Annotated in this window: 106 protein-coding genes, 7 tRNA genes and 2 pseudogenes (2 of these 115 cut by a window edge); 39 read left to right on the top strand and 76 right to left on the bottom strand. The window is 70.4% G+C overall.

The window, feature by feature from the left end; all coding sequences use genetic code 11:
* The 4 genes from alaS to rpsD form a co-directional block, all read right to left on the bottom strand.
* Positions 1–2,282 carry the 5' portion of an alanine--tRNA ligase gene (alaS, locus tag OG729_RS32855; protein WP_360882273.1) on the bottom strand. The gene continues 403 nt to the left of window position 1, outside the view, so 2,282 of the gene's 2,685 nt are visible here — the first part of the coding sequence; its start codon is at positions 2,280–2,282; its stop codon lies beyond the left edge, outside the window.
* On the bottom strand, positions 2,282–2,617 hold the full coding sequence (locus tag OG729_RS32850) for a DUF6167 family protein (protein WP_405809545.1): 336 nt from the start codon (positions 2,615–2,617) through the stop codon (positions 2,282–2,284). The genes alaS and OG729_RS32850 overlap by 1 nt, the downstream gene beginning before the upstream one ends.
* 5 nt (positions 2,618–2,622) lie before the next feature.
* Positions 2,623–3,054, bottom strand: coding sequence for a DUF948 domain-containing protein (locus OG729_RS32845; protein ID WP_360882277.1), 432 nt, complete (start codon positions 3,052–3,054; stop codon positions 2,623–2,625).
* Between the two features lie 204 nt (positions 3,055–3,258).
* Entirely contained in the window at positions 3,259–3,873 is a 615-nt protein-coding gene (gene rpsD, locus OG729_RS32840) for a 30S ribosomal protein S4 (RefSeq protein ID WP_360882279.1), read from the bottom strand.
* Between the two features lie 188 nt (positions 3,874–4,061).
* Between rpsD and OG729_RS32835 the strand changes: the two genes are divergently transcribed.
* On the top strand, positions 4,062–4,793 hold the full coding sequence (locus OG729_RS32835) for a DUF2470 domain-containing protein (RefSeq protein ID WP_405809543.1): 732 nt from the start codon (positions 4,062–4,064) through the stop codon (positions 4,791–4,793).
* Positions 4,794–4,818: 25 nt separating this feature from the next.
* On the opposite strand, the gene OG729_RS32830 is transcribed toward OG729_RS32835, so the two are convergent.
* The 4 genes from OG729_RS32830 to OG729_RS32815 form a co-directional block, all read right to left on the bottom strand.
* Positions 4,819–6,168 (bottom strand): replication-associated recombination protein A, encoded by a 1,350-nt coding sequence (locus OG729_RS32830; protein WP_360882284.1) that lies wholly within the window; start codon positions 6,166–6,168, stop codon positions 4,819–4,821.
* Positions 6,169–6,213: 45 nt separating this feature from the next.
* Complete coding sequence (locus tag OG729_RS32825) at positions 6,214–6,846, bottom strand: vitamin K epoxide reductase family protein (protein WP_405809541.1); 633 nt, start codon at positions 6,844–6,846, stop codon at positions 6,214–6,216.
* A 219-nt stretch (positions 6,847–7,065) separates the two neighbouring features.
* Positions 7,066–8,328 carry a histidine--tRNA ligase gene (gene hisS, locus OG729_RS32820; protein ID WP_405809539.1) on the bottom strand — a complete coding sequence of 421 codons (1,263 nt, stop codon included), beginning with the start codon at positions 8,326–8,328 and terminating at the stop codon, positions 7,066–7,068.
* 11 nt (positions 8,329–8,339) lie between these two features.
* Positions 8,340–9,047, bottom strand: a complete 708-nt coding sequence (locus OG729_RS32815) for an MBL fold metallo-hydrolase (RefSeq protein WP_360883986.1) — start codon at positions 9,045–9,047, stop codon at positions 8,340–8,342.
* Between the two features lie 161 nt (positions 9,048–9,208).
* Between OG729_RS32815 and OG729_RS32810 the strand changes: the two genes are divergently transcribed.
* Together OG729_RS32810 and OG729_RS32805 are read left to right on the top strand one after the other, a co-directional pair.
* On the top strand, positions 9,209–9,997 hold the full coding sequence (locus OG729_RS32810; protein WP_405809537.1) for a peptidylprolyl isomerase: 789 nt from the start codon (positions 9,209–9,211) through the stop codon (positions 9,995–9,997).
* Positions 9,998–10,172: 175 nt separating this feature from the next.
* Positions 10,173–11,402, top strand: a complete 1,230-nt coding sequence (locus tag OG729_RS32805) for a DUF349 domain-containing protein (protein ID WP_405809536.1) — start codon at positions 10,173–10,175, stop codon at positions 11,400–11,402.
* A 149-nt stretch (positions 11,403–11,551) separates the two neighbouring features.
* Here the strand turns inward: OG729_RS32805 and OG729_RS32800 are convergent, their stop codons facing one another.
* The 16 genes from OG729_RS32800 to pgsA form a co-directional block, all read right to left on the bottom strand.
* Entirely contained in the window at positions 11,552–14,107 is a 2,556-nt protein-coding gene (locus tag OG729_RS32800; protein ID WP_405809534.1) for a RelA/SpoT family protein, read from the bottom strand.
* Between the two features lie 267 nt (positions 14,108–14,374).
* Complete coding sequence (locus OG729_RS32795; protein ID WP_360883998.1) at positions 14,375–14,827, bottom strand: hypothetical protein; 453 nt, start codon at positions 14,825–14,827, stop codon at positions 14,375–14,377.
* A gap of 180 nt (positions 14,828–15,007) precedes the next feature.
* Positions 15,008–15,550 (bottom strand): adenine phosphoribosyltransferase, encoded by a 543-nt coding sequence (locus tag OG729_RS32790; RefSeq protein ID WP_405809532.1) that lies wholly within the window; start codon positions 15,548–15,550, stop codon positions 15,008–15,010.
* Entirely contained in the window at positions 15,547–16,644 is a 1,098-nt protein-coding gene (secF, locus tag OG729_RS32785) for a protein translocase subunit SecF (RefSeq protein WP_360884004.1), read from the bottom strand. Before secF ends, OG729_RS32790 begins: the two co-directional genes overlap by 4 nt.
* A gap of 1 nt (position 16,645) precedes the next feature.
* Complete coding sequence (gene secD / locus OG729_RS32780; RefSeq protein WP_405809530.1) at positions 16,646–18,400, bottom strand: protein translocase subunit SecD; 1,755 nt, start codon at positions 18,398–18,400, stop codon at positions 16,646–16,648.
* 146 nt (positions 18,401–18,546) lie between these two features.
* The gene (gene yajC, locus OG729_RS32775) at positions 18,547–19,053 is read right to left on the bottom strand and encodes a preprotein translocase subunit YajC (RefSeq protein WP_360884009.1); all 507 of its coding nucleotides are present in this window, start codon (positions 19,051–19,053) and stop codon (positions 18,547–18,549) included.
* 165 nt (positions 19,054–19,218) lie between these two features.
* Positions 19,219–20,301: a Holliday junction branch migration DNA helicase RuvB gene (ruvB, locus tag OG729_RS32770; protein ID WP_360884012.1), complete on the bottom strand. Its 1,083-nt coding sequence runs from the start codon at positions 20,299–20,301 to the stop codon at positions 19,219–19,221.
* A gap of 60 nt (positions 20,302–20,361) precedes the next feature.
* Complete coding sequence (ruvA, locus tag OG729_RS32765) at positions 20,362–20,979, bottom strand: Holliday junction branch migration protein RuvA (protein ID WP_360884015.1); 618 nt, start codon at positions 20,977–20,979, stop codon at positions 20,362–20,364.
* Positions 20,976–21,506: a crossover junction endodeoxyribonuclease RuvC gene (gene ruvC, locus OG729_RS32760; RefSeq protein ID WP_360884018.1), complete on the bottom strand. Its 531-nt coding sequence runs from the start codon at positions 21,504–21,506 to the stop codon at positions 20,976–20,978. The genes ruvA and ruvC overlap by 4 nt, the downstream gene beginning before the upstream one ends.
* A gap of 105 nt (positions 21,507–21,611) precedes the next feature.
* Positions 21,612–22,364 (bottom strand): YebC/PmpR family DNA-binding transcriptional regulator, encoded by a 753-nt coding sequence (locus OG729_RS32755; RefSeq protein ID WP_360884020.1) that lies wholly within the window; start codon positions 22,362–22,364, stop codon positions 21,612–21,614.
* Between the two features lie 63 nt (positions 22,365–22,427).
* A complete protein-coding gene (gene pdxT, locus OG729_RS32750; protein WP_405809528.1) occupies positions 22,428–23,027 on the bottom strand; it encodes a pyridoxal 5'-phosphate synthase glutaminase subunit PdxT in 600 nt (199 codons plus the stop codon).
* Complete coding sequence (pdxS, locus tag OG729_RS32745) at positions 23,027–23,941, bottom strand: pyridoxal 5'-phosphate synthase lyase subunit PdxS (RefSeq protein WP_360884024.1); 915 nt, start codon at positions 23,939–23,941, stop codon at positions 23,027–23,029. The genes pdxT and pdxS overlap by 1 nt, the downstream gene beginning before the upstream one ends.
* Before the next feature lie 124 nt (positions 23,942–24,065).
* Positions 24,066–24,611, bottom strand: a complete 546-nt coding sequence (locus OG729_RS32740) for a hypothetical protein (RefSeq protein ID WP_405809526.1) — start codon at positions 24,609–24,611, stop codon at positions 24,066–24,068.
* 241 nt (positions 24,612–24,852) lie between these two features.
* A complete protein-coding gene (locus OG729_RS32735) occupies positions 24,853–26,013 on the bottom strand; it encodes a glycosyltransferase family 4 protein (RefSeq protein WP_360884028.1) in 1,161 nt (386 codons plus the stop codon).
* Positions 26,010–26,921: a phosphatidylinositol mannoside acyltransferase gene (locus OG729_RS32730; RefSeq protein ID WP_360884031.1), complete on the bottom strand. Its 912-nt coding sequence runs from the start codon at positions 26,919–26,921 to the stop codon at positions 26,010–26,012. The genes OG729_RS32735 and OG729_RS32730 overlap by 4 nt, the downstream gene beginning before the upstream one ends.
* Positions 26,921–27,586: a phosphatidylinositol phosphate synthase gene (gene pgsA, locus OG729_RS32725; protein ID WP_360884034.1), complete on the bottom strand. Its 666-nt coding sequence runs from the start codon at positions 27,584–27,586 to the stop codon at positions 26,921–26,923. Before pgsA ends, OG729_RS32730 begins: the two co-directional genes overlap by 1 nt.
* A 262-nt stretch (positions 27,587–27,848) precedes the next feature.
* Here pgsA and OG729_RS32720 point away from each other — a divergent pair, with 262 nt between their 5' ends.
* Positions 27,849–30,056, top strand: coding sequence for an elongation factor G-like protein EF-G2 (locus tag OG729_RS32720; protein WP_360884037.1), 2,208 nt, complete (start codon positions 27,849–27,851; stop codon positions 30,054–30,056).
* A 210-nt stretch (positions 30,057–30,266) separates the two neighbouring features.
* Entirely contained in the window at positions 30,267–31,922 is a 1,656-nt protein-coding gene (locus OG729_RS32715) for a hypothetical protein (protein ID WP_360884040.1), read from the top strand.
* A gap of 67 nt (positions 31,923–31,989) precedes the next feature.
* Here the strand turns inward: OG729_RS32715 and OG729_RS32710 are convergent, their stop codons facing one another.
* Positions 31,990–32,547, bottom strand: coding sequence for an HIT domain-containing protein (locus tag OG729_RS32710; RefSeq protein ID WP_360884043.1), 558 nt, complete (start codon positions 32,545–32,547; stop codon positions 31,990–31,992).
* Between the two features lie 67 nt (positions 32,548–32,614).
* Here OG729_RS32710 and OG729_RS32705 point away from each other — a divergent pair, with 67 nt between their 5' ends.
* Positions 32,615–33,274, top strand: coding sequence for a potassium channel family protein (locus OG729_RS32705; RefSeq protein ID WP_405809524.1), 660 nt, complete (start codon positions 32,615–32,617; stop codon positions 33,272–33,274).
* A gap of 40 nt (positions 33,275–33,314) precedes the next feature.
* Here OG729_RS32705 and thrS read toward each other — a convergent pair whose 3' ends face one another.
* The 3 genes from thrS to OG729_RS32690 all read right to left on the bottom strand — a co-directional run bounded on the left by thrS (position 33,315) and on the right by OG729_RS32690 (position 37,267).
* Entirely contained in the window at positions 33,315–35,291 is a 1,977-nt protein-coding gene (gene thrS / locus OG729_RS32700; RefSeq protein WP_360884049.1) for a threonine--tRNA ligase, read from the bottom strand.
* Positions 35,292–35,480: 189 nt separating this feature from the next.
* Positions 35,481–36,701, bottom strand: a complete 1,221-nt coding sequence (locus OG729_RS32695; RefSeq protein WP_405809522.1) for a hypothetical protein — start codon at positions 36,699–36,701, stop codon at positions 35,481–35,483.
* Positions 36,701–37,267, bottom strand: a complete 567-nt coding sequence (locus tag OG729_RS32690; RefSeq protein ID WP_360884054.1) for a DUF4365 domain-containing protein — start codon at positions 37,265–37,267, stop codon at positions 36,701–36,703. Before OG729_RS32690 ends, OG729_RS32695 begins: the two co-directional genes overlap by 1 nt.
* 172 nt (positions 37,268–37,439) lie before the next feature.
* On the opposite strand from OG729_RS32690, the gene OG729_RS32685 reads away from it, so the two are divergent.
* Positions 37,440–38,165 carry a 3'-5' exonuclease gene (locus OG729_RS32685; RefSeq protein ID WP_405809520.1) on the top strand — a complete coding sequence of 242 codons (726 nt, stop codon included), beginning with the start codon at positions 37,440–37,442 and terminating at the stop codon, positions 38,163–38,165.
* A gap of 70 nt (positions 38,166–38,235) precedes the next feature.
* On the opposite strand, the gene OG729_RS32680 is transcribed toward OG729_RS32685, so the two are convergent.
* Positions 38,236–39,906 (bottom strand): carbohydrate binding domain-containing protein, encoded by a 1,671-nt coding sequence (locus OG729_RS32680; RefSeq protein ID WP_360884059.1) that lies wholly within the window; start codon positions 39,904–39,906, stop codon positions 38,236–38,238.
* Positions 39,907–40,066: 160 nt separating this feature from the next.
* Between OG729_RS32680 and OG729_RS32675 the strand changes: the two genes are divergently transcribed.
* Positions 40,067–40,210, top strand: coding sequence for a hypothetical protein (locus OG729_RS32675; RefSeq protein ID WP_405809519.1), 144 nt, complete (start codon positions 40,067–40,069; stop codon positions 40,208–40,210).
* Positions 40,211–40,278: 68 nt separating this feature from the next.
* Here OG729_RS32675 and OG729_RS32670 read toward each other — a convergent pair.
* Positions 40,279–40,350, bottom strand: a tRNA-Val gene (locus OG729_RS32670).
* Positions 40,351–40,389: 39 nt separating this feature from the next.
* Positions 40,390–40,836 (bottom strand): SRPBCC family protein, encoded by a 447-nt coding sequence (locus OG729_RS32665; protein ID WP_405809517.1) that lies wholly within the window; start codon positions 40,834–40,836, stop codon positions 40,390–40,392.
* Between the two features lie 93 nt (positions 40,837–40,929).
* On the opposite strand from OG729_RS32665, the pseudogene OG729_RS32660 reads away from it, so the two are divergent.
* Positions 40,930–43,468 (top strand): annotated as a pseudogene (locus tag OG729_RS32660) (SCO7613 C-terminal domain-containing membrane protein).
* A 58-nt stretch (positions 43,469–43,526) separates the two neighbouring features.
* On the opposite strand, the gene OG729_RS32655 reads toward OG729_RS32660, so the two are convergent.
* Positions 43,527–43,598: transfer RNA gene (locus OG729_RS32655), tRNA-Val, on the bottom strand.
* Between the two features lie 54 nt (positions 43,599–43,652).
* The gene (locus OG729_RS32650) at positions 43,653–44,111 is read right to left on the bottom strand and encodes a TIGR02611 family protein (protein WP_405809515.1); all 459 of its coding nucleotides are present in this window, start codon (positions 44,109–44,111) and stop codon (positions 43,653–43,655) included.
* A 190-nt stretch (positions 44,112–44,301) separates the two neighbouring features.
* Here OG729_RS32650 and OG729_RS32645 point away from each other — a divergent pair, with 190 nt between their 5' ends.
* Positions 44,302–44,715: an SsgA family sporulation/cell division regulator gene (locus tag OG729_RS32645; RefSeq protein WP_003959770.1), complete on the top strand. Its 414-nt coding sequence runs from the start codon at positions 44,302–44,304 to the stop codon at positions 44,713–44,715.
* 224 nt (positions 44,716–44,939) lie between these two features.
* Positions 44,940–45,497 carry a CGNR zinc finger domain-containing protein gene (locus OG729_RS32640; RefSeq protein WP_360876315.1) on the top strand — a complete coding sequence of 186 codons (558 nt, stop codon included), beginning with the start codon at positions 44,940–44,942 and terminating at the stop codon, positions 45,495–45,497.
* A gap of 3 nt (positions 45,498–45,500) precedes the next feature.
* Here OG729_RS32640 and OG729_RS32635 read toward each other — a convergent pair whose 3' ends face one another.
* Positions 45,501–45,653 carry a hypothetical protein gene (locus OG729_RS32635; RefSeq protein WP_405809513.1) on the bottom strand — a complete coding sequence of 51 codons (153 nt, stop codon included), beginning with the start codon at positions 45,651–45,653 and terminating at the stop codon, positions 45,501–45,503.
* Between the two features lie 70 nt (positions 45,654–45,723).
* Entirely contained in the window at positions 45,724–46,185 is a 462-nt protein-coding gene (locus tag OG729_RS32630; RefSeq protein ID WP_405809511.1) for a hypothetical protein, read from the bottom strand.
* Between the two features lie 165 nt (positions 46,186–46,350).
* Between OG729_RS32630 and OG729_RS32625 the strand changes: the two genes are divergently transcribed.
* Entirely contained in the window at positions 46,351–46,863 is a 513-nt protein-coding gene (locus tag OG729_RS32625) for a DsbA family protein (RefSeq protein WP_405809509.1), read from the top strand.
* Positions 46,864–46,888: 25 nt separating this feature from the next.
* On the opposite strand, the gene OG729_RS32620 is transcribed toward OG729_RS32625, so the two are convergent.
* From OG729_RS32620 to OG729_RS32610, 3 genes are all read right to left on the bottom strand, one after another.
* The gene (locus tag OG729_RS32620; protein WP_405809508.1) at positions 46,889–47,728 is read right to left on the bottom strand and encodes a GNAT family N-acetyltransferase; all 840 of its coding nucleotides are present in this window, start codon (positions 47,726–47,728) and stop codon (positions 46,889–46,891) included.
* Positions 47,729–47,791: 63 nt separating this feature from the next.
* Positions 47,792–48,625 carry an aminodeoxychorismate lyase gene (locus OG729_RS32615; protein ID WP_360876306.1) on the bottom strand — a complete coding sequence of 278 codons (834 nt, stop codon included), beginning with the start codon at positions 48,623–48,625 and terminating at the stop codon, positions 47,792–47,794.
* The gene (locus OG729_RS32610; RefSeq protein ID WP_360876305.1) at positions 48,626–49,681 is read right to left on the bottom strand and encodes a chorismate-binding protein; all 1,056 of its coding nucleotides are present in this window, start codon (positions 49,679–49,681) and stop codon (positions 48,626–48,628) included.
* 156 nt (positions 49,682–49,837) lie between these two features.
* Here OG729_RS32610 and OG729_RS32605 point away from each other — a divergent pair.
* The 5 genes from OG729_RS32605 (at position 49,838) to OG729_RS32585 (ending at position 50,283) form a co-directional block, all read left to right on the top strand.
* Positions 49,838–49,910 (top strand) — tRNA-Gly (locus tag OG729_RS32605).
* Between the two features lie 35 nt (positions 49,911–49,945).
* Positions 49,946–50,019 (top strand) — tRNA-Cys (locus tag OG729_RS32600).
* Between the two features lies 1 nt (position 50,020).
* Positions 50,021–50,092 (top strand) — tRNA-Val (locus OG729_RS32595).
* 20 nt (positions 50,093–50,112) lie between these two features.
* Positions 50,113–50,184, top strand: a tRNA-Val gene (locus OG729_RS32590).
* Between the two features lie 24 nt (positions 50,185–50,208).
* A tRNA-Val gene (locus tag OG729_RS32585) sits at positions 50,209–50,283 on the top strand.
* Positions 50,284–50,339: 56 nt separating this feature from the next.
* Here OG729_RS32585 and OG729_RS32580 read toward each other — a convergent pair.
* The 4 genes from OG729_RS32580 to OG729_RS32565 form a co-directional block, all read right to left on the bottom strand.
* Positions 50,340–50,621, bottom strand: a complete 282-nt coding sequence (locus tag OG729_RS32580; protein WP_360876303.1) for a zf-TFIIB domain-containing protein — start codon at positions 50,619–50,621, stop codon at positions 50,340–50,342.
* Positions 50,622–50,689: 68 nt separating this feature from the next.
* Positions 50,690–51,655, bottom strand: a complete 966-nt coding sequence (locus OG729_RS32575) for a phosphotransferase family protein (RefSeq protein ID WP_405809506.1) — start codon at positions 51,653–51,655, stop codon at positions 50,690–50,692.
* Between the two features lie 285 nt (positions 51,656–51,940).
* Positions 51,941–52,147: a hypothetical protein gene (locus OG729_RS32570; RefSeq protein WP_360876301.1), complete on the bottom strand. Its 207-nt coding sequence runs from the start codon at positions 52,145–52,147 to the stop codon at positions 51,941–51,943.
* A 190-nt stretch (positions 52,148–52,337) separates the two neighbouring features.
* Positions 52,338–52,619, bottom strand: a complete 282-nt coding sequence (locus tag OG729_RS32565; protein ID WP_405809505.1) for a hypothetical protein — start codon at positions 52,617–52,619, stop codon at positions 52,338–52,340.
* 231 nt (positions 52,620–52,850) lie between these two features.
* Between OG729_RS32565 and OG729_RS32560 the strand changes: the two genes are divergently transcribed.
* The gene (locus OG729_RS32560; protein WP_405809503.1) at positions 52,851–54,032 is read left to right on the top strand and encodes a serine/threonine-protein kinase; all 1,182 of its coding nucleotides are present in this window, start codon (positions 52,851–52,853) and stop codon (positions 54,030–54,032) included.
* Between the two features lie 71 nt (positions 54,033–54,103).
* On the opposite strand, the gene OG729_RS32555 is transcribed toward OG729_RS32560, so the two are convergent.
* The 9 genes and pseudogenes from OG729_RS32555 to OG729_RS32515 all read right to left on the bottom strand — a co-directional run.
* Positions 54,104–54,922: a TrmH family RNA methyltransferase gene (locus OG729_RS32555; protein ID WP_405809502.1), complete on the bottom strand. Its 819-nt coding sequence runs from the start codon at positions 54,920–54,922 to the stop codon at positions 54,104–54,106.
* 94 nt (positions 54,923–55,016) lie between these two features.
* Complete coding sequence (gene cobA / locus OG729_RS32550) at positions 55,017–56,270, bottom strand: uroporphyrinogen-III C-methyltransferase (protein WP_405809500.1); 1,254 nt, start codon at positions 56,268–56,270, stop codon at positions 55,017–55,019.
* Between the two features lie 339 nt (positions 56,271–56,609).
* A complete protein-coding gene (gene cobT / locus OG729_RS32545) occupies positions 56,610–59,858 on the bottom strand; it encodes a nicotinate-nucleotide--dimethylbenzimidazole phosphoribosyltransferase (protein ID WP_405809499.1) in 3,249 nt (1,082 codons plus the stop codon).
* Between the two features lie 335 nt (positions 59,859–60,193).
* The gene (gene cbiE, locus OG729_RS32540) at positions 60,194–61,432 is read right to left on the bottom strand and encodes a precorrin-6y C5,15-methyltransferase (decarboxylating) subunit CbiE (protein WP_405809497.1); all 1,239 of its coding nucleotides are present in this window, start codon (positions 61,430–61,432) and stop codon (positions 60,194–60,196) included.
* A gap of 249 nt (positions 61,433–61,681) precedes the next feature.
* Positions 61,682–62,329, bottom strand: coding sequence for a GNAT family N-acetyltransferase (locus tag OG729_RS32535; RefSeq protein ID WP_360876286.1), 648 nt, complete (start codon positions 62,327–62,329; stop codon positions 61,682–61,684).
* Between the two features lie 158 nt (positions 62,330–62,487).
* Entirely contained in the window at positions 62,488–63,345 is an 858-nt protein-coding gene (locus OG729_RS32530) for a MetQ/NlpA family ABC transporter substrate-binding protein (protein ID WP_405809495.1), read from the bottom strand.
* 77 nt (positions 63,346–63,422) lie between these two features.
* Entirely contained in the window at positions 63,423–64,094 is a 672-nt protein-coding gene (locus OG729_RS32525; protein ID WP_360876282.1) for a methionine ABC transporter permease, read from the bottom strand.
* The gene (locus OG729_RS32520; protein ID WP_405809493.1) at positions 64,091–65,161 is read right to left on the bottom strand and encodes a methionine ABC transporter ATP-binding protein; all 1,071 of its coding nucleotides are present in this window, start codon (positions 65,159–65,161) and stop codon (positions 64,091–64,093) included. Before OG729_RS32520 ends, OG729_RS32525 begins: the two co-directional genes overlap by 4 nt.
* A 385-nt stretch (positions 65,162–65,546) precedes the next feature.
* Positions 65,547–65,781 (bottom strand): annotated as a pseudogene (locus tag OG729_RS32515) (HAD family hydrolase); the annotation flags it as partial.
* A 71-nt stretch (positions 65,782–65,852) separates the two neighbouring features.
* On the opposite strand from OG729_RS32515, the gene OG729_RS32510 reads away from it, so the two are divergent.
* Together OG729_RS32510 and OG729_RS32505 are read left to right on the top strand one after the other, a co-directional pair.
* The gene (locus OG729_RS32510; protein WP_360876278.1) at positions 65,853–66,212 is read left to right on the top strand and encodes a hypothetical protein; all 360 of its coding nucleotides are present in this window, start codon (positions 65,853–65,855) and stop codon (positions 66,210–66,212) included.
* A 2-nt stretch (positions 66,213–66,214) separates the two neighbouring features.
* Positions 66,215–66,658 carry a hypothetical protein gene (locus OG729_RS32505; protein WP_360876276.1) on the top strand — a complete coding sequence of 148 codons (444 nt, stop codon included), beginning with the start codon at positions 66,215–66,217 and terminating at the stop codon, positions 66,656–66,658.
* A gap of 43 nt (positions 66,659–66,701) precedes the next feature.
* On the opposite strand, the gene OG729_RS32500 is transcribed toward OG729_RS32505, so the two are convergent.
* From OG729_RS32500 to OG729_RS32490, 3 genes are all read right to left on the bottom strand, one after another.
* Positions 66,702–67,205 carry a GNAT family N-acetyltransferase gene (locus OG729_RS32500; protein ID WP_405809491.1) on the bottom strand — a complete coding sequence of 168 codons (504 nt, stop codon included), beginning with the start codon at positions 67,203–67,205 and terminating at the stop codon, positions 66,702–66,704.
* Positions 67,206–67,241: 36 nt separating this feature from the next.
* Positions 67,242–67,811 (bottom strand): sigma-70 family RNA polymerase sigma factor, encoded by a 570-nt coding sequence (locus OG729_RS32495; RefSeq protein WP_405809489.1) that lies wholly within the window; start codon positions 67,809–67,811, stop codon positions 67,242–67,244.
* A gap of 84 nt (positions 67,812–67,895) precedes the next feature.
* Complete coding sequence (locus tag OG729_RS32490) at positions 67,896–69,050, bottom strand: glycerophosphodiester phosphodiesterase (RefSeq protein ID WP_405809488.1); 1,155 nt, start codon at positions 69,048–69,050, stop codon at positions 67,896–67,898.
* Between the two features lie 221 nt (positions 69,051–69,271).
* Here OG729_RS32490 and OG729_RS32485 point away from each other — a divergent pair, with 221 nt between their 5' ends.
* Complete coding sequence (locus tag OG729_RS32485; RefSeq protein ID WP_360876270.1) at positions 69,272–69,961, top strand: lysophospholipid acyltransferase family protein; 690 nt, start codon at positions 69,272–69,274, stop codon at positions 69,959–69,961.
* 143 nt (positions 69,962–70,104) lie between these two features.
* On the opposite strand, the gene OG729_RS32480 is transcribed toward OG729_RS32485, so the two are convergent.
* From OG729_RS32480 to OG729_RS32460, 5 genes are all read right to left on the bottom strand, one after another.
* Entirely contained in the window at positions 70,105–71,652 is a 1,548-nt protein-coding gene (locus OG729_RS32480; RefSeq protein ID WP_405809486.1) for an MFS transporter, read from the bottom strand.
* Positions 71,649–72,200: a TetR/AcrR family transcriptional regulator gene (locus OG729_RS32475; protein WP_405809484.1), complete on the bottom strand. Its 552-nt coding sequence runs from the start codon at positions 72,198–72,200 to the stop codon at positions 71,649–71,651. Before OG729_RS32475 ends, OG729_RS32480 begins: the two co-directional genes overlap by 4 nt.
* Positions 72,201–72,334: 134 nt before the next feature.
* Entirely contained in the window at positions 72,335–73,174 is an 840-nt protein-coding gene (locus OG729_RS32470; protein WP_405809482.1) for an alpha/beta fold hydrolase, read from the bottom strand.
* Between the two features lie 172 nt (positions 73,175–73,346).
* The gene (gene argH, locus OG729_RS32465; RefSeq protein ID WP_405809480.1) at positions 73,347–74,774 is read right to left on the bottom strand and encodes an argininosuccinate lyase; all 1,428 of its coding nucleotides are present in this window, start codon (positions 74,772–74,774) and stop codon (positions 73,347–73,349) included.
* Positions 74,775–74,889: 115 nt separating this feature from the next.
* The gene (locus OG729_RS32460) at positions 74,890–76,083 is read right to left on the bottom strand and encodes an argininosuccinate synthase (RefSeq protein WP_405809479.1); all 1,194 of its coding nucleotides are present in this window, start codon (positions 76,081–76,083) and stop codon (positions 74,890–74,892) included.
* A gap of 125 nt (positions 76,084–76,208) precedes the next feature.
* Between OG729_RS32460 and OG729_RS32455 the strand changes: the two genes are divergently transcribed.
* The 5 genes from OG729_RS32455 to OG729_RS32435 all read left to right on the top strand — a co-directional run bounded on the left by OG729_RS32455 (position 76,209) and on the right by OG729_RS32435 (position 80,730).
* Complete coding sequence (locus OG729_RS32455; protein WP_360876258.1) at positions 76,209–76,796, top strand: pyridoxamine 5'-phosphate oxidase family protein; 588 nt, start codon at positions 76,209–76,211, stop codon at positions 76,794–76,796.
* Positions 76,797–76,879: 83 nt separating this feature from the next.
* Positions 76,880–77,587: a L,D-transpeptidase family protein gene (locus OG729_RS32450; protein ID WP_405809477.1), complete on the top strand. Its 708-nt coding sequence runs from the start codon at positions 76,880–76,882 to the stop codon at positions 77,585–77,587.
* A 112-nt stretch (positions 77,588–77,699) separates the two neighbouring features.
* A complete protein-coding gene (locus OG729_RS32445) occupies positions 77,700–79,067 on the top strand; it encodes a ferredoxin reductase family protein (RefSeq protein WP_360876331.1) in 1,368 nt (455 codons plus the stop codon).
* Between the two features lie 38 nt (positions 79,068–79,105).
* Positions 79,106–79,954: an FMN-binding protein gene (locus tag OG729_RS32440; protein ID WP_405809475.1), complete on the top strand. Its 849-nt coding sequence runs from the start codon at positions 79,106–79,108 to the stop codon at positions 79,952–79,954.
* On the top strand, positions 79,954–80,730 hold the full coding sequence (locus tag OG729_RS32435; RefSeq protein ID WP_405809473.1) for an FAD:protein FMN transferase: 777 nt from the start codon (positions 79,954–79,956) through the stop codon (positions 80,728–80,730). The genes OG729_RS32440 and OG729_RS32435 overlap by 1 nt, the downstream gene beginning before the upstream one ends.
* 20 nt (positions 80,731–80,750) lie before the next feature.
* Here the strand turns inward: OG729_RS32435 and OG729_RS32430 are convergent, their stop codons facing one another.
* From OG729_RS32430 to argC, 5 genes are all read right to left on the bottom strand, one after another.
* Positions 80,751–81,287, bottom strand: coding sequence for an arginine repressor (locus OG729_RS32430; RefSeq protein ID WP_360876250.1), 537 nt, complete (start codon positions 81,285–81,287; stop codon positions 80,751–80,753).
* A gap of 7 nt (positions 81,288–81,294) precedes the next feature.
* Positions 81,295–82,491, bottom strand: coding sequence for an acetylornithine transaminase (locus tag OG729_RS32425; protein ID WP_405809471.1), 1,197 nt, complete (start codon positions 82,489–82,491; stop codon positions 81,295–81,297).
* A complete protein-coding gene (argB, locus tag OG729_RS32420) occupies positions 82,488–83,387 on the bottom strand; it encodes an acetylglutamate kinase (RefSeq protein ID WP_360876246.1) in 900 nt (299 codons plus the stop codon). Before argB ends, OG729_RS32425 begins: the two co-directional genes overlap by 4 nt.
* Positions 83,388–83,402: 15 nt before the next feature.
* Positions 83,403–84,554, bottom strand: a complete 1,152-nt coding sequence (gene argJ, locus OG729_RS32415; protein WP_405809470.1) for a bifunctional glutamate N-acetyltransferase/amino-acid acetyltransferase ArgJ — start codon at positions 84,552–84,554, stop codon at positions 83,403–83,405.
* An 88-nt stretch (positions 84,555–84,642) separates the two neighbouring features.
* Entirely contained in the window at positions 84,643–85,671 is a 1,029-nt protein-coding gene (gene argC, locus OG729_RS32410) for an N-acetyl-gamma-glutamyl-phosphate reductase (RefSeq protein WP_405809468.1), read from the bottom strand.
* A 490-nt stretch (positions 85,672–86,161) separates the two neighbouring features.
* On the opposite strand from argC, the gene rox reads away from it, so the two are divergent.
* Positions 86,162–87,628 (top strand): rifampin monooxygenase, encoded by a 1,467-nt coding sequence (rox, locus tag OG729_RS32405; protein ID WP_405809466.1) that lies wholly within the window; start codon positions 86,162–86,164, stop codon positions 87,626–87,628.
* Positions 87,629–87,716: 88 nt separating this feature from the next.
* On the opposite strand, the gene OG729_RS32400 is transcribed toward rox, so the two are convergent.
* Positions 87,717–88,364: a TetR/AcrR family transcriptional regulator gene (locus OG729_RS32400; protein WP_405809464.1), complete on the bottom strand. Its 648-nt coding sequence runs from the start codon at positions 88,362–88,364 to the stop codon at positions 87,717–87,719.
* Between the two features lie 239 nt (positions 88,365–88,603).
* Here OG729_RS32400 and OG729_RS32395 point away from each other — a divergent pair, with 239 nt between their 5' ends.
* The 4 genes from OG729_RS32395 to OG729_RS32380 are packed head-to-tail and all read left to right on the top strand — an operon-like array spanning position 88,604 to position 93,462.
* Positions 88,604–89,155: a 2Fe-2S iron-sulfur cluster-binding protein gene (locus OG729_RS32395; RefSeq protein ID WP_360876235.1), complete on the top strand. Its 552-nt coding sequence runs from the start codon at positions 88,604–88,606 to the stop codon at positions 89,153–89,155.
* Positions 89,152–90,144, top strand: a complete 993-nt coding sequence (locus OG729_RS32390) for an FAD binding domain-containing protein (protein ID WP_405809463.1) — start codon at positions 89,152–89,154, stop codon at positions 90,142–90,144. Before OG729_RS32395 ends, OG729_RS32390 begins: the two co-directional genes overlap by 4 nt.
* The gene (locus tag OG729_RS32385; RefSeq protein ID WP_405809462.1) at positions 90,141–92,321 is read left to right on the top strand and encodes a xanthine dehydrogenase family protein molybdopterin-binding subunit; all 2,181 of its coding nucleotides are present in this window, start codon (positions 90,141–90,143) and stop codon (positions 92,319–92,321) included. The genes OG729_RS32390 and OG729_RS32385 overlap by 4 nt, the downstream gene beginning before the upstream one ends.
* Positions 92,314–93,462: an XdhC family protein gene (locus OG729_RS32380; RefSeq protein ID WP_405809461.1), complete on the top strand. Its 1,149-nt coding sequence runs from the start codon at positions 92,314–92,316 to the stop codon at positions 93,460–93,462. Before OG729_RS32385 ends, OG729_RS32380 begins: the two co-directional genes overlap by 8 nt.
* Before the next feature lie 94 nt (positions 93,463–93,556).
* Here OG729_RS32380 and OG729_RS32375 read toward each other — a convergent pair whose 3' ends face one another.
* From OG729_RS32375 to OG729_RS32365, 3 genes are read right to left on the bottom strand one after another with little or no spacing between them, the layout of a single operon-like run.
* Positions 93,557–94,036, bottom strand: a complete 480-nt coding sequence (locus OG729_RS32375) for a DUF2269 family protein (protein ID WP_405809459.1) — start codon at positions 94,034–94,036, stop codon at positions 93,557–93,559.
* Positions 94,037–94,056: 20 nt separating this feature from the next.
* A complete protein-coding gene (locus OG729_RS32370) occupies positions 94,057–94,362 on the bottom strand; it encodes a hypothetical protein (RefSeq protein WP_405809457.1) in 306 nt (101 codons plus the stop codon).
* 52 nt (positions 94,363–94,414) lie between these two features.
* Positions 94,415–95,083 carry a DJ-1/PfpI family protein gene (locus OG729_RS32365; RefSeq protein ID WP_405809456.1) on the bottom strand — a complete coding sequence of 223 codons (669 nt, stop codon included), beginning with the start codon at positions 95,081–95,083 and terminating at the stop codon, positions 94,415–94,417.
* A 209-nt stretch (positions 95,084–95,292) separates the two neighbouring features.
* Here OG729_RS32365 and OG729_RS32360 point away from each other — a divergent pair, with 209 nt between their 5' ends.
* Positions 95,293–96,237, top strand: coding sequence for a helix-turn-helix domain-containing protein (locus OG729_RS32360; RefSeq protein WP_360876220.1), 945 nt, complete (start codon positions 95,293–95,295; stop codon positions 96,235–96,237).
* Positions 96,238–96,395: 158 nt separating this feature from the next.
* Here OG729_RS32360 and OG729_RS32355 read toward each other — a convergent pair whose 3' ends face one another.
* Positions 96,396–98,615, bottom strand: a complete 2,220-nt coding sequence (locus OG729_RS32355; RefSeq protein WP_405809454.1) for an NADP-dependent isocitrate dehydrogenase — start codon at positions 98,613–98,615, stop codon at positions 96,396–96,398.
* Between the two features lie 276 nt (positions 98,616–98,891).
* Between OG729_RS32355 and OG729_RS32350 the strand changes: the two genes are divergently transcribed.
* Together OG729_RS32350 and OG729_RS32345 are read left to right on the top strand one after the other, a co-directional pair.
* Positions 98,892–99,245: a YciI family protein gene (locus OG729_RS32350; RefSeq protein ID WP_360876216.1), complete on the top strand. Its 354-nt coding sequence runs from the start codon at positions 98,892–98,894 to the stop codon at positions 99,243–99,245.
* 8 nt (positions 99,246–99,253) lie between these two features.
* Positions 99,254–100,483, top strand: a complete 1,230-nt coding sequence (locus OG729_RS32345) for an RNA polymerase sigma factor (RefSeq protein ID WP_405809452.1) — start codon at positions 99,254–99,256, stop codon at positions 100,481–100,483.
* A gap of 55 nt (positions 100,484–100,538) precedes the next feature.
* Here the strand turns inward: OG729_RS32345 and OG729_RS32340 are convergent, their stop codons facing one another.
* Positions 100,539–101,114 (bottom strand): histidine phosphatase family protein, encoded by a 576-nt coding sequence (locus tag OG729_RS32340; RefSeq protein WP_360876212.1) that lies wholly within the window; start codon positions 101,112–101,114, stop codon positions 100,539–100,541.
* A gap of 113 nt (positions 101,115–101,227) precedes the next feature.
* Here OG729_RS32340 and OG729_RS32335 point away from each other — a divergent pair, with 113 nt between their 5' ends.
* A complete protein-coding gene (locus tag OG729_RS32335) occupies positions 101,228–101,485 on the top strand; it encodes a DUF6461 domain-containing protein (RefSeq protein ID WP_405809450.1) in 258 nt (85 codons plus the stop codon).
* Positions 101,486–101,544: 59 nt separating this feature from the next.
* Here the strand turns inward: OG729_RS32335 and OG729_RS32330 are convergent, their stop codons facing one another.
* Positions 101,545–103,011, bottom strand: a complete 1,467-nt coding sequence (locus tag OG729_RS32330) for a PLP-dependent aminotransferase family protein (protein WP_405809448.1) — start codon at positions 103,009–103,011, stop codon at positions 101,545–101,547.
* Between OG729_RS32330 and OG729_RS32325 the strand changes: the two genes are divergently transcribed.
* Positions 103,010–103,906, top strand: coding sequence for a DMT family transporter (locus OG729_RS32325; RefSeq protein WP_405809446.1), 897 nt, complete (start codon positions 103,010–103,012; stop codon positions 103,904–103,906). The genes OG729_RS32330 and OG729_RS32325 overlap by 2 nt on opposite strands.
* 68 nt (positions 103,907–103,974) lie before the next feature.
* Positions 103,975–104,163 (top strand): DUF1918 domain-containing protein, encoded by a 189-nt coding sequence (locus OG729_RS32320; protein ID WP_360876204.1) that lies wholly within the window; start codon positions 103,975–103,977, stop codon positions 104,161–104,163.
* Between the two features lie 141 nt (positions 104,164–104,304).
* Here the strand turns inward: OG729_RS32320 and OG729_RS32315 are convergent, their stop codons facing one another.
* Positions 104,305–105,555, bottom strand: coding sequence for a glycoside hydrolase family 10 protein (locus tag OG729_RS32315; RefSeq protein ID WP_405809443.1), 1,251 nt, complete (start codon positions 105,553–105,555; stop codon positions 104,305–104,307).
* A 173-nt stretch (positions 105,556–105,728) separates the two neighbouring features.
* On the opposite strand from OG729_RS32315, the gene OG729_RS32310 reads away from it, so the two are divergent.
* Together OG729_RS32310 and OG729_RS32305 are read left to right on the top strand one after the other, a co-directional pair.
* Positions 105,729–106,589, top strand: a complete 861-nt coding sequence (locus tag OG729_RS32310) for a 3-hydroxybutyryl-CoA dehydrogenase (protein WP_405809441.1) — start codon at positions 105,729–105,731, stop codon at positions 106,587–106,589.
* 184 nt (positions 106,590–106,773) lie between these two features.
* Positions 106,774–107,034, top strand: coding sequence for a hypothetical protein (locus OG729_RS32305; RefSeq protein ID WP_405809439.1), 261 nt, complete (start codon positions 106,774–106,776; stop codon positions 107,032–107,034).
* A gap of 9 nt (positions 107,035–107,043) precedes the next feature.
* Here OG729_RS32305 and OG729_RS32300 read toward each other — a convergent pair whose 3' ends face one another.
* From OG729_RS32300 to pheT, 4 genes are all read right to left on the bottom strand, one after another.
* Positions 107,044–107,574, bottom strand: a complete 531-nt coding sequence (locus tag OG729_RS32300) for an NUDIX domain-containing protein (RefSeq protein ID WP_360876197.1) — start codon at positions 107,572–107,574, stop codon at positions 107,044–107,046.
* Positions 107,575–107,625: 51 nt separating this feature from the next.
* Positions 107,626–108,966, bottom strand: a complete 1,341-nt coding sequence (locus tag OG729_RS32295; RefSeq protein ID WP_405809438.1) for a transcriptional regulator — start codon at positions 108,964–108,966, stop codon at positions 107,626–107,628.
* A gap of 297 nt (positions 108,967–109,263) precedes the next feature.
* Complete coding sequence (locus OG729_RS32290; RefSeq protein ID WP_360876193.1) at positions 109,264–110,295, bottom strand: PP2C family protein-serine/threonine phosphatase; 1,032 nt, start codon at positions 110,293–110,295, stop codon at positions 109,264–109,266.
* A gap of 307 nt (positions 110,296–110,602) precedes the next feature.
* Positions 110,603–112,982, bottom strand: partial view of a phenylalanine--tRNA ligase subunit beta gene (gene pheT / locus OG729_RS32285; protein ID WP_405809436.1) — the 3' portion only. Its footprint extends 164 nt past the window's final position; the window shows 2,380 of its 2,544 coding nt (coding positions 165–2,544); the start codon falls outside the window, past its right edge; it ends in the stop codon at positions 110,603–110,605.

Here is a 112,982-nt window from a genome sequence, read left to right as displayed (position 1 = left end):
TCCGCACGGAACTTCTCGATCTCCTTCTCGGCGTCCTTCAGCTTGGCGAGCATGCCCGAGATCTTCTCGGGAAGCTCCTCGGGACGGCCCTTGACCAGCTCCTGGAGCTGGGCGACGACCGTGTGCTCCCTGGCGAGGAAGTTGTAGGCGTCGACGCCGACGAGGGCTTCGATACGGCGCACACCGGAGCCGATCGAGGACTCGCCCAGCAGCTTCACCAGACCCAGCTGGGCGGTGTTGTGGACGTGCGTGCCGCCGCACAGCTCCTTGGAGAAGTCGCCGATGGTGACAACGCGCACCCGCTCGCCGTACTTCTCGCCGAACTCGGCGATGGCGCCCTGCTTCTTGGCCTCGTCGATGCTCATGATCTCGGCCTGGACGTCGAGTTCACGGGCGAGGACTGCGTTGATCTTCTGCTCGACGTCGGTGAGGACCGTGCCGGGGACGGCGGCGGGCGAGCCGAAGTCGAAGCGGAACCGGCCGGGCGAGTTCTCCGAACCGGCCTGGGCGGCGGTCGGGCCGAGGGCGTCACGCAGCGCTTGGTGCGTGAGGTGCGTGGCGCTGTGGGCGCGGGCGATGGCGCGGCGGCGCGTGATGTCGATGGCGGCGTAGGCGGATGCCCCGACCGTCACCTCACCGACCTGCACCGAGCCCTTGTGCACGGAGACGCCGGGGACCGGCTGCTGCACGTCCCGGACCTGGATGACGGCGCCTGTGTCGAGCTTGATGCGTCCCTGGTCGGCGAGCTGGCCGCCGCCCTCGGCGTAGAAGGGGGTGCGGTCGAGTACGACCTCGACCTCGTCGCCCTCGGTGGCGGCGGGCGACGGGACTCCGTCGACCAGCAGACCGACGACGGTCGCCTCGCCCTCGGTGAAGTTGTAACCGGTGAACTGCGTGGAGCCGGCGCTGTCGGCGACCTCGCGGTAGGCGGACAGGTCGGCGTGACCGGTCTTCTTGGCCCTGGCGTCGGCCTTGGCCTGGTCCCGCTGCTGCTTCATCAGGCGGCGGAAACCGTCCTCGTCCACGGAAAGGCCCTGCTCGGCGGCCATCTCCAGGGTGAGGTCGATCGGGAAGCCCCAGGTGTCGTGGAGCAGGAATGCCTTGTCGCCGGCGAGGACGGTGCCGCCGCTGGCCTTGGCCTCGGTGATGGCGGTGTCGAGGATGTTGGTGCCGCCCTTGAGGGCCTTGAGGAAGGCGGCCTCCTCGGCGAGGGCGACGCTCTCGATCCGCTTGCGGTCGGTGATGAGCTCCGGGTACTGCTGGCCCATCGTCTTGATCACGACGTCGATGAGGTCGGCGACGACCGGTCCGGTGGCGCCCATCAGCCGCATGTTGCGAATGGCGCGGCGCATGATGCGGCGCAGCACATAGCCGCGGCCCTCGTTGCCGGGGGTGACGCCGTCGCCGATGAGCATCACGGAGGTACGGATGTGGTCGGCGACCACGCGCAGCGAGACATCGGTGTCGTGCTTGTCGCCGTAGCGCACGCCCGTCAGCTCGGTGGCCTTGTCCATGACGACGCGCAGGGTGTCGGTCTCGTACATGTTCTGTACGCCCTGCAGGATCATGGCGAGGCGCTCGAGGCCGAGACCGGTGTCGATGTTCTTGGAGGGCAGGTCGCCGAGGATCGGGAAGTCCTCCTTGCCCTCGCCGGCGCCGCGCTCGTACTGCATGAAGACCAGGTTCCAGATCTCCACGTAGCGCTCGTCGTTGACGGCCGGGCCGCCCTCGACGCCGAACTCCGGGCCCCGGTCGTAGTTGATCTCCGAGCAGGGGCCACAGGGGCCGGGGACGCCCATGGACCAGAAGTTGTCCTTCTTGCCCAGGCGCTGGATGCGCTCGGCCGGGACGCCGATCTTGTCGCGCCAGATCGACTCGGCCTCGTCGTCGTCGAGGTAGACGGTGATCCACAGGCGCTCGGGGTCGAGACCGTAACCGCCGTCCTCCACAGAGCTGGTGAGCAGCTCCCAGGCGAAGGCGATGGCCCCTTCCTTGAAGTAGTCCCCGAAGGAGAAGTTGCCGCACATCTGGAAGAACGTGCCGTGCCGGGTGGTCTTGCCGACCTCTTCGATGTCCGGCGTACGCACGCACTTCTGCACGCTGGTGGCGCGCGGGGCGGGCGGCTTGGCCTCACCCAGGAAGTACGGCTTGAAGGGGACCATGCCCGCGTTGACCAGCAGCAGAGTCGGGTCGTCCGCGATGAGCGACGCCGAAGGGACGACGGTGTGCCCGCGCTCCTCGAAGAAGCTCAGCCAGCGGCGGCGAATTTCAGCCGACTCCATCAGTGGTCCTCATTCCGGTTGTTCGAGTTGTAGGAGTGCTTGTTGTCGGACGGCTTGGCGTGGTCGATCGCAGCCATGCGTCGCTGCCTCGGCAGTTCGGCCCCGCGCGATGCCTCCAGGCCGAGCGCTTCGCCCAGTTCGGCCTCGCGCTGGACCATGCCGGCCCTGACGTCGAGTGCGAAGTCCTTGAGCCGGTGGCCCGCGTCGATCGCCTTGTTCGCGGCTTGCGCGGCGAGGCTCTCGGGGGTCAGCTGCCTGAGCTTGCGGTTGACCTTGGTGGTGGCCCAGACGCCGGCTGCGGCGCCTGCGGTGAACCAGAACGTACGGCGGAACATCGCGCCTAGCCTTTCCCCTTCTTACGCCGGGCGGCCGGCACCGTGCGGCCGACGATCACCGCTCGACGGCTCTCCGCGGCGGGCATGTCGTCGCTCTTGCGGCTCAGGGCCCGGCGTACGCCGTACCCGAACGCGGCGACCTTGACCAGCGGGCCGCCGAAGGTCGAGGCGACCGTCGTGGAGAGCGCGGAGGCGTTGGCGGTGACCTCCTGGACGTCCGTCGCGATGGCGTCGACCCGGTCGAGCTGGGTCTGTGCGGTGCGCAACGTCGCGGAGGCGTCGGCGAGCAACGGCACTGCCTGCTCGGTCACGTCCGCCACGAGTTTGGTAGTCGCCCGGAGCGTCTGGGCCAGCCTCACCAGCACCACTGCAAGGAAGGAGACCAGGATCGCCCAGAAGACGGCCACCAGGATCCCGGCAACCTCTCCACCGGTCACGCTGCACCGCTCTCTGCTCGTCGATGGATACCTCGAAAATCGTCCTCCGACCCTATCGCGCCCAGGGTCGCACCCCGTACCGCATTCCCCTGGGCCGGCAGCGCTCCGTACGCCCGCTGGCACCCGGAAACGCGAGAGCCCGCCGGCTCCCCCACCGAAAGGGCGGGGAAGCGGCGGGCCGAAGCGCTGAGCGCTACGCCTGGATCAGCGGGCGTAGTACTCGACGACCAGCTGCTCGTCGCAGATGACCGGAACTTCCTTGCGGTTCGGGTCACGGTCCAGGCGGAACGCCAGGGCCTTCAGGTTGACCTGCAGGTAGCGCGGGGTCTCACCGTCGGCGGCGAAGCCACCCTCGCGCGCGACCTGGAAGAGGGCCTTGTCGCGGGAGCGCTCGCGGACCATCACGACGTCGTCGGGACGGACGCGGAAGGACGGCTTGTCGACCTTGCCGCCGTTGACCTCGATGTGGCCGTGGACGACCATCTGACGGGCCTGGTAGATGGTGCGGGCGATGCCCGAACGCAGGACCAGGGCGTCGAGGCGGCGCTCGAGCTCGATGACCAGCGCCTCGCCCGTCTTGCCCTCGGCCTTACGGGCGCGGTCGTAGGCGCGCGCCATCTGGCGCTCGCTGATGTCGTACTGGGCGCGCAGACGCTGCTTCTCGAGCAGACGGACCTTGTAGTCCGAGTTCTGCTTGCGGCCACGGCCGTGCTCGCCCGGCGGGTAGGGGCGGGCTTCGAAGTACTTGACGGCCTTCGGCGTCAGCGCGATACCGAGCGCGCGAGACTTCTTGACCTTGGGACGCGACTGGTTAGGCACGTTCTCCAGACCTCCGTTGTAGGTTAGGTTAGGCTCACCTTACTCAAGGAGATCGCATGTCTCGCCCTGGGAACACCAAGCGCATCACGGACAGCACAAAGAACGTCGACGCATCTGAAGGCGTCGAGGCGACGGAGGTCCGATCAGCTCATGGTCAGCCGCGTCCCAGCGGGCTTGAAATCGCGCGGATGCCGTCAGCAGCCGAGCGCACACGAACTCTCGTACAGAGTACATGCTCCGCGGTGCTGCTCGTCCCGGGGGGCGAGGCCGCACGCCCCGAGCAGCTGGCGCCACTGGCGCGGGCCGTGGGCACGGACGGTGAGGTCTTCCTGCTGTTTCCGGCCGACTCACCGGCCGTACGCGCCGCCACACACGCCCAGGACGACGAGCTCTCCGCCGTGCTGGAGATCACCGATGTCGCGCCGGTCTCGGTGCCTCAGCGTATCCGCGGCCGCGCCTGGGTCTCCGGCTGGCTCACCTGCGTGCCCGGCCTCGCGGAGCCCGGCGGCATGATGCTGCGGCTCGAGGTGGGCGATCTGTACGTGGACGACCTGTGGGGCGCCTCGGGCGTCGAGCCGGAAGACTTCGCGCGGGCGTCCGTCGACCCGCTCGTGGCGCACGAGACGGAGCTGCTGCAGCATCTGCACTCCGCGCACAGCGACCAGGTGCAGGGGCTGTGCGGACTGCTCGGCGACAGGGCGGACGGGGCGTGCGCGACGGATCGGCGGGCGGTGCCGCTGGCGCTCGACCGGTTCGGGCTGCGGGTGCGCCTCGTCGGCGAGCGGTGCTTCGACGCGCGCTTCGACTTCCCCACGCCCGTGCGCGACATCACCGAACTGCGCCGGGCCATGCGCACGCTCTTCGAGGCCGCCTCGCACACTTCCGGCCCGTCCGGCCCGTCCGGCCCGTCCGGCGATTAGAGGAGGGCCGGGCGTCCGAGGCCGGCTACTCCCCGCGCAGCCGCTCGCGGACCTTCTCCACCACGTCCGCGTACCGCGCCTCCGCGCCGTACCGCGTCGGTTCGTAGTACCGCTTGCCCTGCACCGCGTCCGGGGCGTACTGCTGAGCGGCGATTCCGCCCGGCACGTCGTGCGGATAGACATAGCCCTGGGCATGGCCGAGCTTGGCCGCACCCTTGTAGTGGCCGTCGCGCAGATGCGGCGGGACCGCCCCGGCGAGACCGGCCCGCACATCGGCGAGAGCCGCTCCGATCGCCGTCGTGGCGGCATTCGACTTCGGGGCCAGCGCCAGCGCGATGGTGGCGTGGCTGAGGGTGAGCGCGGCCTCGGGGAAACCGATCATGGCCACGGCCTGGGCGGCGGCGACCGCGGTCGGCAGGGCCGTCGGGTCGGCGAGTCCGATGTCCTCGCTCGCCGAGATCATCAGCCGCCGGGCAATGAAGCGCGGGTCCTCCCCCGCCTCGATCATCCGGGCCAGATAGTGCAGTGCCGCGTCCACGTCGGAGCCGCGGATGGACTTGATCAGGGCGCTCGCCACGTCGTAGTGCTGATCGCCGTCCCGGTCGTACTTCACCGCCGCGCGGTCGACCGTCTCCTCGAGGGTCTGGAGGCTGATCTCCTTCTCGCCCTTGTCGAGCGCCGCGCCGGCGCCCGCCTCCAGCGCGGTCAGCGCCCGGCGCGCATCACCACCCGCGATCCGCAGCAGATGCGCCTTGGAGTCCTCGGGGAGGGTGACGGCGCCGCCGAGGCCCCGCTCCTCCGTGAGCGCGCGGTGCAGCAGTCCGCTTAGGTTCTCGTCGGTGAGCGACTCCAGCGTGAGCAGCAGGGAGCGGGAGAGCAGTGGGGAGATGATCGAGAAGTACGGATTCTCGGTGGTGGCGGCGATCAGTGTCACCCAGCGGTTCTCCACGGCGGGCAGCAGGGAATCCTGCTGGGCCTTGGAGAAGCGGTGGATCTCGTCCAGGAAGAGGACGGTCTCCTTGCCGAAGCCGCCCGCGGCCCGGCGGGCGCCGTCGATGACCGCCCGTACTTCCTTGACGCCCGCAGTGATCGCGGAGAGCTCGACGAACCGCTTGTTGGTCGCCTTGGAGACGACGTACGCCAGCGTCGTCTTGCCGATGCCCGGCGGGCCCCAGAGGATCACCGAGGACGGTCCGGCCGGGCCGCCGCCGCCCTCGCCGACCAGTCGGCGCAGCGGCGATCCGGGCTTCAACAGATGCTGCTGACCGACGACTTCGTCGAGGGTGCGCGGGCGCATCCGTACGGCCAGGGGGCTGCTGGACGGATCCTTCTCCTGGCGTTCTTCCGCTGCGGCGGTAAAGAGGTCGGGCTCCACGCTGTGAAGCCTATGCCAGGGGTCTGACAGTGCCCCGCGGCCGGGTCAGCCGGTCCAGAAGTCCCACCAGCGGGTCAGGATCAGCATCCCGATGATCCCGATCCACAGCACCGGCGGCACCCAGTGGAACTCCAGCAGTGCCTTCCGCAGCCCCTGAGGGACCTTGATGATCCGGTGCTTGATGTTGTGCACCGTGACGTAGCAGAACATCACGATCGTGGCGACCCACGCCAACGAGCACCACAGGCACAGCGAGTTGATCTCGTACAGCGACTGGTACTGCAGCCACGTACAGAACCCCACCCCGAACAGACAGCCGGCATTGAGACCCAGCCAGTACCAGCGGCGGTACCGCGCCCCCGCCAGCAGCGCCACCCCGATCGCGATCACCATCGAGTACGCAACGAGCCCCATCATCGGATTCGGGAACCCGAACGCCGACGCCTGCTCGCTCTTCATGATGTTCCCGCAGGAAACAACCGGATTCAGACTGCACCCCGGCGTGAAACTGGGGTCTTCCAGCAGCTTGAACTTGTCGATCGTGATCACCCACGAAGCCAGCAGACCCGCCGCCCCCGTGATCACGAGCAGCCAGGCAAAGGGACGGCTGCCGCCGATCGTGCCCTTGGAGCCGTTGTCCTGCTCGGAGGACACGTCGTCTACCGCTGCGGTCGTCATATCGCCGTTCCGTCGCTGAGTGGCCTGCTGGGGCACGGTCATTCTGCCGCACCGGTGCCTGCGTCCACCGTTCGATGGACATAAGGAAGTACGTACGGTCGTACCGCAGGACTCAGCGTGGCCGGGTCGACGGCTCGGGAAGCCCGGGGAAGGGCGACGTGAGGCAAAGCCCGCGGCCCGGGTGCGCTTGGCGCACCCGGGCCGGTCCTGGCTACGACGTCAGGCCAGGCGTGAGCGCAGTGTGGCGACCACCGCGTCCAGCGCCACCGGCGACTGCTCGCCGGACTCCATGTCCTTCAGCTGGACCACGCCCTCCGCCAGGTCACGCTCACCGGCGACGAGCGCGAACCGCGCACCCGAACGGTTCGCGCTCTTCATCGCGCCCTTCAGGCCCTTCCCGCCGTACGAGAAGTCCGCCGCCACGCCCGCCCTGCGCAGCTCGGTCACCACGCCGAACAGCACGCGCCGCGCCTCCTCGCCCAGCGGCACCGCGAACACACTCGTGGCGGCGGGGAGTTCGAGCTCGATGCTCTCCGCCTCCAGTGCCAGGACCGTACGGTCCACGCCCAGTGCCCAGCCGACCGACGGCAGCGCCGGGCCGCCGATCATCTCGGAGAGGCCGTCGTAGCGGCCGCCGCCGCCCACCGCGGACTGGGAGCCGAGGCCGTCGTGGACGAACTCGAAGGTCGTGCGGGTGTAGTAGTCGAGACCGCGCACCAGCTTCTCGTCGTCCTCGTACGCAACACCCGCCGCGCTCAGCAGCTCGCGTACCTCCTCGTGGTACGCCTTGCACGCATCGCACAGGTAGTCGCGCAGCATCGGCGCGCCCACCAGCTGCTTCTGGACCTCCGGGCGCTTGTCGTCGAGAACCCGCAGCGGGTTGATGTCGACGCGGCGGCGGGTGTCCTCGTCCAGTTCGAGCCCGCGCAGGAAGCCCTGAAGCGCGTCCCGGTAGACGGGCCGGCACTCCTTGTCGCCCAGCGAGTTCAGCAGGATGCGGAACTGGCGCAGGCCGAGCGAGCGGTACGCCTGGTCGGCCAGGATGATCAGCTCGGCGTCGAGCGCCGGGTCCTCCGCGCCGATCGCCTCGGCGCCGACCTGCGAGAAGTGCCTGTAGCGGCCCTTCTGCGGGCGCTCGTAGCGGTAGTACGAGCCCGAGTACCAGAGCTTGACCGGCAGATTGCCGATCCGGTGCAGATTGGCCTCCAGCGCCGCGCGCAGCACCGACGCGGTGCCCTCGGGGCGCAGCGCGAGCTTGTCGCCGCCCTTGGTCTCGAAGGCGTACATCTCCTTGGTCACGATGTCGGTGGACTCACCGACACCGCGCGCGAACAGTTCGACGTCCTCGAAGCCGGGCGTCTCGACATAGCCGTAGCCGGAGTTCTTCAGCGGCGCGGAGATCGCCTCGCGCACCGCCAGATACTTCGCGGAGTCCGGCGGGATCAGGTCGTACGTGCCCTTGGGGGCCTGAAAGGTGCTCACGGAATCTCTCGTCACATTCCTCGTCGGGGAGCTTCGGCGCTCCCGAGGCCGGCGGCCACGTCCCGCAGATACGGGTTCGTGGCGCGCTCGCGGCCGATGGTCGTCTGGGAGCCGTGGCCGGACAGCACCACGGTCGAGTCGTCGAGGGGCAGGCACACACGCGCCAGCGACTCGAGCATCTCGTCCATGTCGCCGCCGGGCAGGTCCGTGCGTCCGATGGAGCCGGCGAAGAGCAGATCGCCCGAGAAGAAGACCGACGGGATCTCATCGGTCTCGGGCATCTGGAACGTCACCGACCCCTTGGTATGGCCGGGCGCATGCGCGACCGAGAAGTCGAGACCGGCGAGGCGCAGCTCGGCGCCGTCGGCCAGTTCCTTGACGTCGTCCGGCTCCCCCACGGTCAGCTCGCCCATCAGCGGCATCCCGATCGACCTGCCGAGCGCCTTCTCGGGGTCGCTCATCATGTACCGGTCCGCGGGGTGGATCCACGCAGGCACGTCGTGGGCTCCGCACACCGGGACCACGGAGGCGACATGATCGAGGTGGCCATGGGTGAGGATGACGGCGACGGGCTTGAGCCGATGCTTCTTGAGCGCTTCCTCGACGCCTTCGGTGGCCTGGTGGCCCGGGTCGATGATCACGCACTCCTCGCCTGCGGCCGGGGCGACCAGGTAACAGTTGGTCCCCCAGGCCCCGGCGGGGAACCCGGCAATAAGCACGATCGTCCTCGGTGTGGTTGTCGAGAGAGGTGTTGCTGTGTCGAAATGCAGCAGATCAGAGCCTACCGGCGCAGCTCGTCCCACAGCCAACCCGTATACGGTACGGGGCAAACTCGGCCGGTCGGGATCACCCGACGTACGACGTACAAGGAGAAGACTCGGTGGTCAGCAGCGATCAGCGACGGCGGCAGCTCGCCAGGGAGAAGTTCCAGCGCCAGCAGGAGCGCCGGGTACAGGCCCGGAAGAAGAAGCAGCGGTACACGGTCGTCGCGGCCGCACTCGCCGTGGTGCTCGCCGCGGGCGCAGCCGCCTATGCCTCCATCGGCCTGTCCGACGGGGACACCAAGGCCAAAGACTCCTCAGCGGGCGACAGCCAGTCCCCCAGTGCCACCCCGTCGAAGAGCGAGAGTCCCGAGCCGGCGATGTCGATCGACAAGACGGCGAAGTACTCGATGTCGCTCAAGACGAACCAGGGCGAGATCAAGATCGCGATGGACGCGGCGAAGACCCCGCACACCGTGAACTCCTTCAAGTCCCTCGCGGACAAGGGCTACTTCAACGGCACAAAGTGCCACCGGTTGACCACGGAGGGCATCTTCGTGCTGCAGTGCGGCGACCCGAAGGGCGACGGCACGGGCGGCCCCGGCTACACGATCCCGGACGAGAATCTGACCGCGCTGGGCAAGGCGGGCGCCGACGGCACCGTGACGTTCCCGGCCGGGACGGTGGCGATGGCCAATACCGGCCAGCCGCACTCCGGCGGCAGTCAGTTCTTCCTCGTCTACAAGGAGACAAAGCTGCCGCCGAGCTACACGCCGTTCGGAAAGATGGACGCCGCGGGCCTGGAGGTCGTGCAGGACGTGGCAAAGGCCGGCGTCGTCGGCGGAGCGAAGGACGGGGCCCCGAAGACGGCTGTCACCATTGAGAAGGCGGCCGTCCCGAAGGTGTGAGCCGGGGAATTTCGGCCGCGCTGAGTGCGGACAGCCGGGCGGCCGGTCGCCTAGATTGGCGTTGTGCAGCGCGGGCCGGCTTCGCGTTGCGGCAGGACGGGCGAGGCCCGTCCAGGAAACTGTGGACGATGCCCGGGGGCGAACCCCTTCGCAGGCATCAGGTGGAGGAGGCGCTGTGAGCAGCGACCCGTGGGGCCGTGTCGACGAGACAGGCACCGTGTACGTGCGTACTGCCGATGGTGAAAAGGTCGTCGGATCGTGGCAGGCCGGCACTCCAGAGGAGGCGCTGGCCTACTTCGAGCGCAAGTACGAGGGCTTGGTGGTCGAGATCGGCCTCCTCGAGCGGCGGGTGAAGACCACCGATCTCTCGGCCAAGGACGCCCAGACCGCCATCGACCATCTGCGCCAGCAGGTGGACGAGCATCACGCCGTGGGTGATCTCGAGGCGCTGGGCAAGCGGCTCGACGCGCTCGTCGCGTCGGTCGAGAAGCGCCGCGAGGAGCGCAAGGTCCAGAAGGCGAAGCAGAACGACGAGGCGCGGCACGCCAAGGAGGCCCTGGTCAACGAGGCCGAGGAGCTGGCACAGAGCGAGCAGTGGCGCGCGGCCGGCGAGCGGCTGCGAGCTCTGGTGGACACCTGGAAGGGCCTTGCGCGGCTCGACCGGAAGTCCGACGACGAGCTCTGGCACCGCTTCTCGCACGCCCGCTCGGCGTTCTCCAAGCGCCGCAAGGCGCACTTCGCCTCGCTGGACGCGCAGCGCGAGGAGGCCCGTAAGACCAAGGAGAAGCTGGTCGCCGAGGCCGAGTCGCTCTCCGGCTCCACCGACTGGGGCGTCACGGCCGCCCGCTACCGCGAGCTGATGGCGGAGTGGAAGGCTGCCGGCCGTGCGCAGCGCGAGGCCGAGGACGATCTGTGGAACCGTTTCCGCGGCGCCCAGGACGTCTTCTTCGCCGCCCGCGGCGAGGTCTTCGCGGAGCGGGACGCCGAGCAGGGCGAGAACCTCAAGCTCAAGGAGGAGCTCGCCGCCGAGGCCGAGAAGCTGGTGCCGGTGACCGATCTGAAGGCAGCACGTGCCGCCTTCCGGTCGATCAACGAGCGCTGGGAGGCCATCGGCCATGTGCCGCGGGACGCCCGTCCCAAGGTCGAGGGCCGGATGCACGCGGTGGAGCGGGCGCTGCAGGAGTCCGAGGAGAACGAGTGGCGCCGGACGAACCCGGAGGCGCGTGCGCGTGCCGCGGGTCTGACCGGTCAGCTGCAGGCGGCCGTGGACAAGCTGCGCGGCCAGATCGACGCGGCGCGCGCGGCGGGCAACAACGCGAAGGCCGACAAGCTCGCGAAGGAGCTCGAGGGCCGGCAGGCGCTGCTGGACCAGGCGCTGAAGGGCCTGGAGGAGTTCGGCGGCTAGCGCCCGCAGTGCCGCTCAAGGAAAGGGCCTCCCGAACCGTCTGGTTCGGGAGGCCCTCTGCGCAGACTGTGCTCCGCCCTCAGACCCGCCCCCCTACGCGCTGCGGGCGTGGGACCCTCAAGTCCTCAAACGCCGGACGGGCTGATTTGCTACGGGCGGCGCGCCGAGGTCACGCGGTACACGTCGTACACGCCCTCCACGCCCCGTACCGCCTTCAGTACGTGCCCGAGGTGCTTCGGGTCGCCCATCTCGAAGGTGAAGCGCGAGGTGGCCACCCGGTCGCGGGAGGTCTGGACGGCCGCCGAGAGGATGTTGACGTGCTGGTCCGACAGCACCCGCGTGACGTCCGAGAGCAGCCGGGACCGGTCGAGCGCCTCGACCTGGATGGCGACCAGGAAGACCGAGGACTGGGTGGGGGCCCACTCGACCTCCAGGATGCGCTCGGGCTCCCGGGACAGTGACTCGACGTTGACGCAGTCGCTGCGGTGCACCGATACGCCGCTGCCGCGCGTGACGAAGCCGATGATGGGGTCGCCAGGGACGGGCGTACAGCAGCGGGCGAGCTTGACCCACACATCCTCGACGCCCTTGACGACCACGCCCGGATCGGCGCTGGAGCGGCGCTTGGAGCGGCCGTGCGAGGGCGGTGCGCTCTCGGCGATGTCCTCGTTGGCTGCCTCTTCGCCGCCGAGGGCCTGCACCAGCTTCTGTACGACGCCCTGCGCGGCGACATGGCCCTCGCCGATCGCCGCGTACAGGGACGAGATGTCGGGGTAGCGCATCTCGTGTGCGAGCGTGACGAGCGAGTCCCCGGTGAGAATGCGCTGGATCGGCAGGTTCTGCTTGCGCATGGCCCGCGCGATGGCGTCCTTGCCCTGCTCGATCGCCTCCTCGCGGCGCTCCTTGGAGAACCACGCGCGGATCTTGTTGCGCGCCCGAGGGGACTTGACGAAGCCGAGCCAGTCGCGGGAGGGGCCGGCGCCCTCGGCCTTGGAGGTGAAGACCTCCACCAGGTCGCCGTTGTCGAGGGTCGATTCGAGCGGCACCAGCCGCCCGTTGACCCGCGCTCCTATGGTGCGATGGCCGACCTCCGTGTGGACGGCGTACGCGAAGTCGACGGGGGTGGCGCCCGCGGGCAGCGCTATGACGTCGCCCTTGGGTGTGAAGACGAAGACCTCGTTGCGGGAGAGGTCGAAGCGCAGCGACTCGAGGAATTCGCTGGGGTCCTCGGTCTCTTTCTGCCAGTCGAGCAGCTGGCGCAGCCACGCCATGTCATTGATGTGGTCGTCCTTGCCGGTCTTCTTCGGTACGTCGGTACGCACCTTGGAGGCGCCGGCGGAGGGCTCCTGCTTGTACTTCCAGTGCGCGGCGATGCCGTACTCGGCGCGGCGGTGCATGTCGAAGGTGCGGATCTGCAGCTCGACCGGCTTGCCGTTGGGACCGATCACCGTCGTGTGCAGCGACTGGTACATGTTGAACTTGGGCATCGCGATGTAGTCCTTGAACCGGCCGGGGACCGGATTCCATCGCGCATGGACCGTGCCGAGTGCCGCGTAGCAGTCGCGGACGGTGTCGACGAGGACGCGGATGCCCACCAGGTCGTAGATCTCCGCGAAGTCACGGCCGCGGACGATCATCTTCTGGTAGACGCTGTAGTAGTGCTTCGGCCGTCCGGTGACTGTGGCCTTGATCCGGGCTGCGCGCAGATCGGACTGGACCTCGTCGGTCACTATGGCGAGGTACTCGTCGCGCTTGGGCGCCCGCTCGGCAACGAGCCGCACGATCTCGTCGTACATCTTGGGGTAGAGGATCGCGAAGGCGAGGTCCTCCAGCTCCCACTTGATGGTGTTCATGCCCAGCCGGTGCGCCAGCGGGGCGTAGATCTCAAGGGTCTCGCGGGCCTTCTTCTCCTGCTTCTCCCGCTTGAGATAGCGCATGGTGCGCATGTTGTGCAGCCGGTCGGCGAGCTTGATGACCAGGACGCGCGGGTCCTTGGCCATGGCGACGACCATCTTGCGTACGGTCTCGGCCTGCGCGGCCTCGCCGAACTTGACCTTGTCGAGCTTGGTGACGCCGTCGACGAGCAGTGCCACCTGGTCGCCGAAGTCACGGCGCAGCGTGTCCAGGCCGTACTCGGTGTCCTCGACGGTGTCGTGCAGCAGTCCGGCCATCAGGGTCGCCGGGTCCATGCCGAGCTCGGCGAGGATGGTCGTCACGGCGAGCGGGTGCGTGATGTACGGGTCGCCGCTCTTGCGCTTCTGGCCGCGGTGCCAGCGCTCGGCGACCTGGTAGGCCTTCTCGATCTGGCGCAGCGTGGAGGTTTCGATCTTGGGGTCGTTGCTGCGCACTATCCGCAGCAGCGGCTCCAGAACGGGGTTGTACGGCGACGAGCGCTGGACGCCGAGGCGGGCGAGGCGGGCGCGTACGCGGTTCGACGAGCCGCCGGTCCGGGGGACGGCGGCGGGCGCGGGCCGGGGAGCGTCCTGCGGCACCGGAGCCGGGGTGGTGGGCTGGGGGGCGGAGGCGGGGGCCGCACCGTTCGCACTCCCTGGGCTCTCGGCCGGGGGAACCCCCGTCTCGCTACGCTCGGGCGCTGCCGGCTTCGGCCTGTCGGCCGGCTTCTTCTCGGGCGTGACAGGGGCTGCCGCGGCCCTTTCGGCCTGCTGGTCGGGCTGCGCGGCGGCGGGACGGGCCTCGTCTGGCAAGAGCGCTCCTCGTGCGGTTCCGGGTCCCCCAGTCAGGTCCGGAGAGGCCATGGTATCGACCTCGGTGTTGCGGTGCTCATGAGGCTGCCGCTCCGGACATGACAGAAGAGGGCACCCGAAGCGCTTCGGGTGCCCTCTCGTCCCTTTGTGCCGTGGCCTCACAGCGGTGGGAAGCGGTGGCGGACGGGCCCTGTCCGCCGGTGCCGCGAGCCGGTCAGCCGACCGGCCGGTCCACCGCTACCGGGTCAGGGCCGGCGACGGACTGTGTCACAGCCAGTTGAAGAGCGCGGCACCCTTGACCTGCATCTCCTTCTCGGCGGCGACATTGCCCCACGGCACCTTGATCGAGCCGGCCTTGCCACAGCCGGCGTTGTACCACGTCTTCTTGCCATGGGCGTTGAAGCCCTTGACCTTGACGCAGATGCTGCTGCCCCTGAAGACCTTCCAGGAGTAGCCCATCTTCATGCCCGGCTTGCCGAAGTGGCCGCAGCCGTCCTTGACGGTGGACCACTTGAAGGGGAGGCTGCCTGCCCGCTTCCACTCGCTACAACCGCTTGCCGCGGACAGCGTCGTGGTGGTCCCCACGACGGTGCTCTGGGCGGTGCTCGCCTTTGTGGTCGTGGTGCTCGGGGCGGCGGTCGCCGGCCCGGTGCCCGCGGCGATGGCGGCGAGCGAGACGAGAGAGACTGCCCCCGTGGCGATCTTGCGTGAAATCGTCATCAGAATCCTTCGGTTGGGATGCCGTGGTCAGTGGCATCGCCAAGATCCAAGCAGAACGCCGGTTGACGGACCAAGGGACCTGAGGATCATTTGAGCTTTGCGATCATCACCGGACATCGGACAGCGCGAAGGGCGCCCCAGGAAGATCCCGGGGCGCCCTTCGTCGATCTGCTCATGAGGTCAGAGCGTGATCAGAGCCTCCAGCGGAGCCCCTCGCAGGGCAGGCTCCAGACGGGCACGGCCGCCGAGGAAGCCGAGCTCCATCAGCACACAGACGCCGGCGACGTCGGCGCCGGCGCGACGGATCAGCTCGACCGACGCCTCCGCGGTGCCGCCGGTGGCGAGCACGTCGTCTATGACGATGACGCGGTCGCCCGCCCCCAGGTCCTCGGCGTGCACCTCGATCTCCGCGCTGCCGTACTCCAGCTCGTACGCCTGCGAGAGCGTCGCTCCGGGCAGCTTGCCCGCCTTGCGTACGGGGATGAAGCCGAGCCCCGCCCGGACGGCTACGGGCGCGCCCAGGATGAAGCCGCGCGCCTCCAGTCCGACGACCTTCGTGGCCTCGTGACGCGCGCACAGCCCGGCGAGCACGTCGGTGAGGTGCGTGAAGGCCTCCGGGTCCGCGAGCAGGGGCGTGATGTCCTTGAACAGCACCCCCGGCTTCGGATAGTCGGCGACATCACGGATGCGGCTGAGCAGCAGTTCCCGGATGGTGGAGGTCACCGGCGCCTGCCCGAAGGACGGCCGCGGCCCCGGCCACGCGGGCCGACGACGGCGCCGGCCGGCGCGGCGTCGTCGTGCACCTCGTCCTGCGGCTCACCGGACTCGTCCGCCGACTCGCCCTTGGCGGCCGCGGCCGCCCGCTTGGCGAGCACCCGCTTCTTCAGCGCCTTCATCTGCGGCTCGCGCTCCTTGAGGTCGGCGACGAGCGGCGTGGCGATGAAGATCGAGGAGTACGCACCGGCCGCGAGGCCGACGAACAGCGAGAGCGAGATGTCGTTGAGCATGCCCGCACCGAGGACGCCGCCACCGATGAAGAGCAGACCGGCCACCGGCAGCAGCGCGACGACGGTGGTGTTGATGGAACGCACCAGCGTGCCGTTGAGGCTGCGGTTGGCGATCTCGCTGTAGGTGTAGCGGGTCTGCTTGGTGATGCCCCTCGAGCCCTCCTTGAGACCGTCGAAGACGACGACGGTGTCGTAGAGGGAGTAACCGAGGATGGTCAGCAGACCGATCACGGTGCCCGGCGTGACCTCGAAACCGACCAGTGCGTACACGCCGATGGTGATCGTGAGGTCGTGGATCAGCGCGACCAGGGCGGCGATGGCCATCCGCCACTCGAAGGCGATCGCGAGATAGATCACCACCAGGAGCATGAAGACCGCGAGACCGGTCCATGCCTTGTTGGCGATCTGCTCACCCCAGCTGGGGCCGACGATCTCGGCGTTCATCTTCTCCACCGGGATGTCCAGCTTGTCGGCGAGGGTCTCGTTGACCTTGTTCGCCTGGGCCTGGTCGAGCTCACTGACCTGGATCCGCAGGCTGCCGTTGCCGAGCTTCTGGACGATCGCCACATGGCCCGACGCCTCTTCGGCGTACGCCTCGGCCTTGCTGACCGAGACGCTGGTGCTCGGGGTGTTGAAGACGGCGCCGCCCTTGAACTCGATGCCGAGGTTGAGGCCCCGCACCGCCAGGCCCACGATCGCCGTGATGGTGATCAGGATCGAGATCCCGTACCAGATCTTCCGCTTGGCAACGAAGTCGTAGCCGACCTCGCCGCGGTAGAGACGGGCGCCGAGAGTGCCAAGTCGCGACATCTCACGCCTCCTTCGGGTCGGTGGGGGCGGAGGAGACGCGGCGGGAGCGGCGCAGTGGGGGCTTGGCGCCGAGCCGCTTCGGGTCGAGGCCGGACCACGGGTGACCGTCCGCGAAGAACTTCCTGCGAGCCAGCAGCGTCATGACCGGCTTGGTGAAGAGGAAGACCACCACCACGTCGAGCACGGTGGTCAGACCGAGGGTGAACGCGAAGCCCTGGACCTTGCCGACGGTGACGATGAACAGCACCGCGGCGGCGAGGAACGACACGAAGTCGGAGACCAGGATGGTGCGCCGGGCGCGCGGCCAGGCGCGCTCGACGGCCGGACGGAGCGTACGGCCCTCACGGATCTCGTCGCGGATTCTCTCGAAGTACACGATGAACGAGTCCGCGGTGATACCGATCGCGACGATCGCACCACAGACCGCGGGCAGGTTCAGCGCGAAGCCGATGCCCGGGCCGAGCAGAGCCATGATCGTGTACGTCAGGATCGCGGAGACGATGAGGCTGAGGATCGCGACCACGGCCAGGCCGCGGTAGTAGGCCACCAGATAGATGATGACCAGCGCGAGGCCGATCGCACCCGCGATGAGGCCCGCCTTGAGCTGCTCGCCGCCGAGGGCGGCGGTGACGGTGGTGACGCTCTGCTCCTGGAAGGACAGCGGCAGCGCGCCGTACGACAGGATGTTGCCCAGGTCCTGGGCGGACTGCTGGGTGAAGCTGCCGGAGATCTCGGCGTTCGCGCTCAGGGTCGTGCGCACCGAGGGCGCCGAGACAACTTCGCCGTCGAGCACGATGGCGAACTGGTTCATCGGCGGCTGCTGCTGCGACAGTCGGGCGGTGATCTTCTCGAACTTCTTGGAGCCACCGCCGGTGAAGTCCATCTGCACGATCCACTGACCGGTCCGCTGGTCGATGGTCGCCTTGGCGTCGTCGACGTCCTTGCCGTTGACCTCCGCCGGGCCCAGAACGTACTTCTCCCACTGGTCCGCGGAGTTCTTGCCACAGGCGACGGCCGGGTCGCTGGGCTTGACGTTCGCGCCGGCCGCGACGCGGGCCGTCTTGCTCGTGCAGTTCAGCGCCAGGAACTGCTTCTGGAGCTTGTCGGCGGCCGCGGTGCCACCGGAGGCGGACGGGTCCGGCTTCGGGGTCGTTGCGGGCTTGCCCGACGCGGAGCCCGACGGCGTCGGCGTCGGGGCCTTCAGGGCGTCGCTCACCGCGCGGCCCTGCGTGGTCGGAGTGGCCGTGGGCTTGCCGGACGACGCCGGGTTGGCCGTCTGCTTGTCCTTCGCCTTGCCCTTGCCGGAGGCCGAGGCGCTCGGGGTGGGCTGCGGGGAGGTGGGGGTGCCCGCCGCGACGGTCAGCACCGGCCGGAAGTAGAGCTGGGCGGTGGTGCCGACCTGCTCACGGGCCTGCTGGGAATTCGTCCCCTTGGGGATGTTGACGATGATGTTCCGGTCGCCCTGGGTCTGAACCTCGGACTCGGAGACACCCAGACCATTGACACGGCGCTCGATGATGGCGACCGCGGTGTTCATATTGGTCTCGTTGATGGCGTTCGGTTTGCCGGGCTCGTTCTTGGCCTCGAGCGTGATGGTCGTACCGCCCGCCAGATCGATACCCAGGCGCGGCGTGAGCTGACCTGCCCAGAACATCCCGCCCGTGAGCGCGATCATGGCGATCAGGATCAGACCCAGGGCGCGCCCCGGCCTGCCCTGAGCCCCCGCGGGCCTTCGGCCCCTGTTCGGTGCTGCCACCTTCTCGTTTCTCCCTGTCCAACCGTCCCGCGCCGGGTGTGCGCAAGGGCGGCCACGAAGTGTTGTGGGGACCTGCCCCCGCAGAAGTCAACACGACCGGGGGACCGCCGGGCACTTACAGGCGCCGCTGCGGTCCCCGATCATGGCTACTTCGCGTCGGTCTCGCCGTTGGCCTTGCCGTCCTTGGGCTCCGCGTCGTCGGCCTTCGGCTCGGCGTCGTCGTCCTTGGATTCCGCGTCGTCGGCCTCGGGCTTCTTGCCCAGATCGATCTTGGCGTCGTCCGCGGAGTCGGAGTCGGTGGCCTCGGTCGTGGCCTCGGTCAGCGAGGAAGCGTCGTCCGGCACGATGTCACCGTCGACCTTGAGGTCGCCGTCGCCGTGCACGATGCGGTTGTACTCCGCGTCGTCGAGGACCGCGCCGATGGAGTTCTTCGCGTAAATCGCGTGGACGCCGGGGGCAACCTCAAGGAGGACCGTGTCGTCGTGAAGCTCCTTGACGGTGGCGTACATGCCCCCGATCGTCCGGACGCCCGTGCCGGGCTGCATCTGGTTACGCATCTGCACGGCCTGCTGCTGCTTCTTCTTGGCCGACCGAGTCATCAGGAACATGGCCCCGATGAGCACAATGAAGGGGAGGAGGGTCACGAGACTCACGGGACGGAACTTCCTTCGCACGACCGCACTGAAGAGGCGGCCTTATCTACGGGGGTGGGCTGCCGACCTGGAAGGGCGGCATCGGCGGAGTCTAAGCGAGTCCGCATCAATGGAACAACGCCCAGCATCCCACCGAGGTTCCGGGCCCGGCGAGTACCCGCGCCGTCACGCCCCGAACAGGCCCTGTTGTCCGCTTGCGCCCGGGGCCTGCTGCGGTGGTACGAGTCCGAGGTGGGCCCAGGCTGCCGGGGTGGCGACCCGCCCGCGGGGGGTACGGGCCAGTAGCCCCTCCCGTACCAGGAAGGGCTCGGCCACCTCTTCGACCGTCTCGCGCTCCTCCCCCACGGCCACCGCCAGGGTGGACAGGCCCACCGGGCCGCCGCCGAACAGCTTGAGCAGCGCCTGGAGCACGGCACGGTCCAGACGATCAAGGCCGCGGGCGTCCACCTCGTACACCTTCAGGGCGGCGGCCGCCACCTCGCGGGTGATCAGGCCGTCCACCCTGACCTGCGCGTAGTCGCGGACGCGGCGCAGCAGCCGGTTGGCGATCCGGGGTGTCCCGCGGGAGCGGCCAGCGATCTCGGCGGCGCCGTCGGCCTCTATCTCGACGTCGAGGAGCTGGGCGGAGCGGTGGATCACGCGTTCCAGCTCGGCGGGGTCGTAGAACTCCATGTGCGCGGTGAAGCCGAAGCGGTCGCGCAGCGGCGGCGGCAGCAATCCGGCCCGGGTGGTGGCGCCGACCAGCGTGAACGGAGGCAGTTCGAGAGGGATGGCGGTGGCGCCGGGCCCCTTGCCGACGATCACGTCGACCCGGAAGTCCTCCATGGCCATGTACAGCATTTCTTCGGCGGGCCGGGACATCCGGTGGATCTCGTCGAGGAAGAGAACCTCGCCCTCCTGGAGGGACGAAAGGATGGCGGCCAGATCGCCGGCGTGCTGGATGGCGGGGCCCGAGGTGATCCGGATCGGGGCCTTCATCTCGGCCGCGATGATCATGGAGAGGGTGGTCTTGCCCAGGCCGGGGGCGCCGGAGAGCAGGACATGATCGGCGGTGGCACCACGTGCGAGCGCCGCTTTCAGGACGAGGTCCAGCTGCTCGCGGACGCGTTCCTGGCCGACGAACTCCTCCAGCGACTTCGGCCGCAGCGCCGCCTCGACGGCCTGGTCCTCGCCGTCGGCGGACGCGCCGACGAGCCGGCCGTCGGCTGCGGGGTCGTCGGTCGTGGGTGCGGTGTCGTCCCAGTTCACAGTGGATAGCCTCGCGGGTTCGGCGGGTTTCGGCGGATCGGGTGCTGCGGGTCAGCGGGGTCAGCGGGTGCGGTTCAGGGTCTGGAGGGCGGCCTTCAGCAGCTGGCCCACATTCGGGGCGCCGCCCGCCGCCTCGGCCTGGGGGCCGACCGCGCTGACCGCCTCGTCGGCCTCGCGGGTCGCATAGCCGAGGCCGATCAGTGCCGCGTGCAGCTGGTCCCGCCAGGATGCGGAGACCGCGGTACCGATGCCCTGTCTGCCGATGTGCGCGCCGACCGGCTCGCCGAGTCGGTCCTTCAGCTCCAGGAGCAGCTTCTGCGCACCCTTCTTGCCGATGCCGGGCACCGCGGTCAGCGCCTTCTCGTCACCGGTGGCGACGGCGATGCGCAGCACGTCCGGCGCATGGACCGCGAGCATCGCCTGAGCGAGCCGCGGGCCGACGCCGCTCGCGGTCTGCAGCAGCTCGAAGACCTGCCGCTCGTCGTCGTCCGCGAAGCCGTACAGCGTCAGCGAGTCCTCCCGCACCACCAACGAGGTGGCGAGCCTGGCCTCCTGACCGATCCTCAGCTCCGACAGCGTGTTCGGCGTGCACTGGAGGGCCATGCCGATACCGCCGACCTCGATGACGGCGGTGGTGGGGGCGAGGGCGGCGACCGGGCCGCTCACAAAGGCGATCATGATGTGCGGCCTTTCGCTGCATGCAGGGCGACGGCCTGCTGGAGCCGGTTCTGGGCGGGGGCCCGCCAGATGTGACAGATGGCGAGCGCGAGGGCGTCCGCCGCGTCGGCGGGCTTGGGCGGCGCGTCGAGCCGCAGCACCCTCGTCACCATCGCCGCGACCTGCGCCTTGTCGGCCCGTCCGCTGCCGGTGACCGCGGCCTTGACCTCGCTGGGGGTGTGCAGGGCGACGGGGATGCCGCGGCGCGAGGCGCACAGCATGGCGATGGCACTGGCCTGTGCGGTGCCCATGACCGTACGGACGTTGTGCTGGCTGAACACCCGCTCCACGGCGACGAATTGGGGCCGGTGCTCGTCCAGCCACTGCTCGATGCCCTGCTCGATGGCGACGAGCCGGCTGCCGAGTTCCGCGTCGGCCGGAGTGCGTACGACTCCCACGCCGAGCATCGTCAGAGGACGGCCGGCGACGCCTTCGACCACGCCGACGCCGCATCGGGTAAGCCCTGGGTCCACGCCCAACACCCGCACCCCGCCCCTCCTTCGATCGCCCGTTTGTGCAGGCTATCCGGTGCCACTGACAAAGCGACGGGCCGACGGGGGTGTTTTCCCGTCGGCCCGTTCATGCATTGAGGGTCAGGCGTCGACCTTCTCCATGACCTCGTCAGAGACGTCGAAGTTGGCGAAGACGTTCTGCACGTCGTCGCTGTCCTCGAGCGCGTCGATCAGCTTGAAGATCTTGCGCGCGCCCTCTTCCTCCAGCTCGACCTGCATGGTCGGCACGAAGTTGGCCTCGGCCGAGTCGTAGTCGATGCCGGCCTCCTGGAGAGCGGTGCGCACCGCGACCAGGTCGGTGGCCTCACTGAGCACCTCGAAGGACTCACCGAGGTCGTTGACCTCCTCGGCGCCCGCGTCCAGCACTGCGCCCAGGACGTCGTCCTCGGTCAGCTCGCCCTTGGGGACGATCACGACGCCCTTGCGGTTGAAGAGGTACGAGACGGAGCCCGGGTCGGCCATCGAGCCGCCGTTGCGGGTCATCGCGACACGTACGTCGGAGGCCGCGCGGTTGCGGTTGTCGGTGAGGCACTCGATGAGCACCGCGACGCCGTTCGGACCGTAGCCCTCGTACATGATCGTCTCGTAGTCGGCGCCGCCCGCCTCGAGACCGGCGCCGCGCTTGACCGCGGAGTCGATGTTCTTGTTCGGGACCGAGCTCTTCTTCGCCTTCTGGATGGCGTCGAAGAGGGTCGGGTTACCGTCCACATCCGCGCCGCCGGTCCGGGCCGCGACCTCGACGTTCTTGATCAGCTTCGCGAAGAGCTTGCCGCGCTTGGCGTCGATCACGGCCTTCTTGTGCTTCGTCGTAGCCCATTTAGAGTGGCCGGACATCTGCCTGTCTCCTTCGCGTAACCCATTCCTGCTGCGTTCGCCAGAGATCCTACCGGGATGAGGTCACCCGGCCGCGCGCACCATGTCCACAAAGAGGCCGTGCATCCGGTGATCGCCGGTGAGTTCGGGGTGGAACGAGGTGGCGAGGGCGTTGCCCTGCCGTACTGCGACGATGTGGCCGTCGTGCTCGGCGAGCACCTCGACCTGGGCGCCGACCGACTCCACCCAGGGGGCGCGGATGAAGACACCCTCGACCGGTCCTTCGGCCACGCCGGTGACCTCCACGGCGGCCTCGAAGGACTCGTTCTGCCGGCCGAAGGCATTGCGGCGGACGATCATGTCGATGCCGCCGAACGTCTCCTGGCCCGAGCGCGGGTCGAGGATCTTGTCGGCGAGCATGATCAGGCCCGCGCAGGTGCCGTAGACGGGCAGGCCCCCGGCGATGCGCTCGCGCAGCGGCTGCATCATGTCGAACAGCACCGCGAGCTTGGACATGGTGGTGGACTCGCCGCCGGGGATCACCAGGCCGTCGACCTCGGCGAGCTCGTCGGGGCGCCTCACCGGCCTGGCCACGGCGTCGGCCGCGGCCAGGGCGATCAGGTGCTCCCGTACGTCGCCCTGTAGAGCCAGAACTCCGATCACAGGGGAGCCGGGAGTGGTCATTACCAGCCTCGGTTCGCGTAGCGCTCGGTCTCGGGGAGGGTGTCGCAGTTGATGCCGACCATGGCCTCGCCCAGGTTGCGGGAGGCGTCCGCGATGATCTTGGGGTCGTCGTAGAAGGTGGTGGCCTTCACGATGGCCGCAGCGCGCTTGGCGGGGTCGCCCGACTTGAAGATGCCGGAGCCGACGAAGACGCCCTCGGCGCCCAGCTGCCGCATGAGCGCGGCGTCGGCGGGGGTGGCCACACCTCCGGCGGAGAACAGCACGACCGGCAGCTTGCCGAGCTCGGAGACCTCCTTGACCAGCTCGTACGGGGCGCGGAGCTCCTTGGCGGCGGCGTACAGCTCGTTGTTGTCGAAGCCGCGCAGCTTGGCGATCTCGTTCTTGATCTGGCGCAGGTGGCGGACGGCCTCGACGACGTTGCCGGTGCCCGCCTCGCCCTTCGAGCGGATCATGGCCGCGCCCTCGGCGATACGGCGCAGGGCCTCACCCAGGTTGGTGGCGCCACAGACGAAGGGGGTCGTGAAGGCCCACTTGTCGCTGTGGTTGACCTCGTCGGCCGGGGTCAGCACCTCGGACTCGTCGATGTAGTCGACACCGAGGGACTGCAGGACCTGGGCCTCGACGAAGTGACCGATGCGGGACTTGGCCATGACCGGGATGGAAACGGCCTCGATGATCTCTTCGATCATGTTCGGGTCGGACATCCGGGCCACGCCGCCGTCCTTGCGGATGTCGGCGGGGACCCGCTCCAGGGCCATGACCGCGACAGCGCCGGCGTCCTCGGCTATCTTCGCCTGCTCGGCGTTGACCACGTCCATGATCACGCCGCCCTTGAGCTGCTCGGCCATGCCGCGCTTCACGCGCGCGGTGCCGGTCTCAGGGGACAGCGGGGTGGTGGGGAGCGTGCTGGACACGGATGGACCTCACTCGAAGAAGACGTTGTGTTGCCACCGCATTGGAACATGAGTGGACCAGTCCACAGCAAGGGCCAATGAACAGCCGGTGGATCGTTTTGGCCCGCTCCCGCGAAAGCTCTGTCTAGCTCCCGGGGCGGTCGGCCAGCGCGGCCGGCGGCTCGTCGTCCATCTCGAAGGCCAGCGGGAACGGCGCGTGCCCGGCCAGCCGGAACCAGCGGACCTTGCGGTGGCGGCGCAGTGCCCGCGCCGCGCGCACGGCGTCGTTGTGGAAGCGGCGGGCCATCGGGACCCGGCGCACGGCCTGCGCGAGTTCGCCCGCGGCGTCCTCGCCGCCCGGGACCTCGCGTACGGCCTCGACCTGCGCCGCCTCGCCGAACACGGCTCGCAGCGCCGCGCTGAGCTCGCTCTCCGCGACTTCGCGGTGCTCCTCCTCCGCCTGCCGCGCGGCGTGCGCGGCCTCGTACAGCACGATCGAGGCGGCCGGATCGAGCACGCCGGAGGTGGCGAGTTCCTGGGTGACCGAGGCGCGGCGCAGGAGTTGGGCGTCGAGGGCGGCACGGGCGGCGTCGATGCGCGAGTGCAGCCGGTCGAGGCGGCCGGCGGTCCAGCTCAGATACAGGCCGATCGCGATGAGGGCGACGGCGATCCAGATGAGGGTTACGGTCACGGGCGGCAAGGCTACCGGTGGGGGCGTGGCGCCTGACGCGGGGCGGTTCCCCTACCGCCCTCCCCCTACCGCCTGGCGGCCGTGGGAGGTACCTCCATCCCGAACTGAGAGCAAGCCCCCAGACCCCGTATGCGACCTTCGGCCGCATGTCCTCAAACGCCGGACGGGCTGAAATTTGCGCCGGTAAATCAAGCCCCTCCGGCGATTGTGGAGCGGGTCCGGGGCGGAGCCCCGGGAACAATCAGTCCCGCGCCAGGCCGAACCTTGAGCGGAAGCCCGGCCTCTCGTCCGCCGCCACCGACGCCGCGCCGTCCGTCACCGTCTCGTACACCGACAGAATGTCCGCCCCCACCGTCGCCCAGTCGAAGCGACGCACATGCGCGCTGCCCCGCGCCCGCAGCTCCGCACGCCGCTCCGGGTCGCCCAGCAGCCGTACCGCCGCCGACGCCAGCGCGTCCGCGTCCTCGTTCGCGAACAGCTCGCCCGCCGCGCCCTGGTCCAGGACCTGCGCAAACGCGTCCAGGTCCGAAGCGAGCACCGGCGCGCCCGCCGACATCGCCTCGACGAGGATGATGCCGAAGCTCTCGCCCCCGGTGTTGGGCGCGACGTACACATCCACGCTGCGCAGCAGCCGCGCCTTGTCCTCGTCGCTGACCATCCCGAGGAACTCGACCCGCTTGCGCATCTCGGCGGGCAGGGAAGCGACCGCCTCCTCCTCGTCCCCTCGCCCCGCCACCAGCAGCCGTACCTCGGGACAGGCCGCGAGGATCTTCGGGAACGCGGCCATCAGCACCGGCAGCCCCTTGCGGGGCTCGTCGATGCGCCCTATGAAGCCGATCGTGTTGCCCTGCCACTCCGCCTTGGGCTCGGCCTTGTCGAAGAAGCCGACATCGACGCCGTTCGGGATGACGACGGCGTCACCGCCGAGGTGCTCGACGAGCGTGCGGCGGGCGTACTCGCTGACCGCGATCCGCGCGCTGATCTTCTCCAGCGCGGGCTGCAGGATCGGGTACGCCGCGATCATGGCGCGCGAGCGCGGGTTGGAGGTGTGGAACGTCGCGACGATCGGACCCTGCGCGGCCCAGCAGCTCAGCAGCCCCAGTGACGGCGAGGCCGGCTCATGGATGTGGATCACGTCGAAGGTGCCGTCGTGCAGCCAGCGCCGCACCCGCGCGGCCGACAGGAAACCGAAGTTCAGCCGGGCGACCGAGCCGTTGTACGGGACGGGAACGGCCCGCCCCGCCGAGACGACGTAGGGCGGCAGCGGCGTCTCGTCGTCCGCCGGCGCCAGTACCGATACCTCGTGCCCGAGCCGGATCAGATGTTCCGCCAGGTCCCTGATATGGAATTGGACGCCGCCCGGCACGTCCCACGAGTACGGGCAGACGATGCCGATCCTCACGCCCGTTCCCCCTGCTCCTCCCGCGGCTCAAGATCCGCGAGCCACAGCCGCTGCAGCATGTGCCAGTCCTCCGGGTGTTCGGCGATTCCGGTGGCGTAGGCATCGGCCAGCGCCTGTGTCATGGAGGACGTCTTGTCGGCCCGGGTACCTGTCTCGGGCACCTCGACGGGCGGGTGGATCTGCCCCTGCATGAGCGGTTCCGCGCCGTACCAGAGCGTCACCGGCAGCAGCAGCGCGCCGGTCTGCTGAGCCAGCAGCGCGGGACCGGCCGGCATCCGCGCCGTCTCCCCGAAGTACTTCACCTCCACGCCGGAGGCCGACAGATCACGGTCGGCGACCAGACAGACCAGACCGCCGGAGCGCAGCCGCCGGGCCAGCGTGCCGAAGGCCTCGCCGCCCGAGTGCGGCAGCACCTCCATGCCCAGGCTCTCGCGGTAGGCCACGAAGCGGTCGTAGAGCGTCTCGGGCTTGAGCCGCTCGGCGACCGTGGTGAAGGGGATGCCCAGGGTCCTGGTGACCCACACGCCCGCGAGGTCCCAGTTCGCCAGGTGCGGCAGCGCGAGAATCACACCGCGACCCGAAGCCAAGCCGTCCTTCAGATGGTGCGCGTCCTTGATCTCCACGCTGTTCTCGACGCGCTCGGCGCTCCACGTGGGCAGCCGGAAGGATTCCATCCAGTACCGCATGTACGAGCGCATGCCGGCCTTGGACAGCTCGGCGAGGCGCTCGGGGCCGGCGTCGGGCACCACCCTGGCGAGGTTGGACTCCAGCCGCAGCACGCTCTTGCCCCGCCGCTTCCACGCGATGTCCGCGATGGTCCGGCCGAGCGCGGCGGCCGCCGGCTCGGGCAGCTTCTTGACCGTGCTCCAGCCCAGCCCGTACAGCGCGTCGGTCACCCGGTCCCGCATCACGTCGCCTCAGCCTCGTTCCCCTGCCCCGCGGCGGCATCCGCCTCGGCGGCCTCCCGTCGTACCGTCACGACCCGCTGCCCCAGTGTCACCGCGCTGCCGACGGCGACGATCCACAGTGCGATCGGGAGCAGGATCTCGATACCCGGCACCCCGAACGCGTGCAGTCCGGCGAGCCCGGCGGCGACCAGCGAGATCACCAGTCGTTCCGCCCGCTCGACCAGACCGTTGACCGCTACCGGCAGGCCGATCGCCTCACCACGTGCCTTGGTGTACGAGACGACCTGCCCGCTGGCCAGACAGAAGATGGCGACGGCACACAACACATTGTCGTCCCCCTGGCCCGCGTACCAGAGCGCGAAGCCGCCGAAGATCGCGCCGTCGGCGACCCGGTCGAGTGTGGAGTCGAGAAATGCCCCCCAGCGGCTCGAAATCCCCGCCTGCCGCGCCATGTTTCCGTCGACGAGGTCGGAGAAGACGAACAGCGTGATGACGATCGTCCCCCAGAAGAACTCTCCCCGGGGGAAGAAGACCAGCGCACCCGCCATCACTCCGGCCGTGCCGATGAGGGTGACCGCGTCGGGGCTCACCCCACGGCGGAGCAGAAATGCGGCGAACGGTGTGAGGACACGCGTAAAGAATGCACGCGCGTACTTGTTCAGCATGGCCTTCCCGAGGGTCGGTGGGCCGCATGGCCCCATGGCCACCGGCTGGCCCATCGTAGCCAGGCCCGACGCGCTCTACCGACGGGTACCCGCCTCCCGTGGTCGCGTACGACGTATGGACGCACCGTGACGGGAGTGGAAAGCTCGAAAGACCACCGCGGGCATCGCCGGAGCTGCCCCGGATGCCTCCGGGACTCCCTCATGGCTCCCCGCGCCCGCGGCTCCCTCTCCTCACCGGGCAATCGATCGGGAGGCAAGAATCATGGGCGACAAGGCGAATGCACACCCCGGAGCCGCCGGCAGGGCTACTACGGCCGACCAGCCGTCATCCGTACGGAACGTGGTGCTGGTCGGCCACAGCGGTTCGGGAAAGACGACATTGATCGAGGCGCTCGCGCTCACGGCGGGAGCCGTCAACCGGGCGGGCCGCGTCGAGGACGGTGCGACGGTCTCCGACTACGACGAGATCGAGCACCGGCAGCAACGTTCCGTCCAGCTGTCCCTGGTCCCCGTCGAATGGGGCGGGTACAAGATCAATCTGCTGGACACCCCCGGATACGCCGACTTCGTCGGGGAGCTCAGGGCCGGTCTGCGAGCCGCGGACGCGGCCCTTTTCGTTGTCTCGGCAGCGCAGGAGGCCGACGCCGTCGCGGGCGCGACCCGCATGGTGTGGGAGGAGTGCGCGGCGGTCGGCATGCCGCGCGCCATCGTGGTCACCCATCTGGAGACCGCGCGCACCGGCTTCGAGGAGCTGACCCGGGTCTGCGGGAACATCTTCGGCGGAGACGACCCCGACGCCGTACTGCCGCTGTATCTGCCGCAGTACGGTGCGCAGCATCCCGACGGCCACGCGCCGGTCACGGGCCTGGTCGGGCTGCTCAGCCAGAAGATCTTCGACTACTCGTCGGGCGAGCGGAAGGAGACCCCGCCCGACCCGGCCCAGGCGCCGCTGATCGAGGAGGCCCGCAACCGGCTGATCGAGGGGATCATCGCCGAGAGCGAGGACGAGACCCTCATGGACCGCTATCTCAGCGGTGCGGAGATCGATCTCAAGACACTGATCGGGGATCTGGAGAAGGCCGTCGCGCGCGGCATCTTCCATCCGGTGGTGGCTGCCGCCCCCGCGCCCGAGGGCGCCAAGCAGGGGCTCGGCACGGTCGAACTGCTGGAGCTGATCACCGGCGGCTTCCCGACCCCGCTGGAACCCGCCGCCCCGGCCGTCACCACACCGCAGGGCGCGGCGCGCCCGCAGATCAGCTGCGACCCCGACGGTCCGCTGGTGGCCGAGGTGGTCAAGACAGCCTCCGACCCCTACGTGGGCCGGATCTCGCTCGTACGTGTCTTCTCCGGCACCCTGCGCCCCGATGAGACAGTGCATGTCTCGGGGCACGGACTGGCCGACCGCGGGCACGAGGACCATGACGTGGACGAACGGATCGGCGCGCTCTCCGCACCCTTCGGCAAGCAGCAGCGGCCACTGGGCCAGGTCATCGCGGGAGACCTCGCCTGTGTCGCCAAGCTGGCCCGCGCCGAGACCGGGGACACCCTCTCGGCGAAGGACAACCCGCTGCTCATGGAGCCCTGGACGATGCCCGATCCGCTGCTGCCACTGGCCATCCAGGCACACAGCAAGCCGGACGAGGACAAGCTCTCCCAGGGGCTTTCGCGGCTGGTCGCCGAGGATCCGACGATGCGTCTCGAACAGAACCAGGCAACGCACCAGGTGGTGCTCTGGTGTCTGGGCGAGGCACATGCGGACGTCGCGCTGGAACGGCTGCGCAGCCGCTACGGCGTCCAGGTCGACGTCGTGCCGCACAAGGTGTCGCTGCGGGAGACCTTCGGCGAGAAGTCGGCCGGGCGCGGACGGCATGTGAAGCAGTCCGGCGGGCACGGCCAGTACGCGATCTGCGAGATCGAGGTCGATCCGCTGCCGCCCGGGTCCGGGCTCGAGTTCGTCGACAAGGTGGTCGGCGGCGCGGTGCCGCGGCAGTTCATCCCCTCCGTGGAGAAGGGTGTGCGCGCCCAGGCGGCGCGCGGCGTCGCTGCCGGGTACCCGCTCGTCGACGTACGCGTCACGCTTCTCGACGGCAAGGCGCACTCGGTGGACTCCTCCGACGCGGCCTTCCAGACCGCGGGCGCGCTGGCGCTGCGTGAGGCGGCGGCCGATGCGCGCATCCATCTGCTGGAGCCGGTGGCCGAGGTACAGGTGCTGGTTTCGGACGAGTATGTGGGGCCGGTGATGAGCGATCTGTCGGGGCGGCGTGGCCGCGTGGTCGGCACCGAGCAGGCAGGCGGGTCCCGCACGCTCGTACGGGCCGAGGTGCCGGAGATCGAGATCGGGCGCTATGCCGTCGATCTGCGGTCGATCTCGCACGGCACGGGGCAGTTCAGCCGGTCGTACGCCCGGCATGAGGCGATGCCTGCGCAGGTCGCCGACAAGGTCCGCGAACGGGCGGAGAACGGCACGTAGTTGACGGTACGTTGAGATGCCGCCCGCCCGACTGCCGTGCGGCGGGCGGCATTGCGTGCTCGACTGACGGAGGCAGTGGGCGGCATTGCTTTCTCGTCTGACGTGGGCGGTGCGCCCCCGATACGCTGTGGTGCCCAGCTCAGAAGGTGTGCGGGGCGCGGTAGTTGGGAACAGGCCGCAGTGCGGAAGCTTGCGGCGATGGGGGCGGTAGTGGCGAACGACAGTTTCGATTTCACTCCGGGGGCACAGGTCCCGCTCCAGGGCTCGGCCGGACAGACGGCGGCGACGCATGCGCTCGCCTCCGCCGCGTACCGCGACAGCCCGGTCAGCGAACTGCTCAAGGCCAACAGCGAGTGGCACACGTCCGAGGTGAAACCGGGCAAGTTCTCGCTGTTCGAGCCCAATATGGGCGAGGCCTTCTCGCGGGCCGTCCAGGTGCGGATGCTCGGCGGCGCCCGTAAAGCGCTGATCCAGTCCTTCGGCACCGAGCCGCAGGCGGTGGTCGAGCACTGCCTGGCCGCGACCCGGATCCGCAAGGAACGCGACACCCGGCTCACCGCCGTGATGGCGATATTCGGGCTGCTCTTCCTGCCCGGGCTGCTGCTGTGGATGGGCGTCTTCCAGCTCCGCCGGACGATAGCGGGCGCACAGAACAAGCGCGCCGGAGCCCTCGGCACTCTGTTGCTGATCGCCATCGGCGTACTGGCCGTGATCTTCCTGGTCCGGCTGCCGTTCAGTGGTCTCTGGGGGTACTACGTACGGGGCATGATCGTCGCCCCGGTGGTCGGCTGGCTGCTGGCCAAGCGGATCTGCGAGAGCACGGCAAAGGACATGCGCGCCCGCTGGGACAACCTGCTCGCGGGCGGCGGCATCGGCGCCAAGGTCCCCGAGGCGGTGCCCGGCCACCCCAACGAGACCGCGCGCGAGCAACTGCGCCAGGGGCTTCAGAAGCTCACCGCCGAGCAGCAGTCCAACGCCGTCTTCTACGCCGGCCCCAAGGGGATACTCGGGATGGGCACCCGCTGGGGCAGCTGGCAGATGGCCGAGGAGCTGACCTCCAAGGAGCAGGGCAAGGAGATCAACCAGTTCCGCAGCTGGGACGTGATACGGGCGGTTCACGACAAGCTGAAGATGCTGGAGCGCGGCCCGCTGAACTCCGGCGGCTTCCCCACCCCGTCCGTCAAGCACTGGATCGTGGCGCCGGTGGGTGAGAACGCCAAGGAGGTGACCCGGCCGGAGGGCCAGGACGTGGAGACCTTCCAGGTCAAGGGCCATGAGATACAGCGGATCTGCAATCACCAGCAGTTCGGCGGCGGCAACCGCCACTATCTGGGCGTCCAGTTCACGCTCTGGGACGGCCAGTTGGTGATCACCATGATGATCACCGTCACCGTGCTTCACGAGACGCTCCGCGTCGAGGTGACCGGGCATGCGCTAGGCCCGGTGCACTCGCTGTTCACCACCAAGCCCGCGCCCAAGACCGTCACGGTGAACAAGACCGTGAAGTTCTGGGAGACGGTGGACCGGCAGCTGCCGCTGGTCGAGACCCCCGAGGTGGTCCGGCTCGCGGTGCGCGCGCCCTTCACCTGGTACCCGCCGCTGCTGGACTACCTGGGCGGCAAGCTGGTGCTCCCCGAGCCCTTCGGGCTGCGCCACGCCTGGGCGGAGAAGCCCTGGCGGCACCGGTTCATGGCGGACGACGCGATGCGCGCGGCCACGCCGGTGCTGCGCGTGACGCACGCGGCAGCGATGAAGGTGCTCGAGGAGAACGGCGTGGACACCGAGCGCTTCGGGAACCGCTCGATGGTGGTCAGCACCTTCGTCCAGGACCCGACGCCGCGCCAGGCCGACCTCTACGACGCATAGGCGTGACGCCTGGCCCGCATGCCGTGCGGGCCAGGCATCCGCAGCCTGTGCGAGGCCTGTGCGGGGCCTATGCGGGCCAGGCGTCCGCCAGCATCTTGCGCGTGTCGGCGAGAAGCTGCGGGAGCACCTTTGTGTGCCCGATGACCGGCATGAAGTTGGTGTCCCCGCCCCACCTCGGCACGACGTGCTGGTGCAGATGCGCCGCGATGCCCGCCCCGGCGACCGAGCCCTGGTTCATGCCGATGTTGAAGCCGTGCGCACCCGACGCCTTGCGCAGCGCGGTCATGGCCTGCTTGGTGAGGGTCGCGAGCTCGGCCGTCTCCGCGTCGTCCAGCTCGGTGTAGTCGGCGACATGACGGTAGGGCACCACCATCAGATGCCCGCCGTTGTACGGGTAGAGGTTGAGCACCGCGTAGACGTGCGAGCCGCGTGCGACGACCAGGCCGTCCTCGTCCGACTTGGTGGGGATGGAGCAGAAGGGACAGCCGTCTTCGGCCCCCGGCCCGGTCGGCTTGTTCTCGCCCTGGATGTACGCCATGCGGTGGGGCGTCCACAGGCGCTGGAACGCATCCTGCGTCCCGACTCCGATCTGCTGCTCCGGCTCAAGCGTCATGCTGTGCAGCATATGACTTCGCCCGTACGCGGCGTGTCGTCGGGGTTGGCCCCGGCAGGCACGGAGCGATGCTGGCTCGATGGACGTCGACGATGGCACCGGCCGGCTGCTGCACTGGGAGCAGCGCATGGAGCTGCCGCTCTTGATGGCCTCGCTGGTTTTCCTGACCGGGTACTCCTTCGTCGTACTGGCGCACGACGCGGTCTGGCGGGAACTCGGGCTCGCCGTCCTCCTGCTGACCTGGCTGGCGTTCGGGCTCGACTACGCGGTGCGGCTGAGGCTGAGCGGGGAGGGACCGCGCTTCGTCCGCACGCACTGGCTGGACACCGTCGTACTGGTCCTGCCGCTGCTCCGTCCGCTGCGCGTGGTGCGGGTCTACACGGCGGTGCAGCGCCACCGCGGCGGGCCGCGGCTGAGCCTGCACGCGCGCGTGATCGCTTACGCGGGCCTGTCGGCCTGCCTGCTCGGCTACTCGGCCGCGCTCGCCGTCTACCACGACGAACACACGGCCCCGGGCGCGACGATCCGCACCTTCGGTGATGCGGCGTGGTGGGCTGCGGAGACGCTGACCACCGTCGGCTACGGCGATATGACGCCGGTGACCGCGCGGGGGCGGGCGATCGCGGTGGGCCTGATGGTGTGCGGGCTGGCGCTGCTGGGGGCGGTGACGGGGTCGTTCTCGGCGGGGCTGCTTCAGGTCTTCGCGGGTGAGGAGGAGAAAGAGCCCCCGGCGGGCTGATGCCGCCGGGGGCCGATCCCCGCATGTGCGGGGCCCAAGGTCACACCTGGACCCGGCGCTCCACCACATCGACGAGCTTGGCCAACGCCTCGGCACGGGGAATGCCGTTCTCCTGCGAACCGTCGCGGTAGCGGAACGACACCGTGCCCGCGTTCATGTCGTCGTCGCCAACGATGATCATGAACGGAACCTTGAGCTTCTGCTGGGTCCTGATCTTCTTCTGCATCCGGTCCGAGGAAGCGTCCACCTCGACCCGCAGGCCCTTCTTCTTCGCCTCGGCGGCGAACTCCTGCAGATACGGAACGTGCGCGTCGCCGACCGGGATACCGACCGCCTGCACCGGCGCAAGCCACGGCGGCATCGCGCCCGCGTAGTGCTCCAGGAGCACCGCGAAGAAGCGCTCGATCGAGCCGAACAGTGCCCGGTGGATCATGACGGGCCGCTGCTTGGTCCCGTCCGGGCCGGTGTACTCCAGGTCGAAGCGCTCCGGCAGGTTGAAGTCCAGCTGGACGGTCGACATCTGCCAGGTACGGCCGATGGCGTCCCGCGCCTGAACCGAGATCTTCGGGCCGTAGAAGGCCGCGCCGCCCGGGTCCGGGGTCAGTGGGAGGCCCTGCTTCTCGGCCACCTGGCGCAGAACGTCGGTGGCCTCCTCCCAGACCTCGTCCGAGCCGACGAACTTCTCCGGGTCCTTGGTGGACAGCTCCAGGTAGAAGTCGTTCAGACCGTAGTCGCGCAGCAGGTTCAGCACGAAGGTGAGCGTCTTGTCGAGCTCCTCCGCCATCTGCTCCTTGGTGCAGTAGATGTGCGCGTCGTCCTGGGTGAAGCCACGGGCCCGGGTCAGGCCGTGCACGACGCCCGACTTCTCGTACCGGTACACGGTCCCGAACTCGAAGAGACGCAGCGGCAGTTCGCGGTAGGAGCGGCCGCGCGCATCGAAGATCAGGTTGTGCATCGGGCAGTTCATGGGCTTGAGGTAGTAGTCCGCGCCCTCGTCCAGCTGCATGGGCGGGTACATGCCCTCGGCGTACCAGTCGAGGTGGCCCGAGATCTCGAACAGCTTCCCCTTGGTGGCATGGGGGCTGTAGACGAACTCGTAGCCCTCCTCCTCGTGCCGCTTGCGGGAGTAGTCCTCCATGACGCGGCGGATGATGCCGCCCTTGGGGTGGAAGACGGCGAGGCCGGAGCCGATGGCGTCCGGGATGGAGAAGAGGTCCAGCTCGGTGCCGAGGCGGCGGTGGTCGCGCTTCTCGGCCTCGGCGAGGAAGTCGAGATGGGCCTTGAGCTCGTCCTTGGAGGGCCAGGCGGTGCCGTAGATGCGCTGCAGCATGGGGTTCTTCTCGCTGCCGCGCCAGTACGCGGCGGCATTGCGCATCAGCTTGAACGCCGGGATGTTGCGGGTGGTGGGCAGGTGGGGACCGCGGCAGAGGTCCTTCCAGCACAGCTCGCCGGTCTTGGGGTCGAGGTTGTCGTAGATGGTCAGCTCACCGCCGCCCACCTCGACATCCGCGCCGTCGTCGCTGGAGGCCGAGCCCTTGATGCCGACGAGTTCCAGCTTGTACGGCTCGTTCGCAAGCTCCTCGCGGGCGGCTTCGTCGGTGACGACGCGACGCGAGAAGCGCTGGCCGCGCTTCTGGATCTCCTGCATCTTCTTCTCGACGGCCTTGAGATCTTCGGGGGTGAAGGGCTTCTCGACGTCGAAGTCGTAGTAGAAGCCGTCCCGGACGGGCGGGCCGATGCCGAGCTTGGCCTCCGGGAACAGCTCCTGAACGGCCTGCGCCATCACATGCGCGGTGGAGTGCCGCAGAATGTTGAGCCCGTCCTCGGAGGAGATCTCGACGGGCTCGACCTCTTCGCCGTCCTTGACCTCGTACGCGAGATCCTTCAGCTCTCCGGCGACGCGGGCGGCGACGATGGTGCGCTCACCGGCGAAGAGCTCGGCCGCCGTAGTGCCCGTCGTCACCACGCGCTCTTCCCGCTCGGAATCGCGTTGGATGATCACACGGACGTCTGACACCGGTCTCTCCTGACTGAAGGGGGCGGCGCGGGTCGTATTGCGCGCGCGATAGGAATCGTACCGATCCGGTGGGGTGCGTTGCGAAACGGTTGTTGCCCCTCCCAATTCAGCCCCGCCGGCATTGAGGCGCTGGGGGTCCCCCCACGCCCGCAGGGCCTAGGGCGCGGGCCCGTGGGCGGAGCCCCCGGTTCACTCCCCCTGGCACGCCTCCTCGAAGAAGTCCAGGTTCTCCTGGAGCGACTTCATCAGCCTGTCCCGCTCCGACTCGTCCACCTGCACCGGCACCACATTCGACGCGTCCGTCAGCCGCCGGAAGCCCCCGCGGCTCTCCAGGCGGCCCACCACCCGGATCGGCAGGCCGACCAGGTGGGCGTGGCCCGCCGTGCGGTAGGAGTCCTCGTCCAGGGCCACCCGGACGTGCGGCACCTCGGCGCCCGCCAGTACCCGCAGCCGTACCGACCCCTCGCCGCGCGGTCCCGAGCGGCGCATGCGCACCACCGTGCCCGTGATCCGTACCGGTACGGACGGCTCGTCCTGCAGATAGCGTGCGCCCGCCCCGCGCAGCGCCGGCAGGTCACCGGGCGAGAACTCCACGGGTTCGTTCCGGGGCGCGCACCCCTGCGGCACCCCCGCCGCCGGCGACCACTCCAGTGCGATCCGCGCTCCCTCCGCGCCGCGCACCAGCGCGATGATCGCCTCCGTCAGCTCGCGGCTCACCCCCGCCTCGACCGCCGCGTCGAACGCCTCCATCCCGCCCGTCGCCCGCTGGTAGTCGGCAGCCTCGCGCGCCGCCTGCAACGCGTGGTAGAGCCGGACCACGACCGCCCGGCCGGTTTGCACCGGCACGAACGCGGTCAGGCTGCGTCCGCCCGGGGCCGGCCCCACCAGGACTCCTTCCAGCGAGGCCTGCGCCTGCCGCCGGTGCCGCGCGCCGTAGTACCCCGCGCGCGCCCGTGCCGCCAGCGCCGCCGCCATCAGCATCTGCCGTGCGGCCGCCCGCAGTTGCTCCTGCACGGTCCACGCCGCCGCCCCCGAAGGCCCCTGCGGCACATCCCGCCACCACCGGATCTCGTCGCTCGGAACGGTCAGCCCGACCAGCACCTCGCGGGCCGACGGCGCGGCACTGCGCGCCAGCGCGGTGAGCGCCTCGCCGAGCAGATCCTCACAGTCGGGGAACGACCGGCTCTCCGGCACCAGCAGACTCGTACCCCCCGCCGCATGCCCCGGCGGCGTCCACCGCGTATAGCGCCCCGCCGCTCCCCCGCGCCGCCGCCAGCCGTGCCGGTCGAGCAGCGCACCGAGCACGGCGGGGTCCACCTTCGCCGGGTCCGGTTCGCCGCCCTCGTACCAGGGTCCCGGCACATCGCCCGTCGGATGGGGCCGTACTGACTCGTCGAAAGGCCGGTGCATCAAGGTCTGCCTCCCACTCCGACCCGGGTCATGATCTCGCAGAGCGCCCGGTCGTCGAAGATCCGTGAGGTCGGGATCCGTACGGTGGTCCTGCGCCTGCCCGTCACCGGGTGGCCTGCCAGGTTGGTCCAGTAGCAGCAGTGCCGAAGATCGAGCCGGTCGTGGCTGGCGCGCAGCCACTCGTCCTGAGTCCGGGGGACGAGCATCACGACCAGGATCTTGTGCACGGACACCGGGGTGCGGGCCAGCTTCACCAGATGCTCGTTGTCGAGGATGAAGGAGAATGCCGGACCCGGCGGGTGCGGGGGGAGCTGGTACGTGCACTTGAGCTGCACCTTGATGGTCACCTCGTCGTCGACGGTGTGACCGGCCGAGCTGTGGCTGACATGCCAGTCGATTCCGTTGTCCGGAAACGGCTGCGACAGCGAGCAGCCGGCCGCGGCTGCGACCGCGTGCAGATAGCCCACCTGGAGTGTCTCCATGCAGGCGGTGGTGGCGAGTGCGCCCCGCAGCGGTGCTGTCCGCTGGGGCAGCAGACCCCCAGATTCGGGCTGCGCGAGCGCCATGGCTCCTCGTGCCTTCCGGGCTGTGCCGATCGATGTCCCCTCGACGGGCCGTCAATTTGCATACCCGCCATCTGTGTTGTCACCGCACTGCGTACAGCGCAAACGGCCCGGGTATCACCATTTCGGGCAGGGGGATCACGCCATCTGCCAGGCTCGTGCGAGGAGTTCGGGGATGACGCTCTGGTATGACGGCCCGCTGGCCGCATTTGACACGGAGACCACCGGAGTCGACGTCGAGGAGGACCGCATCGTTTCGGCCGCCGTCGTCGTCCAGGACATGGCGGGCGGCCGCCCGCGTGTCACACGCTGGCTGATCAATCCGGGGGTGCCCGTGCCGCCGGGGGCCATCGAGGTGCACGGGCTCACCGACGACCATCTGCAGCGCAACGGCCGCTGGCCGGCGCCGGTGATGGAGGAGATAGCCAGGGCGCTGGCCGAGCAGTGCGCGGCCGCCCGTCCGCTCGTCGTGATGAACGCGCCCTTCGATCTGACCATCCTCGACCGCGAACTGCGCCGCCACCGCGCCGCGTCGCTCGGGCGCTATCTGGAGAACGCGCCGCTGTGCGTGCTGGACCCGAGGGTCCTGGACAAGCACCTGGACCGCTATCGCAAGGGCCGCCGCACGCTCACCGATCTGTGCGCGCAGTACGAGGTGGAGCTGGACGAAGCGCATGACGCGGCCGCGGACGCGGTGGCCGCGCTGGAGGTGACGCGGGCGGTGGGGCGCCGTTTCGCCTCGCGGATGGAGCGGCTGTCGCCCGCGGAGCTGCACACGCTGCAGGCGGTCTGGCATGCGGCGCAGGCACGTGGCCTGCAGGCGTGGTTCGCCCGCAGCGGCACACCCGAGACGGTGGACCCGGCCTGGCCGCTGCGGCCCGAACTGCCCGCCGCGGCCTGACTCCGGGAGGCGCCCCTCAGCGGGGCGCCACCCGGACGGACCGTCGGGAGGGCAACCGGTCCGGTCGGCGTCAGCCGGTGAATCCCGCGGTGATGGAGGTGAACTGCCAGTTGCTCTGGCTGATGCCGGAGCAGTTGCTCACCACTCCGCCGCCGGGGCAGGGACGGTCACGGTTGACCGACCAGTACGCGAGGCGGGCGATGTGGTGGGAGTTGGCCCAGTCCTTGATCTGGGTCCAGGTCGCCGGGCTGGTGAGTTCCTGCTGGTCGCTGAGGCCGTTCATGCCCGAGATGCCTATATGGGCGTACGCGGTGGCGTCCGACCAGCCGAAGGTGCTCTTCAGCTTGGTCTTCAGCCCCTCGGTGGCGTTCACGGTGTTGCCGTACATGTCGGCGCCGCCGCCGAAGTCGAAGGGCATGATGGTGAAGACGTCGATGTCCGCCTGGAGCGCGCCCGCCCGCTCGATGAGCCGGTTGCCCCACCAGGTCGGCCCGGTGGTGCTCGTGCCGAAGGTGAGGATCGTCCTCAGGCCGGGGTTGTTCTGTTTGACGATCTTCAGTGCGCCGAGAATCCGGTCCTGGACGACCTCGTTCTCGAACTCGTCACTGTTCTCGATGTCGACGTCGATCGCCTTCAGCCCATAGGCGTTGATCACCTTCTGATAGGCGCCGGCCAGGGCCTCGGGCGTGGAGCAGTTCGGGCCGAGCTTGTTGCCGCTCCAGCCGCCGATGGACGGGACGATGTCACCGCCCGCGCCGCGTATCGCGTTGATGGTGGACTGATCGGTGCCACCGGCGAGCGGACGCGTGCCGTCCCAGGCGGGGTTGCAGCCGCCGGAGGAGAGGATGAAGGCCATGGTGAACCACTTGATGCCGGTGGCGCTCATCACCGAGGTGGCACTGGGCGGGTCGCCCCAGCCCAGATAGAGGTACGGGGCCGCCTGCTTGAAGTCGGTGCCGCCGCCACCGCCCGCGTCGGTCGTCACACTGACGGCGGACGAGGCCGGTGAGAGATTGCCGGCCGCGTCACGGGCGCGGACGGTGAAGCTGTACGAGGTGCTGGCCGCAAGGCCGCTGACGGTGGCGCTGGTGCCGGTCACCGTGGTCACGTTGGTGGATCCGCGGTACACGTCGTAGCCAGTGACGCCGACATTGTCGGACGAGGCACTCCAGGCCAGCGAGACACTGGAGGACGTCTTGCCGGTGGAGCGCAGATTCGTGGGTGTGGTGGGTGCCTGGGTGTCGCCGCCGCCTCCGCCGCCGGGACCGTCGAGGCTGATGTCGTCGGCGTAGTAAGTGCCCTGCGCGTACCAGCCGTTGAGATAGATCTCGGCGGTGGTCTGGGCCGCGCCGGTGGTGAAGGAGACCGAAAGGCGGGTGTAGGCGGTGGCGGACGGGGTCCAGGTCGACGGCCCGCCGGTCACGCCGAGGTACACATAGTTGCCGCGCACCCAACCGGAGAGCGTGTAGGCGGTGTTGGGCTGCACGGCGACGGTCTGGGTGCACTTGGCGTTGTCGCTCGCGCTCGCGGCGCCGGCCAGCGCCTTCGTACCGCTGTGCACGGGGCTGCTCACCACCGAGCCGAGTCCGCCGGTGCAGGACCAGCCGGACAGGGAGCCGCTTTCGAAGCCGGGATTGCTGAGCAGGTTGGCGGCCTGGGCCGTGCCGGGCACGGCGAGTGAAGCGGCTGCTGAGAGCAGCGCCGCGCCGAGGCCGGCCAGTAGTCGATTTCGGATACGCACGTGACCTCCCAGTGAGGGGTGGGTGCGGGTCGACGGACCGGACGCGGCGCCACGATTGGTCTGGACCTGCGAGGCGGATTAGAGCGGAGCACCGCACTCAAGTCAAGGGAGGGCGCGAGACAACCGGCGCCGCCCGACCGGGAGTTGAACGCAGTTGGCAATGGAGCGGCAAAATGGCGCGGCCCCGGGCCAGAAGGCGGCGTACATCAAGTCGAAGGGGCTGCCGGGCGGGATGATCTGGGAAATGTCCGGTGAAACCCCGGGCGGAGCCCCGCTCGGCGCCCTGCACAGCGGGCTCCAGTAACACCGCCAACACCGGCGCCCGAAAAGCGTCGAGGCCGGTCCGTCAGCTGACGGACCGGCCTCTCCCGGTGGGCGATACTGGGTTCGAACCAGTGACCTCTTCGGTGTGAACGAAGCGCTCTCCCACTGAGCTAATCGCCCGGGAACGCACTGAACCATACAGGTCCCCGCGGGTTTCCTTCAAACTCTGTCCAGGTACGCGGTCAGCCCGCGCCGGCCCCCGCGCATCATCGCCGCGTGGTTCGCGCGGAACACCGGACGGCATGGCAGCGCCAGCCGCCTCATCAGCGGCTTGCACACCTCCACCTCCTGTTCGTACAGCGCACGGGTCCCGACGCCGCGCGCCGTGAGCGTCCACCGGGCCCAGCCCTCCAGATCTCCTTGCATCCCGACTTCGAGCACGCCCTGCGCAGGGTCGCGCCGCTGGGCGCGGACGGTGATGAGCAGTTCGTACGGGAGGAAGGAACGGAAGCGCGCCTGACCGCTGTCGTCGTGGATCAGGGTCACTTCGCGGACCTGCGGCCACCAGCGGGGGTAGTCCTCGGCCCGCTCCAGCACGGCGTACACGGCGTCGGGGCGGGCGGTCAGGTCCCAGACGCTGCGGAAGCGGTAGCGATACCAGTCCATCGTCCAATTGTGCTCCTGCGGGGGCGTACTCACGCCTGATCTGAGTATCCGCACCCATGCCGCGGGGTGTGGCGGGGGCCACACTCTCGCAGCATGGAGAACGTTCCGCCACCCGCCGAGGAGCTGGCGATCCTCGACCGCGAACTGGTCCAACTGGATGCTCGCAGGTCACAGTTGCTGGCCCGCCGAGCCTGGCTGCTCGCCGTGCTGCAGCCGCCCGCCGCGCCGGCTCCGGCCGCGCGGCCGTTCGCGGCGCCGCCCATCGCCGCCTCGCCGCGGGAGGCATCGCCGACGGAGGCGTCGCCGCCGAGCGTGCAGAACCTGCTGCTCACTCTCGGCGGGATTCTGCTGACCATCGCGGCGATCGCGTTCACGCTGGTCAGCTGGGGCCACTTGGGTATCGGCGGGCGCTCGCTGGTGCTCGGCGCGGTGACGATCGCTGCGCTCGCGGCGCCGGTCGCGCTGCTGCGCCGTGGGCTCGCGTCGACTGCGGAGTCACTGGCCGGTCTCGGTCTGGTGCTCATGGTGCTCGACTCGTACGCCCTGCATGTGGTGGCGCTGCCCGACACCGGCGGCCTTGCGTACTCGTCCGTGGCATCGGCCGTGCTCGCCGCGCTCTGGGCGGCGTACGGGCTGTCGCTGAACCGGCTGCGGATTCCGCTGCCGGTGGCCGTGCTGACCGCCCAACTCCCGCTTCCGCTCTGGGCGCTGACCGCCTCCGCAGGCGCGCCGTCGCTTGAATGGGCGCTGCTGGCCACCGCCGCGCTCGATGTCGCGGCCGCGCTGTGGGCGAAGCCCGCGGGTGTCCGGGGCATCGCCACTGCCGGTGCCGCTGCCACGGGCGGCTGGGCGCTGCTGATCGGCGGCGTGCAGTCGGTGACGGCGGATTCACCACTGGACGCGGTCGCCCCCGCCGTGCTGCTGGTGGCGGCCGCGGGTGTGGCCCTGTGCGCGGCCTTGCGGTCGCCTTCGGCCGCTGCTCCGTCGTCCGCGGTGGCCGGTCTCGCGACGATCGCGGGCATCGGCGGCGTGGCCCGTGCGGCGGTGCCGGAGGGCTGGTCGGTTCTCGGGTATCTGCTGTGCGCGGTGGGCCTGTTGGGGCTGGTACGGGTGGGGGTGCCGCAGCGTCTGCGGCCCGGCCTGATCAGCGCGGCGGGGGTTGTCCACGCCATCGCGGCACTGTGGACACTGCCCTTGGTCGCGCTCACGCTGGTGGGCCCGCTGACCGGCCTGGACGACATCTGGTCGGGCACACCGGCGGACGCCCGCGGGGCGCTGGGCGCACCGCTCCCGGAGTCGGGCCTGACGGCGGCCCCGCTGGTGCTGCTGATACTGGCAGCCGCCCTGACGGCTGCCGGCAGTACAGCGCACCCGACGGACCGCCCCGTCGCGGCAGCGGACGCCGCCGCGACGCCGCATCCCGAGGGCGCACCCACCCCGCAAGGGCCCCCCGCGGGAGCCTGGCCCGGCTGGGCTCCGCATGTCGGCGGGCCCCCGGCTCCGCGCGGCGATCGGCGGGCCGCCGCCCTCACCGCGGCCGCCGCTCTCGCCTGGGCGGGACTGTTCGTCCTACCGCCCGCCCTGGATCTCTCCCACGCGGCCACCGTGACCATCCACCTGCTCGTGACCGCCGCCGCGCTCCTGCTCGCCGTGCGCCCCGCACGGGCCACCGCAGCCGTCGCCCTCGCCTGTGCTCTCAGCGGCGCCGTGAGCGTCGCCGTGCTCTCTCTGGCGACGCGACCGGCGACATTCACCGTCCTGGGCACCCTGACCGTGGCGCTGGCCGTGAGCGCGGCCGCATCGCGCGCCGGGCGGGCAGTGCAGGCGATCCTCGCCTGCGCCGCCACCGGCTTCGCGACGGCCCTCGTCGGCGCTCTCGCCGCGGCCGCCGATCTCCCGCCCCACCAGGTCGCGCCGGCGATCCTCGCCGTGCCCGCCGCGGTGGCGCTGATCGCCGCCCGGCTGGGCCGTCACCCCGTCGCCCTCCCGATGGAGTGCACAGGCGCCGCTGCGGGGCTCCTCGCGGTCGCCCTGGCCGGCGAGGACCGTCCCACCCTCGCCCTGGTGCTCGCGCTCGGCGGCGTCATCGCCGCGGGCACCGCGGTGCGGGCCGAGCGCCGCCCGGCCGCCGGATATCTCGGGGCGGTGCTGTTCGTGCTGGCCACCTGGGTACGGCTGGCCGCGTCGGACGTGTCGGTCCCCGAGGCGTACACCCTGCCCGTCACCGTCCCCGCGCTCGCCGTCGGCCTGCTGCGCCGCCGCCGCGACCCGGAGGCCTCGTCCTGGACGGCATACGGCCCCGGTCTCGCCGCGACGCTGCTGCCCAGCCTCGTCGCGGCCTGGGGCGACCAGCACTGGCTGCGTCCGCTGCTGCTCGGTGTGGCGGCCCTGGCCGTCACACTGGCAGGCGCCCGGCTGCGCCTCCAGTCACTCCTCGTGCTCGGCGGCGCCGTGCTCGCTCTCGACGCCCTGCACGAGCTCGCCCCGTACGTCGTCCAGGTCGTCGGCGCACTCCCCCGCTTGGCTGCCGCCCGCGCTCGCCGGGCTGCTGCTCCTCGCCGTCGGCGCGACCTACGAGCAGCGGCTGCGCGACGCGCGCAGGCTGCGGGACGCGCTCGGCCGGATGCACTGAGCCGGCGAACGCCGAAGGCCCCGGAGACTCAAAAAGTCTCCGGGGCCTTCGGTCCGGGTGGGCGATACTGGGTTCGAACCAGTGACCTCTTCGGTGTGAACGAAGCGCTCTCCCACTGAGCTAATCGCCCGGGCGCACCGCAAACGTTACCGCATGTCAGCGGGTGCCCCTGACCGTTTTCGGGTCACTCCTTGATCTTCCACGGCATCACGATGCCGAACTTCCAGACGTAGATTCCGATCAGCACCGCGATGATCACCAGACCGATCGTGGTGAGGATGATGTTCCTCCGGCGCACCCTGGGATCGAGCGCCCGCTGCGCCGCCTCGGTCACCTTGCGCTTGGTCCAGCGGAGCACCAGCTGCGCCCAGACGAACTCGGTCGCCCAGATCGCCATGCCCCCGAAGATCACCAGCCAGCCGGGACCCGGCAGCGGCAGCATCACGATGCCGGCGCCGACGACCGCGAGCCCGATCACGAAGACCCCGACCTGCCAGCTCAGATGCAGTGGCCGGGATCTCTTGATGAAGTGGGGCGCCCGTGAGCCGAGTGCCGGCTCCTTCGCCACCGTCACGTCCCCCGTCGCGGGGTCCTGGGCCGTCGCTGCGACGGACTCCCCCCGCTCGTCACTCTCCGCGTTCATGGAGCCAAACCTACCGGATTCCGGCCGGTCACCGGAATGGCCCTATAACACAAAGTGATGCACCGCCGTACGAGCGACATGAAGGATCACAAAACGGTCAGAGGGGTTTACAACGGCACCGTAGGTGGCATGTCGATTTCGCCGACGTGCGAATCCCCGAGCGCACACTGAGCGAAAGGCCCTGGCGCTTATGAACACCACGGTCAGCTGCGAGCTGCACCTGCGCCTCGTTGTATCGAGCGAGTCTTCACTGCCTGTACCCGCGGGCCTGCGGTATGACACGGCCGATCCCTATGCCGTGCACGCCACCTTCCACACCGGAGCCGAAGAGACGGTCGAGTGGGTCTTCGCCCGCGACCTTCTCGCCGAGGGCCTGCACCGGCCCACCGGCACGGGCGACGTCAGAGTCTGGCCTTCCCGCAGTCACGGCCAAGGCGTCGTCTGCATCGCGCTGAGCTCCCCGGAGGGCGAAGCCCTGCTCGAGGCCCCGGCGCGGGCCCTGGAGTCGTTCCTGAAGCGGACCGACGCCGCGGTGCCACCAGGCACCGAGCATCGTCACTTCGATCTCGACACAGAGCTCTCGCACATCCTGGCCGAGAGCTGAGCCAGGCAGAGAGCTGCACGGCGCCGTCCGACTCGGGGAGACGGCGCCGCGCGGACAACCACCAACGGCGAACACCGGCGCCCTCACCGCGGAATCCATCGCGGTGACGGCGCCGGTTCGCTTTGGGCAGCCGCGGTGCGGGCACAGGACACGACGAGGCAAAATCTGAGTAGAGTCTGCGCAATTCGGCGGGCACCGGCCCGCAGCAGGCCAGGGAGCGAATCGTGCTGATTCCCCACGACACCAGGATCGCCCTCGACACCGTCGTCGATCTGGTGAACACCGCACCGGAGAGCGAGCAGGTGGAGGGGCTCGCAGACGTCGCCGCGCTGTACGACTTCGCACGCAGCCACCTCATCAGCGGTGTGGACGAGCTGACCCAGCGGGACCTGAAGGCCGTGCAGGGCGTACGGACGCAGTTCGCGGAGATCTTCGCGGCGCCCGACAGCCGTACCGCGGCCGAGCTGGTCAATGAGCTGGTGGCGGCCGCGGGGACCACGCCCCAGCTCACCGACCACGACGGCTACGACTGGCATGTGCACTACTTCGCGCCGGACGCCTCCATTGCCGACCATCTCGCCGCGGACTGCGGCATGGCGCTGGCGTTCATCGTCGTCACGGGCGAGCAGGAGCGGCTGCGGCGCTGCGAGGCGCCGGACTGCGGGCGCGCGTTCGTCGATCTCTCCCGCAATCGGTCGCGGCGCTACTGCGACAGCCGCACCTGCGGCAACCGCCTGCATGTCGCCGCGTACCGCGCGCGCCGCAAGGAAGCGGCCGGCTGACCTTCACAGCAGGAAGAGATCGTGCACCGCTGCCGTCAGCAGCAGGAAGCCGATCACCGCGAGGAAGATCATCAGGGGTGGCTGGGAGAGCGCGAAGAGGCAGCCACGCGGCTCTTCGGTCGGTGCGGGGGCCTCGCCCCGGGAGGTATCGAGCATCTCGGGGTGATGATGACGCAGCCCGGCCCGTCGTGATCGAACAACACGCCCCGCGAGTGCGGGAGTTCATTCAAATTCCGTGCTTCTTGAGGATCGCCTCGATGTCGCTGAAGTCATCGCCGGAGCCGGCCGCCTTCGGCTTCGTCACCGACTGCGGCTTCGTCGCCGGCTGCGCGGCCGGCCGACTGCCCGGCCCGAGGGAGGGCGCGGTCGCCGCGGGGGCGACCGCCTCGCGCTGTGCCGCCTGCGCGGCCTTGCGCTCCTTGCGGGTACCGCCGCGGCGTCGCTCCACGACGCGGGTCGTCATGAAGAGCAGCCACGCGCCGCCCAGCAGGCCGAAGCCGAGCCATGCGGACGGGCTGAAGGCCGTGTCGACGGCCCATTCGACCGCGCCGGTCAGCACCAGGCCGATGGGTACGAGGGAATAGGCGAGTATCCGGGCAGCAGTGAGGAAACGCCTGCGGTAGGCCGTGACGGCGGCGATGCCCAGGCCCGCCGCGGACACTGCGGAACATATGGTCTCGGCAAGCATCCGGTCCTCCAGGCTGGCTCGGGCACGGTCGGGTTCGTCCCTTCCATCGTGCACCTGCGGCCCTGTCCGGGCCACGGTCCCGTGCGACCTCAGGGAGATCTCCGGGACGGCCTCCTCCCCAGGTCCCGGTTGGGCCCCATGGGAGCGGGCTGGGAGACTGGCCCCATGAGCGAGTCAACCACCGCCGGCCCCGTCGTACTCGACGTCTGGTGCGAGCTCCAGTGCACCGACTGCCGAAAGGCTCTGGAGGATCTGCGGGCCCTGCGTGAGCGCTACGGCGACCGGCTGGAACTGCGGCTGCGCCACTTCCCCCTCGACAAGCACAGGCACGCCTTCGCTGCCGCGCAGGCCGCGGAGGAGGCGGCCGAACAGGGCAAGGGCTGGCCGTACGTCGAAGCGGTGCTCGGACGTGTCGAAGAGCTGGACCGCCAGGGCGTGCCGCTGCTGCTCGACGTCGCGCGTGAACTGGACCTGGACGCCGAGGAGTTCGACACCGCCCTGATCGACGGGCGGCACATCCTGATCGTCGACGCCGATCAGGCCGAGGGCAAGGCGATCGGTGTGACGGGCACTCCGACGTACGTCATCGACGGCGAACTGCTGGACGGCAGCAAGAGGCAGGAGGGGCTGCGGGCGCGCATCGAGGAGATCGCGGACCGGCTGCTCGCCGACGCCTGATCCGCCCCGATCGACCGGACAGGACCTAGAGCAGCTGCTTGAAGGAGTTGACGGTCGTCGTCCGATAGCCGAGCGACTCGTAGAGCCCGATCGCCGGGGCGTTGTTCGCAAAGACATGCAGCCCCAGCAGCGGCAGTCCGGCATCCAGCGCCACGCGCTCGGCAAGCAGCATCAGGGACCGCCCGTGGCCCTGTGTGCGCCGGCGCTCGACGACCTCGACGTCGTACACATACGCCCCCTGTTCGCCGGGCCGCACCTCACGTCGTCCGACGAAGAGATGTCCTACGGCCACGCCCTCGTGGACCAGGAGGCTGAGCCACGTCCCTTGCGTGGCAAGGCCCTCGGGCAGCTTCTCGCGGTGGTCGGCCTCCGACTTGGCGCGCGCCTGCTCGGGCGGCAGCCCGCGATCGGCCCAGCTCTGCGCGTAGTTCTCGATTCCCGCGGCGAGCCACTGCTGGAACTCTGCCTCGCTCATGGGCCGGCCCTCGACGTTGGGCGGCAGGGCGGGCGGCCGACCGGTCAGCTCCTTGAGCATGTTGCGGCTGCGCTCGGTGTAGCCGAGGACAGTCACAAGACGAGTGGCGGCGGTGGCGTCCGGCGGTACGGACACCTGCACCTGTGTGCAGCCCCAGCCGCGCAGCACCTCCTCGGCGGCGAGCGCGGCGACGGTCCCCCGCCCGCGCCGCCGGTCCCGCTCGTCGATGCTCAGCGACCGGATCGTGCCGCCCCCGGTGCCGAGGGCGGGGTGGGTGGCGATCTCGATCGTGCCGACGGGACGACTGTTCACGCAGACCTCGTAGGTGCGTGACTGCGCGCCGTCCGCCTCGTGCTGAAGCGGCCCGGTCGGCCGCAGGGTCGTGGTCATCACGGGTGTTCTACCCGCCCACGCACCCGCCCGTCACGCGGTTTTGCCTGTCTGGCAGGGGATTCAGTACGAAGCCTTCGGGTCCTGGTCCGCGGCCGCGCGCTCCTCGAAGATCCGCATGGCCTCGGCGGTCACCGGCCCCGGCGCTCCGGCGAGCTCGCGCCCGTCGATCCGACCGACCGCCTGTACGTCGCGGAGGGTGGACGTCAGGAAGATCTCCTCGGCCCGGTCCAGCACGTCGAAGGGCAGATCGGTCTCCTTGGCTCCCGTCCACTCGACGGTGAGCGCGCGGGTGATGCCCGCGAGGCAGCCGGAGGAGACGGGCGGCGTGTGCAGTTCGCCGTCGAGCACGACGAAGACATTGGAGCCGGTGCCCTCGCAGAGCCGTCCTACGGTGTTGGCGAAGAGCGCCTCGGACGCACCCCGCTCGCTCGCCCTGGCGAGTGCGACGACATTCTCCCCGTACGACGTCGTCTTCAGCCCGGCCAGCGCTCCGCGCTCGTTGCGGGTCCAGGGGACGGTGACGACGGCGGTGGTGTCGGGGCGGCGCCTGCTCGCGCCGAGCGCCACAACGAGGGTCGGACCTTCGTCGCCGCGGTCGGAGCCGAGCGGTGAGGGGCCGCCGGTGTACGTGATGCGCAGTCTGCCGAGCTCCATGGGGTTGGCTTCCAGCACGGCGGCGCAGGCGCGCCCGACCTCGTCCAGGTCAGGGGCCGGCAGACCGAGGCCGAGGGCGGAGCGGGTCAGCCGGTCGAGGTGCTGGGTGAGAGCGAAGGGCTGCCCGTGCACCGCCTTGATCGTCTCGAAGACGCCGTCGCCCACGGTCAGACCGTGATCGAACACGGACACCCGGGCGTCGTCGGCGTGAGTGAGTGCACCGTTGACCCAAAGCTTCATCTAGCTGGTCCTTCCGCTTGCCGCGTACGCCCCCGACGCTACCGCGAGCAGTCGGGAGGCCTTCAGCTCGGTCTCCTCCCATTCGCGCTGAGGGTCGGAGCCCCAGGTGATCCCTGCGCCGGTGCCGAAGCGGAGCACCGGCTCGGCGGGGCGGGTGCGGTCGATCCAGAAAGTGCGTATGCCGACGGCGAGCTCGCCTGTGCCGCGGTCGGCGTCCACCCAGCCGATGCCGCCGCAGTACGGTCCGCGGGGTGCCGTCTCCAGCGCGTCGATGATCTTCAGCGCACTGGACTTGGGCGCTCCGGTCACCGAGCCGGGCGGGAAGGTGGCCGCGAGCAGCTCCGGCCAGCCGGCCTTGGGCCCCAGCTCGCCGCGGACCGTCGAGACGAGGTGCACGAGTCCGGGATGGGCCTCGACGGCGCACAGCGCGGGGACGGAGACGGTGCCGGTGGCGCAGACCCGGCCCAGGTCGTTGCGGACGAGGTCCACGATCATCACGTTCTCCGCGTGGTCCTTCTCCAGCAGGTCCGCGGCGGTGCGGCCGGTGCCCTTGATCGGCCCGGACTCGACCGTGGTCCCGCTGCGCCGCAGATACAGTTCGGGCGACGCGGTGGCTATCTCCACGCCGTGGGCGGGCAGCCTGATCGTTCCTGCGTACGGAGCGGGGTTGCCGCGCGCCAGCAGTGCGGTCAGCGCATCGACGTCGGCGGCGTCCGGGTCGGGCAGCGGCGCCGAGAGAATTCGGCAGAGGTTCGCCTGATAGACCTCGCCGGCCGCTATGTGCTCGCGGATGCGCCGTACGCCGGCGATGTACGCGGCCCGGTCCAGGGAGGAGTCCCAGTCCTCCGCCGCGGGGCCCCGCCAGCGCCCCGGCACGGGCTCAGGCACCGGCTCCGTACGAACATCGCGGAAGCGGGCGCAGGTCAGACGGCCCTCGAAGTCCGCGGCAACGGCCCAGAAGCCCTCGGAGTCGAGTGCTTCCGGGTCGCTGGTCACATCCCGGAGGCCCGTGGCGAGGAGGTGGCCGAAGCGGGCCAAAGGAGCAGTGTCGTGCACGTCTGTGAGTCTATGGCCGGTGCCGATGAGCTGCCGATGAGCTCCTGCGGTGTGAACACACCTCAGCACGCTGCGGAAACGCGTTTTTGTGCTGGCCCGGGAATCCGCTAGAGTTCAACACGTCACCGGGACGCGCAAGCGGGCCGGAACCGACAAGCGGACGTGGCTCAGTTGGTAGAGCATCACCTTGCCAAGGTGAGGGTCGCGAGTTCGAATCTCGTCGTCCGCTCGACGTGGGGGATCTTCCCGACCCCCTGCACTCAGGGTGGAGTGGCCGAGAGGCGAGGCAACGGCCTGCAAAGCCGTCTACACGGGTTCAAATCCCGTCTCCACCTCCAAGGACGATTAGCTCAGCGGGAGAGCGCTTCCCTGACACGGAAGAGGTCACTGGTTCAATCCCAGTATCGTCCACTGGATCCGCATGGATTCACGCGCGATTAGCTCAGCGGGAGAGCGCTTCCCTGACACGGAAGAGGTCACTGGTTCAATCCCAGTATCGCGCACGCAGTACCACGCAAGATCGTCCCGCGCGATTAGCTCAGCGGGAGAGCGCTTCCCTGACACGGAAGAGGTCACTGGTTCAATCCCAGTATCGCGCACCAGCCAGAACCCCCCGGCCGCCTCGGCGGCCGGGGGGTTCTGTCGTTGCCGGGGCGGCTCAGGAGGAGAAGAGCATCCGGCCGAAGCTCTTCTGGCGGTAGTGCCCGCCGTGGTGTCCGCCGTGGTGCGGCGCGCCCCAGGCGGGCGCCGGGGCGGCAGGGTAGGCCTGCGGCGCGGGCGGGGCGGGCGGGGCCTGCTGGGTCCACTGCGACTCGAGGCGGGTGAGGGACTCGAGCTCGCCGTAGTCGAGGAATATCCCCCGGCAGCCGCTGCACTGCTCGATCTGGACGCCGTTGCGGTTGTACGTGTGCATCGCTGCGTGGCACTTGGGACACTGCATTGTCTGCTCAGCTCCTCGCCGTTCGGTCGACGTCGCCGGGATGCATGCCCGGTGACGAGGAGTTCAGACTACGACGAGGACTCGCAGTCCAACTCAGCAGGGAGTGTGGCAATTCGGGCACAGGATTCGATCATCGCCTGATCGACCTCGTCCGGATCGCGTTGCTCCGCGGCCGCCTTTGCCAGGGCGAGGGCGGCGGTCTGGACGGTCAGAGCACGTGCGGGGACGTCGAGTTGGGGCCAGGGGTCGCTGTCGGCGGGGACCGCCGGGCCCTGTGCGGCGGTGTACGCCCCGAGGAACCGCTGCCAGATCTGCGCGGGCAGCAGGCCCGCGGCGTACCAGGCGGCGGGGCGGGCCAGGTCCCAGGCGGGGTCGCCGAGGCCGAGGTCGTCGACGTCGATCAGCAGCCAGGGGCCGCCGGGGGCGGGGTGCCGGACGAGCTGGCCGAGGTGCAGGTCGCCGTGGCAGAGGGTGGAGCTGCGGGGCGACGTGGCCTCGCTGCGGGCCCAGGCGGGGAGCCGCTCCCAGGCCCGTTCGACGGTCGAGGCCGCGGGGTGGTCGCCGGCCGCCGCTCGCATCCGCGCTCGGGCCCGGGCCGCCTTGGCGGGACCGCGCATGGGCGGGAGAGGGCCGGGGAGTCGGTCCGTGTCGACCCGGTGGAGCCGGGCCAGCAGGACCGCGGCGTCCTCCCAGGGGGCGACGTCGGGGTTCGCAGGGTCCACGGGGACGCCGTACGGCCAGGCCGAGACGGGTCGGCCGTGCAGGTCCCCGGCGGGGAGCGGAACGGGCGCGAGCAGAATGCCGGTGAGGCTCGGGTGGGCCGCGACGGCGAGGCGGGTGGCCAGGGCCGCGGTGTCGGTGTCTGCGGCGTGCGCTTTGGCGACGGCTTCGCCGTGCCGCACGACGGTGCCGTCGTCCCGCTCGGCGAGCACGGCTTCGTCCCGACCGCAGGCGCGGCAGGCCTGCCTGGGCACAACGAGATGCGCGGCGTCGCGTGCGACGCCGGCGAGCGTGCGGACGACGTCTGCGGTCACGGTCTCCCCCCAGCTGCGGTGTTTCCCTGGCGGGAGCCTAGCGGCGTGAGCCGCGCGTCTGGTCGCCCTCGGGTGTGCCACGGTCGCGCCGCGAAGCACTGCTGGCCCGTGAGACCCGCCAGGGCGCGCGGTGCGAGGGTCGCACGCAGAAGGGCAAACAGCGCGATGGCCGGTCAGCTCCCCAGCTGACCGGCCAAACGCTGCCGTCCGCCGCACCCCCGTCCCCACGGGGTTGTTGGCCCGATGTCCCCGACCCGAACCGCTCTTCCGGGTCCGGGGCGCCGCTCAGCGCCCCAGCATCACGCCCACGGACGACGCTTGTGTGACAACTGCCTCCCAGCCGCCGAAAGCGACCACGAGCAGTGCCGCGAGAGGAAGCACCATGACTGTCGCCACCAACGGGTGACGCGTGCCGGACGGGCGGCCGCCGAACGCGGCGAAAGCCTTGCGTCCCTGCGTGCGGATGATCGTCCGCGATGCCGTGTCCGCCATGGTCCCTCTCCTGATTCGTATGTGGCAGCGGCGGGTGTCTGACCTCGGGGGACGAGTGCTGCACCCGCCGCTTGACTTCAACACTAGGGATTCGGCAGGGCCCGGGCGTCATGCCCGCGTACCGATTGCCGGGCCTCCCGGAGGATGAGCCGCGGCCCCGCGGCGTACTCCCCTGGGTGGAGACGGGGTCCTAGGCCTTGGGGTCTTCCCGGAGGGGACGCTCCGAGGAGTCCTCCCTGGGCACCGGCTGCTCGACCAGAGCCAGCACCCGGGTGGCCATGAAACGGGCCGTCCGCACCACCGAGCCTCCCCCAGCTACCGCTGGGAGGTGCCCCCAGGTGACTTCGCTCACTTCCACCACCCCTCTGCGCACGGCCGTCTCGACCCTGCGCCCCGCCCTGCTGGCCACCACTTCGTACGTACGAGTCGTGTCTCCCGCGTCCACGACTATCTCCACGCGGTCACCCTTCACCGATCCAATCCCCCTTCTGCAACGGTCCGTTGAGATCTCGCACCGGCCAGGACACCTGGATCCGTTGCTCCCTGACCACTCTTCAAGTTTCCCACCCGGCACTGACAATCGACCGGGCCGAGAGGGCGCGGCCTATGAGCACACCGGGTCGGGGGTACGTAAGCTGTGCCACGTCAAACGGGCGACCGCGGCAGCGGGGTGGGGCCACCCCACCGTAAGTAGGGGACGGACATGGCGATGATGCGGCTCCGGCGCGAGGACCCGCGTGTCGTCGGCTCGTTCAGACTGCACCGACGACTCGGCGCGGGTGGCATGGGCGTCGTCTATCTGGGCTCCGACCGCCGCGGCCAGCGCGTCGCCCTGAAGGTGATCCGGCCGGATCTGGCGGAGGACCAGGAGTTCAGGTCGCGGTTCGCACGCGAGGTCTCGGCGGCACGGCGGATCCGCGGCGGCTGTACGGCACGGCTCGTGGCCGCCGATCTGGAGGCGGACCGCCCGTGGTTCGCCACTCAGTACGTTCCCGGGCCCTCCCTGCACGACAAGGTGGCCGAGGACGGCACGCTCCGGGCCGCCGAGGTCGCCGCGGTCGGCGCGGCGCTGTCCGAGGGCCTGGTGGCGGTGCACGAGGCCGGTGTCGTACACCGGGACCTCAAGCCGTCGAACATCCTGCTGTCGCCGAAGGGCCCGCGGATCATCGACTTCGGCATCGCCTGGGCGACCGGCGCGAGCACGCTCACGCATGTCGGCACGGCGGTGGGCTCCCCCGGTTTCCTCGCGCCGGAGCAGGTGCGCGGCGCTGCGGTCACGCCCGCCACGGACGTCTTTGCGCTGGGTGCCACGCTCGCGTACGCGGCGACCGCCGACTCGCCCTTCGGACACGGTAGTTCGGAGGTCATGCTGTACCGGGTGGTGCACGAGGAGCCGCAGCTGCACGGGGTTCCGGACGCGCTCGCTCCACTCGTACGTGCCTGTCTGGCGAAGGATCCCGAGGAGCGCCCCAGCACACTGCAGCTGTCGATGCGGCTGAAGGAGATCGCGGCCAGGGAGGCCCAGGGGCTGTCGGAGGGACGCCCGCCGGCCCAGCGCGAGCGGATCGAGCAGGACCGGCCGACCTCGCGCTATCCGGAGCGGACGCAACGCTCCGAGCGGCTGGACCGGACGGAGCGCCTGGAGCGGCGTACGGGGGGCACCCCGGCGCCGCGCACGCAGCCGCCGCGCACCGGCGGATCCCGGCCCCAGCCGCCCCGCAATACGGCCCGTACGAACGGCCGTCAGGGCACCAGGCCCGGCGTACGCACCACATCGGCCGGGCGGCGGCCCGCCAACCCGAGGCTGCTGCGCCAGCGCATCGTCGTCTTCGTCGTGGTGACGCTGATCGTGGCGCTCGGCATCGCCGCGGCCCAGCAGCTGTAGCGGCGGACGGCGCGATCAGTGCGGCCGCGGCCGGTCAGGTCCTGTCCACGGCCGCTCTGGCCCTGGGTGGCTCACGCCTCGGGGCGGCCTGTCGCCACCGCGTAGAACGCGACCGCGGCGGCCGCGCCCACATTGAGCGAGTCGACTCCGTGCGCCATCGGGATGCGCACCCACTCGTCGGCGGCGACCAGCGCCTGGGTGGAGAGCCCGTCGCCCTCCGCGCCGAGCATCAGCGCGACGCGGTCGAGCCGGTGGGGAGCCGCCTCGTCGATGGCGGCGGCCTTCTCGTCGGGGGTGAGGGCGAGGAGCTTGAAGCCCGCTTCCCGTACGGATTCCAGGCCCCTGGGCCAGGAATCGAGACGGGCGTACGGAACGGAGAAGACCGCGCCCATGGAGACCTTCACCGAGCGGCGGTAGAGCGGGTCCGCGCAGTCCGGCGAGAGCAGCACCGCGTCCATGCCGAGAGCGGCGGCGCTGCGGAAGATCGCACCGATGTTGGTGTGGTCGTTGACCGCCTCCATAACGACCACGCGGCGGGCGCTCAGCAGCAGTTCGTCGGCCGTCGGCAGGGGCTTGCGCTGCATGGAGGCGAGCGCGCCGCGGTGCACGTGGTAGCCGGTGACGCGTTCGGCGAGCTCGGGGCTCACCGCGTACACGGGGGCCGGGAGCTCGTCGATGACGTCCCGCATGACGTCGACCCACTTGGCGGAGAGCAGCATCGACCGCATCTCGTAACCGGCGTCCTTGGCGCGCCGGATGACCTTCTCGCCCTCGGCGATGAACAGGCCTTCGGCGGGCTCGCGTCTGCGCCGGAGCTCTACGTCGGTCAGGCCGGTGTAGTCGCGCAGGCGCGGGTCGTCGGGGTCCTCGACAGTGATGAGATCAGCCACAGGGTGATACTGCCTTCTCCTGGGTGTGGTGCCAACGGCTGCGCCCGGGTTGGTTACCGGTGGTTACGCGGGCTCGCTGCGATGCGGGCGCGGCTTACGCCTTGCGCGGTCCGACGGTGACGACCTCGCCGATGACGATGACCGCCGGCGGGCGTACGTCCTCGGTCCGCACCCGCTCGGCCACAGTCGCGAGCGTCGCATCGACGCGACGCTGGGACGCGGTGGTGCCCTCCTGGACCAGGGCCACGGGGGTGTCGGGGCGCTTTCCGTGTGCGACCAGGGCCTGCGCGATCGCGCCGATCTTGTCGACCCCCATCAGGACGACGAGCGTGCCGCGGAGCTTGGCGAGGGCCGCCCAGTCGACGAGCGAGCGCTCGTCGTCGGGGGCGACATGGCCGCTGACCACCGTGAACTCATGGGCGACGCCACGGTGGGTGACCGGGATGCCGACCGCGCCGGGGACGCTGATGGAGCTGGAGATGCCGGGGACGACGGTGCACGGGATACCGGCCTCGGCGAGGGCCTCGGCCTCTTCCATGCCACGGCCGAAGACGAAGGGGTCGCCGCCCTTGAGCCGCACCACTGCCTTGCCCGCCTTGGCGTGCTCGATCAGGGCGTTGTTGATCGCCTCCTGGGCCATGAAGCGGCCGTACGGGATCTTCGCGGCGTCGATCACCTCGACGTGGGGCGGGAGTTCGTCGAGCAGGTCGCGCGGGCCGAGGCGGTCGGCGATGACGACGTCCGCCTCGGCGAGGAGGCGGCGGCCGCGGACGGTGATCAGGTCCGGGTCGCCGGGTCCGCCGCCGACGAGGGCGACGCCGGGGGTCCGGGTGCGGTGGTGGGGAGCGGCGAGGGAGCCGTCCCGCAGGCCTTCGATGATGGCGTCGCGCACGGCGGCGGAGCGGCGGGGGTCACGGCCGGTGAGCACCGCCACGGTCACGCCCTCGGAGCGGCCGGTGGCAGGGGTCCACGCGGTGGCTGCGCTCGCGTCGTCGGCGCGTACGCACCAGGTGCGGGTGCGCTCGGCCTCCGCGGAGGCACGGGCGTTGGTCTCGGCGTCGGAGGTGGCGATGAGGGCGTACCAGGCGTCGGTGAGGTCGCCCTCGGCGTACGGGCGCTGCTCCCAGCGGATCTCGCCGGCCGCGGCCATGGCCTCGACGGACGGCGTCGCGGACGGCGACACGAGGACGATGTCGGCCCCGGCCGCGATGAGCGCGGGGAGCCGGCGCTGGGCGACCTGCCCACCGCCGAGCACGACGACGCGGCGCCCGGTGAGGCGCAGTCCTACGGGGTAGGCGGGGTGCTCGTCGTGGTCGACGTGCGCAGCGGGGTCAGCGTGCTCGGCCATGGCGGTACTGGCTCCTCGGGCGGGGCTGTGCGGTGTACGGGGGCCGCTGCGGCGGTGAAGCGGCTGGTGGGGCGGGGTGGGGGCCCCTGCGAATACCTTACGGGGGTGGGGGGTTTCTCCCCTGCCCCGGCCCTTCCCGAAACCCGGGGCTCCGCCCCCGGGGCCCGAGTCGGACGGGCGAAGCTCGTTTGTCGGGGCTCCGCCCCGAACCCCACTCCTCGATCGCCGGAGGGGCTCAAAATGAGCCCGTCCGCCGATCGAGGACGCAGGGGTCTGGGACTTGCCCCAGATACGCGGAGCGGCGGGGAGGGAAAGCGCCGGGCACCCCGCACGCGCCGCCTACTTCTCCGTCACGCCCGCCGAGTCGAACGTCGCCACCTCATGCATCGCTCTCGCCGCACTCTGCACCACCGGCAGCGCCAGCAGCGCCCCTGTCCCCTCGCCCAGGCGCAGGTCCAGGTCCACCAGCGGGCGCAGGCCCAGCTTGTTGAGGGCCGCGACATGGCCCGGCTCCGCGCTGCGGTGGCCCGCGATGCAGGCCGCCAGAGCCTCCGGCGCGATCGCCCGGGCGACCAGCGCGGCCGCGCCCGCCGAGACACCGTCCAGCACCACCGGCGTACGCAGCGACGCGCCGCCCAGGATGAAGCCGACCAGTGCCGCGTGCTCCAGGCCGCCGACCGCCGACAGGACGCCGATCGGGTCAGCCGGATCCGGCGCGTGCAACTCCAGGGCACGCCGCACCACGTCGATCTTGCGCGCGTGCATCTCGTCGTTGATACCCGTACCGCGGCCGGTGATCTCGCCCGGGTCGATGCCCGTGTACACCGAGATCAGCGCCGCGGAGATCGTCGTGTTCGCGATGCCCATCTCACCGGTGAGCAGCGCCTTGTTGCCCGCCGCCACCAGATCGCGCGCCGTCTCGATGCCGACCTCGACCGCCGAGAGGACCTCTTCGCGGCTCAGCGCGGGGCCGGTCGTGCAGTCCGCCGTACCCGGCCGCACCTTGCGCGGCACCAGTCCCGGCGTGGCGGGCAGGTCCGCGGCGACGCCCACGTCGATCACGCACACCTCCGCACCCACCTGGTTGGCGAACGCATTGCAGACCGCGCCCCCGCCCAGGAAGTTGGCCACCATCTGGGCCGTGACCTCCTGCGGCCAGGCTGTGACCCCCTGCGCGTGCACCCCATGGTCGCCCGCGAAGATCGCGACCGCCGCGGGCTCCGGGATCGGCGGCGGACACATCCGCGACAACCCGCTCAGCTGCGCGGAGATGATCTCCAGCATGCCGAGCGCGCCCGCCGGCTTGGTCATCCGCTTCTGCCGCTCCCACGCCTCGCCGAGCGCCTTCGCGTCCAGCGGACGGATGTTGGAGACGGTCTCCTGGAGCAGATCGTGCGGCTCCTCGCCGGGCAGCGCGCGCCGTCCGTACGTCTCCTCGTGCACGACCCACGACAGCGGACGGCGCTTGGACCAGCCCGCCTGCATCAGCTCGGGCTCCTCGGGGAACTCGTCGACGTAACCGACGCAGAGGTACGCCACGACTTCCAGGTGCTCGGGCAGACCGAGCGCGCGCACCATCTCGCGCTCGTCGAAGAAGCTGACCCAGCCGACGCCGAGGCCTTCGGCGCGCGCGGCGAGCCAGAGGTTCTCGACGGCGAGCGCGGAGGAGTACGGGGCCATCTGCGGCTGCGTGTGCCGGCCCAGCGTGTGCCGACCGCCGCGCGTCGGGTCGGCGGTGACCACGATGTTCACCGGGGTGTCGAGGATCGCCTCGATCTTCAGTTCCTTGAACTGCTTGGCGCGGCCCTTCGGCAGCGACTTCGCGTACGCGTCGCGCTGACGCTGGGCGAGCTCGTGCATCGTCCGCCGGGTCTCGGCGGAGCGGATGACGACGAAGTCCCAGGGCTGTGAGTGGCCGACGCTGGGGGCGGTGTGCGCGGCCTCCAGGACGCGCAGCAGCACCTCGTGCGGGATGGGGTCGCTGCGGAAGCCGTTGCGGATGTCCCGGCGCTCGCGCATGACGCGGAGTACGGCTTCGCGCTCGGCGTCGTCGTAGCCGGGTGCGGGCGCGCCTCCGAGGGCGATGGCTGCGGGGGCGGGCTCGGCGACTGTCACGGCCTCGGGCACTGCCTCGGGAACCGGCTCCGGTTCGGGGGCGGGCACGGCTTCCTCGGCCACTTCTTCGGCCACGACGACCTCTTCGGCGATCTCGGCCACCTCTTCAGCCGCGACGGGCTCAGCCTCGGGAACCAGCTGGACGGGCTGCTCGGCGGCGGCCTTCTCTGCCACCGGCCCCGGCTCGCCCGCGCGCGGCGCGGGCACGATCACCTCGGCCTGCGGCGCGGGCTCCGATTCGACGGCCGCGACCGCCACTTCTTCCACGACCGCCACCTCCTCGACCAGCGGCACGGGCTCCGGCTCCGGCTCGGGCCCCTGGTCGGCGGCCTCGGTGACGACCGGAGGTTCAGGAGCCTCAGGAGCTTCAGGAGCGGTCACAGGAGCCTCGGTGACCGACGGGACCAGTGTGATGGGCGCGACGGGTGCGGGCTCCGGGACGACCGTTTCCGGCGCGGCTTCCGCCGCGGCCGGAGGAGGCGTATGGGGCTGCTGAGGCTGGGGGTCCCAGGGAACCCCGGCCTGCGGCGGAATCTCGCCCAGCTGCGGCCCCGGCAGCACGGCACCCGTCTCCTCGCGCGGGATGTCGAGGTACTCGGGGCCCGCGGTGGGTGGCCCTGGGTAGGGCACGGGTGTGGCGTGCGCCGGCGTTCCCGCAGGGCCGCGGTCGGCGAGCGAGCGGACCACGCCGCCCGAGGAGGCGTCGGGCACCGGCGGTCCCATGTGCAAAGGGCGTCGCGCGGGCGGTGGCGTCGGCGTGGCCGAGGTGGGCGGGACGCGTACGCCGTTGAGGTCGACGGAGCCGGAGTCCCGGCCCCCCGCCTCGTGCGCGCCGGCCTCGTGCATCTGGTAGGCAGGTACGGCCGGCTCCGCCGCAACGGCGACGGGCTCGGCCACGTGCTGCTCAACGGGGGCGAACTGCTCCTCCGCGAAGGCCGGCGCGACGGGCTCCGGCACCGGCGCGGAAGCGGCGAGATCCGGAGCCGGGAACTCCGGGCCCGCGGGCGGCTGCGCCGCGGCAAGCGCCTCGGCCTGAGCCTCGGGCGCCTGGTACTGGGGGACGAAGTGCTCCTGCCCAGGCGGCTGCGCCACAGGCTCGGCGACCGTAGTCACAGGCTGGGCGACATGCTGCTCCGGAACCGGCATCGCGATCGGCGCCTGACCCACCCCCGCCGGAACCACCGGCGCATGAGCAACCTGCATCTGCGCGACGTGCATCTGCGCGACCGGCGCCTGGGCGACCGGCGCCTGGGCGACCGGCGCGTGCGCCACGGGCCCCTGCGCGGGTTGCACTGCCTGCGGGTCGCTCCACGCCCCCTGCGCCCCGGGCATCAGCAGCAGATCGTCCTCTTCGGAGCCGTTCTCGGAGTGGTCGAGGAAGGTGTACGCGCCGTGCGCGGGGACGCCCGGCTGCTCCACCATGCCTGCGTTCTCCGGCAGCCCCTCGCCCGGGATCTGGCCGGTGTCAGTCATGCGTACCCCTCGCCCATCGCTTGTGCTCCTTCGCCCATCGCCCGGGACGCCCGATCGCGGCACACGCAACGCCCGCCAACAAGAACGAGCGTGTGCGCCGCGCGGCACGATGACCCACGGGCACCAAGCATTCTCGCGGCCGTTTCGTTGCCGCGGCAGGGAGATCCGCCACGGTCCGCTGTGGGCTGCGCCACGTTGCGCTTCCCCCGGTTCCGACGTACCACAAACGGGAGCCAAAGCGCCCCCTTTTTCCGGACATTGACGAACGAACCGACGAACGCCCGAGTGCAGTACAACGATCGGCCAGCCTACCCCGCGCCGTGCCTCGGCAGGGGTCAGGGGGCGCTCTCAAGACGGCGGCCGGAGAGCAGGAAGACGACCGAGCGCTTCCGTTCCGTCCATGCCGCGGTGTCCAGTTCGACGGACTGCAGCAGCGCGCACTCGACCTCGTACCCGCCCGCCGCCAGTGCCGCGCCGATCGCCTCGGCCTCGTCTCGGGTCGACGCATGGGTGACGATGCGCTGCGGCCGCCGGTCGGCGCACGCGGTCACCACATGCGCTCCCCCGCCCCCGATCCGTACGACATCGGGCTCGGGAAGCCGCTCAAGGACATGCGGCGCCCGCCCCTGTACGACTTGGAGCTGGACGCCCGAGCGCCGCGCGGTGGCTTCGGTGCGGGCGCAGGCCGCCGCGTCCGCGTCGACGGCGATGACCGCGGCGCCGAACCGGGCCGCTTCCGCGGCGAGCGCCCCGCTGCCGGAGCCGATGTCCCAGACCAGGTCGCCGATGCGCGGCCCGAGGCGGGCCAGTTGGGCGGCGCGCAGCTGCACCGACTCGCCCTCGCCCAGACCTTCTCCGTGCGGCTGTCCCTCTCCGTACGCCCCGGGGGGCAGCGCCCAGCCTCGTACAACGGGCGGATAGCCGGGTTCACGGCCCGAGATCCAGCCCGAGCCCGGCACCGCCGTGGTCCCCGTGCCGCCGATGACGATCACGACATTGGGGTCGCGCCAGGCATGGTCGGCCGCCTTGTCCGAGGTGAGGACGGTGACCTGCTCGCGGTCGGTGCCGAGCTCCTCGCAGATGACGAAGGTCCGGTGCACGCCTTCGAGCAGCAGGGCGAGCTCCGCGGGACCGGCGCCCGGCGAAGTGAGGACGGCGACCTTGGGGTGTGCCCGGCACACATTGACGGCGCGACGCAGCGTACGGCGCTGGGCGACGACGATCTGGGCGTCGTCCCAGGGCATGCCTGCCCGGGCGAAGGCGGTGGCGACGGACGAGACCGCGGGCACGACCTCGACCTCCAGCCCGTGCTCCGGTGCGCGCAGGGTGCGTACGACGCCGAAGAAGCCCGGGTCGCCGTCCGCGAGGACGACGGCGCTTCCACGGTGGCTCGCGATCCGCCGGGCGGCCAGGTCGACGCTGCCGAGCCGGATGCGCTCGGCGCCCCGGGGCACCTCGGGCAGTGCCAGGTGGTGAGCGGCTCCGGCCACCAGGGTGGCGGCCGACAGAGCGGACCTGGCCGCCCCGGTGAGGGGCGAACCGTCCCAGCCGATCACCGTGACCCGGTCGGCCATCGTCGTCAGTCTCCTGGTTGTCGCAGGTCGGGCAGCCCGCACGGGTGCGGGCAGGGTGAGGTTACCTTCCAAGGATGCCTGCTGAATCAGACCGGCCGGATCCGGTCGGTCGCCGGTTTGTCCCCTTGGCCGAGGCCGGCCCGTTCCTTGGCTGAAGCCGACCGGTTCCCGTGGCTCAAGCCGAACGGTTCCCGTGGCTCAAGCCGGTCAGTCGCGGGTGAAGCCGGTCAGTCCCGTGGGTGAAGCCGGTCAGTTCCAGTCGGTGAACGAGGCGTAGCCCGCGTCCGCCATCTGTTCCGCGACGCCTTCGAGGTCCTCGGGCAGCAGGCTCCAGACGATCAGGTCGGAGCGGATGTCGGCCCAGCCACCGTCCTCGGTCTGCGTGCGCGCTATCCAGGCGTTGCGCAGGACTCCCTCGCTGATGCAGCCGATCTTCTGGGCGACCTGCTGGGCGGCGGTGTTGTCGGCCGCCGTACGCAGCTCCAGGCGCTCGAACTGCTGGACGCGAAACAGCCACTGGGCGACGGCCAGCACCGATTCGGTGGCGTAGCCCTCGCCGCGCGCCCACGGGGCGGTGACGTACGCGACCTCGGTGGCGAGCGTGCGCCAGTTGGTGTGCTGCAGATGGATGACGCCGACGAGGCGCTGGGTGAGGAACTCAGTGACGGCGAGAACGATTCCGCGGCCTTCGGTGCGCTCTGCAGGAGCGATCCTGCGCACCCACTCCTCGGCGTCGGCCTCGGTGTACGGGTGCGGCGCCGACGTCCAGGCGGTGACCAGTTCGTCGTTCATCATCTCGGTGTGCGCCGGGATGTCGGCCTCTTCGAAGGGGCGCAGCACCAACCGCTCCGTGCTGATGGACACGTCCGGGAAGGTGGTAGTCATGCGCAGCTCCATGCCGAAGACCGTCGTAAGGGTCGTAGCCGTAAAGGCACAGCATGCAGCATCGGGTGGGGGAGTGCATGGCCGGGTGCGCATGCAAAGAGGCCCCACGCACCTTACGGGATGCGCGGGGCCTCTTCGGGCGGTCTCGCTCAAGGCCCTTGCGGCAGGCCTTACTTGACGGCGCCGAAGGCCGGGATGATGGAGCCGGCGTACTTGTCCTCGATGAACTTCTTCACCTCGGGGGAGTTGAGGAGCTGCGCCAGCTTCTGCACGCGGGCGTCCTTCTCGTTGCCCTCCTTCACGGCAAGGAAGTTGGCGTACGGGTTGCCTTCGGCCTTCTCCAGCGCCAGGGCGTCCTTGGCGGGCTCGAGGTCGGCCTCGATGGCGTAGTTGCCGTTGATGACCGCGGCATCCACGTCGCCCAGGGCGCGCGGCAGCGTGGCGGCCTCCAGCTCCTTGAACTTCAGCCCCTTGCTGTCCTTGATGTCGGAGAGCTTGGCGTCGGTGCCCGCGCCGTCCTTGAGGGTGATCAGGCCATTGTCGGCGAGCAGCTTGAGCGCGCGGCCCTCGTTGGTGGTGTCGTTCGGGACGGCGACGGTCTGGCCGGACTTGATCTCCCCCAGGCCCTTGGACTTCTTGGAGTAGAGGCCGAGCGGCTCCAGGTGGACGTTGACGACCGGGACGATGTGGGTCTTGTTCTTCTTGTTGAAGTCGTCCAGGTACGGCTTGTGCTGGAAGAAGTTGGCGTCGACCTGGCCGCTCTCGGTGGCGGTGTTCGGCAGGACGTAGTCCGTGAACTCCTTGACCTCGAGCCGCAGTCCGGCCTTCTTCGCCAGGTTGTCCTTGATGTAGCCCAGGATGTCGGCGTGCGGCGTCGGGGACGCGGCGACGACGAGCGCCTTGGACTCGTCGGCCTTGCCGGAACCGGCCTTGGCCGCCGGGTCGGACGCGGTACCGCAGGCGGTGAGGCCGAGGGCGAGCGCGGCGGTGGCGGCTGCGGCGGCGGTGAGCTTGATGTTCTTATGCACGAAGAGTGCCTCTTTCTGGTGTTGCGGTGGTGTCGCCCGGACAAGGAGTGCGGGCTTGTTGGGGGAAAGTCAGAAGGTCAGGAAGCGGTACGGCCGCGGCGCGCCAGGAGCCGGACGGCTCCGTCGCCGAGCAGCTGCACGACGGTGACGATGGCGATCAGGATGGCGACCGTGATCAGCATGAACTGGGTCTCGAAGCGCTGGAATCCGTAGGTCACGGCCTTGGACCCGAGCCCCTCGCCGCCGACCGCACCGGCCATCGCCGAATAGCCGACGAGCACGATCACGGTGGTGGTGACGGCGGACACGAGCGAGGGCAGGGCCTGCGGCAGCAGCACCTTGCGCACGATCGTCGGGATGGAGCCGCCCATCGACTGGACGGCCTCGACGAGACCGTGGTCGACCTCGCGGATGGCCGTCTCGACAAGCCGCGCAAAGAACGGGATGGCGCCGACGGCGAGCGGCACGATCATCGCGCTGGGGCCGATGAAGGTGCCGACGACCAGCGTGGTGAAGGGGATCAGCGCGATCAGCAGGATGATGAACGGCAGCGAGCGGCCGATGTTCACGATCACGCCGACGACCTTGTTCACCGGGGTGTTCTGCAGCAGTCCGCCCTTGTCGGTGAGGACGAGCAGCACACCGAGCGGCAGTCCGCCCGCGACGGTGACGAGGGTTGACCACAGCACCATGTAGAGGGTGTCGACGGTGCCCTGGCTCAGCAGCGGCTGCATCTCGGACCAGGTCACTTGGCACCTTCCTTGACGAGCGTGCCGCTCTGCGCGGGGAGAGTCACCGATTCGGCGGGCTCATCGGGGTCGACGACATCGACCTGCAGGCCCTGCTCGCGCAGGAAGCCGACGGGGACGACGTTGTCCTCGTAGCGTCCGGGCAGTTCGATGCGCATCCGGCCGATCTGCTTGCCACCGACGGTGTCCATCGCGGCGCCGAGGATCGAGATGTCGATGTTGTACGTCCGCGAGAGCTGGGAGATCACCGGCTGGGTGGCGGCCTCGCCGTGGAAGGTGACGTCGATGACCGTGCGGTCCGGTCCCGAGGCCTCGCCGCCGACCGGGAAGAGCTCCTGCGCCAGCTCGGAGCCGGGGGTCGCGAGCAGTTCGCTCACCGTGCCGGATTCGATGATCTTTCCCTTCTTCATCAGGGCTGCCGAGTCGCAGATGGTCTTGACGACGTCCATCTCGTGCGTGATGAGCAGAACGGTCAGTCCGAGCTGCCGGTTGAGGTCGCGCAGCAGCTGCAGGATCGAGCGGGTGGTCTCGGGGTCGAGGGCGGACGTCGCCTCGTCGGAGAGCAGCACCTTGGGGTCGCCGGCGAGCGCCCGGGCGATGCCGACGCGCTGCTTCTGGCCGCCGGAGAGCTGTCCGGGGTAGGCCGTCGCCTTGTCGGCCAGGCCCACCAGGTCGAGCAGTTCCAGCGCCTTGCGGGAGCGCTCGGCGCCGGAGATGCCGAGGATCTCCAGGGGCAGCTCGATGTTGTCCTTGACGGTGCGCGAGGACAGCAGGTTGAAGTGCTGGAAGACCATGCCGATACGGCTGCGTGCCTCGCGCAGTTCCTTGGTGGCGCGGCGGCCGCGCCCGGCGAGCGCGGTGAGGTCCTGGCCGGCCACGGTCACGGTGCCGGACGTGGGGCGTTCGAGCAGGTTGACGCAGCGGATGAGCGAGGACTTGCCGGCGCCGCTCTGGCCGATGACGCCGAAGACCTCGCCCTCACGGACGTGCAGGTCGACGCCGTCCAGCGCGGTGACCTTGCGGCCTCGCGACTCATAGACCTTGGTCAGGCCCGTAGTGGTGATCACAGGGGGTTTCCGTCACTGTCGAGTGCACGGCGAGATGTCCGCCGGGCACGGGGCATTCGGGTTCCGACGCACACGGATGATTCGGCTGGTGGCCGGGGCAACGCGTGCGCGGGGCAGGCTCCGTCCGACGCGTTCAAGGAGTTACGTCGGATTCGGCGCGGCTGTCGGTCTCGCTTCGGGGCGCGAGACTCAGGCAGGGGCCCTCAGATGGCGCACATTCGACACATACAACGAGCACCGGGCGTCGTGATCGCCTCGGTCGCAAGGGTGCGGCTGCTCGTCGTGGTCATGGCGGCAAGTAAAACAGACGGAAGTACGAAGCGACGGCGGCTGTCCGAATACCGGACGCTTGTGCTTCAGTATGCGGACAGTGTCCGTCGGCCGCCGTGATCTCCACTCCCCCGTGTGTGGCCAGCGCTGACACGGCCGAGAGGTCGGTCATGACCACATCGGCGAGCAGCTCGGAACGCTCGTGCGTTGTGGCCAAGGCCACGGTCCGCCTGCCCGCGGCGCGGCCGCCGCCAGCCCGGCCGGATGCCGATCTCTTCGAGCCGGGCCTCGTCGAGCCGCCGGGTCGCGGAGGTGACCACGGCCCAGCGATCGGCGGGCAGCCGGTCGATGGTCGTCGACCCTGCGTGGGCGCATGGGGCCGCGCGCATCGGGCCTTTTGGCCCGTAATAGTCTCGGGGCCATGCTTGACGCCCTGACGGTCGCGGTCGCCGTGACCGCGCTCGCCCTCGCCCTCTGGTGCGGCCTCGCCGCCTACCGTGACCAGCCCACCAAGGACTGGCACTTCATCGGCATGGCCGTGGTGTCGGTGCTGGCGCTGGCTCAGCTGGTGGTCGGGATCGTGCAGCTGGCACGCGGCGAGAAGGCGCACGAGGGCACCGCGATCTTCATCGCGTATCTGATCGGCTCGTTCGCCGCGGTCCCCGCGGCCGGTTTCCTCTCGCTGGGCGAGCGGACCCGCTGGGGATCGGCGACGGTCGCGGCGGGTGCTGTGGTTCTTGCCGTGCTCGAAGTACGGCTCTACGACATCTGGGGAGGCTGACGATGGCCGAGCCCGCCACCGCGGCGAAGCAGCAGCGGACCAAGCTGGTCAAGGGGCCGGGGCTGCTGCTGGTCTGGCTGTACGGAGTGATGTCGGTGGGCGCTGTCTCGCGCTCGGTCTACCAGATCCTCACCGACTACGGCTCGGCGCCGCTGGCCCATACGCTCTCCGCCGTCGCGGCCGTGGTCTACGCGTTCATCACGTACACCCTGGTGCGCGGAGGGGAAAGGGCCCGCAGGGCGGCGCTGGTGTGCTGCGCCGCCGAGCTCGCGGGCGTGCTGATCGTCGGGACCTGGACGGTCGCCCGGCCGTCCGCGTTCCCCGACTCGACGGTCTGGTCGGGATACGGGATGGGCTACATCTTCATCCCGGTACTGCTGCCGATCACCGGAATGCTCTGGCTGCGCCGGTCCCGTACGAACGCGGCGCAGCCCGCGGCCGACTAGGTGTATTGATCACGAGTGTTGTTGACAGTCGTGATCAATACACCTAGGCGCTGGCGGCATACGCCCCCGCCGCGGCCTCCTTCTCCAGCGTGACCAGGGTCAGCCGCGGGCCGACCTGCTCGCTGGACACCTGCACATAGCCGCGGCTGCGGTACAGACGCAGATTTCCCTCGCTGCGATGGCCGGTGAAGAGCTGGAACCGCTTGGCGGACGGCTCGCCCGCGAAGCGCTCCTCGATCGCGTCGAGCAACCGGCCGCCCAGGCCGTGGCGCTGCATCCGCGGGTGCACGATGAGCTTGGCGATCAGGGCCGTGCCGCCCGCGTCGACTCTGCCCCGTACGGAGGCGACGACCTCGTCGCCGAGCCGGGCCACCAGGGCGTGACCCTGCGCTATTTCGGCCTTCAGATCATCCAGTGACTGGGTGAGTGGCTCGATTCCGTAGTCGCCGTAGAGCTCGGCCTCGCTCTGGTAGCACAGGTACTGCAACTTGAGGATGTGCTCCGCGTCCTGTGCCCCTGCCGCTGAGATGGTCACGCTCATGCCCATGTGCGCATGCCTCCCGCTCACCTGTCCGCCGGTTGTCTATCGCTCCTTTCCCCCGTGTTCAGGAGCCGCAACCTCTGCCGCCAGCATTCTGCGCAGGCATCCCAGGCAACGGGAACGCATCGGCCCCAGACTTCCCTGTGAGATTCCCAACTTCCCTGCGATTTCCCGGTAGGTCGGGTCGTCCGGGGACAACATCGCAGTCAGCAGCCGGGGGCAGTTTCCCGGGGTGCGGGCGACGGCGGCCCGCAGAGTACGGCGGCGCTCCGATCTGAGTGCGGCCCGTTCCGGGCTGCCCGCGGGGTCCGCGGAGGGTTCGGGGCCGTACGGGAGTTCCCTGGCCGCCGTCCGCCGGGCGCGCCTCGCTTCGGCGCGTACGGCTCGCTTGACCCACCGGGCGGCGTCGGGCGGCGGGCCGTACTCGTCGAGCTGTTCCAGAAGCCGTACCCAGACGGCCTGTTCGAGGTCGCGGGCCTCCATCGCGGCGGCCGGGGCCTCGGCCGTCGCCTCGGCGCTCACCAAGGGGCGCAGGGCGCTGACCACATGAGCGGGGCCGGCCATCTGGGCGCGGCCGGCCACCAGGGCGGAAGTGTCTTCGAGAAGCGTCATGCCCGGCGGGACGTGCCGTCGCGCGGCAGTGGTTGCCTCGCGACGGCACAGTCACCCTTACGGGCGGATCGGCCTCGCTTGCTGTCAGCCGCGGAAGTCGGCCGCGGCCAGCAGCCCGGTGTCGGCGTTGTCGGTGAAGAGGCCGTCGATGCCGGTCTCGAAGTAGACCTTGAACGCGCCGAACGCGTCGCCGTACGCGTTCGGGTCGCTGCCGCGCCGGAAGTCGGCGGGCAGGAAGATGTTCTCGTTCCGCATCGTGTACGGGTGCAGGATCAGGCCCTGCGCATGCGCGTCCCGCACCAGCGTCGTCGGCGTGCCGAGCTTGCCGCTCGCGTCCTTGGGGATGATCAGGTCGAGCGTCGGGCCGATGCCCTTCGCGTACGACGCGATCCACTTCAGTCCCTCGGGCTTGACGAGATCGGCGACCGTGCGCGGATCGCCCGCCTCGGTGAAGTCCCAGGGCCGGGAGCTCGCGCCGGAGAGCAGCACCACACCGGGCGGGTCCACAAGATCGGCCAGCCGCTGGATGCTGCTCGGCTCGAACGACTGCAGGAAGAGCGCGGAGTCGGCGCGGTGGCGTCCGTAGCGGCGCAGCAGCTTGGCCAGGCGCTCCTCGAGACCGAGGCCGAGCGCCCGGAAGTACGAGGGGTGCTTGGTCTCGACGTGCAGCCAGACGGGGCGGCCGCGCTTGCGGCCCTCCTTCTCGGCCCAGCGCAGTACTTCCTCGAAGGAGGGGACCGTCCAGCGGCCGTCGTAGAGGGTGTTCTCCTGGCGGTTGGCGGGGATCCGTTCCTTGGCGCGCAGCGTCTTCAGCTCGGCGAGCGTGAAGTCCTCGGTGAACCAGCCGGTGAGGCTGACGCCGTCGACGGACTTGGTGGTCTTGCGGGAGGCGAACTCCGGGTGGGCGGCGACATCCGTCGTGCCCGTGATGTCGTTCTCGTGACGGCATACGAGATGGCCGTCCTTGGTGGGCACCAGGTCCTGCTCGATGACGTGCGCGCCCATGTCGAGGGCCAACTGGTAGGAGCCGAGGGTGTGCTCGGGCCGGTAGCCGCTGGCGCCGCGGTGCCCGATGATCGTCGGGGTCGGCAGATCCCTGTACGAGCCGTGGCCGCCGTGGCGTTCGGCGGCTGCGGCCGGCGCCGCGGTGACCCCGCCGACGCCGAGGGCCGCCGTGCCGAGCACCGCCGCGCCCAGTACCGTCCGACGCCCCGGGCTTCTGTCCGCACCCTGTGTCATCGCCGTTGCCTCCGTGTGATGTCCCGCACCTGTCAAGCGACGCCCGATCGTAGGCAGATACCCCTTACCTGCGGCAGCCCCTGGGCGAACGCAGCGAAAACACACGTCAACACTGCGTATCCGCTCAGTGAACCCGATGTGCGATCAGGTGTGACCCGCGAGTATCGTCCTCACCTGCAGAGACTTCGCCGCCGCTACTGTCCGCCCCCACGACCCCGTTCATGACACCGGAGGACACGTTGTCCCGCTTGTCGCTCATCAAGGCCGTGCTAGGACCGATCCTGCGCCTGATGTTCCGTCCCCGTGTGGAGGGCGCCGGGAACATTCCCGGAACGGGTCCGGTGATCCTCGCCGGAAACCACCTGACGTTCATCGACTCGATGATCCTCCCGCTGGTCTGCGACCGTCCGGTCCACTTCATCGGCAAGGACGAATACGTCACGGGCAAGGGCATCAAGGGCCGTGCGATGGCCTGGTTCTTCACCGGCTCCGGAATGATCCCGGTGGACCGCGACGGCGCGAACGGCGGTGTGGCGGCGCTGATGACGGGCCGTCGGGTGCTGGAGGAGGGCAGGATCTTCGGCATCTACCCGGAGGGCACACGCTCCCCCGACGGACGCCTGTACCGGGGGCGTACGGGCATCGCCAGGCTGACGCTGATGACGGGCGCGCCGGTGGTCCCGTTCGCGGTGATCGGCACGGACAAGCTCCAGCCGGGCGGCGCGGGCCTGCCGCGCCCGGGCCGGGTGACCATCCGCTTCGGCGAGCCGATGGAGTTCTCGCGCTACGACGGTATGGACCGGGACCGCTATGTGCTGCGGGCGGTGACGGACTCGGTGATGACCGAGGTGATGGAGCTGTCGGGGCAGGAGTACGTGGACATGTACGCAACGAAGGCGAAGGCGGCCTGACGGCCGCGGGGGTGACGTGAAGGGCGGGCCCCGGCCGGGGCCCGCCCTTTCGTTGTGCGCGGACGCGGCGCACGTACGCCCGGCACGCACGCCTGGCCCACAGGGGACGACACCCGCCGCGAGGCGCAACCGCGCTCAGGGCATCACGGGTGCTCGAGGCCCTCCTCGAGCCGCTGGCCCCGCAGCAGGAACCACGCCGCCGCCGCGGTCGCCAGCAGCACCGCCGCGCCGACCCCGGACGCCAGCCGCAGTCCGTCGGTGAACGACTCCTGCGCAGCGGCCAGCAGATCCGCGCCCCGCTGCTGCGGCAGCGTCGCCGCCGCCTCGACCGCGCCGCCCAGCGACTCGTGGGCCGCGGACGCCGTACCGGCCGGGACACCCGCCGGGGTCGCGAACCCGCGGTACACGCCGGTGACGATGGACCCGAGCACCGCGATGCCGAGCGCCGCGCCCAGTTCGTACGCCGTCTCCGAGACCGCGGACGCAGCGCCCGCCTGCTCCTTCGGCACGCTGGACAGGATGACGTCCGCCGTGACGGTGAAGGAGAATCCCGCGCCCACCCCGACGACCAGCAGGGCCGCGCCGAGCAGCGGGTAGCCGGTGGACTGGCTGACAAGGGTCAGCGCGGCGAGGGCGAGGCCCACTGCCGCGAGACCCCCGGCCACCACGGACCGTACGGAGAAGCGGCGCGCCACCGTACCGGCGGCCAGACCCGTCGCCACCGCGCCGATCGCGGCGGGCAGTTCGGCCAGACCGGCCTCGAACGGCTCCCGGCCCTGGACCAGTTGCAGAAACTGGGAGAGGAAGAAGACCAGGCCGGACAGGCCGAGGATGGTGAGCAGATCGGCGAGCACCGCGCCGGAGAAACCGCGGTGCCGGAACAGCCGCATGTCCAGCAGCGGTGCCGGCAGCGTCAACTGCCTGCGTACGAAGCCGTAGAGCGCGCCAAGACCGATCATGGCCGCGCCGGCGGCCTCCAAGCTCGCGCCGTGCGTCGCCGCCTCCTTGACGGCGTAGACCACTCCGACCATGCCGATGAGGGACAGTACGACACTGTTCAGGTCCCAGGGCCCGGCCACCGGATTCTTCGACTCGGGCAGCAGCTTGACACCGACGAGCACCAGGACGGCCATCACCGGCAGGTTGATCAGGAAGACCGAGCCCCACCAGAAGTGTTCGAGCAGGAAGCCGCCGACGACCGGCCCGACGGCCGCGCCGGCCGAGGCCATCGCACCCCAGATGCCGATGGCGAGGCTGCGCTCCTTGGGGTCGTGGAAGATATTGCGGATCAGGGCGAGGGTGGACGGCATCAGGGTCGCGCCGGCGACGCCGAGGAGCGCCCGGGCGAGGATCATCATCTCGGGGCTGGTGGCGTACGCGTTGAGCACGGAGACCGCGCCGAACGCCACCGCGCCGAACAGCAGCAGCTTCTTGCGGCCGATGCGGTCGCCGAGACTGCCCATGGAGACGAGCAGGCCCGCGATGATGAATGAGTAGACGTCACCTATCCACAGCAGCTGGGTGCCTGAGGGTTTCAGGTCCTCGCTGAGGAAAGGCGTCGCGAGCCCGAGGACGGTGGCGTCGACGGCCACCAGCAGTACGGCCAGGACGAGTACCGCGAGCGCGAGCCAGCGCCCGGGACGGTACAGGGTTGCGTCCGTCCCGGTCGTGCGCTGGACGGTGCTGCTCATTTCTCCACACTCCGTTGTGCTCCGCCGAGCAGCAGCTCGGCGATCATGTACTGGAAGTCGTTCTTGGCGACCCGGCCGTCCATGACGGCCCAGGCGCAGGTGCCGAGGAGCCCGTAGAGAGCCTCGGTCAGCCATGCGGGCGACAGGTCGATACGGAACTCGCCCCGTTCCTGGCCACGCCGGAAGAGCGCGGACACCCGCGCGTCGAGCCTGGCCCAGCCCTCGTTGACCTGGTCGCCCTCGAAGAGCTGGTTCTCGGTGACGAGAAAGGCGAGCAGATCGGCGGCCGGCTGCATCTCCGCGATGAGCCGCCGCAGCGCGTCACCGGCCCCGCCCTCGTCGAGCCGCGCCCGGTCGAGGGCGCGCTGGAACTCCTGGATGCCGAGCTGCTCCAGCGCCTTGACGAGCACGTCACGCCCGGCGAAGTGCCGGTGCAGCGTGGCACGGCCGATCCCGGCGGCGCGTGCGACCTCGTCCAAGGTGGCGGTCGATTTGCGGGCGAGGAGGGCGGCGGCGGTGTGGAGCACCTGTTCACGATCCATGGCCATGAGACGACTGTACCCCAGATGAGACATTCTTGTCTCACTCGGAGCATAGACGTCTCAGACGCAGTACGGGACGGCAGCACGAAGCCGCCTGACCGGCCATGAGGCCGGTCAGGCGGCTTGAGTTCAGCGGCGGATCAGCCGACGGGCAGGCAGTCGGGCCGGAAGCCCGGGTCGGCGGGACCGGACCGCCCCAGGGCGTTCAGCACCCACTGGGCGACGACGAGATCCTTGGGGGCCTGGTCGTGCTCCGAAGTGTTGAGCGGACAGGCGTCCTGGAGCAGCACATTGGTGACGTAGCGGCCAGATCCGTTGAGATAGGAGCTTGTGTACGGGATCACGACCTCGTCGTACCGCGTGGCGATCTGCGTGTAGTGGGGGCCGACCGGCGCCTCGGGGTCGGCGTTGAGCTTCGTCAGCAGCTCGGAGCCGGCCGTCTGGTCCACACACGCAGGGCAGACGGTGGCACCGGCAGCGAGCGCCAGCGGGTTGCTGGTGCCGTGGTTGGACGGCACGATGCCGACGAGGTCGTCCACCTTTGTCGCGCCACCAAGGAACTTCACGTAGTAGCGCGGCATCATGCCGCCCTGGCTGTGGCCGACGAGGTCGACCTTCTTGGCACCCGTTCTGCTGCGCACGGTGTCGACGAAGTCGCGCAACTGCGCCGCCGAGTCGGGGATCGGGGCGGTGGCCGCTTCGCCGTAGTCGAACGCGAAGACGCAGTAGCCCTCGGCGGCGAGCTTCGGCGAGAGCGTGGCCCAGTTCTCCGCCATCGTCTTGAAGGTGCCGTTGACCAGGACGACGGGCTGCGGGTGCGCCACGTCCGGCTTGCAGGACCAATCGTTCGCGCCGGGCGGGGCGACGGCAGGCTCCGAGGCCGAGGCGGAGGCGGTTCCGGATGCGGCGAGCCCCGCCGCGCCGAGTACCGCCACCGCGGCGGCCGAGATCAGCGGGCGGATGAGGTTGCGTAGACGCATGGCGTGGGGGCCTTTCCGTGCTCCGGTCGTGAGCGGCTGTTCGGCAATGCCGACCGGGATACGGAATATTCGCTTCCGTGTTACTGACGCGTCAAGACATGCGTCGTCGGAAAATGTCACACCGGCCAAGGCGTATGCCCCGGCCGGTGCGGTTGCGGCGTGCGCTCGACTGTCAGCGCTTGGCGTCCGCCCACGCCCGCTGCACGGCCAGATCGGCCTTCACCTCGGCGAGTTGGACGGCCACCGCCGAGGGCGCCGTGCCGCCGCGACCGTTCCGCGAGGCCAGCGCGCCGGGCACATTGAGGACCGTACGGACATCTGGGGTCAGATGCGGCGAAATCTTGGCGAACTGCGCGTCCGTCAGCTGGTCGAGCTCGATGCCCTGCTGCTCGCAGACCTTGACGCACTCACCCGCGACCTCGTGCGCCACCCGGAACGGCACGCCCTGCTTGACCAGCCACTCGGCGATGTCCGTCGCCAGCGAGAAACCGGCCGGGGCCAGCTCCTCCATCCGTTCGCGGTTGACCGTGAGCGTCGCCATCATGCCGGTGAACGCCGGCAGCAGGACCTCCAGCTGATCGCAGGAGTCGAAGACCGGCTCCTTGTCCTCCTGGAGGTCGCGGTTGTACGCGAGGGGCAGGGCCTTCAAGGTGGCGAGCAGCCCGGTGAGGTTGCCGATCAGGCGGCCCGACTTGCCGCGCGCCAGTTCCGCGATGTCCGGGTTCTTCTTCTGCGGCATGATCGACGAGCCCGTCGAGAACGCATCGTGCAGGGTCACGAAGGAGAACTCCTTCGTGTTCCAGATGATGACCTCCTCCGCGATCCGGGAGAGGTTCACACCGATCATCGCGGTGATGAAGGCGAACTCCGCGACGAAGTCACGAGAGGCCGTGCCGTCGATGGAGTTCCCGACGCTGCCGTGCTCGAAGCCGAGGTCCGCCGCGACCGCCTCCGGGTCGAGTCCGAGCGAGGACCCCGCCAGCGCGCCCGAGCCGTACGGGGAGACCGCGGTCCGCGAGTCCCACTGACGCAGCCGCTCCGCGTCCCGGGACAGGGACTGGACATGGGCCAGCACATGATGGGCGAAGAGCACCGGCTGCGCGTGCTGGAGGTGCGTACGGCCCGGCATCGCCACGTCCGGGTGGGCCTCGGCCAGAGACACCAGCGCATCCTGGAGCTCGGCGATCAGGCCGCCGATGATCCGCGCGTGGTCCCGCAGATACATCCGGAAGAGCGTCGCGACCTGGTCGTTGCGCGAGCGTCCCGCCCGCAGCTTGCCTCCGAGGTCGGGGCCCAGCCGCTCCAGCAGACCCCGCTCCAGCGCCGTGTGCACGTCCTCGTCGGCGATCGTGCCGACGAACTCCCCGGACGCCACATCCGCTTCGAGCCGGTCGAGCCCCGCCAGCATGCGCTGCAGCTCGTCGGCCGTCAGCAGCCCGGCCTTGTGCAGCACGCGCGCGTGGGCACGCGAACCGGCGATGTCGTACGGCGCGAGCCGCCAGTCGAAGTGCACCGACGCCGACAGCTTGGCCAGCGCCTCGGCCGGACCGTCGGCGAACCGGCCGCCCCAGAGCCGTACGTCACCGTTGTTGCTGCTCACAGCAGAAGCTCCTCAAGAGGGTGGATGTGCGACCGCCTCCCCTCCCTCTGGGCCCTGGCGGGCCTGGGGGACCCCCAGCGGAGGTACGGGGAGGCGGCTTCGTATGCGTATGGAATCAGGCGAGGTCACGCTTCGCGGCGATCTTCGACGACAGGGCGAAGATGTCGATGAAGCCCTGCGCCTTCGACTGGTCGAACGTGTCGCCCGAGTCGTAGGTGGCGAGGTTGAAGTCGTACAGGGACTCGTCCGACTTCCGGCCGGTGACGACGGCGCGGCCGCCGTGCAGGGTCATCCGGATGTCACCCGTGACGTGCTGGTTGGCCTCGTTGATGAAGCCGTCCAGGGCGCGCTTGAGCGGGGAGAACCACAGGCCGTCGTAGACCAGCTCGCCCCAGCGCTGCTCGACCTGCCGCTTGTACCGTGCCAGCTCGCGCTCGACCGTGACGTTCTCCAGCTCCTGGTGGGCGGTGATCAGCGCGATCGCGCCCGGTGCCTCGTAGACCTCGCGGGACTTGATGCCGACAAGACGGTCCTCGACCATGTCGATCCGGCCGATGCCCTGCGCGCCGGCCCGCTCGTTGAGCTGCTGGATCGCCTGCAGAACGGAGACGGGCTTGCCGTCGATGGCGACCGGGACGCCCTCCTTGAAGGAGATGACGACCTCGTCCGGCTCGCGCGGCAGGGCCGGGTTCGAGGTGTACTCGTAGATGTCCTCGATCGGCGCGTTCCAGATGTCCTCCAGGAAGCCGGTCTCGACGGCCCGCCCGAAGACGTTCTGGTCGATGGAGTACGGCGACTTCTTGGTGGTCGCGATCGGGAGCTGCTTCTCCTCGCAGAAGGCGATCGCCTTGTCCCGGGTCATCGCATAGTCACGGACCGGGGCGATGCACTTCAGGTCGGGCGCGAGGGCGACGATGCCGGCCTCGAACCGCACCTGGTCGTTTCCCTTGCCGGTGCAGCCGTGGGCGACCGTGGTGGCGCCGTGCTTCTTGGCGGCGGCGACGAGGTGCTTGACGATCGTCGGCCGGGAGAGGGCGGAGACCAGCGGGTAGCGGTCCATGTAGAGAGCGTTGGCCTTGATCGCCGGGAGGCAGTACTCGTCGGCGAACTCGTCCTTCGCGTCCGCGACCTCGGCCTCGACGGCACCGCAGGCGAGCGCGCGCTTGCGGATGACGTCCAGGTCCTCGCCGCCCTGGCCGACGTCCACGGCAACGGCGATGACCTCGGCGCCCGTCTCCTCGGCGATCCAGCCGATGGCGACGGAGGTGTCCAGACCGCCCGAGTAGGCGAGTACGACGCGCTCGGTCACGGGTTTCTCCTTACGGTGCATTCGGTGATGAGTATAACTATGCAGACCTCCGTATGTTTTGTCAACGCGGTCCGGACGCCCGAGACGGCCGTCACGGTGATCGATCACCACGGATAATCACCCGCATGGGACAGCGTTATGAACGAATAGAAGGCCGGATCCGCAACTTCATCGACCAGCAGCCCGTGTTCTTCACCGCCACCGCCCCGCTCACCGGGGACGGCCACATCAACCTCTCCCCCAAGGGCCGCAGCGGCACCCTCGTCGTCATCGACGAGCTGACCCTCGCCTATCTCGACTTCGGCGGCAGCGGAGCGGAGACCATCGCCCATCTGCGCGAAGAGGGGAACGGACGCATCACCCTGATGTGGTGCGCCTTCACCGGCCCGCCCAAGGTTCTGCGGGTGCACGGGAGCGGCGAGGCGATCTTCCGGGACGACCCGCGCTGGGCGGAGTTCATCACGCACTTCAAGGACGTCGACGGGCCGAGCGCCCGCGCGATCATCGTCATCCACGCCCAGCGCATCAGCGACGCCTGCGGATTCGCCGTGCCCTTCATGGAGTACCAGGAGGAGCGCAGCCAGCACGCGGAGCATTTCGGCCGGAAGTCGGACGAGGAGTTCGCCGCGTACTGCGAGAGGAAGGAGTACGTCGGAGTGAGCCTGGACGGACTGCCGGCGCTGCCGCTGCCCCTGCCGCAACGTACCGACTGACTCTCACGCCGCCGATGCGGCCGATGCGCGTACGGCTCAGTTCAGGCAGCGCACCGGCCGCGCCCCGCGTACGGTCGTGAACCATGCGCCCTCGTCTCGCACTTGGCTCTGTCCTGCTCCTTCTCGCCGCCGGTACCGTCGCGGCCTCCCCCACCCGCGCGGCCCCGCTCCCCGAGCGGATGGCCCACACCGGCGGCGGCAGCCAGCTGATCACCGCCGAGGCCGCGGGCCTCCGCTCCACCACCGGGAAGGTGACCTGGTGGGACCGCCGGTCCGACGGGCGGTGGGTGGCGGCGGGCTCGGCCACTGCCCGGTTCGGGGCGAAGGGACTGGTCGAGGGCGCCCGCCGCAAGCAGAGCACCTCCACCACACCGACCGGCCTTTACGGCCTCCCGTACGCCTTCGGGATCAAGGCCGCGCCCGCCGGGACCGACTACGCCTATCGCCGGGTGACGAACAAGTCCTGGTGGTGCCAGGACAACGCGTCGCTCTCTTACAACCGCTGGGTGGAGAGCCTGCCCAAGGACTGCCGGGCGAAGGAGTCCGAGCATCTCGTCTCCTACCCGGTCCAGTACGCCAACGCCATGGTCATCGGCTTCAACTACGCCCGCCCGGTGCGCGGGCGCGGCGCCGGGATCTTTCTGCATGTCAACGGGCGTGGCGCGACGGCCGGTTGTGTGTCGGTGCCGGACTCGGCGATGCGCCGGATCCTGGCCTGGGCCGACCCGCACCGCGACCCGCACATCGCCATCGGCACCGCTTCGGGACGCACGGCCGTCACACGCTACTGACGGGGGCGGCCGACTCAACAGATTGCACAAGCGCCCCTCGAGTTGAACTCCACGCCCCTCGTATGCGTATCCCCGTACGCGAAAGTGGTACAGCCGAGGAGCAGTCGTGGCGATGTTGCAGAGCGGTCGGGCCGCGAGACGCCAGACCATGCGGGCGATCCGCCCCCGGCGTGACCCGGCGGTGGCGCTGTTGGCCGTCGCCTGGGCGGGGGCGGTGGCAGTGCTGTCCCTGTGGTGGCAGAACACGGCGGTGGTGCACATGACCACCGCCGAGTGGCTGATCGGTGCCGGCCGGATCACCGGTCTGCTGGGCGGATACATGATCGCGCTGGTGGTGCTGCTGATGGCACGCGTCCCGGCGCTGGAACGGCGGGTGGGTTCCGACCGGGTGACCCGCTGGCACGCGATGAGCGGCCGCTATGCGATCAGTCTGATCGTCGCGCATGTCGTGCTGACCGTCTGGGGGTACGCCGTCCAGGCCCGTACCGGCCTCGTGGAGCAGACCGTCACCGTCGTCGTCGACTTCCCCGAAATGATCAAGGCGGCGATCGGCACCGGGCTCCTGCTGCTCATCGGCTTCGTCTCGGCCGGGATGGTACGCCGCCGGATGTCCTACGAGGCCTGGTACTACCTGCACCTGCTCACCTATGTCGCGGTGTATCTGACCTTCTGGCACCAGCTGGCGACGGGTGCCGAGTTCGTGGCGAACCCGACAGCGCGCACCGTCTGGTACGTGCTGTACGCAGCGGTCGGCGCGCTGCTGCTCTGGTACCGCGTCCTGTCGCCCGTGCGGCTCAATCTCTGGCACCGGATGCGGGTCGAGTCGACCGTGGACGAGGCGCCCGGTGTGGTCTCCGTGCTGATCACAGGGCGTCGGCTGCACCGGCTCGGCGCCGAGGCGGGTCAGTTCTTCCGCTGGCGGTTCCTCACCAAGGGGCTGCGCTGGAGCGCCAATCCGTATTCCCTGTCCGCCGCGCCCCGCCCCACGCTGATGCGTATCACCGTCAAAGCGGTCGGCAAGCACAGCACGGCCCTGTCCCGGCTGGAGCCGGGGACGCGGATCTGGGCCGAGGGCCCGTACGGAGCCATGACCGCCGGCCGCCGGAGCCGCAACAAAGTGCTGCTGATCGCGGGCGGCGCCGGAATCACCCCGCTGCGGGCACTGTTCGAGACGCTGCCCGGCGGCCCGGGCGATCTGACGCTGCTCTACCGCGCCAGCAAGAAGCAGGATCTGGCGCTCTGGAGCGAGCTCCAGCAGATCGCCGAGCGCAGGGACGCACAGCTGATGTACGCGGTGAACGGTCCGGACGGGGCACGGCCCGAGATCACCGCCAAGCGGCTGATGGAAGTGCTGCCCGACATCGACGCGCACGACGTCTATCTCTGCGGGCCGCCAGGCCTCGCCGAGGAGTCGTACCAGGCGCTGCGCGAAGCAGGAGTGCCGTCCCGCCGGATCCACCACGAGTCCTTCGAGATGTGAGGCCGTCCTTGAAGAGGAAACATCCGCTTCGCCGGATCATGATCGGCGCCGCCGCCACCGCGTCCAGTGTCGTCCTGCTGCTCGCACTGAAGCAGCCGGGCAACACCGTGGCGGAGGCGTCGTCGCAGGCCGGTTCTCAAGTGCCGCCCGCCGGCTCGGCGTCCGCCGGAAACGGAGCCGGGGCGGGACAAACAGTGCTCGGTGACGTCGCCGGCACGCAGTACGGCGACGTGCAGGTCCAGCTCACCCTCAGCGGCGGCAGAATCACCGGGGCGCAGGCGGTGAAGGCGCCCAGCGCCGACGCCAGGAGCCGGCAGATCGCCGCGAGCGCAATCCCCAAGCTCAACCAGGCCGTGGTGACGGCACAGAGCGCACAGATCGACGCCGTCTCCGGGGCCAGCTACACCAGCCAGGGTTACATCAAGTCCCTGCAGAGCGCGCTCGACAAGGCCGGGACCGCGGGGGCGGCGGGTTCCGGTGCCGGGAATTCCGGCAGCGCCGGGTCCGGCGCGCAGGCCGGGACGGGCACGCAGCCGGGTGCGGGGTCCAACTCCGGTTCCGGCTCGGGCTCGGGCTCGGGTTCCGGCTCTGGCTCCGGTGGCGCCCCGGCGGCGAAGACCGTCCTCGGCGACGCGGCCGACACCCAGTACGGCCCGGTGCAGGTCCGGATCACGGTCAGCGGCGGTAAGGTCACCGCCGCCGACGCCGTCAAGGCGCCCAGCGCCGACGCCAACAGCCGACGGATCGCCGCCGACGCCGTGCCCAAACTGAACCAGGCAGCGGTCACGGCACAGAGTGCGCAGATCGACGCCGTCTCCGGCGCCAGTTACACCAGCGAGGGCTACATCAAGTCCCTGCAGAGCGCACTCGACAAGGCGGGTCTGTGATGCCCGGCGGCCGGGAGCGCCTGCGCCATGTCGAGCACTCCATGGGCACGGTCTTCTCGTTCGACATCCGTATCGCCAACGGCAGCGACTCTCCCAGGGTGCGCGCCGGACTCGCCGCCGCCGTGGCCGGTCTGCACCGTGTGGACGAGATCTTCTCGACGTACCGTCCGGGCAGCCAGGTCAGCCGACTCGTCCGCGGCGAGCTCTCCCTCGGGGACTGTGCCACCGAGGTGGCCGAAGTGCTCGATCTGTGCGCGGACGCGGAGCGGGAGAGCGACGGCTGGTTCACCGCCCGCTACGCCGGCGAGCTGGATCCGACCGGTGTGGTCAAGGGCTGGGCGGTGGAGTGCGCGGTCCGCATGCTCGCCTCGTCCGGTGCGGATTCGGTCTGCCTCAACGGAGGCGGCGACATCCAGCTGTACGGCGGCCCCTGGCGGGTGGGCGTAAGCGACCCGCTGCACCCGGGCGGGCTCGTCACGGTGATCGAGGCCGACGACGGCCTCGCCGTCGCCACTTCGGGCCCGGCCGAGCGCGGCTGCCACATTCTCGACCCGCACACCCGTCGGCCACCCGCCGAGGCCATGGCGTCGATGACCGTCGTCTGCCCGGGGCTGACCCGTGCGGACGCCCGGGCGACCGCCGCGTACGCCATGGGCGGGCGGGCCCGCGACTGGCTGGAGGAGCTGCCCGACACCGAGGGCTTCGCCGTCAATGCCGACGGCAGCACCTGGCAGACCAGCGGATTCGCCCGCCACACGGCGAATTTGGCTGTCTGACGACGCGGCAGCCGACGGCCTCAGCGGTCGTTCTGGGCCAGGCGCAGCAGATGGTCCGCCAGCGCCTGGCCGCCCTCCGGGTCGCGACTGATGAGCAGCAGCGTGTCGTCGCCCGCGATGGTGCCGAGGATGTCGTGCAGTTCGGCCTGGTCGATGGCCGAGGCGAGGAACTGGGCCGCGCCCGGCGGCGTACGCAGCACCACGAGGTTGGCCGAGGCCTCGGCCGAGATCAGCAGTTCACCGGAGAGACGGCGCATCCGCTCCTCCTTGGCCGACCCGCCGAGGGGAGCCTGCGGGGTGCGGAAGCCGCCCTCGCTGGGCACCGCGTAGATCAGCTCGCCGCCGGTGTTGCGGATCTTCACCGCACCCAGCTCGTCGAGGTCGCGGGAGAGCGTCGCCTGGGTGACGTTCAGTCCGTTGTCCGCGAGAAGCTTGGCCAGTTGGCTCTGCGAGCGCACCGGCTGCCGGTTGAGGATGTCCACGATCCGGCGGTGGCGGGCCGTACGGGTCTGCGGTACGGCGGGCCCGCCGTGCTCGGTGTCCTGCGCCTCGGTCATCGTCTTCTCATTCTCCGGATCGTCCATCCCCGCTGACTGCGTCGAGAACACCGGGCAGGGCCCGGAGGAACGCATCCACCTCCGCCTCGCCGATGAGCAGTGACGGCATCAGCCGTACGACATCGGGGGCGGGCGCGTTCACCAGGAAGCCGGCGCTCTGAGCCGCCTGCTGCGCCTGGGGCGCGAGGGGCTCGTTGAGCACGATACCCAGCAGCAGGCCCGCGCCACGGACATGGGAGACCAACGGGTGGTGCAGGGACTCGATTCCGTCCCGGATCTTCTCGCCGAGCCGCTTGACCTCGTCGAGTGTTCCACCGGCCGCGAGCGTGTCGAGTACGGCGAGTCCGGCGGCGCAGGCGACCGGGTTCCCCCCGAATGTGGTGCCGTGCTGGCCGGGCTTCAGCAGCTCGGCGGCCGCGCCGAAGGCGATCGTCGCGCCGATCGGCAGTCCGCCGCCAAGTCCCTTGGCGAGCGTGACGACATCGGGCTCGACGCCCTGGTGGGCCTGGTGCTCGAACCAGTGGCCGGTCCGTCCGATGCCCGTCTGGACCTCGTCGAGCACCAGCAGGGTGCCGGTGGCGCGGGTGATCTCCCGGGCGGCTTCCAGATAGCCCTTGGGCGGCACGACCACGCCGTTCTCGCCCTGGATCGGCTCGATGATCACGAGCGCGGTCTCTTCGGTGACGACGGCCCGCAGCGCCTCGGCATCGCCGTACGGGACATGTGTGACGTCTCCGGGCAGCGGAAGGAACGGCTCCCGTTTGCCCGGCTGCCCGGTGAGTGCCAGGGAGCCCATGGTGCGGCCGTGGAAGCCGCCGGTCGTGGCGACCATGTGCTTACGGCCCGTCAGCCGCCCGATCTTGAAGGCGGCTTCGTTGGCCTCCGCGCCGGAGTTGCAGAAGAAGACGCGTCCGGGGCGGCCGAAGAGCTGGACAAGACGCTCGGCGAGCGCGACGGGCGGCTCGGCGACATAGAGGTTGGAGACATGCCCGAGGGAGGCGATCTGGCGGGAGACGGCCTCGACGACGGCGGGGTGGGCGTGGCCGAGCGCGTTCACCGCGATACCGCCGACGAAGTCGGTGTACTCGGTGCCGTCCGCGTCCCAGACCTTGGCGCCCTGGCCACGGACGAGCGACAGCTTCGGCGTGCCGTAGTTGTCGGCCATCACGCCCTGCCAGCGCTGCGTGAGTTCCTGGTTGCTCATGATTCCCCCTGTCCGTCGGGCAGGACCATCGTGCCGATGCCCTCGTCGGTGAAGATCTCCAGCAGAATCGAGTGCGGCACGCGCCCGTCGATCACGCGGGCGGTGTTGACCCCGTTGCGCACGGCGAACAGGCAGCCCTCCATTTTGGGCACCATGCCGCTGGAGAGGTCGGGCAGCAGCTTCTCCAGCTGCCTCGCGCTGAGCCTGCTGATCACCTCGTCGCTGTTCGGCCAGTCCTCGTAGAGGCCCTCGACATCGGTGAGGACCATCAGGGTCTCGGCGCCCAGCGCCGCGGCGAGCGCGGCCGCGGCGGTGTCGGCGTTGACGTTGTAGACATGGTGGTCGTCGGCGGACCGCGCGATGGAGGAGATGACCGGGATACGGCCGTCGTCGAGGAGCGCCTGGATGGCGCCCGTGTCGATCTCGGTGATCTCGCCGACCCGGCCGATGTCGACCAACTCGCCGTCGATCTGCGGCTGGTGCTTGGTGGCGGTGATGGTGTGGGCGTCCTCGCCGGTCATGCCGACGGCGAGCGGGCCGTGCTGGTTGAGCAGCCCGACGAGCTCGCGCTGGACCTGGCCGGCCAGCACCATCCGTACGATGTCCATCGCCTCGGGCGTGGTGACCCGCAGGCCCGCCTTGAACTCGCTGACCAGGCCCTGCTTGTCGAGCTGAGCGCTGATCTGCGGGCCGCCGCCGTGCACGACGACCGGCTTGAGGCCGGCCTGGCGCAGAAAGACGACGTCCTGGGCGAAGGCCGCCTTGAGGTCCTCGTCGATCATGGCGTTGCCGCCGAACTTGATGACGACGGTCTTGCCGTTGTGCCGGGTCAGCCAGGGCAGCGCCTCGATGAGGATCTGGGCCTTGGGCAGTGCGGTGTGCTTACGGGTGCTCATGGGTCGTGAGAGTCCTCAGGAGGAGTACGCGCTGTTCTCGTGGACGTAGTCGGCGGTGAGGTCGTTGGCCCAGATGACGGCGGACTCGGACCCGGCGGCAAGGTCGGCGGTGATCTTCACCTCGCGGTAGCGCATGTCGACCAGCTCGCGGTCCTCGCCGACGCTGCCGTTCTTGCAGACCCAGACGTCGTTGATGGCGACATTGAGCCGGTCGGGCTCGAACTCCGCCTTCGTGGTGCCGATGGCGGAGAGCACCCGGCCCCAGTTGGGGTCCTCGCCGTGGATGGCGCACTTGAGGAGGTTGTTACGGGCGATGGAGCGGCCCACCTCGACGGCGTCGTCCTCGTTCGCGGCATTGATCACTTCGATGCGGATGTCCTTGGACGCGCCCTCGGCGTCGCCGATGAGCTGCCGGGCCAGGTCGCCGCAGACGCTCTGCACGGCCTCGGCGAACTCCTCGAACCGGGGCGTGATCCCGCTCGCGCCCGACGCGAGCAGCAGCACGGTGTCGTTGGTGGACATACAGCCGTCGGAGTCGATCCGGTCGAAGGTCTGCCGGGTCGATGCGCGCAGGGCCTTGTCGAGGGTCGCGGATTCGAGGTCGGCGTCGGTGGTGAGGACGACGAGCATGGTCGCGAGGCCGGGGGCGAGCATGCCCGCGCCCTTGGCCATTCCGCCGACGGTCCAGCCTTCCTTGCTGACCACGGAGGTCTTGTGGACGGTGTCGGTGGTCTTGATGGCGATGGCGGCCTTCTCGCCGCCGTGCTCGCTCAGCTCGGCCGCGGCCTTGTCGATGCCCGGCAGAAGCTTGTCCATGGGAAGCAGTAGGCCGATCAGCCCGGTGGAGGCCACGGCGACCTCGCCGGCGCTCTGGCCGAGTACGTCGGCGACCTTCTCGGCGGTGGCGTGGGTGTCCTGGAAGCCCTTGGGGCCCGTACAGGCGTTGGCGCCACCGGAGTTGAGGACGACTGCGGAAACCTCACCGCCGCGCAGGACCTGCTCGGACCACAGGACGGGGGCGGCCTTGACGCGGTTGGAGGTGAAGACGCCCGCGGCTGCTCGGCGCGGACCGTTGTTGACCACGAGGGCCAGGTCCGGACTGCCGCTCTCCTTGATCCCGGCGGCGATGCCCGCCGCCGAGAATCCCTTGGCTGCCGTGACGCTCACTGCATCTCCTTGTTCGCTTCTCCGCCGACGCAGCGGAGTGGTGCTGTCTTCGTGGCTGTCAGCAGCCCGGCGGCTGCGCGTGCCTCACTCACGGAGCAACTCCGATCGTGGAAAGTCCGGTCTCCTCGGGCAGCCCGAGGGCGATGTTCATGCTCTGCACCGCGCCGCCGGCGGTGCCCTTGGTGAGGTTGTCGATGGCACTGATCGCGATGATGCGCTGCGCGGCCCCGTCGTACGCGACCTGGATCTGAACAGCGTTGGAACCGTAGACGGACGCGGTGGCGGGCCACCGTCCCTCCGGCAGGAGGTGGACGAACGGCTCGTCCGCGAGAGCTTTCTCGTACGCTTCCCGCACGGTCTGTGCCGTCATGCCCGGCTTCGCCTTGGCGGAGCAGGTGGCGAGGATGCCGCGGGCCATGGGCGCGAGGGTCGGCGTGAAGGAGACGGTGACCCGCTCCCCTGCCGCCGCGCTCAGGTTCTGGATCATCTCGGGGGTGTGCCGGTGGCCGCCGCCGACGCCGTACGGGCTCATCGAGCCCATCACCTCGGAGCCGAGCAGATGCGGCTTGGGCGCCTTGCCCGCGCCGGAGGTGCCGGACGCGGCGGTGATCACGGCCTCGGGCTCGGCGAGCCCGGCGGCGTACGCGGGAAAGAGCGCGAGCGAGACGGCGGTGGGGTAGCAACCGGGCACCGCGATGCGCTTGGACCCCTCCAGCGCGGCTCGGGCGCCCGGCAGCTCGGGAAGACCGTAGGGCCAGGTACCGGCGTGCGGCGAGCCGTAGAACGTCTCCCAGTCGGCGGCGTCCTGCAGCCGGAAGTCGGCACCCATGTCGACGACCAGGACCTCGTCGCCGAGCTGCTCGGCGACTGCGGCGGACTGTCCGTGCGGCAGAGCGAGAAAGACGACATCGTGCCCGGCCAGCACCTCGGCGCTGGTCGGCTCCAGCACCCGGTCGGCGAGCGGCAGCAGGTGCGGCTGCAGTGAGCCGAGCGACTGGCCCGCGTTGGAGTTTCCGGTGAGGGCGCCGAGGTCGATCCCGGGGTGGGTCAGGAGCAGCCGCAGCAGTTCCCCGCCCGCGTAACCGCTCGCTCCTGCCACTGCTGCTCGTAGCGCCATCGAACCCTCCTCGTCGATGGCATGACTATACGCAGCCTTGCAGATTTATGCAATCAGGACTGCATACGAATTGGCGCTTCAGTCGGCCCTTCAGCGCTTGAGTTGGCTCCGCTGAGCGCGAGCTCCGCCCAGCGCTCGTGCGGCGCGTCATCGCTTCGGGAGGAGCTTGTCCGTCCGCAGCGGACGGACAAAAGACAAAGGCTAAGGAGGTTACCCACTCCTTGCCACTCTCAACGTATAGCGCACCGGGGGGCTTGCGGCAAGGCCCGGGTCGTGCCGCAGAATGATCGGCCAAGGCCAGAACCTGCGCAAATGACAGATTCGCGAAGTGCGTGCGTTGTTGTCGACCTATGGGTTGCGCGGGAACGTCGAACCGCCGGTGTGACTCGCGGGGCGGTTGCGGGGACTCGGCGCGGAGGTGCGGGTGTGCGCGCCGCCGGACTGCGCGGAGCGGCCGGCCGGAATTCAATCTCGTTAAATGGGGGTCTTCATGATTGACGTGATCGTGGTCGGCGGCGGACCGACCGGCTTGATGCTGGCCGGCGAGTTGCGGCTGCACGGCGTGCAGGTGGTCGTGCTGGAGAAGCTGGCCGAGCCGACCGGGGAGTCCCGCGGGCGCGGCCTGCACACGCGCAGCGTCGAGATGATGGACCAGCGCGGGCTGCTGGACCGGTTCCTCGCGGTCGGTGAGAAGTTCCAGGTCGGCGGTTTCTTCGGCGGCATCCACAAGCCGTGGCCGGACCGGTTGGACACCGCGCACCCCTACGGCCTCTCCACCCTCCAGCCGGTCACCGAGCGGCTGCTCAACGAGCATGCCCTCGAACTCGGTGCCGAGATCCGGCGCGGCTGTGAAGTGGTCGGGCTGAGCCAGGACGAGGACGGGGTGACCGTCGAGCTGGCGAGTGGGGGCACCCCCGCCAATGAGGGCGTAGCCGGCGGGGGAGGCGCGCACCTGCGCTCGCGCTACCTCGTCGGGTGCGACGGCGGCCGCAGTGTGGTGCGCAAGGAGCTCGGCGTCGGTTTCCCCGGTGAGCCCGCCAAGGTCGAGACGCTGCTGGGCGATATGGAGATGACCGAGGATCCGGCGACGGTTGCCGCCGTCGTCGAGGAAGTCCGCAAGACCCAACTGCGGTTCGGCACCATCCCCAACGGGGACGGGACGTACCGCGTCGTCGTGCCCGCCGCCGGGGTGGCCGAGGACCGTACGACCGCGCCGACCCTCGAGGAGTTCAAGCAGCAGCTGCGGGCCTTCGCGGGCACCGACTTCGGCGTGCACTCGCCGCGCTGGCTGTCCCGGTTCGGCGACGCCACCCGGCAGGCCGAGCGCTACCGGGTCGGCCGGGTGCTGCTGGCCGGCGACGCGGCGCACATCCACCCGCCGACCGGCGGGCAGGGGCTCAACCTCGGCGTGCAGGACGCGTTCAACCTCGGCTGGAAGCTGGCCGCAGCGGTCAACGGCTGGGCACCGGAGGGGCTGCTGGACAGCTACCACGCCGAACGGCACCCGGTGGGCGCCCGCGTGCTGGACAACACCCGCGCGCAGATCACGCTGCTGGGGACCGATCCGGGTGCGACCGCGCTGCGGGAGCTGCTCTCGAAGCTGATGGACTTCGAGGAGGTGAACCGGTACGTGACCGGGATGATCACCGCGGTCGGGGTCCGCTACGACTTCGGCGAGGGCCACGAACTGCTCGGCCGGCGGATGCGGGACGTGCAGCTGAAGCAGGGGCGCCTCTACGAGCTGATGCACGGCGGCCGCGGACTACTGCTCGACCAGACCGGTCGGCTTACGGTGGCAGGTTGGGCAGATCGAGTCGACCACGTCGTCGACGTCAGCGAGGAACTGGACGTTCCCGCGGCGCTGCTGCGGCCGGACGGCCACGTGGCGTGGGTCGGTGAAGATCAGCAGGATCTGCTCAGCCGGCTGCCCAAGTGGTTCGGCGCTGCCGTCGGCTGAGCGCGCCCTTGCGGATCGAAAGGATGTGACCTGTCTCCGGCCGTAACAATGCCGCTCAGATTCCGTGCCGGGCCCAGGTCCGCCCACCTCAGTTCCGTCCGCCCCCCGGCCCGTCCGCCTGGGACCCGTCCGTCTCGGACTCATCCGTCGGGGGCCCGCCCGCTCCCGACGCCCCCGCCCGCAGCCCGTCCATCACGAGGTCCAGCAGTCGCGTCGCACGCGGCTGCCAGTCGCTGTGCGGGTCGATCTGCCAGAGCCCGGCAATCGCGAGCACGAAGTCGTCGGGGGTCAGCCCCGGGCGGATGGTGCCGGCCTCCTCGTTCGCGTTCAGCAGGAGCGTGACCGCCTGGGTCACCGGGCCGTGACCCAGGCGGGCCAGGCCGCCGTACTTACTGGTGGCCTGCCGCAGCGCGTCGGCCAGGCCCGCCTTGGCCATGGCGTACCGGGCCAGGCGGTCCATCCACTCCCTCAGGGCCTGATCGGGTGCGCGGGTCTGGAGCAGTTGGGCAGCGGCGTCGGCGACCTGCTGCATCTCGTAGCGGTAGACCTCCAGGACGAGGGCCTCGCGGTTGGGGAAGTTGCGGTAGAACGTCCCCTGCCCGACGCCTGCCTTCTTCGCGATCGCGCTCAGCGGGGCGTCCGCAGCCCGCGTCAGCTCGGCCAGCGCGACTTCCAGGATGCGCTCGCGATTCCGTTGCGCGTCCGAGCGCAGGGTCGCGCTCTTGTCTTCCCGCACTCGTCCGCCTTCCGGAATCACAGCCAAACCCGGGCCTTGCTAACCGGACAACTGTCCGCTAAGTTCGACGACTACCGGACAGCTGTCCGCTTAGATCCACCATAGCGGCAGACCGGCCGGCGTGGCCGACCGGTGCCCATCGTCACTGGTTCATACACCCGCATCGCCCTCTCCCTCCCGGACTGTCTGCCGGGATCGTCTCGTTCGACGCGCATCAGAAATGCGAAAGAAGGCTGATCATGGCCCCATCGACGTCCAGCGCCATCACCCTGAACATCAATGGCGAGAAGTACACGCTGCCCGTCGACCATCGCACCACCCTGCTCGACGCCCTGCGCGAGCATCTCGATCTGACCGGTACCAAAAAGGGCTGTGACCAGGGCCAATGCGGCGCCTGTACGGTGCTGCTCGATGGGCGCCGGGCCGTTTCCTGCCTTCAGCTCGCGGTCGCGGCCGAGGGGCGCGCGATCACCACCATCGAGGGCGTGGCCGATGGTGAGCGGCTGCATCCGGTGCAACAGGCCTTTCTCGACCTCGACGGCTATCAGTGCGGTTACTGCACACCGGGGCAGATCTGTTCGGCCCTCGGGGTGATCGAGGAACACGCGGCGGGCTGGCCGAGCGCCGTGACCGACGATGTCCGGCCCGAAGCGGGAGTGCCTGCGCTCACCGCCGAAGAGATCCGCGAGCGGATGAGCGGCAACCTCTGCCGCTGTGGCGCCTATGTGTCGATCGTGCAGGCGGTCGCGCGGGCGGCAGAGGCGGCCGAGGCCAAGGAGGCGGCGGTATGAGGGAATTCGGCTACGAACGCGTCCTCGACGTCTCCGGAGCACTCGCTCTGCTCGGCGCCGACCCCGACGCCCGCTTCCTCGGCGGCGGCACCAACCTCGTCGACCTGATGAAGGCCGGCGTGGAAAGGCCCGCGCTGCTCGTCGACGTGCGCCAACTTCCTCTCGACGGAGTCGAGTTCACTCCCGACGGTGGGCTGCGCATCGGCGCGACCGTCACCAACAGCGATCTCGCGGCCCACCCCGACGTACGGCGTCACTACCCGGCGTTGGCGCAGGCCGTCCTGGCCGGCGCCTCGGGACAGCTGCGCAACATGGCCACGGTCGGCGGGAATCTGCTCCAGCGGACCCGCTGCGGCTACTTCACCGACCTCAGCAAACCGTGCAACAAGCGTGCCCCCGGCAGCGGTTGCCCCGCCCTCATGGGCGAGCACCACAACCACGCGATCCTCGGCGCCTCCGAGCACTGCGTCGCCACCCATCCCTCGGACATGGCGGTCGCGCTCGCCGCCTTCGACGCCGTCATCTCGTACGAAACGGCGGACGGTCCGGGCGAGTTGCCATTTCCCCAGTTCTACCTGCCCGTGGGCGACACCCCGCAGATCGAGACCGCCCTTCCGCCCGGCGCGCTGATCACCGGCGTCACGCTGCCGCCGGCCCCTGTCGCGGCCCACTCGCGGTACCGGAAGGTACGCGAGCGCGCCTCGTACGCGTTCGCGATCGGCTCGATCGCCGCCGCGCTCGACGTCCACGACGATGTCGTACGCGAAGTGCGCCTCGCGTTCGGGGCGGTCGCGTCCCGGCCGTGGCGGGCCCGTACGGCCGAGCGGGTGCTGACCGGCGGCCCGGCGAGCGCGGAGGCGTTCGCCGCGGCGGCGGATGCCGAACTGGCGGCCGCCGAGGCGCTCCCCGAGAACGGATACAAGGTGACGTTGATGCGCAATCTCGTCGTGGCCGTGCTGACCGAACTCACCGAGGAGGCGGCCCGATGACGACGACGCCGACGCCGACCACGACGACCGAAATCGCCGCCGTGACGGGAGCCGTCGGCTCCGCCCATACCCGCGTGGAGGGCCGCGACAAGGTCACCGGGGCGGCCCGCTACGCAGGAGAGATACCCTTCGCCGAACTCGCCCATGGCTGGCTGGTGTTGTCGACCGTCGCCCGTGGCCGTATCCGCTCCGTGGCGGAGGCCCCCGTCCTGGCCATGCCCGGCGTCCTCACCGTGCTGCACCACCAGAACGCGCCGCGCGTCGACACCGACTATGTGGGCATGGTGGGGCGGCCGAACCCGGTCCTCGGGATCTTCCAGCACGACCGTGTGCCCTTCGTGGGCTGGCCGGTGGCGCTGGTCGTGGCCGAAACGTCCGAGCAGGCCAGGGAGGCCGCCGAGGCGCTCGTGGTCCGATACGACGAGGAGCCGCACGACGTCTCGTTCTTCGCCGGACGTTCCGGTGCGTACACGCCCCAGAACAACCCGATGGTCCAGGCCCAGACTCACAAGGGGGACGTAGCGGCCCAACTCGAGGCATCCGCCGTCGTCGTGGACGAGGAGTACACCACACCGGAGGAGCACCACAACGCGATGGAGCCGCATGCGGCGACGGCTCGCTGGGACGGCGGCCGGCTCGACGTCGTCGACTCCAACCAGGGCAGCACCTGGGTGGCGAACGAACTCGCGCAGCTCTTCTCCCTCGATCCGGCCGCCGTAAGGGTACGGTCCGAACACGTCGGCGGCGGCTTCGGATCGAAGGGCATGAGCCCGCACCAGGTGGCCGCCGTGATGGCCACGACCGTCCTCCACCGCCCGGTCCGCGTCGTACTGACCCGCCGCCAGATGTTCTCCCTCGTCGGTTACCGCAGCCCCACGGCGCAGCGGATCAGGCTCGGCGCCGACGCCGACGGGCGGCTGCTCGCGTTCGACCACCAGGCGCAGAGTCTGACGTCGACCGTGCATGAATTCATCGAGTCGAGCGCCGTGATGGGGCGCGTGATGTACGACGCCGAGGCGCATCACACCCTTCACCGGCTCGTACGGCTCGACGTGCCGACCCCGACCTGGATGCGCGCACCGGGCGAGGCACCGGGATCCTTCGCCATCGAATCCGCCCTCGACGAACTGGCCGAGAAGTGCGGCATGGACCCGATCGCGCTGCGCGCACGCAACGAACCCGAGACGGGTCCCGTGTCCGGGCTGCCGTTCAGCGGCCGCAATGTGCTCGCCTGCTTCGAGGAGGGCGCCCGCAGGTTCGGCTGGGCGGACCGGGACCCGCGTCCCGGCCTGCGCCGTGAGGGGCGCTGGCTGCTCGGGACCGGAACGGCGGCGGCCACCTACCCCTCGGGAGTCGGCCCGTCCACGGCGGCCGTGACCGCGGAGTCGGACGGAACCTTCACCGTGCGGATCAACGCGACGGACATCGGGACCGGGGCACGGACCGCGATGACGTTGGTCGCCGCGGACGCGCTGGAGGTGGATCCGGACCGCATCCGTGTGCACATCGCGGACAGCGACCTCGGCCCGGCGATGTTCGCCGGCGGCTCGACGGGCACGCGCTCCTGGGCGTGGGCGGTGAGGGTCGCGGCGGACGAACTGCGGGAGCGACTGGCCCTGGGAGGCGGCATTGGGCCGGAGGGGATCACCGCCCGGTCGAACACCGCCGAGGCCATCGGCGCCCTCGCGAAGAAGGAACGGCACTCCTTCGGAGCACACTTCGCCGAGGTCGCGGTGGATGTCACCACCGGCGAGGTGCGCGTGCGACGGCTGCTCGGCATCTACGCCGCGGGCACCATCGTCAACCCGCTCACCGCCCGCAGCCAGTTCATCGGCGGAATGACCTGGGGGCTGTCGATGGCCCTCCACGAGGAGGCGATCAGGGACCAGGCCTCCGGCGGCCACGTCGGCGCCGACCTCGCCGGCTACCACTTCGCCGCGCACGCCGACGTGCCGCTCATCGAGGCGGACTGGGTGGACGACCCCGTCCCGGACGACCCGGTCGGGATCAAGGGCATCGGCGAGATCGGCGTCGTGGGCGTCGCCGCCGCGATCGCCAACGCGGTGTGGCACGCGACCGGCGTACGCCACCGGGACCTGCCGATCCGTCCGGACCGCGTCCTGCGGGCGGCGGACGAAGCCCGGCGTCGGGCGGCGGAGGGAGCCCGGAGTGCTTGACATCGCCGAGGAGTTGAACCGCTGGTTCGATCAGGGCCGGGACTTCGCCGTCGCCACCGTCGTGGCCACGCGCGGCAGCGCGCCGCGCGGTCCTGGCGCCGCCCTGGCCGTCGACAGTCACGGCACCGCCATCGGTTCCGTCTCCGGCGGTTGCGTGGAAGGGGCGGTGTACGACCTGTGCGTCCAGGCGCTCCAGGACGGCCGGACGGTGCGCGAACGGTTCGGATACAGCGACGAGGACGCCTTCGCCGTGGGACTCACCTGCGGCGGCGTCATCGAAGTCCTGGTCACGCCGATGCGATCGGATGCGCCGGTGCTCCAGGCAGGGGTGTCGGCCGCGGACCGAGGAGAGGCGGCGGCACTCGCCCGGGTGGCCCGGGGGCCGGGCGAACTGCTCGGCAGGGCGCTGCTCGTCCACCCGGACGGATCGTACGAGGGCAGCCTCGACGGACATCCGGAACTGGACCGGACGGCGGCGGCGGAGGCCCGCGCGATGCTGGACACCGGCCGCACCGGCACCGTCGAGATCGCGGAGGACGGGTCGCGCTGCCCGGGCGGCGTGACGCTGTTCGTGGAGTCGAGGGTGCCGCCGCCCCGGATGATCGTCTTCGGCGCCGTGGACTTCGCGACGGCGCTCGTACACGCGGGCAAGTTCCTCGGCTACCACGTGACCGTGTGCGACGCCCGGCCGGTCTTCGCCACCCGCGTCCGCTTCCCCGAGGCCGACGACCTCGTGGTCGACTGGCCGCACCGCTACCTCCGGCGCACCGCGACCGACGAACGAACCGTCCTGTGCGTGCTCACCCATGACGCCAAGTTCGACGTTCCCCTGCTGGAGACGGCTCTGCGGCTGCCGGTCGCGTTCGTCGGCGCGATGGGCTCGCGCCGCACCCACGAGGACCGCAACCGGCGCCTGCGCGAAGTCGGCGTCACCGAAGGCGAGTTGGCCCGCCTGCGCTCCCCGATCGGCCTCGACCTCGGCGCCCGTACCCCCGAGGAGACCGCTCTGTCCATCGCGGCGGAGATCGTCGCGGCGCGCCGGGGCGGGACGGGGGTTCCGCTGACCGGTTCGGGGACGCCCATTCACCATGACGTGGACGGGAGGGAGGACGGCGAGGCCCGCGCCCGAGCGGCGGCGTGAGACGGGCTCGGCAGCGCCGCAGCCGAGCGCATCTCTGCCTCGCGGGCCGTCGCGATGATGACGATCAGATGGAGTCTGCTCGGTCGGTTCATGATCAGGCTCCTGTGGTGGATCCGGGGCGGACGATCATCAGGACGGTCACCGTGGCCCACAGCAGGTTGAACACCCCTGTGTACATCCCCAGTTGCCCGGCCGTCCGACGGAGGGCCGTCGCGTCCCGCACTCCGTCCGTGGCGTCGAGGGCGGCCAGGACGGAGCTCTGACGTGGCAGCACGAGTGCGGCGAGTACGGCCGCGGCGGCGACGGTCAGCGCGATCGAGGTGAGGAGCCAGGGGCTGCCGAGTACGTGCAGGCTGTTGGCGGTCGCCAGGCCGAACACCGGCACCACGACCGCGATCACGGCGTACACCCGGCAGATTCGGTGCAGGGTCCGCACCGTGGCGAGAGCCGCTGCATCTTCGGGTGCGGCCAGGGCGCGGCGGGTGGCGGGCGGGAACATACTGGCGGCCACGGTCACGGGACCGATGGCGATGATGGCCGCCAGGACGTGGACGGTGAGCAGGAATTTCGTCATGTCGGTTCCGGGGGCTTCCGTCAGGCGTCCGCGGCGCGGTGACCGGTGACCTTGGTGGAGGGCAGCCGGCCGGCCTTGGCTGTGCCGGTCAGCTCGTCGCCGTGGACAGCGACGTCGAAGGCCAGGTTGAGGCGCATCGGCCGGGTGACCGACTGCCGCCAGGTCAGCCGGTCGGCCTGGAGTGTGAGATCGGACAGCGGGACCTCTTCCGCCTCGCCCGCGGCGACGCCGCGCAGTGCGCCGTCCTCGGTGAAGAACCGCAGTACGGCCCGCTGCTTGCCGATCGGGGTGGCGATGACGAGGTTCCAGGTACCTTCGACAGACATATGGGGTGCGCTTTCTCGAGTGCTAGGGAGCCGGGCGTTCAGGGGGTGGACGTCAGAAGCCGGCAGGGACCGGGCCGGTGGCGCGCCAGACAGTGCCCCGGCGCTCGTGCGCGAAGAGCTGCTCTACGGCGTGGGCGATGCGGGGGCCGAGTTCGCGCTCCAGCAGATACAGGCCGAGGTCCAGGCCGGAGGTGACGCCCGCGCCGGTCACCAGGTCGCCGTCGTCGACGACGCGGGCGTCGATCGCGACCACGCCGGTGGCGTCCAGCAGGTCCAGACCCAGGTGGTTGGTGGTGGCGTGCCGGCCATCGATCAGCCCGGCCATGGCGAGGATCATGGAGCCGCCACAGACGGTGGTCATGGTCAGCCCCGGACGGTCGAGGGCCTCCTTGAGCAGGGCCGGCAGTCCGGTCTGCAGCGAACGGCCGAGCAGAGCGGGGATGGAGTCCTCGTTCCCAGGGGCGTCAGGGTTGGAGAGGTCGCCGATGGGGCCCGCCGCTCCCGGCACGAGGACCAGGTCCGCGCGTTGCGGGTCGAGTGCGGCGGTGGCTCGCAGCGAGAGCAGTCCCGAGCCGCTGGGCACCTCGCGCGGACCCTCGGCCGAGACCAGCTCGACCTGCAGCGCGCCCGGTGCCGCCATCCCGCCGGCGAACAGCACCTCGTAGGGGGCGATGACGTCCAGCGGGTCGAATCCGTCGAACAGCACGATCTGACACAGCATCAGGAGTGATCCCTTTCTGTTGGAGCAGTGCCCTCGGTGGGGCGCGGACACCGACGCTAGTCACGGCCCGGACGGCCCAGTAGTGGCTGAAGTGCCAGATCCCAACGGATTCCGGCCAAGAGGCCCGTGGGCCGTCCCACCAGTGCAGAAGAGGGGGAAGGCAGGTGGAATCGGTTGGCCGGGACCCGGCGTCCTCCTATGGTTGAGCCATGCATACCGTGGCTGTCCTCGCCCTGGACGGAGTCATCCCCTTCGACCTGTCCACCCCTATCGAGGTGTTCGGACGAACGCGGCTCCCCGACGGGCGCCCCGCCTACCGCGTCCGTGTGTGCGCGCCCACCGAGGAGGTGGAGGCCGGCGCGTTCACGCTACGTGCGCACTGGCCGCTGGACACGCTGGCCGAGGCGGACACGATCGTCGTGGCCGGCATCAGCGACCCCTCCGCTCCCGTTCCGGACGAGGTCCTCGACGCCCTGCGGGGGGCCGCCGCCCGGGGCACCAGACTCGCCTCGATCTGCTCCGGCGCCTTCGTCCTGGCCGCCACCGGACTCCTGGACGGCCACCGGGCCACCACCCACTGGGCCGCCGCCGCGCAGCTTGCCGCCCGCCACCCCGCCGTCGACGTCGACCCCGACGTTCTCTACGTGGACAACGGCCAACTGCTCACCTCGGCCGGAGCCGCCGCCGGGCTGGACCTGTGCCTGCACATGATCCGAAGCGACCTGGGCTCTGCCGTGGCCGCCGACGCGGCCCGCCTGTCCGTCATGCCGCTCGAACGGGAGGGCGGACAGGCCCAGTTCATCGTCCACGAGCAACCGCCTGCCCCACGTGGCTCGGTGATCGAGCCCCTGTTGCGGTGGATGGAGGACAACGCGCGCCGGGACCTCACACTCGACGATCTCGCCTCGCAGGCCGGGATGAGCGTACGCACTCTGAACCGGCGGTTCCGGGAACAGACCGGCACCTCACCGCTCCAGTGGCTGCAACGGGCGCGGATCCGCCAGGCCCAGTACCTGCTGGAAACCACGGGCCACCCCGTCGACCGGATCGCCACGCAAGTCGGCTTCGGGTCGCCCACCGCATTCCGGGACCGTTTCAAGCGCCTCGTGGGCACCAGCCCGCACGCCTATCGGCGCGCCTTCCAGGGTGCGTGACGACGTGTGTGCGACGTGTGTGACGCGGATACGCCGGAAACCCCCGGCGGGCACGAATACGCAACCGCCCCGGCTGGGATCCCAGCCGGGGCGGAACAGGTGCGAACGGAGGGCGGTCGCCTCGCGTCAGCCGAGGGTCGCGTCAGCCGAGGGTCGCGTCAGCCGAGGGTCGCAAGAGCCTGGTTGAAGCTCGTCGACGGACGCATCACGGCCGAGGCCTTCGACGCGTCCGGCCGGTAGTAGCCGCCGATGTCGGCCGGCGAGCCCTGCACCGCGATCAGCTCGTCGACGATGGTCTGCTCCTGCTCGGACAGCGTCTGAGCGAGCGCGGCGAACGCCTTGGCGAGCTCCGCGTCGTCGGTCTGCTTCGCCAGCTCCTGAGCCCAGTAGAGCGCCAGGTAGAAGTGGCTGCCACGGTTGTCGATGCCACCCAGCCGGCGGCTGGGCGACTTGTTCTCGTTGAGGAAGGCGCCGGTCGCCCGGTCCAGCGTGTCGGCGAGCACCTGGGCGCGCGCATTGCCCGTCGTCTGCGCGAGGTGCTCGAAGCTGACCGCGAGCGCGAGGAACTCGCCCAGGCTGTCCCAGCGCAGGTAGTTCTCCTTGACGAGCTGCTGGACGTGCTTGGGCGCGGAGCCGCCGGCACCGGTCTCGAACAGTCCGCCACCGTTCATGAGCGGGACGACGGAGAGCATCTTGGCGCTCGTGCCGAGCTCCAGGATCGGGAACAGGTCGGTCAGGTAGTCGCGCAGCACATTGCCGGTGACCGAGATCGTGTCCTCGCCGCGGCGGATGCGCTCCAGGGAGAACGCGGTCGCCTCGACCGGGGACATGATCTCGATCTGCAGACCCTCGGTGTCGTGCTCGGCGAGGTAGGTCCTGACCTTCTCGATGAGGGTCGCGTCGTGCGCGCGGCCCTCGTCGAGCCAGAACACCGCCGGGTCACCGGTCGCGCGGGCGCGGGTGACGGCGAGCTTGACCCAGTCCTGGATCGGCAGGTCCTTGGTCTGGCACATGCGGAAGATGTCGCCGGCGCCCACGGTCTGCTCGAGCACGGCGTTGCCACCGCCGTCGACGACCCGCACCGTGCCCGTGGTGGGGATCTCGAAGGTCTTGTCGTGGCTGCCGTACTCCTCGGCCTTCTGCGCCATGAGGCCGACGTTGGGCACCGAGCCCATCGTCGAGGGGTCGAAGGCGCCGTTCGCGCGGCAGTCGTCGATGACGACCTGGTAGATGCCGGCGTAGCTGCTGTCGGGGAGGACCGCGAGGGTGTCGACCTCCTGGCCGTCCGGGCCCCACATGTGACCGGAGGTGCGGATCATGGCCGGCATGGAGGCGTCGACGATGACATCGCTCGGTACGTGCAGGTTGGTGATGCCCCGGTCGGAGTCGACCATCGCCAGGGCCGGGCCCTCGGCGAGCTCGGCCTCGAAGGACGCCTTGATCGCCGCGCCCTCGGGCAGCGACTGAAGGCCCTTGAGGATGCCGCCGAGTCCGTCGTTCGGGCTCAGTCCGGCCGCGGCGAGCGCCGCGCCGTGCTCGGCGAACGTCTTCGGGAAGAAGACCCGTACTACATGGCCGAAGATGATCGGGTCGGAGACCTTCATCATCGTGGCCTTCAGGTGCACCGAGAACAGCACGCCCTCGCTCTTGGCACGCGCGACCTGCGCAGTGAGGAACTCCCGCAGTGCCGCTACCCGCATCACGGACGCGTCGACGACCTCGCCCGCGAGTACGGGAACCGACTCGCGCAGAACGGTGGTGCTGCCGTCGTCCCCCGCCAGCTCGATGCGCAGCGATCCGGCCTCGGCGATGACCGCGGACTTCTCGGTGGAGCGGAAGTCGTCGGCGACCATGTGCGCGACGTTCGTCTTCGAGTCGGACACCCACGCGCCCATCCTGTGCGGGTGCGCCTTGGCGTAGTTCTTCACCGACGCCGGGGCACGGCGGTCGGAGTTGCCCTCACGCAGCACCGGGTTGACGGCACTGCCCTTGACCTTGTCGTAACGCGCACGGACGTCCCGGTCCTCGTCGGACTTCGGGTCGTCCGGGTAGTCCGGCAGCGCATAGCCCTGCTCCTGCAGCTCGGCGATCGCCGCCTTCAGCTGCGGGATCGAAGCCGAGATGTTCGGCAGCTTGATGATGTTCGCGCCCGGCGTCTTGGCCAGCTCGCCGAGCTCGGCGAGGGCGTCGTCGATCCGCTGGCCCTCTTCCAGATGCTCGGGGAAGCTGGCGATGATCCGCCCCGCGAGCGAGATGTCACGCGTCTCCACAGTGACCCCGGCCGTCGAGGCGTACGCCTGGACGACAGGCAAGAACGAATGGGTTGCCAGGGCCGGGGCCTCGTCAGTGTGCGTATAGATGATGGTCGAGTCAGTCACCGGGTGCTCCGCTCCACGTCTGCAACATTGCTCGACATCAAGATATCTCGTGTCCGACCCCCTCTCGGCAGGGCCCTGGCTCCTTGTCGACGGCAGACCTGTCGACGGCTGACTCACTGCTCACGGCGGTGCGCGCCGAGTGAACGCATGACCGACCGGTGCCGCGCGAAAAAATCTGCCGGCCTCGGCCGCGTCGGATGTCGATCCGGCGGAAGGCCATTCGTATAGAGGGTGAGCGGCAGGCAAGAGGCCGCCGCCGTACCGAGGAGTCAGACCATGAAGCATTACCTGCTCAGCATCTACCAGCCCGACGGACCGCCGCCGCCTCCCGAGTTCCTGGATCCGATCATGCGGGACCTCGAGGCCGTCAATGCCGAGCTCAGGGCGGCCGGTGCCTGGGTGTTCGCCGGGGGTCTGCACCCGCCGAGCACGGCCACCGTGGTGCGGCTGAAGGACGACGAGGTGCTCACGACCGACGGTCCGTACGTCGAGGGCAAGGAGCACATCGGCGGGTTCACGGTGATCCAGGCGGCCGATCTGGACGCCGCGCTCGAATGGGGCCGCAAGCTCGCCCGGGCGATCACCCTCCCGATCGAGGTGAGGCCGTTCCAGCACGTATCCACCGGGTGACGTCCGGCATGCCGGAAGTGCCCGCATCGGTGATGGAGCGCGTGTTCCGCGAGGAGTACGGCCGCGCGGTCGCCGTCCTGGTCCGCGTCTTCGGTGACATGGATGTCGCCGAGGAGGCGGTCCAGGACGCGTTCACGACGGCGGTGCAGCGGTGGCCGTCCACCGGAGTGCCCCCGAGCCCGGCGGGCTGGATCATCACCACCGCCCGCAACCGGGCTATCGACCGCCTGCGCCGGGAGGCGTCCCGCGCCAACCGGCACGCCCAGGCCGCCCTGCTGCACGCCCGTGACGAAGGAGCCGAGGAGGGACCTGTGCGCGACGACCGGCTTCGCCTGATCTTCACCTGCTGCCACCCGGCGCTCGCCCCCGCCTCGCGCGTCGCCCTGACCCTCAGGCTCCTCGGCGGGCTCACCACCGCGGAGATCGCGAGCGCGTTCCTGGTCGCCGAACCGGCCATGGCGCAGCGCCTGGTCCGCGCCAAGGGCAAGATCCGCGACGCAGGCATCCCTTACCGGGTCCCGCGCGACGCCGATCTCCCGGACCGCCTGCGGGATGTGCTCGCCGTCGTCTACCTCATCTTCAACGAGGGCTACACGGCCAGTTCGGGTGAGCGTCTGGTGCGTGACGACCTCTGCGCGGAGGCGGTCCGCCTCGGCCGGCTGCTGGCCGAGCTGATGCCCGACGAGCCGGAGGTCAAGGGGCTGCTGGCGCTGATGCTGCTCACCGAGTCGCGCCGGGCCACCCGCACCGCGTCCGACGGCGGCCTCGTCCTGCTGGCCGACCAGGACCGCGGCCGCTGGGACCGGGCCCTCATCGCCGAGGGCCAGGAGCTGGTCCGGCAGTGTCTGCGGCGTGACCAGCCGGGTCCGTACCAGATCCAGGCGGCGATCAACGCGGTCCACAGCGATGCGCCGGTCGCGGCGGCCACCGACTGGTCGCAGATTCTGCAGCTGTACGACCAGCTGCTCGCCCTCGGCCCGAACCCGGTCGTGGCTCTCAACCGCGCGGTCGCGGTGGCCGAGGTGGAGGGCCCGGCGGCGGCACTCGCCCTGGTCGACGGGCTCGCTCTCGACCGCCATCACCTCTTCCACGCCATCCGCGCGGACCTGCTCCGGCGGCTGGGACGCGACGAGGAGGCGGTACGGGCATACGAGACGGCGATCGAGCGAACCGAGAACGCGGCCGAGCAATCCTTTCTGCAACGCAAACGCGAGGCGCTCGGCAAAGACAGGCACTAGTTCGCCGTGCGGTGCGCGCCGAGCCGGGCGGGCGGCCTCGGCGGCGGTACGTGCATCAGGCGGCCGTCTGCAGGCACAGGCTCCAGCGCCCCGCCTGACCGGTCAGCGTGACGGTCGACAGCGGCCGGACGTCCACGTTCCAGTACGACGAGGGCGGCGCTTTGAGTGCGTACACCAGGGCAGCTCGTACGACTGCGGGCTCGGCGACGGCCACGATGGAGCGGCAGTCCTCGGCGGGGCGGGTGTCCAGCCAGGCCCCTATGCGCGCTATGAACGCCAGCAGCGGCTCGCCACCGTGCGGGGCCGAGCGCGGGTCGGCGAGCCAGGCGTCGACGGCGCCCGGTTCGCGGGCGGTCACCTCCGCGAGGGTGAGGCCGCGCCAGCGGCCCATGTCGCAGTCGCGAAGAGCGAGCTGGACGAGCGGCGCATAGCCGAGTGCATCGCCGGTCGCGCGGCTGCGGGCGGTCGGCGCGCAGTAGCGCAACTCTGCCGCGCTGAGTGGCACCAGGGCGTGCGCGGCGAGCTGGACCTCGTACCAGCCCGCCTGGTCGAGCGGCCGGTCGTCGTCGAAGCGCTCCGCGAGCAGGGCGGAGCTGCGGGCGGCCGCGACGAGCGTCATCCGGACAGTCATGGCGCGATCGTGGTTGCGAAACCCCCGCAGGTCAAGAGGTGACTTAAGGCGAGGTGGCAGCCGGTCGGCGGCCATGGCCGGGCGCTGTCAGTGGCGGCTGCCATGCTCGGATCATGGCGGAGACGAGCGGGGCGACCGCGACGGACCATCTGTGGTTCGGCGAGGATTTCGACGATCTTTACGAGGCGTACTGCATCACGCTGGTGCGCGGCAGTGCACCCGAGGCCCTGCTGTCGCGCCTCGGCGCCGCGCAGCACATCCGGGTCACCGGGGTGCACGAACTGATCGAGCCCGCGTACGACGCGTGGGACATGCTCCTGGCGACCGCCGGGTTCACAAGCGGCATGGCACTGCTGCCCAGCGGCTCGTGACGGCAGGTCGGCCCCGCATCTCGTGCCGGCCGGTCACTCCAACCACTTGTGACGGTTGATCAGCCCGGCTGGCCTGTGCCGGGCCGGTCAGCCAGCACCTCGTCGCAGGCGCTTCGCAGCCGTCGTACGCCTTCGGCGATCTCGGCCGTTCCTGCGACGCCGGCAAAGCTCAACCGCACATGTCCGGCCGGGGGTTCGGCGCAGAAGTAGGGGCGTCCGGGGGCGAGTGCCACACCCGCGCGCAAGGACGCGGAGAGCAGGGCGGCCTCGTCCGCGCCGTCGGGGAGGCGCAGCCAGAGGTGGTAGCCGCCGGACGGGATGTGCGGGAGGGCGAGTTCTGGCAGGCCGAGGCGGAGGGCGGCGGTCAGCGTGTCGCGGCGCGCCTTCAACTCCCCTGACACGGAGCGCAGATGACGGCTCCAGGCGGGTGAGCCGACCAGTTCCAGGGCGGCTTCCTGAAGGGGGCGGGGGACGAAGAAGTTGTCGACGACATGGATGGCGCGCAGCCGCTCCAGCACCGGCCCGCGAGCCGCCAGCATGCCCACGCGCAGGCTGGCCGAGGTCACTTTGGTCAGCGAGCTGACATGGACGACGACTCCCTCGTGGTCGTCCGCGGCGAGCGGGCGCGGCAGGGGGCCCGCGTCCTCGTGGACCAGCCTGCGGGCGAAGTCGTCCTCGACGACAAAGGCTCCGGCCTCGCGGGCGATACGCAGCACATCCGGGCGGCGCTCGGCCGAGAGCACCGCTCCGGTCGGGTTCTGGAAGAGCGGCTGGCAGACGAAGACCCGGGCGCCGGTCGCCCTGAAGGCGGCGGCGAGCAGTTCCGTACGCACTCCCTGCGCGTCCACCGGGACCGGCACCGGCCGCAGCCCGGCGGCCCGGGCGATCGCCAGCATGCCCGGGTAGGTGGGGGATTCCACGAGTACGGGGGCGCCGGGCGGGGCGAGCGCGCGCAGCGCGGTGGTCAGCGCGGACTGACCGCCCGCCGTGATCAGTACGTCCGCCGCGCCGATGGTGCCGCCGAGGCCGCGCGCGAACCACTCGCGCAGCTCGGGCAGTCCGTCGGTGGGCGGCCTGCCCCAGGCGCCGGGCCGTCGTCCGGCCCGGGCCAGCGCGGCGGCCATCGCCCGCTCCGGCTGGAGGGAGGGATGCAGATAGCCGCCGTTGAACTCCACGACTCCGGGCGGCGGTGCGGCGAGCGTGGCCAGCACCCCCGCGGCGTCGACGGCGCGCGGCACCAGCTCGGTCGCGGCGTCGGCGCTGAGAGAGACCTCCTGCCAGGAGGTGTCCCCCGGTGCCTGGGCGGTGTCGGTACGGGGCTGCGCCCGGAAGGCACCGGCGCCGGGGCGGGTGACGACCAGGCCCTCGGCGGCGAGCTGAGCCAGCGCGCGGGACACGGTCACCGGAGAGACACGGTACTTCTCGACCAGCACCCGACTCGACGGCAGCTTCCCACCCGGTGAGTAGCGGTTGAGCTCCCGCTTCAGGACATTCGCCAAATCCGCCACACTGCTACGCTCTTGCATGACAGCACAGGATAGCGCTACTCCCACCACCTCGATAGCGGTCAGCAATGGCACCCTTCTCGCCGCGCTGGGCGTCGTCGCCTTCTCGCTCACCTTCCCGTCCACCGTCTGGGGCCTCGAGAGCTTCGGCCCCTGGTCGCTCGTCGCCGTACGGAGCGTCATCGCCGCGCTGATCGCGGGCGGCTTTCTGCTCGCGCTGCGCGTGCCGCTGCCCGAGCGCCGCCACTGGGCCGGGCTCGTCGTGGTGGCCGGCGGCGTGGTTGTGGGCTTTCCCCTGCTGACGACACTGGCGCTTCAGACCTCCACCACCTCGCACGCGGCCGTGGTGGTCGGGCTGCTGCCGCTGACCACCGCCGCCTTCGCCGCCCTGCGCACGGGACGCCGCCCCTCGCGCACCTTCTGGCTGGCGGCGCTCGCCGGCGCCGCCGTGGTGATCGTCTTCACCGTCCAGCAGAGCGGCGGCGCGCTCCAGGCCGGCGACCTGTATCTCTTCGGCGCGCTGCTGGTCTGCGCGGCCGGCTACACCGAGGGCGGCAGGCTGGCCAGGCTGATGCCGGGCTGGCAGGTGATCGGCTGGGCCCTGATGCTCTGCCTGCCGCTCAGCCTCGCCGGATCGGCTCTCGCGCTGTGGGTCGAGCCGGTCCGGCTGACGGCGCACGGTGCGATCGGACTGCTCTGGGTCGCCGCCGGTTCGACCTTCTGCGGCCTGTACGTCTGGTACCGGGGCATGGCGTCGATCGGCATCGCCAGAGCCAGCCAACTCCAGCTCGCTCAGCCGCTTCTCACCCTCGTCTGGTCCGTGTCCCTGCTGGGCGAGCGGCTGTCCGCCGCCGCTCCGGTTGCGGCCGCCGCCGTTCTGGTCTGCATCGCGGTCACCCAGTGGGCCCGAATCTGAGGGTGCAACTCCCGCCCCCGGCCGTAGACTCGAAACACGGACCACCGCCTTCGAGGAGGTCACTCCCGATGCATGCGAACACGGGCGACAAGCTGCTGGTGCACGGCAGGACCGTGGGACAGCACGACCGCTTCGCCGAAGTCGTCGAAGTCCTCGGACAGGACGGCACTCCCCCGTACCGCGTCCGCTTCGAGGACGACGGGCACGAGGCGCTGATGTCGCCGGGCCCCGACACGGTCGTAGTTCCGCGGCACTAGCGGCGCCTGACCGGCCTTGCCCCGGCTCGGCCCAGCAGGCCCTTCCTGCCCCGGCCCGGCCCAGCAGACCCCTCCTGACCCGGCCCGGCACGGCATGACCCTGCCCGGCCGGGCATCGGCATGCCCTGACCCGGCTCGTCGTCACTCCGGCGGCCGCACCCTGGTCGGATAGTGGTCGGCCACCACCTTGGCCATCGCCCCGATCCGGTCGGCCGTGACCTCCTTCGCGGCGAAGAAGCAGTGCCCGCGCACACCGGAGCAGGAGCGCGCCAGCGTGAGATGGCGGGACAGTTCGGCGGGATCCTGCCAGGGCGCGGGCTGAGCCGGATCGCCTGCCTTGTAAAGGGCCTCACCCGCGTAGAGGTCGACGCCGGTGCCCCGTACCACGTCGTTCCACCAGGGCAGCAGCTTGGCGTAGTCGGCCGGGGCGAAGCCGATGTGCCAGTAGATCTGCGGGACGACGTAGTCGATCCAGCCCTTCCTGACCCACTTGCGGGTATCGGCGTGCAGATCGTCGTACGTCTGCACACCGGCCCTGGTGTCCGAGCCGAGTGGGTCGGTCGCGGCATTGCGCCACACACCGAACGGGCTGATCCCGAAGGGAAGGTCCTCCTTGGCCTTCTTGATCCGCTCGGCCATTTCCCGGACCAGCCGGTCGGTGTTGTCCCGCCGCCATGCGGCTTTGTCCGGGAAGCCAGCGCCGTAGCGCGCGTAGGCGTCGTCGTCGGCGAAGACCTGTCCTGCGACCGGATACGGATAGAAGTAGTCGTCGAAGTGCACGCCGTCGATGTCGTAGCGGCGCACGGCGTCCATCATCGCTTTCTGGACGAAACGGCGGACCTCGGGAATGCCGGGGTTGTAGTACAGCTTCCCGCCGTACGGGAGGACCCACTCCGGGTGCACCCGCGCGGGATGGGTCTCGACCAGCCTGGTCAGGTCGGTGTGATTCGCGACGCGGTACGGATTGAACCAGGCATGCAGCTCGAGACCGCGCCGATGGGCCTCGCGCACGGCGGTGCCCAGCGGGTCCCAGCCGGGGGCTTGACCTTGCAACCCGGTGAGGTACTGCGCCCAGGGCTCGTACGGCGAGGGCCACAGGGCGTCCGCGGTCGGCCTGACCTGGAGGACGACGACGTTCAGCTTCCGGGCGACGGCGGTATCGAGGTGGGCCAGGAGCTCGGCGCGCTGCTCGGCGGCGGTGAGGCCGGGCCTGGACGGCCAGTCGCGGTTGGCGACGGTCGCGAGCCACATCCCGCGGAACTCCCGCTCGGGCCCGTGTCCCCGGTGTGCGGACGAGCGCTCGGGGGCGGCGGCCGCGTCCCCGGCCGTCGCGAGCGCGGCCAGCGCTCCGGCCGCCGTCATCACAAAGCGCCTTCTGCCGATCCGTGCCATGTCCTGCCCCCTGGGGATTGCCGGTGCCGGCGGCCGTTGCGGCACAGCATGCCCGCCCCCTGGCCGTCGTGCACACGCACATCCGGAGTAACGTCGGGGGGTCGAGGCGGGCACCGGAACCATACGGGGGCCTGCCGCAGTGGATCAGCGAAAGGCACGAGGTGACGGACTCAATGGCCGACATTGCACGCGTCGGAGTGGTGGGCTGTGGCCAGATGGGCGCAGGCATCGCGGAGGTGTGCGCCCGCAGCGGCCTCGAGGTGAAGGTCGCCGAGACCACGGGCGAGGCCCTGGAGATCGGCCGCACGCGCCTCTACAACTCCCTCTCGAAGGCCGCCGAACGCGGCAAGATCACCGAGGAGGAGCGCGACGCGACGCTGGAGCGCCTCAGCTTCACCACCGACCTCGGGGAGTTCACCGACCGCGATCTCGTCATCGAGGCCGTCGTGGAGAACGAGCAGGTGAAGACCGAGATCTTCCAGGTGCTCGATCAGGTGGTGACCCGCCAGGACGCGATCCTCGCCTCCAACACCTCCTCCATCCCGCTGGTGAAGCTGGCCGTCGCGACCTCCCGTCCGGACCAGGTCATCGGCATCCACTTCTTCAATCCGGCCCCGGTCCAAAAGCTCGTCGAGCTGATCCCGGCGCTCACCACCTCCGAGGAGACGATCAAGCGCTCCGAGGCCGTGGTGCAGCAGGTGCTGGACAAGCATCCGATCCGCGCCCAGGACCGCTCGGGCTTTGTGGTGAACGCCCTGCTCATCCCGTATCTGCTCTCCGCGATCCGGATGTTCGAGTCGGGCATCGCCAGCCGTGAGGACATCGACAACGGCATGGAGCTCGGCTGCGCCCACCCGATGGGTCCGCTCAAGCTCTCCGATCTGATCGGCCTGGACACCGTCGCCTCGGTCGCGGACTCGATGTACGCGGAGTTCAAGGAGCCGCTGTACGCCGCTCCCCCGCTGCTGCAGCGGATGGTGGACGCCGGCCGCCTGGGCCGCAAGTCGGGCTCCGGCTTCTACCCGTACTCCTGATCCGGCCGTAGCCCTGATCCGGCCGGGCGCGTGACGGCTTCGTACTCCTGATTCACACGGAGTGTGCGGGGCGTGCCCGCATATGCCGTGCGCACACGCTCCCGCCCTCCGACCAGGGAGAGTTGACTCGGTTCCGCTTCAGTCAAGGGTCCGCTGTCCAACTTTCCCGAAGAGGAGCCAATCAGTGACCACCACCGACCCTGATCATTTAGTGGTCGTCGAAGAGTTCGCCGAGTTGCGCCGCAGCCTCGACGTCGGCCTCGCCCGTATCGACGGGCACCTGGCACTGCTCGCACAGCGCAATGACCAGATCGACCGGGATCTCACCGATCTGGCAGCGCGTGTCGGGACACTCGAGCACACCAGGTGGCCGCTGCCCGCCGTGGCCGCGCTGACCGCTCTCGGAGCTCTGGCGATTGCCGTCTGGCAGACGCTCGGCCACTGACCGCCGAGGTCAGCCCAGCCGCAGATGGTGGAGCATCAGCAGCCCGGCCGCCATGTTGGCGGCCGGGACCTCGCCGCGGGCGACCATGTCGGGGACCAGCTTCAGCGGTATCCACTCGCGGCGCGAGGACTCGAAGTCGTCCTCGGGGTGCCCGATGTACGTCGCGTCCTCGGCCCAGTAGAGGTGGTGCCGGGCGTCGGTGAGACCGTTGGACGGCTCGACCGTCATGAGGTGCTGGAGGGGGCCCGGGCGCCAGCCCGTCTCCTCCTCCATCTCGCGGGCGGCCGCGGCCTCGATGTCCTCGCCGTCCTCGACGACTCCCGCGGCGAGCTCCCAGCCCCAGCTGTTGGTGATGAAGCGGTGCCGCCAGAGCATCAGTACCTCGTTGGCCCGGTTCACCGCGGTTGCCACGGCGACCGGCCGGAGCCGGATGAGGAAGTGGTCCAGGTGCCGGCCGTCAGGGAGCACGACGTCGGCCAGGTTGACCCTGAACCAGCGGTTTTCATACACAGTTTGTTCGCTTAAGTTCGTCCACTGCACTTTTCTGCCACCTTCCGACAAGTAGATGGCAATATCGCAGCAGGAGCGCGGTCAGAGGGGAACGCGCAGTGCCCCGTCGATGAGTTCGGCCGCCTCGTCCGCATTGGTGCATCCGCTCGCCACGAGATGCTTGCGCACCGCGCGCAGCCGGTCCCTCAGTCGCTGCGACTCCATCCCCCTCGCCCGCTCCACCATCTCCGCCGCGGTGTGCGCCGCCCGGTCCACCTCGCCCTGGCGCAGCTCGATCTGGCTGAGCATGGCGAGCCGGTGGACCCGGCCGCGGTCGTGCGCGGGAGTGTCCACGGCCGCCGCGGCGTGCTCGCGCGCCGCGGGCAGATCGCCGAGGCTGAGCAGGGCCTCGGCGACCTGGACGTTCACCAGGCCCGGCTGGACGTAGCCGGTCTCGTCCGGCTCGGCCCCCGGAAGGATCCGCTCCGCCTCCAGTTCCGCACGGCGGATGCACCGAAGCGCACTGCCGCCGTCGCCGAGATGCGCGTACGCCTTCGCCTGCATCGCGTACAGATCGGCGGCCAGCGCCGGGGTGATCTGATGCCCGGCGGCCCGCAGCGCCGCCTCCGCGAAGGCCACCGCCTGCCGGTGCTCGGCCATGAACAGCGACTGGTTGACCAGCAGCGCGATGACATACGCCCCAAGTCCCCGGTCCCCGCTGGCCTTTGCGAGCCGCAGTGCCTGATGGAAGTAGCGCTGGGCGAGGCCGTGCGCATTGGAGTCGTACGCACAGATCCCGGCGACCGCCACCAGACCGCCCGTCGCACGGTGCAGTTGACGGCCGAGGGCATCGCTGTACCCGCCGCGCAGCAGCGGCGCGGTCTCGGCGTTGAGGAAGCCGACGATGCGGGCGCGGGTGGCGATGCCGCCCGCCTTGCGGTACATGAGCTCGTAGTGCGCCCGGGCGGCGCGCAGCATCTTGATGTCCGCCATGCTGACGCGCGTCTGGCCGGAGCGGGAGACGTCGCAGTCCTCCGGAGGGTTCTCCCACTCCCACACGGGCATGACGGCGGGCGTCCCGGTGACCGCGGGCGCCTCGATGATGTGCGGACGCTGCTGCTCGTCGGAGCGCCACAGTGCGGTGGCGCGCTCCACGAAACCGCAGAGCGGCGAGCCGGGCGGCGTACCCGCGTCGCCGGCCACTCCCAGGCCGATGTCGCCGAGCGTTATTGCCCGGCGCAGCCGGGCCGCGAGCACCTCGCAGATCAGGTCGGGCACCTGGCCGCGTGGCCGCTGGCCCTTCAACCACCGTGCCACGGCCGTATGTTCGTACCGCAGTGACAGGCCTCTTGCCCGGCCCGCCTGGTTGACGCGGGCGGCGAGACCCGCGTTGGAGATGCCCGCCTCGTCGAGCAGGGCGTCGAGCAGGGTGTTGGGCTGCATGGGGCCCCTCCGGTGGCTCGGTGGGCTCAGCCTAGTGGAGGGGGATTCGCACGGGGTGTGAACGGAGTGCCCCGATCTGTGCCCCGCGCGCTCTGCCGCCGTGCCACGTGCGCCGGTTGACTGAAATGCCTCTCAAGGAGGCGGCCGGGCCGCCGGCTCCCCCTCGTACAGTGCGGCGGCCCTCGATCGCGTCGTCTGCCCTGCTGATCTGCCCGACACTCCGCGGCAGGGCGGGCGGCGCCGGCCGCACGGCAATCCCTTGGTTGCCGGTCGCTGCACATGGCTGCAGGTGGCTAGCTAGCGATTGGAGGGTTCGCGCCGGGTTCGGCGCAGGGCGGTGTCACCGCACTGCGTCGGCACCCGGGACCGGTCGTTGCGCAGCACGAGCAGCGCCACATCGTCGGCGAGCCGCCCGCCGGTGTGCCGCAGCAACTGCGAGTGAACGGTGGTGATGACGGCGGCGGGCGAGACCGGCGAGCCGAGTGTGGCCTCAGCCAGCACGGCCTCGGCGAGCACGGCTTCCAGACCGAAGAACTTCCCCGACGCGTCACGGGCGTCCGCCGCCCCGTCCGTGTGCAGAAAGAGCCCCTCACCGGGCAGCACCCGCGCACACCGGTGCACCGGCAGCTCGGCGGGGAGCGGAAACAGGCCGAGCGGCGGCAGCGGTTCGCCGCAGGCGAGCGGCGCCACGCCACGGCAGCGCAGGTGGTACGGGCAGGGGTGGCCGCAATTGAGTGCCGCCACACCGCCGTCGGCCCCGATCTCCAGCAGCAGTACGGTGACGAACTCCTCCGCCGACGGGCTCTGCGGCTCTCCCCCGCCGACCGCCGGATGCTCGTCCCGGGCGCGTTCCCGCAGATGCCGCTCGATCGCCCGGTCCAACCGTCGTAGTACGCCGCCGAGTTCGGGCTCGTCGTAGGCGGCCTCCCGGAAGCTGCCGAGCACCGCGGCGACCGCCCCGATCGCGGGCAGGCCGTGGCCGCGAACATCCCCGATGACGATGCGGACGCCGTACGGCGTCGCCACCGCCTCGTACAGGTCACCGCCGACCACGGCACCGCGGCTGACGGAGAGCTGGCCCGCGGCAAGAGCGAGCCCGTCCAGTCGCGGCGGCAGCGGCCGCAGCAGCACCCGCTGCGCGGCATGGGCGATTTCGCGGACGCGTCTGAGCTCGCGGCTCAGCTCCCGCCTGATCCCGAGCACAAGCCCGGCGCCGACGGTGAAGAAGACGACGCCGGTGACGATCCGCTCGCCAAGACTCTCCGGCTGTTCCTGCGGGCAGGCGATCTTCCAGGTGAGGGCGGCGACGCCCCACGCGGTGGGAAGCATCAAGGGAAGAAGCCGCCGGATCCGTGAATCGCCGACGCGCGCTGCCCTCGCCCGCCGCAAGGCCGGAAAGGCTCCCCCAGACCAGATACGGATCATGCGGATGGTCCCCTCATAGGCCCTGTCCGGCGCGCAGCCCGCCCCTACGGTCGGGTCGATTCTGTCGACCGCCCGGCGCTCGGCGGGAACAACGCCCCACGTTCTCACCCAAATGAGTGAGGCGGGGTCCCTCCCCTCCCACCGGCGCAAAAAGGGGCGCACCCGGTGGTCCGGATGCGCCCCTCAGCAGGCGTGATGCGGGTCGAAGGCGTCAGGCGCCGCGCAGAACCGCCCCGGTGCGCTCGGTCGCGAGCGCAACGGCGGCGTCCCGGGCGGCCGATGCCTCCTCGACCGTCAGCGTCCGGTCGCCGGCACGGAACCGCAGGGCGTACGCCAGCGACTTCTTGCCCTCGCCGATCTGCTCACCGGTGAAGACATCGAACAGCCGGATGGACTCGAGCAGTTCACCCGCGCCCTCCCTCAGCACCCGCTCGACCTCGGCGGCCGGCACGTCCTGCGGGAGGACCAGCGCGACGTCCTGGGTCGCCACCGGGAAGGTCGAGATCCGCGGCGCCTGGAGAACGCCCTCACCGGCGCGCTCCAGAAGGTCGAGCTCGACCTCCATGGCGCAGGTGCGCTCCGGCAGTCCGAGCGCCTTGATGACGCGCGGGTGCAGTTCGCCTGCGTGGCCGACAAGGGTCTCCTCGCCGTCCACGGTGGCGTACAGCGCGGCGTAGCGGCCCGGGTGCCACGGGGCGTGCTGGTCGGCGCGGACAGTGAGTTCGACGCCGGCCTCGCGGGCGACCGTACGGGCGGACTCGACCGCATCGGCCCAGTCGGCCGGGCGGCCCTTGCCCCACCAGCCGGCCTGCTCGCGCGCGCCCGCCAGGACGGTGGCGACCCGGCGCGGCTGGTGCGGCAGCGCCGCGTTCAGCGCGGCGATCTCCTCATCGGTGGGACGGCGGTCGACGGGCAGCTCGCCCGGGACCGTCTCCTCGCCGGTCGGCCGGAAGACCAGACCCGTCTCGAACAGGGCCAGGTCGTGCGAGCCACGGCCGTCGTTGCGGCGCAGCGCGGCGAGCAGACCGGGCAGCAGCGTGGTGCGCAGCGCCGGCTCCTCGTCGGAGAGCGGGTTGACCAGCTTGACGACGGTGCGTCGCGGGTCACCGGCGTCCAGCCCGAGCTGGTCGAACACGGCGTCACTGACGAACGGGTAGTTCGGCGCCTCGACGAAGCCCGCTCCGGCGAGCGCGCGGCCGACGCGGCGGTGCAGCCGCTGGCGGTCGGTGAGCCCGCGGCCGGCCGGCGGCCTCGGCAGCGTGGAGGGCAGGTTCTCGTACCCCTCCAGCCTGATGACCTCTTCGGCGAGGTCGTTCGGCGCGCCGAGGTCGGGACGCCAGGACGGGACGGTGACGACCAGGTCGTCCTGCCCGTACACATCGCAGCCGACCTCCTGGAGGCGGCGTACGACGGTCTCGCGGCCGTAGTCGACACCCGCGACGCGGTCGGGGTGGTCGGCGGGCATCGAGACCGTACGCGGCGCGGACGGCGCGATGATCTCGGTGACGCCGGCCTCCGCAGTGCCGCCCGCGAGCAGCACCAGCAGGTCGACGGTCCGCTGTGCGGCGGCAGCCGCGGCCTGCGGGTCGACGCCGCGCTCGAAGCGCTTGGACGCCTCGGAGGAGAGCTTGTGGCGGCGCGCGGCACGCGCGATCGAGACCGCGTCGAAGTGCGCGGCCTCGATGACCACCTCGGTGCTGGCACCGGCGGTGTCGTCGTGGTCCGCGATCTCGGTGTTGGCGCCGCCCATCACGCCCGCGAGGCCGATCGGCCCGCGGTTGTCGGTGATGACCAGGTCCTCGGCGTCCAGGACGCGCTTGGTCCCGTCGAGCGTGGTGAGCTTCTCGCCCTGCTCGGCGCGGCGGACGCCGATCGGGCCGTCGATGCGCGAGCGGTCGTACGCGTGCAGCGGCTGACCGAGCTCCAGCATCACGTAGTTGGTGATGTCCACGGCGAGCGAGATCGGGCGCATGCCCGCCTTCTGCAGGCGGCGCTGCAGCCAGATCGGGGAGCGCGCCTCCGGGTCGAGCCCAACGACGGTGCGCGCGGTGAAGCGGTCGCAGCCGATCGGGTCGCCGACCTGCACCGGGTAGCCGAATGCGTTCGGCGCGGGCACGTCGAGCAGCGCCGGGTCGCGCAGCGGCAGCCCGTACGCGATGGCGGTCTCACGGGCGACACCGCGCATCGACAGGCAGTAGCCGCGGTCCGGCGTGACGGCGATGTCGAGCACCTCGTCGACCAGTTCGAGCAGCTCGATGGCGTCGGTGCCGACCTCGACCTCGGGCGGCAGCACGATGATGCCGCCGCTGCCGTCGTCACCCATGCCGAGTTCGTCGCCGGAGCAGATCATGCCGTGCGAGGTCCTGCCGTACGTCTTGCGCGCGGCGATCGCGAAGTCACCGGGCAGCACGGCGCCCGGCAGGGCCACGACGACCTTGTCGCCGACGGAGAAATTGCGCGCGCCGCAGACGATCTCCTGCGGCTCGCCGGTTCCTCCCCCAGAGCCTTCGGCCTGGGAGATGCCCCCAGCCATGCCGACGTCGACGGTGCAGAAGCGGATGGGCTTCTTGAACTCCGTCAGCTCCTCGATG

It is taken from the genome of Streptomyces sp. NBC_00210 (assembly GCF_045160975.1).
Lineage (GTDB): Bacteria > Actinomycetota > Actinomycetes > Streptomycetales > Streptomycetaceae > Streptomyces.
The sequence above is the reverse complement of the archived record's forward strand: the minus strand, read 5'-3'. Positions and strand labels throughout refer to the sequence as shown.

Excerpts from the sequence above, each read along its gene's own strand:
- OG729_RS32850 (WP_405809545.1), bottom strand. The coding sequence starts at position 2,617 with ATGTTCCGCCGTACGTTCTGGTTCACCGCAGGCGCCGCAGCCGGCGTC.
- OG729_RS32835 (WP_405809543.1), top strand. The coding sequence starts at position 4,062 with ATGCCGTCAGCAGCCGAGCGCACACGAACTCTCGTACAGAGTACATGC.
- OG729_RS32825 (WP_405809541.1), bottom strand. The coding sequence starts at position 6,846 with ATGACGACCGCAGCGGTAGACGACGTGTCCTCCGAGCAGGACAACGGC.
- OG729_RS32795 (WP_360883998.1), bottom strand. The coding sequence starts at position 14,827 with ATGACGATTTCACGCAAGATCGCCACGGGGGCAGTCTCTCTCGTCTCG.
- secF (WP_360884004.1), bottom strand. The coding sequence starts at position 16,644 with ATGTCGCGACTTGGCACTCTCGGCGCCCGTCTCTACCGCGGCGAGGTC.
- ruvA (WP_360884015.1), bottom strand. The coding sequence starts at position 20,979 with ATGATCGCCTTTGTGAGCGGCCCGGTCGCCGCCCTCGCCCCCACCACC.
- OG729_RS32755 (WP_360884020.1), bottom strand. The coding sequence starts at position 22,364 with ATGTCCGGCCACTCTAAATGGGCTACGACGAAGCACAAGAAGGCCGTG.
- pdxT (WP_405809528.1), bottom strand. The coding sequence starts at position 23,027 with ATGACCACTCCCGGCTCCCCTGTGATCGGAGTTCTGGCTCTACAGGGC.
- OG729_RS32730 (WP_360884031.1), bottom strand. The coding sequence starts at position 26,921 with ATGCGGGACCGGGTGACCGACGCGCTGTACGGGCTGGGCTGGAGCACG.
- pgsA (WP_360884034.1), bottom strand. The coding sequence starts at position 27,586 with ATGCTGAACAAGTACGCGCGTGCATTCTTTACGCGTGTCCTCACACCG.
- OG729_RS32720 (WP_360884037.1), top strand. The coding sequence starts at position 27,849 with ATGGGCGACAAGGCGAATGCACACCCCGGAGCCGCCGGCAGGGCTACT.
- OG729_RS32710 (WP_360884043.1), bottom strand. The coding sequence starts at position 32,547 with ATGCTGCACAGCATGACGCTTGAGCCGGAGCAGCAGATCGGAGTCGGG.
- OG729_RS32705 (WP_405809524.1), top strand. The coding sequence starts at position 32,615 with ATGGACGTCGACGATGGCACCGGCCGGCTGCTGCACTGGGAGCAGCGC.
- OG729_RS32695 (WP_405809522.1), bottom strand. The coding sequence starts at position 36,701 with ATGCACCGGCCTTTCGACGAGTCAGTACGGCCCCATCCGACGGGCGAT.
- OG729_RS32690 (WP_360884054.1), bottom strand. The coding sequence starts at position 37,267 with ATGGCGCTCGCGCAGCCCGAATCTGGGGGTCTGCTGCCCCAGCGGACA.
- OG729_RS32685 (WP_405809520.1), top strand. The coding sequence starts at position 37,440 with ATGACGCTCTGGTATGACGGCCCGCTGGCCGCATTTGACACGGAGACC.
- OG729_RS32675 (WP_405809519.1), top strand. The coding sequence starts at position 40,067 with ATGGAGCGGCAAAATGGCGCGGCCCCGGGCCAGAAGGCGGCGTACATC.
- OG729_RS32665 (WP_405809517.1), bottom strand. The coding sequence starts at position 40,836 with ATGGACTGGTATCGCTACCGCTTCCGCAGCGTCTGGGACCTGACCGCC.
- OG729_RS32650 (WP_405809515.1), bottom strand. The coding sequence starts at position 44,111 with ATGAACGCGGAGAGTGACGAGCGGGGGGAGTCCGTCGCAGCGACGGCC.
- OG729_RS32645 (WP_003959770.1), top strand. The coding sequence starts at position 44,302 with ATGAACACCACGGTCAGCTGCGAGCTGCACCTGCGCCTCGTTGTATCG.
- OG729_RS32635 (WP_405809513.1), bottom strand. The coding sequence starts at position 45,653 with ATGCTCGATACCTCCCGGGGCGAGGCCCCCGCACCGACCGAAGAGCCG.
- OG729_RS32630 (WP_405809511.1), bottom strand. The coding sequence starts at position 46,185 with ATGCTTGCCGAGACCATATGTTCCGCAGTGTCCGCGGCGGGCCTGGGC.
- OG729_RS32625 (WP_405809509.1), top strand. The coding sequence starts at position 46,351 with ATGAGCGAGTCAACCACCGCCGGCCCCGTCGTACTCGACGTCTGGTGC.
- OG729_RS32620 (WP_405809508.1), bottom strand. The coding sequence starts at position 47,728 with ATGACCACGACCCTGCGGCCGACCGGGCCGCTTCAGCACGAGGCGGAC.
- OG729_RS32615 (WP_360876306.1), bottom strand. The coding sequence starts at position 48,625 with ATGAAGCTTTGGGTCAACGGTGCACTCACTCACGCCGACGACGCCCGG.
- OG729_RS32580 (WP_360876303.1), bottom strand. The coding sequence starts at position 50,621 with ATGCAGTGTCCCAAGTGCCACGCAGCGATGCACACGTACAACCGCAAC.
- OG729_RS32570 (WP_360876301.1), bottom strand. The coding sequence starts at position 52,147 with ATGGCGGACACGGCATCGCGGACGATCATCCGCACGCAGGGACGCAAG.
- OG729_RS32560 (WP_405809503.1), top strand. The coding sequence starts at position 52,851 with ATGGCGATGATGCGGCTCCGGCGCGAGGACCCGCGTGTCGTCGGCTCG.
- cobA (WP_405809500.1), bottom strand. The coding sequence starts at position 56,270 with ATGGCCGAGCACGCTGACCCCGCTGCGCACGTCGACCACGACGAGCAC.
- cobT (WP_405809499.1), bottom strand. The coding sequence starts at position 59,858 with ATGACTGACACCGGCCAGATCCCGGGCGAGGGGCTGCCGGAGAACGCA.
- cbiE (WP_405809497.1), bottom strand. The coding sequence starts at position 61,432 with ATGGCCGACCGGGTCACGGTGATCGGCTGGGACGGTTCGCCCCTCACC.
- OG729_RS32535 (WP_360876286.1), bottom strand. The coding sequence starts at position 62,329 with ATGGAGCTGCGCATGACTACCACCTTCCCGGACGTGTCCATCAGCACG.
- OG729_RS32510 (WP_360876278.1), top strand. The coding sequence starts at position 65,853 with ATGCTTGACGCCCTGACGGTCGCGGTCGCCGTGACCGCGCTCGCCCTC.
- OG729_RS32505 (WP_360876276.1), top strand. The coding sequence starts at position 66,215 with ATGGCCGAGCCCGCCACCGCGGCGAAGCAGCAGCGGACCAAGCTGGTC.
- OG729_RS32500 (WP_405809491.1), bottom strand. The coding sequence starts at position 67,205 with ATGGGCATGAGCGTGACCATCTCAGCGGCAGGGGCACAGGACGCGGAG.
- OG729_RS32495 (WP_405809489.1), bottom strand. The coding sequence starts at position 67,811 with ATGACGCTTCTCGAAGACACTTCCGCCCTGGTGGCCGGCCGCGCCCAG.
- OG729_RS32490 (WP_405809488.1), bottom strand. The coding sequence starts at position 69,050 with ATGACACAGGGTGCGGACAGAAGCCCGGGGCGTCGGACGGTACTGGGC.
- OG729_RS32485 (WP_360876270.1), top strand. The coding sequence starts at position 69,272 with ATGACACCGGAGGACACGTTGTCCCGCTTGTCGCTCATCAAGGCCGTG.
- OG729_RS32480 (WP_405809486.1), bottom strand. The coding sequence starts at position 71,652 with ATGAGCAGCACCGTCCAGCGCACGACCGGGACGGACGCAACCCTGTAC.
- OG729_RS32475 (WP_405809484.1), bottom strand. The coding sequence starts at position 72,200 with ATGGCCATGGATCGTGAACAGGTGCTCCACACCGCCGCCGCCCTCCTC.
- OG729_RS32470 (WP_405809482.1), bottom strand. The coding sequence starts at position 73,174 with ATGCGTCTACGCAACCTCATCCGCCCGCTGATCTCGGCCGCCGCGGTG.
- OG729_RS32455 (WP_360876258.1), top strand. The coding sequence starts at position 76,209 with ATGGGACAGCGTTATGAACGAATAGAAGGCCGGATCCGCAACTTCATC.
- OG729_RS32450 (WP_405809477.1), top strand. The coding sequence starts at position 76,880 with ATGCGCCCTCGTCTCGCACTTGGCTCTGTCCTGCTCCTTCTCGCCGCC.
- OG729_RS32445 (WP_360876331.1), top strand. The coding sequence starts at position 77,700 with ATGTTGCAGAGCGGTCGGGCCGCGAGACGCCAGACCATGCGGGCGATC.
- OG729_RS32440 (WP_405809475.1), top strand. The coding sequence starts at position 79,106 with ATGATCGGCGCCGCCGCCACCGCGTCCAGTGTCGTCCTGCTGCTCGCA.
- OG729_RS32435 (WP_405809473.1), top strand. The coding sequence starts at position 79,954 with ATGCCCGGCGGCCGGGAGCGCCTGCGCCATGTCGAGCACTCCATGGGC.
- OG729_RS32430 (WP_360876250.1), bottom strand. The coding sequence starts at position 81,287 with ATGACCGAGGCGCAGGACACCGAGCACGGCGGGCCCGCCGTACCGCAG.
- OG729_RS32425 (WP_405809471.1), bottom strand. The coding sequence starts at position 82,491 with ATGAGCAACCAGGAACTCACGCAGCGCTGGCAGGGCGTGATGGCCGAC.
- argB (WP_360876246.1), bottom strand. The coding sequence starts at position 83,387 with ATGAGCACCCGTAAGCACACCGCACTGCCCAAGGCCCAGATCCTCATC.
- argC (WP_405809468.1), bottom strand. The coding sequence starts at position 85,671 with ATGGCGCTACGAGCAGCAGTGGCAGGAGCGAGCGGTTACGCGGGCGGG.
- rox (WP_405809466.1), top strand. The coding sequence starts at position 86,162 with ATGATTGACGTGATCGTGGTCGGCGGCGGACCGACCGGCTTGATGCTG.
- OG729_RS32395 (WP_360876235.1), top strand. The coding sequence starts at position 88,604 with ATGGCCCCATCGACGTCCAGCGCCATCACCCTGAACATCAATGGCGAG.
- OG729_RS32390 (WP_405809463.1), top strand. The coding sequence starts at position 89,152 with ATGAGGGAATTCGGCTACGAACGCGTCCTCGACGTCTCCGGAGCACTC.
- OG729_RS32385 (WP_405809462.1), top strand. The coding sequence starts at position 90,141 with ATGACGACGACGCCGACGCCGACCACGACGACCGAAATCGCCGCCGTG.
- OG729_RS32375 (WP_405809459.1), bottom strand. The coding sequence starts at position 94,036 with ATGACGAAATTCCTGCTCACCGTCCACGTCCTGGCGGCCATCATCGCC.
- OG729_RS32370 (WP_405809457.1), bottom strand. The coding sequence starts at position 94,362 with ATGTCTGTCGAAGGTACCTGGAACCTCGTCATCGCCACCCCGATCGGC.
- OG729_RS32365 (WP_405809456.1), bottom strand. The coding sequence starts at position 95,083 with ATGCTGTGTCAGATCGTGCTGTTCGACGGATTCGACCCGCTGGACGTC.
- OG729_RS32360 (WP_360876220.1), top strand. The coding sequence starts at position 95,293 with ATGCATACCGTGGCTGTCCTCGCCCTGGACGGAGTCATCCCCTTCGAC.
- OG729_RS32350 (WP_360876216.1), top strand. The coding sequence starts at position 98,892 with ATGAAGCATTACCTGCTCAGCATCTACCAGCCCGACGGACCGCCGCCG.
- OG729_RS32345 (WP_405809452.1), top strand. The coding sequence starts at position 99,254 with ATGCCGGAAGTGCCCGCATCGGTGATGGAGCGCGTGTTCCGCGAGGAG.
- OG729_RS32340 (WP_360876212.1), bottom strand. The coding sequence starts at position 101,114 with ATGACTGTCCGGATGACGCTCGTCGCGGCCGCCCGCAGCTCCGCCCTG.
- OG729_RS32335 (WP_405809450.1), top strand. The coding sequence starts at position 101,228 with ATGGCGGAGACGAGCGGGGCGACCGCGACGGACCATCTGTGGTTCGGC.
- OG729_RS32325 (WP_405809446.1), top strand. The coding sequence starts at position 103,010 with ATGACAGCACAGGATAGCGCTACTCCCACCACCTCGATAGCGGTCAGC.
- OG729_RS32330 (WP_405809448.1), bottom strand. The coding sequence starts at position 103,011 with ATGCAAGAGCGTAGCAGTGTGGCGGATTTGGCGAATGTCCTGAAGCGG.
- OG729_RS32320 (WP_360876204.1), top strand. The coding sequence starts at position 103,975 with ATGCATGCGAACACGGGCGACAAGCTGCTGGTGCACGGCAGGACCGTG.
- OG729_RS32315 (WP_405809443.1), bottom strand. The coding sequence starts at position 105,555 with ATGGCACGGATCGGCAGAAGGCGCTTTGTGATGACGGCGGCCGGAGCG.
- OG729_RS32310 (WP_405809441.1), top strand. The coding sequence starts at position 105,729 with ATGGCCGACATTGCACGCGTCGGAGTGGTGGGCTGTGGCCAGATGGGC.
- OG729_RS32295 (WP_405809438.1), bottom strand. The coding sequence starts at position 108,966 with ATGCAGCCCAACACCCTGCTCGACGCCCTGCTCGACGAGGCGGGCATC.
- OG729_RS32290 (WP_360876193.1), bottom strand. The coding sequence starts at position 110,295 with ATGCTTCCCACCGCGTGGGGCGTCGCCGCCCTCACCTGGAAGATCGCC.